General features: G+C 59.5%; 99 protein-coding genes, 3 tRNA genes and 2 pseudogenes (1 of these 104 only partly in view). 66 read left to right on the top strand and 38 right to left on the bottom strand.

Translation table 11 applies throughout. The annotated features are described in order from the left end of the window. Positions 1 to 756, top strand: partial view of a peroxidase family protein gene (locus tag AACX99_RS11820; RefSeq protein WP_339412016.1) — the final stretch only. It extends 1,989 nt beyond the left edge of the window; only the last 756 of its 2,745 coding nucleotides appear in the window; its start codon lies beyond the left edge, outside the window; it ends in the stop codon at positions 754 to 756. Positions 757 to 840: 84 nt separating this feature from the next. Here the strand turns inward: AACX99_RS11820 and gspD are convergent, their stop codons facing one another. Further along, a complete protein-coding gene (gspD, locus tag AACX99_RS11815; RefSeq protein WP_339412015.1) occupies positions 841 to 2,796 on the bottom strand; it encodes a type II secretion system secretin GspD in 1,956 nt (651 codons plus the stop codon). A 4-nt stretch (positions 2,797 to 2,800) separates the two neighbouring features. After that, positions 2,801 to 3,445 (bottom strand): type II secretion system protein N, encoded by a 645-nt coding sequence (locus tag AACX99_RS11810; RefSeq protein WP_339412014.1) that lies wholly within the window; start codon positions 3,443 to 3,445, stop codon positions 2,801 to 2,803. A gap of 248 nt (positions 3,446 to 3,693) precedes the next feature. Here AACX99_RS11810 and gspE point away from each other — a divergent pair, with 248 nt between their 5' ends. The 12 genes from gspE to AACX99_RS11750 all read left to right on the top strand — a co-directional run bounded on the left by gspE (position 3,694) and on the right by AACX99_RS11750 (position 11,548). Further along, on the top strand, positions 3,694 to 5,181 hold the full coding sequence (gene gspE, locus AACX99_RS11805; RefSeq protein WP_339412012.1) for a type II secretion system ATPase GspE: 1,488 nt from the start codon (positions 3,694 to 3,696) through the stop codon (positions 5,179 to 5,181). Positions 5,182 to 5,184: 3 nt separating this feature from the next. Continuing rightward, positions 5,185 to 6,402 carry a GspF family T2SS innner membrane protein variant XcpS gene (gene xcpS, locus AACX99_RS11800; RefSeq protein WP_339412010.1) on the top strand — a complete coding sequence of 406 codons (1,218 nt, stop codon included), beginning with the start codon at positions 5,185 to 5,187 and terminating at the stop codon, positions 6,400 to 6,402. A 3-nt stretch (positions 6,403 to 6,405) separates the two neighbouring features. Further along, on the top strand, positions 6,406 to 6,831 hold the full coding sequence (gspG, locus tag AACX99_RS11795; RefSeq protein ID WP_257778607.1) for a type II secretion system major pseudopilin GspG: 426 nt from the start codon (positions 6,406 to 6,408) through the stop codon (positions 6,829 to 6,831). A gap of 5 nt (positions 6,832 to 6,836) precedes the next feature. After that, positions 6,837 to 7,379: a type II secretion system minor pseudopilin GspH gene (gspH, locus tag AACX99_RS11790; protein WP_339412006.1), complete on the top strand. Its 543-nt coding sequence runs from the start codon at positions 6,837 to 6,839 to the stop codon at positions 7,377 to 7,379. Continuing rightward, positions 7,376 to 7,765: a type II secretion system minor pseudopilin GspI gene (gene gspI, locus AACX99_RS11785; protein WP_339412005.1), complete on the top strand. Its 390-nt coding sequence runs from the start codon at positions 7,376 to 7,378 to the stop codon at positions 7,763 to 7,765. Before gspH ends, gspI begins: the two co-directional genes overlap by 4 nt. Further along, on the top strand, positions 7,762 to 8,448 hold the full coding sequence (gene gspJ / locus AACX99_RS11780) for a type II secretion system minor pseudopilin GspJ (protein ID WP_339412003.1): 687 nt from the start codon (positions 7,762 to 7,764) through the stop codon (positions 8,446 to 8,448). The genes gspI and gspJ overlap by 4 nt, the downstream gene beginning before the upstream one ends. After that, a complete protein-coding gene (gspK, locus tag AACX99_RS11775; protein ID WP_339412001.1) occupies positions 8,445 to 9,410 on the top strand; it encodes a type II secretion system minor pseudopilin GspK in 966 nt (321 codons plus the stop codon). Before gspJ ends, gspK begins: the two co-directional genes overlap by 4 nt. Continuing rightward, positions 9,407 to 10,543: a type II secretion system protein GspL gene (gene gspL / locus AACX99_RS11770; protein ID WP_339411999.1), complete on the top strand. Its 1,137-nt coding sequence runs from the start codon at positions 9,407 to 9,409 to the stop codon at positions 10,541 to 10,543. Before gspK ends, gspL begins: the two co-directional genes overlap by 4 nt. After that, positions 10,540 to 11,061, top strand: coding sequence for a type II secretion system protein M (locus AACX99_RS11765; RefSeq protein ID WP_339411997.1), 522 nt, complete (start codon positions 10,540 to 10,542; stop codon positions 11,059 to 11,061). The genes gspL and AACX99_RS11765 overlap by 4 nt, the downstream gene beginning before the upstream one ends. A gap of 125 nt (positions 11,062 to 11,186) precedes the next feature. Further along, positions 11,187 to 11,262, top strand: a tRNA-Val gene (locus AACX99_RS11760). A 33-nt stretch (positions 11,263 to 11,295) separates the two neighbouring features. Next, a tRNA-Asp gene (locus AACX99_RS11755) sits at positions 11,296 to 11,372 on the top strand. Positions 11,373 to 11,471: 99 nt separating this feature from the next. Then, positions 11,472 to 11,548, top strand: a tRNA-Asp gene (locus AACX99_RS11750). Positions 11,549 to 11,911: 363 nt separating this feature from the next. Here AACX99_RS11750 and AACX99_RS11745 read toward each other — a convergent pair. Beyond that, on the bottom strand, positions 11,912 to 12,952 hold the full coding sequence (locus AACX99_RS11745) for an AraC family transcriptional regulator (protein ID WP_445261863.1): 1,041 nt from the start codon (positions 12,950 to 12,952) through the stop codon (positions 11,912 to 11,914). Positions 12,953 to 13,186: 234 nt separating this feature from the next. Between AACX99_RS11745 and AACX99_RS11740 the strand changes: the two genes are divergently transcribed. From AACX99_RS11740 to AACX99_RS11720, 5 genes are all read left to right on the top strand, one after another. Beyond that, positions 13,187 to 15,220: an NADPH-dependent 2,4-dienoyl-CoA reductase gene (locus AACX99_RS11740; RefSeq protein ID WP_339411996.1), complete on the top strand. Its 2,034-nt coding sequence runs from the start codon at positions 13,187 to 13,189 to the stop codon at positions 15,218 to 15,220. A 128-nt stretch (positions 15,221 to 15,348) separates the two neighbouring features. After that, a complete protein-coding gene (locus tag AACX99_RS11735; protein WP_339412221.1) occupies positions 15,349 to 15,717 on the top strand; it encodes a nuclear transport factor 2 family protein in 369 nt (122 codons plus the stop codon). 262 nt (positions 15,718 to 15,979) lie between these two features. Continuing rightward, entirely contained in the window at positions 15,980 to 17,350 is a 1,371-nt protein-coding gene (locus AACX99_RS11730; RefSeq protein WP_339411994.1) for a chromosome partitioning protein ParA, read from the top strand. Between the two features lie 2 nt (positions 17,351 to 17,352). Then, positions 17,353 to 18,288, top strand: a complete 936-nt coding sequence (locus AACX99_RS11725; RefSeq protein WP_339411993.1) for a 1-aminocyclopropane-1-carboxylate deaminase/D-cysteine desulfhydrase — start codon at positions 17,353 to 17,355, stop codon at positions 18,286 to 18,288. Between the two features lie 41 nt (positions 18,289 to 18,329). Further along, positions 18,330 to 19,439: a cyclic nucleotide-binding domain-containing protein gene (locus AACX99_RS11720; protein ID WP_339411991.1), complete on the top strand. Its 1,110-nt coding sequence runs from the start codon at positions 18,330 to 18,332 to the stop codon at positions 19,437 to 19,439. Between the two features lies 1 nt (position 19,440). Here AACX99_RS11720 and AACX99_RS11715 read toward each other — a convergent pair whose 3' ends face one another. Next, a complete protein-coding gene (locus AACX99_RS11715; RefSeq protein WP_339411989.1) occupies positions 19,441 to 20,388 on the bottom strand; it encodes a DUF1853 family protein in 948 nt (315 codons plus the stop codon). Positions 20,389 to 20,572: 184 nt separating this feature from the next. Here AACX99_RS11715 and AACX99_RS11710 point away from each other — a divergent pair, with 184 nt between their 5' ends. From AACX99_RS11710 to AACX99_RS11665, 10 genes are all read left to right on the top strand, one after another. Next, on the top strand, positions 20,573 to 21,460 hold the full coding sequence (locus tag AACX99_RS11710) for an NAD(+) kinase (RefSeq protein ID WP_339411988.1): 888 nt from the start codon (positions 20,573 to 20,575) through the stop codon (positions 21,458 to 21,460). Continuing rightward, a complete protein-coding gene (locus AACX99_RS11705; RefSeq protein ID WP_339411986.1) occupies positions 21,460 to 22,434 on the top strand; it encodes a metallophosphoesterase in 975 nt (324 codons plus the stop codon). Before AACX99_RS11710 ends, AACX99_RS11705 begins: the two co-directional genes overlap by 1 nt. Continuing rightward, entirely contained in the window at positions 22,431 to 23,300 is an 870-nt protein-coding gene (locus AACX99_RS11700; RefSeq protein ID WP_339411985.1) for a rhomboid family intramembrane serine protease, read from the top strand. The genes AACX99_RS11705 and AACX99_RS11700 overlap by 4 nt, the downstream gene beginning before the upstream one ends. 45 nt (positions 23,301 to 23,345) lie before the next feature. Continuing rightward, positions 23,346 to 23,609, top strand: coding sequence for a YeaC family protein (locus tag AACX99_RS11695; protein WP_339411983.1), 264 nt, complete (start codon positions 23,346 to 23,348; stop codon positions 23,607 to 23,609). Beyond that, positions 23,609 to 24,445 (top strand): DUF2797 domain-containing protein, encoded by an 837-nt coding sequence (locus AACX99_RS11690; protein ID WP_339411981.1) that lies wholly within the window; start codon positions 23,609 to 23,611, stop codon positions 24,443 to 24,445. The genes AACX99_RS11695 and AACX99_RS11690 overlap by 1 nt, the downstream gene beginning before the upstream one ends. 54 nt (positions 24,446 to 24,499) lie before the next feature. Then, entirely contained in the window at positions 24,500 to 27,160 is a 2,661-nt protein-coding gene (gene pepN, locus AACX99_RS11685; RefSeq protein WP_339411980.1) for an aminopeptidase N, read from the top strand. A gap of 632 nt (positions 27,161 to 27,792) precedes the next feature. Beyond that, positions 27,793 to 29,805 (top strand): DUF1302 domain-containing protein, encoded by a 2,013-nt coding sequence (locus AACX99_RS11680; protein WP_339411978.1) that lies wholly within the window; start codon positions 27,793 to 27,795, stop codon positions 29,803 to 29,805. A gap of 66 nt (positions 29,806 to 29,871) precedes the next feature. Beyond that, positions 29,872 to 31,242: a DUF1329 domain-containing protein gene (locus tag AACX99_RS11675; protein WP_339411976.1), complete on the top strand. Its 1,371-nt coding sequence runs from the start codon at positions 29,872 to 29,874 to the stop codon at positions 31,240 to 31,242. 195 nt (positions 31,243 to 31,437) lie between these two features. After that, the gene (locus AACX99_RS11670; RefSeq protein WP_339411974.1) at positions 31,438 to 32,526 is read left to right on the top strand and encodes a YCF48-related protein; all 1,089 of its coding nucleotides are present in this window, start codon (positions 31,438 to 31,440) and stop codon (positions 32,524 to 32,526) included. A gap of 15 nt (positions 32,527 to 32,541) precedes the next feature. Further along, a complete protein-coding gene (locus AACX99_RS11665; RefSeq protein WP_339411973.1) occupies positions 32,542 to 34,896 on the top strand; it encodes an efflux RND transporter permease subunit in 2,355 nt (784 codons plus the stop codon). Between the two features lie 399 nt (positions 34,897 to 35,295). Here AACX99_RS11665 and AACX99_RS11660 read toward each other — a convergent pair whose 3' ends face one another. Genes AACX99_RS11660 through AACX99_RS11635 form a run of 6 tightly spaced genes read right to left on the bottom strand, consistent with a single transcriptional unit; the run spans position 35,296 to position 42,120 of the window. Further along, positions 35,296 to 36,936 carry a BatD family protein gene (locus AACX99_RS11660; RefSeq protein WP_339411972.1) on the bottom strand — a complete coding sequence of 547 codons (1,641 nt, stop codon included), beginning with the start codon at positions 36,934 to 36,936 and terminating at the stop codon, positions 35,296 to 35,298. Then, positions 36,933 to 38,702, bottom strand: coding sequence for a VWA domain-containing protein (locus AACX99_RS11655; RefSeq protein ID WP_339411971.1), 1,770 nt, complete (start codon positions 38,700 to 38,702; stop codon positions 36,933 to 36,935). Before AACX99_RS11655 ends, AACX99_RS11660 begins: the two co-directional genes overlap by 4 nt. Next, a complete protein-coding gene (locus AACX99_RS11650; RefSeq protein WP_339411970.1) occupies positions 38,699 to 39,730 on the bottom strand; it encodes a vWA domain-containing protein in 1,032 nt (343 codons plus the stop codon). Before AACX99_RS11650 ends, AACX99_RS11655 begins: the two co-directional genes overlap by 4 nt. Then, positions 39,723 to 40,217, bottom strand: a complete 495-nt coding sequence (locus tag AACX99_RS11645; protein WP_339411969.1) for a DUF4381 domain-containing protein — start codon at positions 40,215 to 40,217, stop codon at positions 39,723 to 39,725. Before AACX99_RS11645 ends, AACX99_RS11650 begins: the two co-directional genes overlap by 8 nt. Then, complete coding sequence (locus AACX99_RS11640; protein ID WP_339411968.1) at positions 40,214 to 41,155, bottom strand: DUF58 domain-containing protein; 942 nt, start codon at positions 41,153 to 41,155, stop codon at positions 40,214 to 40,216. Before AACX99_RS11640 ends, AACX99_RS11645 begins: the two co-directional genes overlap by 4 nt. Before the next feature lie 5 nt (positions 41,156 to 41,160). Beyond that, positions 41,161 to 42,120, bottom strand: coding sequence for an AAA family ATPase (locus AACX99_RS11635; protein WP_090252347.1), 960 nt, complete (start codon positions 42,118 to 42,120; stop codon positions 41,161 to 41,163). A gap of 185 nt (positions 42,121 to 42,305) precedes the next feature. Between AACX99_RS11635 and AACX99_RS11630 the strand changes: the two genes are divergently transcribed. Next, positions 42,306 to 47,147: an NAD-glutamate dehydrogenase gene (locus AACX99_RS11630; RefSeq protein ID WP_339411963.1), complete on the top strand. Its 4,842-nt coding sequence runs from the start codon at positions 42,306 to 42,308 to the stop codon at positions 47,145 to 47,147. Between the two features lie 96 nt (positions 47,148 to 47,243). On the opposite strand, the gene rnt is transcribed toward AACX99_RS11630, so the two are convergent. Both rnt and pyrC read right to left on the bottom strand, forming a co-directional pair. After that, on the bottom strand, positions 47,244 to 47,915 hold the full coding sequence (rnt, locus tag AACX99_RS11625; protein WP_339411962.1) for a ribonuclease T: 672 nt from the start codon (positions 47,913 to 47,915) through the stop codon (positions 47,244 to 47,246). Continuing rightward, positions 47,912 to 48,958, bottom strand: a complete 1,047-nt coding sequence (gene pyrC / locus AACX99_RS11620) for a dihydroorotase (protein WP_339411961.1) — start codon at positions 48,956 to 48,958, stop codon at positions 47,912 to 47,914. Before pyrC ends, rnt begins: the two co-directional genes overlap by 4 nt. A gap of 205 nt (positions 48,959 to 49,163) precedes the next feature. Between pyrC and AACX99_RS11615 the strand changes: the two genes are divergently transcribed. From AACX99_RS11615 to gloA, 3 genes are all read left to right on the top strand, one after another. Beyond that, positions 49,164 to 50,081, top strand: coding sequence for a flagellar protein MotY (locus AACX99_RS11615; protein WP_339411960.1), 918 nt, complete (start codon positions 49,164 to 49,166; stop codon positions 50,079 to 50,081). Positions 50,082 to 50,212: 131 nt separating this feature from the next. Then, on the top strand, positions 50,213 to 51,430 hold the full coding sequence (locus AACX99_RS11610; protein WP_339411959.1) for an argininosuccinate synthase: 1,218 nt from the start codon (positions 50,213 to 50,215) through the stop codon (positions 51,428 to 51,430). A 94-nt stretch (positions 51,431 to 51,524) separates the two neighbouring features. Then, the gene (gloA, locus tag AACX99_RS11605) at positions 51,525 to 51,917 is read left to right on the top strand and encodes a lactoylglutathione lyase (protein ID WP_339411958.1); all 393 of its coding nucleotides are present in this window, start codon (positions 51,525 to 51,527) and stop codon (positions 51,915 to 51,917) included. A 70-nt stretch (positions 51,918 to 51,987) separates the two neighbouring features. Here gloA and AACX99_RS11600 read toward each other — a convergent pair whose 3' ends face one another. From AACX99_RS11600 to metG, 9 genes are all read right to left on the bottom strand, one after another. After that, a complete protein-coding gene (locus tag AACX99_RS11600; RefSeq protein WP_339411956.1) occupies positions 51,988 to 52,167 on the bottom strand; it encodes a PA3496 family putative envelope integrity protein in 180 nt (59 codons plus the stop codon). A 249-nt stretch (positions 52,168 to 52,416) separates the two neighbouring features. Continuing rightward, the gene (nth, locus tag AACX99_RS11595; protein ID WP_339411954.1) at positions 52,417 to 53,055 is read right to left on the bottom strand and encodes an endonuclease III; all 639 of its coding nucleotides are present in this window, start codon (positions 53,053 to 53,055) and stop codon (positions 52,417 to 52,419) included. Then, positions 53,052 to 53,765, bottom strand: a complete 714-nt coding sequence (locus tag AACX99_RS11590; protein WP_339411952.1) for an electron transport complex subunit E — start codon at positions 53,763 to 53,765, stop codon at positions 53,052 to 53,054. Before AACX99_RS11590 ends, nth begins: the two co-directional genes overlap by 4 nt. Continuing rightward, positions 53,758 to 54,372: an electron transport complex subunit RsxG gene (rsxG, locus tag AACX99_RS11585; RefSeq protein WP_339412219.1), complete on the bottom strand. Its 615-nt coding sequence runs from the start codon at positions 54,370 to 54,372 to the stop codon at positions 53,758 to 53,760. The genes AACX99_RS11590 and rsxG overlap by 8 nt, the downstream gene beginning before the upstream one ends. A 29-nt stretch (positions 54,373 to 54,401) precedes the next feature. Then, complete coding sequence (locus AACX99_RS11580) at positions 54,402 to 55,433, bottom strand: RnfABCDGE type electron transport complex subunit D (RefSeq protein ID WP_339411950.1); 1,032 nt, start codon at positions 55,431 to 55,433, stop codon at positions 54,402 to 54,404. Positions 55,434 to 55,472: 39 nt separating this feature from the next. Continuing rightward, positions 55,473 to 58,169, bottom strand: a complete 2,697-nt coding sequence (rsxC, locus tag AACX99_RS11575) for an electron transport complex subunit RsxC (protein WP_339411948.1) — start codon at positions 58,167 to 58,169, stop codon at positions 55,473 to 55,475. Continuing rightward, complete coding sequence (gene rsxB / locus AACX99_RS11570; RefSeq protein WP_167145151.1) at positions 58,166 to 58,741, bottom strand: electron transport complex subunit RsxB; 576 nt, start codon at positions 58,739 to 58,741, stop codon at positions 58,166 to 58,168. The genes rsxC and rsxB overlap by 4 nt, the downstream gene beginning before the upstream one ends. Beyond that, the gene (rsxA, locus tag AACX99_RS11565) at positions 58,738 to 59,322 is read right to left on the bottom strand and encodes an electron transport complex subunit RsxA (protein ID WP_339411946.1); all 585 of its coding nucleotides are present in this window, start codon (positions 59,320 to 59,322) and stop codon (positions 58,738 to 58,740) included. The genes rsxB and rsxA overlap by 4 nt, the downstream gene beginning before the upstream one ends. A 153-nt stretch (positions 59,323 to 59,475) precedes the next feature. Beyond that, the gene (metG, locus tag AACX99_RS11560) at positions 59,476 to 61,518 is read right to left on the bottom strand and encodes a methionine--tRNA ligase (protein WP_339411944.1); all 2,043 of its coding nucleotides are present in this window, start codon (positions 61,516 to 61,518) and stop codon (positions 59,476 to 59,478) included. Between the two features lie 172 nt (positions 61,519 to 61,690). On the opposite strand from metG, the gene apbC reads away from it, so the two are divergent. Further along, the gene (apbC, locus tag AACX99_RS11555) at positions 61,691 to 62,779 is read left to right on the top strand and encodes an iron-sulfur cluster carrier protein ApbC (RefSeq protein ID WP_339411942.1); all 1,089 of its coding nucleotides are present in this window, start codon (positions 61,691 to 61,693) and stop codon (positions 62,777 to 62,779) included. A gap of 109 nt (positions 62,780 to 62,888) precedes the next feature. Here apbC and AACX99_RS11550 read toward each other — a convergent pair whose 3' ends face one another. After that, entirely contained in the window at positions 62,889 to 63,098 is a 210-nt protein-coding gene (locus tag AACX99_RS11550; protein WP_090242762.1) for a cold-shock protein, read from the bottom strand. A gap of 324 nt (positions 63,099 to 63,422) precedes the next feature. On the opposite strand from AACX99_RS11550, the gene dcd reads away from it, so the two are divergent. After that, positions 63,423 to 63,989, top strand: a complete 567-nt coding sequence (gene dcd / locus AACX99_RS11545) for a dCTP deaminase (RefSeq protein WP_090384763.1) — start codon at positions 63,423 to 63,425, stop codon at positions 63,987 to 63,989. A gap of 107 nt (positions 63,990 to 64,096) precedes the next feature. Here dcd and AACX99_RS11540 read toward each other — a convergent pair whose 3' ends face one another. The 7 genes from AACX99_RS11540 to AACX99_RS11510 all read right to left on the bottom strand — a co-directional run bounded on the left by AACX99_RS11540 (position 64,097) and on the right by AACX99_RS11510 (position 71,394). Continuing rightward, positions 64,097 to 64,540 carry a potassium channel family protein gene (locus tag AACX99_RS11540; RefSeq protein ID WP_339411935.1) on the bottom strand — a complete coding sequence of 148 codons (444 nt, stop codon included), beginning with the start codon at positions 64,538 to 64,540 and terminating at the stop codon, positions 64,097 to 64,099. Positions 64,541 to 64,574: 34 nt separating this feature from the next. Next, positions 64,575 to 65,678 carry an AI-2E family transporter gene (locus AACX99_RS11535; protein ID WP_339411934.1) on the bottom strand — a complete coding sequence of 368 codons (1,104 nt, stop codon included), beginning with the start codon at positions 65,676 to 65,678 and terminating at the stop codon, positions 64,575 to 64,577. Positions 65,679 to 66,377: 699 nt separating this feature from the next. Then, a complete protein-coding gene (gene nadE / locus AACX99_RS11530; RefSeq protein ID WP_339411932.1) occupies positions 66,378 to 67,205 on the bottom strand; it encodes an ammonia-dependent NAD(+) synthetase in 828 nt (275 codons plus the stop codon). A 351-nt stretch (positions 67,206 to 67,556) separates the two neighbouring features. Next, positions 67,557 to 70,070, bottom strand: a complete 2,514-nt coding sequence (locus AACX99_RS11525; protein WP_445261869.1) for a penicillin acylase family protein — start codon at positions 70,068 to 70,070, stop codon at positions 67,557 to 67,559. Between the two features lie 151 nt (positions 70,071 to 70,221). After that, positions 70,222 to 70,686, bottom strand: coding sequence for a DUF2489 domain-containing protein (locus AACX99_RS11520; protein ID WP_339411930.1), 465 nt, complete (start codon positions 70,684 to 70,686; stop codon positions 70,222 to 70,224). Positions 70,687 to 70,693: 7 nt separating this feature from the next. Beyond that, positions 70,694 to 70,897, bottom strand: coding sequence for an SEC-C metal-binding domain-containing protein (locus AACX99_RS11515; RefSeq protein WP_339411929.1), 204 nt, complete (start codon positions 70,895 to 70,897; stop codon positions 70,694 to 70,696). 5 nt (positions 70,898 to 70,902) lie between these two features. Beyond that, on the bottom strand, positions 70,903 to 71,394 hold the full coding sequence (locus AACX99_RS11510; protein ID WP_339412218.1) for an LEA type 2 family protein: 492 nt from the start codon (positions 71,392 to 71,394) through the stop codon (positions 70,903 to 70,905). A gap of 112 nt (positions 71,395 to 71,506) precedes the next feature. Here AACX99_RS11510 and AACX99_RS11505 point away from each other — a divergent pair, with 112 nt between their 5' ends. Further along, entirely contained in the window at positions 71,507 to 72,079 is a 573-nt protein-coding gene (locus AACX99_RS11505; RefSeq protein WP_339411927.1) for a hypothetical protein, read from the top strand. A 60-nt stretch (positions 72,080 to 72,139) separates the two neighbouring features. Here the strand turns inward: AACX99_RS11505 and AACX99_RS11500 are convergent, their stop codons facing one another. Next, positions 72,140 to 72,610, bottom strand: a complete 471-nt coding sequence (locus AACX99_RS11500) for a YchJ family protein (protein WP_339411925.1) — start codon at positions 72,608 to 72,610, stop codon at positions 72,140 to 72,142. A 4-nt stretch (positions 72,611 to 72,614) separates the two neighbouring features. Then, positions 72,615 to 73,112, bottom strand: a complete 498-nt coding sequence (locus tag AACX99_RS11495) for a DUF6231 family protein (RefSeq protein WP_339411923.1) — start codon at positions 73,110 to 73,112, stop codon at positions 72,615 to 72,617. A 437-nt stretch (positions 73,113 to 73,549) separates the two neighbouring features. Here AACX99_RS11495 and AACX99_RS11490 point away from each other — a divergent pair. The 4 genes and pseudogenes from AACX99_RS11490 to AACX99_RS11475 form a co-directional block, all read left to right on the top strand. Beyond that, a pseudogene (locus AACX99_RS11490) lies at positions 73,550 to 73,903 on the top strand (OmpA family protein); the annotation flags it as partial. Positions 73,904 to 74,047: 144 nt separating this feature from the next. After that, positions 74,048 to 74,767 (top strand): OmpA family protein, encoded by a 720-nt coding sequence (locus tag AACX99_RS11485; RefSeq protein ID WP_445261868.1) that lies wholly within the window; start codon positions 74,048 to 74,050, stop codon positions 74,765 to 74,767. 190 nt (positions 74,768 to 74,957) lie between these two features. Further along, the gene (locus AACX99_RS11480) at positions 74,958 to 75,266 is read left to right on the top strand and encodes a DUF1145 domain-containing protein (protein ID WP_339411920.1); all 309 of its coding nucleotides are present in this window, start codon (positions 74,958 to 74,960) and stop codon (positions 75,264 to 75,266) included. Further along, positions 75,259 to 76,020, top strand: a complete 762-nt coding sequence (locus AACX99_RS11475) for a collagen-like protein (protein ID WP_339411919.1) — start codon at positions 75,259 to 75,261, stop codon at positions 76,018 to 76,020. Before AACX99_RS11480 ends, AACX99_RS11475 begins: the two co-directional genes overlap by 8 nt. 52 nt (positions 76,021 to 76,072) lie before the next feature. Here the strand turns inward: AACX99_RS11475 and AACX99_RS11470 are convergent, their stop codons facing one another. Further along, positions 76,073 to 76,537, bottom strand: coding sequence for a CopD family protein (locus tag AACX99_RS11470; protein ID WP_339411917.1), 465 nt, complete (start codon positions 76,535 to 76,537; stop codon positions 76,073 to 76,075). 109 nt (positions 76,538 to 76,646) lie between these two features. Between AACX99_RS11470 and dinG the strand changes: the two genes are divergently transcribed. From dinG to pdxH, 5 genes are all read left to right on the top strand, one after another. Continuing rightward, entirely contained in the window at positions 76,647 to 78,791 is a 2,145-nt protein-coding gene (dinG, locus tag AACX99_RS11465; protein ID WP_339411915.1) for an ATP-dependent DNA helicase DinG, read from the top strand. Positions 78,792 to 78,999: 208 nt separating this feature from the next. Continuing rightward, positions 79,000 to 81,132, top strand: a complete 2,133-nt coding sequence (locus AACX99_RS11460) for a beta-agarase (protein WP_339411913.1) — start codon at positions 79,000 to 79,002, stop codon at positions 81,130 to 81,132. 117 nt (positions 81,133 to 81,249) lie between these two features. After that, positions 81,250 to 82,395 (top strand): serine hydrolase domain-containing protein, encoded by a 1,146-nt coding sequence (locus tag AACX99_RS11455; protein ID WP_339411912.1) that lies wholly within the window; start codon positions 81,250 to 81,252, stop codon positions 82,393 to 82,395. Positions 82,396 to 82,426: 31 nt separating this feature from the next. After that, on the top strand, positions 82,427 to 83,170 hold the full coding sequence (locus AACX99_RS11450) for an OmpA family protein (protein WP_339411911.1): 744 nt from the start codon (positions 82,427 to 82,429) through the stop codon (positions 83,168 to 83,170). Between the two features lie 104 nt (positions 83,171 to 83,274). Next, entirely contained in the window at positions 83,275 to 83,922 is a 648-nt protein-coding gene (gene pdxH / locus AACX99_RS11445) for a pyridoxamine 5'-phosphate oxidase (protein WP_339411909.1), read from the top strand. A gap of 7 nt (positions 83,923 to 83,929) precedes the next feature. Here pdxH and AACX99_RS11440 read toward each other — a convergent pair whose 3' ends face one another. After that, positions 83,930 to 84,166, bottom strand: a complete 237-nt coding sequence (locus tag AACX99_RS11440; protein WP_339411908.1) for a hypothetical protein — start codon at positions 84,164 to 84,166, stop codon at positions 83,930 to 83,932. Positions 84,167 to 84,341: 175 nt separating this feature from the next. On the opposite strand from AACX99_RS11440, the gene AACX99_RS11435 reads away from it, so the two are divergent. From AACX99_RS11435 to AACX99_RS11385, 11 genes are all read left to right on the top strand, one after another. Beyond that, complete coding sequence (locus AACX99_RS11435) at positions 84,342 to 84,803, top strand: outer membrane lipoprotein (protein ID WP_339411906.1); 462 nt, start codon at positions 84,342 to 84,344, stop codon at positions 84,801 to 84,803. A gap of 326 nt (positions 84,804 to 85,129) precedes the next feature. Beyond that, positions 85,130 to 87,922, top strand: coding sequence for a monovalent cation/H+ antiporter subunit A (locus AACX99_RS11430; protein ID WP_339411905.1), 2,793 nt, complete (start codon positions 85,130 to 85,132; stop codon positions 87,920 to 87,922). A gap of 1 nt (position 87,923) precedes the next feature. Next, positions 87,924 to 88,253: a Na+/H+ antiporter subunit C gene (locus AACX99_RS11425; RefSeq protein WP_339411904.1), complete on the top strand. Its 330-nt coding sequence runs from the start codon at positions 87,924 to 87,926 to the stop codon at positions 88,251 to 88,253. After that, entirely contained in the window at positions 88,250 to 89,755 is a 1,506-nt protein-coding gene (locus AACX99_RS11420; RefSeq protein ID WP_339411902.1) for a monovalent cation/H+ antiporter subunit D, read from the top strand. The genes AACX99_RS11425 and AACX99_RS11420 overlap by 4 nt, the downstream gene beginning before the upstream one ends. After that, positions 89,752 to 90,255, top strand: coding sequence for a Na+/H+ antiporter subunit E (locus AACX99_RS11415; protein ID WP_339411901.1), 504 nt, complete (start codon positions 89,752 to 89,754; stop codon positions 90,253 to 90,255). The genes AACX99_RS11420 and AACX99_RS11415 overlap by 4 nt, the downstream gene beginning before the upstream one ends. Next, entirely contained in the window at positions 90,240 to 90,509 is a 270-nt protein-coding gene (locus AACX99_RS11410) for a K+/H+ antiporter subunit F (RefSeq protein ID WP_339411900.1), read from the top strand. Before AACX99_RS11415 ends, AACX99_RS11410 begins: the two co-directional genes overlap by 16 nt. 10 nt (positions 90,510 to 90,519) lie before the next feature. Beyond that, entirely contained in the window at positions 90,520 to 90,852 is a 333-nt protein-coding gene (locus AACX99_RS11405) for a Na+/H+ antiporter subunit G (protein WP_339411898.1), read from the top strand. Between the two features lie 176 nt (positions 90,853 to 91,028). Further along, on the top strand, positions 91,029 to 91,934 hold the full coding sequence (locus AACX99_RS11400) for a DMT family transporter (RefSeq protein ID WP_339411897.1): 906 nt from the start codon (positions 91,029 to 91,031) through the stop codon (positions 91,932 to 91,934). Between the two features lie 7 nt (positions 91,935 to 91,941). Then, positions 91,942 to 93,039 carry a PLP-dependent cysteine synthase family protein gene (locus AACX99_RS11395; RefSeq protein WP_445261862.1) on the top strand — a complete coding sequence of 366 codons (1,098 nt, stop codon included), beginning with the start codon at positions 91,942 to 91,944 and terminating at the stop codon, positions 93,037 to 93,039. After that, positions 93,040 to 93,552 carry a GNAT family N-acetyltransferase gene (locus AACX99_RS11390; RefSeq protein WP_339411894.1) on the top strand — a complete coding sequence of 171 codons (513 nt, stop codon included), beginning with the start codon at positions 93,040 to 93,042 and terminating at the stop codon, positions 93,550 to 93,552. It begins immediately after the preceding gene. Positions 93,553 to 93,648: 96 nt separating this feature from the next. After that, positions 93,649 to 94,509 (top strand): OmpA family protein, encoded by an 861-nt coding sequence (locus AACX99_RS11385; RefSeq protein WP_339411893.1) that lies wholly within the window; start codon positions 93,649 to 93,651, stop codon positions 94,507 to 94,509. A gap of 42 nt (positions 94,510 to 94,551) precedes the next feature. Here AACX99_RS11385 and AACX99_RS11380 read toward each other — a convergent pair whose 3' ends face one another. The 3 genes from AACX99_RS11380 to AACX99_RS11370 all read right to left on the bottom strand — a co-directional run bounded on the left by AACX99_RS11380 (position 94,552) and on the right by AACX99_RS11370 (position 98,058). After that, positions 94,552 to 96,171: an NAD(P)/FAD-dependent oxidoreductase gene (locus tag AACX99_RS11380; RefSeq protein WP_339411892.1), complete on the bottom strand. Its 1,620-nt coding sequence runs from the start codon at positions 96,169 to 96,171 to the stop codon at positions 94,552 to 94,554. A gap of 125 nt (positions 96,172 to 96,296) precedes the next feature. Next, complete coding sequence (gene gap / locus AACX99_RS11375; protein WP_339411891.1) at positions 96,297 to 97,304, bottom strand: type I glyceraldehyde-3-phosphate dehydrogenase; 1,008 nt, start codon at positions 97,302 to 97,304, stop codon at positions 96,297 to 96,299. Positions 97,305 to 97,386: 82 nt separating this feature from the next. Then, positions 97,387 to 98,058 (bottom strand): COG3650 family protein, encoded by a 672-nt coding sequence (locus tag AACX99_RS11370; protein ID WP_339411890.1) that lies wholly within the window; start codon positions 98,056 to 98,058, stop codon positions 97,387 to 97,389. A 147-nt stretch (positions 98,059 to 98,205) separates the two neighbouring features. On the opposite strand from AACX99_RS11370, the gene AACX99_RS11365 reads away from it, so the two are divergent. Together AACX99_RS11365 and AACX99_RS11360 are read left to right on the top strand one after the other, a co-directional pair. After that, positions 98,206 to 98,808, top strand: coding sequence for a DUF4823 domain-containing protein (locus AACX99_RS11365; protein ID WP_339411888.1), 603 nt, complete (start codon positions 98,206 to 98,208; stop codon positions 98,806 to 98,808). A 2-nt stretch (positions 98,809 to 98,810) separates the two neighbouring features. After that, positions 98,811 to 99,380, top strand: a complete 570-nt coding sequence (locus AACX99_RS11360) for a DUF1285 domain-containing protein (protein ID WP_339411886.1) — start codon at positions 98,811 to 98,813, stop codon at positions 99,378 to 99,380. A gap of 214 nt (positions 99,381 to 99,594) precedes the next feature. On the opposite strand, the gene AACX99_RS11355 is transcribed toward AACX99_RS11360, so the two are convergent. Then, positions 99,595 to 101,259, bottom strand: a complete 1,665-nt coding sequence (locus AACX99_RS11355) for an electron transfer flavoprotein-ubiquinone oxidoreductase (RefSeq protein WP_339411885.1) — start codon at positions 101,257 to 101,259, stop codon at positions 99,595 to 99,597. Positions 101,260 to 101,579: 320 nt separating this feature from the next. On the opposite strand from AACX99_RS11355, the gene AACX99_RS11350 reads away from it, so the two are divergent. Next, complete coding sequence (locus tag AACX99_RS11350; RefSeq protein WP_339411884.1) at positions 101,580 to 102,329, top strand: electron transfer flavoprotein subunit beta/FixA family protein; 750 nt, start codon at positions 101,580 to 101,582, stop codon at positions 102,327 to 102,329. Then, the gene (locus tag AACX99_RS11345; RefSeq protein ID WP_339411883.1) at positions 102,330 to 103,259 is read left to right on the top strand and encodes an electron transfer flavoprotein subunit alpha/FixB family protein; all 930 of its coding nucleotides are present in this window, start codon (positions 102,330 to 102,332) and stop codon (positions 103,257 to 103,259) included. A 66-nt stretch (positions 103,260 to 103,325) separates the two neighbouring features. On the opposite strand, the gene AACX99_RS11340 is transcribed toward AACX99_RS11345, so the two are convergent. Further along, positions 103,326 to 104,255, bottom strand: a complete 930-nt coding sequence (locus AACX99_RS11340) for an alpha/beta fold hydrolase (protein ID WP_339411882.1) — start codon at positions 104,253 to 104,255, stop codon at positions 103,326 to 103,328. Positions 104,256 to 104,366: 111 nt separating this feature from the next. On the opposite strand from AACX99_RS11340, the gene AACX99_RS11335 reads away from it, so the two are divergent. The 7 genes and pseudogenes from AACX99_RS11335 to AACX99_RS11305 form a co-directional block, all read left to right on the top strand. Continuing rightward, complete coding sequence (locus AACX99_RS11335; protein ID WP_339411880.1) at positions 104,367 to 105,194, top strand: substrate-binding periplasmic protein; 828 nt, start codon at positions 104,367 to 104,369, stop codon at positions 105,192 to 105,194. Between the two features lie 9 nt (positions 105,195 to 105,203). Beyond that, positions 105,204 to 105,560 carry a DUF4398 domain-containing protein gene (locus AACX99_RS11330; protein WP_339411878.1) on the top strand — a complete coding sequence of 119 codons (357 nt, stop codon included), beginning with the start codon at positions 105,204 to 105,206 and terminating at the stop codon, positions 105,558 to 105,560. Then, on the top strand, positions 105,557 to 106,369 hold the full coding sequence (locus AACX99_RS11325; RefSeq protein WP_339411876.1) for an OmpA family protein: 813 nt from the start codon (positions 105,557 to 105,559) through the stop codon (positions 106,367 to 106,369). The genes AACX99_RS11330 and AACX99_RS11325 overlap by 4 nt, the downstream gene beginning before the upstream one ends. 233 nt (positions 106,370 to 106,602) lie before the next feature. Then, on the top strand, positions 106,603 to 108,060 hold the full coding sequence (locus tag AACX99_RS11320; protein ID WP_339411874.1) for an aminotransferase-like domain-containing protein: 1,458 nt from the start codon (positions 106,603 to 106,605) through the stop codon (positions 108,058 to 108,060). A 177-nt stretch (positions 108,061 to 108,237) separates the two neighbouring features. After that, positions 108,238 to 110,385 (top strand): type I secretion system permease/ATPase, encoded by a 2,148-nt coding sequence (locus AACX99_RS11315; protein WP_445261861.1) that lies wholly within the window; start codon positions 108,238 to 108,240, stop codon positions 110,383 to 110,385. Then, entirely contained in the window at positions 110,382 to 111,797 is a 1,416-nt protein-coding gene (locus tag AACX99_RS11310; protein WP_339411872.1) for an HlyD family type I secretion periplasmic adaptor subunit, read from the top strand. The genes AACX99_RS11315 and AACX99_RS11310 overlap by 4 nt, the downstream gene beginning before the upstream one ends. A gap of 247 nt (positions 111,798 to 112,044) precedes the next feature. After that, positions 112,045 to 114,183, top strand: a pseudogene (locus AACX99_RS11305) (hypothetical protein); the annotation flags it as partial.

Raw genomic sequence — 114,183 nt, 5'->3', positions numbered from 1 at the left:
GGCTCGATTCTGTGGAACAAGGTAAAGGTGCGCAGCGATGTGGCACCGGCCGGCTATGAGAAACCGATTCATCCCCATGGCGTGATGGCCAAGGTCAAGTTTGTTGCGGTGCCAAACAACCCTTACAGCGGCCTGTTCCAGGGCTCTGATAGCGGTCTGCTGCGTTTGTCGGTGACGGGTGATCCAGCCGATCGCGGCTTCGCGCCAGGCCTGGCGTGGAAGGCTTTCGTCGATGGCAAACCGTCGGAGAACGTCTCGGCGCTGTACACCCTGAGCGGGCAGGGCGCCAACCATAACTTCTTCGCCAACGAGCTGTCGCAGTACGTGGTGCCGGAAGTCAACGACACCCTGGGCACCACAATTCTGTTCTCGGCCGTGAGTTTGAAGCCGACCTTGCTGCTGCTCAACGACATGGCCGAAGTCACCCAGGCAGGCGCGGCGGTAGCCAAGCCCAAGGCGCCGACGCAGATCTACTTTGTGCCGCGCACGGAGTTACGCAACCGCTTCGCCAGCACCGCGCATGATTTCCGTACGGACCTGCTGACCCTAAATGCCGGCACCAAGGTCTATGACGTGTATGCCACGTCGATGGAGATCAAGACCTCGATCATTCCGTCCATCAGCCGCAACTACGCCGCCCAGCGGCGCAACAGTGCGGTGAAAATTGGCGAGATGGAGCTGACCTCGGCCTTTATCGCCTCGGCGTTCGGCGACAACGGGGTGTTCTTCAAGCACCAGCGTAATGAAGACAAGTAAGGGTTTATCGCGCTAAAGCAAAAGGCCTCGGTATCTACCGAGGCCTTTTAGTTTCTGTGCTGCTCTGTGCGTGCTGCCGAGAGGTTATTCGCGCAGATCAATAGCCTCAGGCTCGCCTTGGTCGAACAGTTGCACCGGGTCGCGCGGCAGAATGCCGGGACGGTAGTTCTCGCGGATATCGCCAAGCACGCGGATGTCGCTGTATTTCTTCCCGGATAACGCCGCCATACCGGCCGCATCGCGGATCACGGTTGGACGCAGGAAGACCATCAGGTTGCGCTTGATCCGGGTTTCCTTGGTCGAGCGAAACAGCCGGCCGAGCAGCGGAATATCGCCGAGCAAGGGTACCTTGGAGTCAGCCTGGGTCACGTCATCCTGAATCAGTCCGCCGAGCACGATGACCTGGCCGTTTTCGGCGAGGATGGTGCTTTTGATCGAGCGCTTATTGGTGATCAGATCGACAGCGTTAACGCCTTGGCTGGTGGGTGCGATGGAGGAGATTTCCTGCTCGATTTCCAGGCGCAGGCTCGCGCCATCGTTGATATGCGGAGTGACTTTCAGGGTCACGCCGATATCCTGACGCTCGATGGTGGTGAAGGGGTTGTCAGCGCCCGAGCTGTTGGTGGTAAAGGAGCCGGTTTGGAACGGCACGTTCTGCCCGACCAGGATTTCCGCCTTCTGGTGGTCCAGGGTCAGCAGGCTCGGTGTGGACAGCAGATTGCTCTTGCTGTTGGCCGATAGTGCGGTAATTAGCACGCCAAAACTGTCAGTGCCCAGGCCGATGATTGCGCCGTCCGGCAGGTTGGCCAGGGTGTTGTTATCGCTGCCGCTGTCGTTGCCGCTGTCCTGAATGGCTTGCAAGACCCGTCCGACTGACAGCCCTGTGCCGCTGAAGTTGGTACCGCCCAGGCCGCCGGTGCTGCCACGGCCATCCACGGCCCACTGTACGCCGAGGGCGTCGGTGATATCGCCGGAGACTTCGACAATCGCCGCTTCGACCATCACCTGGGCGCGCGGCACGTCGAGCTGGCGCACGATGTCTTCCAGGGTCGCCACCACATCCGGTTCGGCCAGCAGCACCAGGGCGTTGAGGCTCTCATCCGCGCGGATCAGGATGGTCTGCGGTTTGCCGGTGGTTTCGCCGCCGGCTTCCGGTTTAAGTTTTTCGGAAATCTCGCCCAGGGTTTCTGCCAGGCTCTTTGCATCACCATGACGCAGGCGGATTACTCGGGTGTTGGCAGAGCGGCTGGTGGGGCTGTCCAGCGATTGCGCCAGGGCCACCAGTTTGGCTCGCGCCGCCGGTGGGCCGAGCAGAATCAGGCGGTTGGTGCGGCCATCGGCGATCACTTGGGTGCCGGAAGCGCCCTTGGCCTGGCCGCGATCCACGGCGCTGCGCAGTACTTCGGCGGTGTCCATGACCCAGGCATGCTGCAGATTGAGCACGCTGTAGTCGTTCTGGCCTTTCTGGTCGAGTTGGCGCAGCAGGTCTTGGATGCGTTCGATATTGGCCGTGCGGTCGCTGATGATGATCGCATTGGCGCTGCTGATCGCCGCCAGGTGGCCGTATTGCGGCACCAGCGGGCGAATCAGCGGAATCAGCTCGGTGGCTGAGCCGTGCTGCACCTGGATCAGTCGAGTTTCAAGACGGTCCGGTGCGTTGCGTCCGCTATCGGCATCAGCTTTGGCCTCGGCGTTGGGCACGATGCGCGCCTGATCGCCTTGGGTAATCACGCTAAAGCCGTGTGTGGCCATCACCGAGAGAAACAGCTGATAAACCTCGGTCAGCGTCAGCGGGCTATTGGACACCACACTGACCTGACCCTTGACCCGTGGATCGACAACAAAAGTCTGCCCGCTGATCTGCGCGACCTGGTCGATAAACTCACGGATATCGGCGCCCTTGAGGTTGATGGTCCAGCTTTCTTCTTGCTGGCTGGCACTCGGCGCGACAGCTGTAACGGCAGCGCTCAGCGGCAGCGGGCTAAAAACCAGGCCAGCGGCCAGCAGGGCGAAGGTAAGGCGCGAGAGAGTCGGAGTCATCGTGTCAGTTGTCTTCCATGGGCTGTTCGGTGGGTTCTGCAGTCTCAGGCAGGCTGCCGGAGTCCTGCATCTGCTGGCGTAGGGCATCCATACGCTCACGCAATTGGCTCAGGTCGTCGGATTCCATCTCGTTAAGCTGCTCAAGCGGGTCAGCCGTGGCGTCCGGGGCATAGTTTTGCGGGCTACTGGTGATTGAGCTATTCAGCGGAAAACTGAGGCTCTCTCGGCGACCATTACGGATCAGCTCGACGCGGTCGGCGGCCACCGAATGCAAGCGCACACCGCTGCTGATTTCACTGTCGATGCTGTAGCGCTGGGCAGTGCCACCTTCGCTGAGGATGATGGCAGTAGAACGTTGCGGATCGGTATGCACAAAGCTGCCGAGCAGTGTCAGACGCAGGTTGGTGCTGGGGGCGGGGCCATCACTGGCGATACTGCTGGCACCGAACAGTTGGCCAATCTCGGGATTGAGTGCAATCACGGGGGCTTCGTTTGCGCTGTTGTTGCTGGCAACCACCGGCGCGCGCAGCAGGCGCAGCCAATCAGCACTCTGCCACGCCAGGCTGACGCTCATAACAAGAATCAGCACGATGCCAGCGAGGGAGGTGGCCTGGCGCTGTAACCAGCGTTGGGGAACCAGAACTTGCAAAGGGGGCGTCACTCCGTAACTTATTATTATGTGGTGTGGTTCGCGCGCTGATCATAGACATTTGCCAAGCATTTGGCAGCCCCTGGTTGGGGTAGTGTGTCGACCAGTTCAATGTGCTAAAGATAGCGCGCTGTTTTTCGCTCTATTGCGGCTAACTTACAACAACTATATTGCAAAACCCCAGTTTTTGAGCCTTCGCTTGATGTCCTGGGGCCAGTATCAACTCCTGTGCTTAAGGCATATTACGGATGAATGCGTTGCTTACAGAAGTGCCATCACGGCGTTTACCCTTCAGCTTTGCCAGGCGTCACGGTGTGGTTCTCGTCGTTGAGAATGGCCTACCTTGCCTGGCTTATCGCATGGGGGCCGAACTGGTGGCGCTGAGCGAGGCGCAGCGCTTTGTCGGTGCGCAGCTGCCGCTGCACGCGCTGTCGCCAGAGGCCTTCGAGCAGGCCATGGCCAAGGCCTATCAACATGACTCTGCCTCCATGCAGCTGGCCGAGGATATTGGCGGCAGTCTGGATCTGGCTGCTCTGGCCGAGCAGGTGCCGGAAACCGAAGACCTGCTGGAGCAGGAAGACGACGCGCCGATCATCCGCTTGATCAACGCCATCCTCGGTGAAGCGATCAAGGAAAACGCCTCGGATATTCACCTGGAAACCTTCGAAAAACGCCTCGTGGTGCGTTTTCGGGTGGATGGTGTGCTGCGTGAGGTGCTGGAGCCCAAGCGTGAGTTGGCGGCCCTACTGGTTTCGCGGATCAAGGTTATGGCGCGTCTGGATATCGCCGAGAAGCGCATCCCCCAGGACGGGCGAATTTCGCTGAAAGTCGGCGGGCGTGAGGTAGACGTACGGGTCTCGACCCTGCCGTCGGCCAATGGTGAGCGGGTGGTGTTGCGTTTGCTCGACAAACAGGCCGGGCGCCTCAATTTGCAGCACCTGGGCATGAGCGCGCGTGACCGCGACCAGATGGAAGCCACTGTGCGCAAGCCCCACGGCATTCTGCTGGTCACCGGGCCTACCGGGTCGGGTAAGACCACTACGCTGTACGCCAGCCTGGTCAGCCTGAATGACCGTACACGCAATATTCTCACTGTCGAAGACCCGATCGAATATCACCTAGAAGGCATCGGCCAGACCCAGGTCAATTCCAAAGTCGATATGACCTTCGCCCGCGGCCTGCGCGCCATTCTGCGTCAGGACCCGGACGTGGTGATGGTCGGCGAGATTCGCGACAAGGAAACTGCCGAAATTGCCGTGCAGGCTTCGTTGACTGGCCACTTGGTACTTTCGACCCTGCACACCAACAGTGCGATTGGCGCGATTACCCGCCTGGTGGATATGGGCATCGAACCATTTCTGCTGTCTTCATCATTGCTCGGCGTGTTGGCCCAGCGCCTGGTGCGGGTGCTCTGTCCGCATTGTAAAGAGGCCTATCAGGCCGACGAGGCCGAGTGCACATTGCTCGGTGTGCCGTTCGCGCAGCCGCCGACCCTGTATCACGCCCGCGGCTGCGCCGAGTGCCATCAGCAGGGCTACCGCGGCCGTACTGGCATCTACGAGCTGGTGGTGTTCGATGACCACTTGCGCACGCTGATTCACAACGCCGCCTCCGAGCAGGACATGACTCGCCACGCCCGCACCCTCGGCCCGAGCATTCGTGAGGATGGCCGGCGCAAGGTGCTGGAAGGGGCGACTACGGTCGAGGAAGTGTTGCGCGTGACGCGAGAGGAGTAGGGCGTGGCCGCCTTCGAATATCTCGCCCTTGATGGCAAAGGTCGCCAGCAGAAAGGCGTACTGGAAGCCGACAGCGCGCGCCAGGTGCGGCAGATTCTGCGTGAGCGACAGCTGGCGCCGTTGGATGTCAAAGCCACGCGAACCCGCGAACATGCTGGCGCGGGTTCGCACTTCAGTTTTCCTCGCGGTATTTCGGCTCGCGATCTGGCATTGATCACTCGTCAATTGGCGACGCTGGTGCAGGCGGCGCTGCCGATCGAGGAAGCCCTGCGGGCAGCGGCGGCCCAAGCCAGTTCGCCACGTATTCAGAGCATGCTGTTGGCGGTGCGTGCGCGAGTGTTGGAAGGTCACGACCTGGCCAGCAGCCTGAAAGAATTCCCCTCGGCTTTCCCCGAGCTGTATCGCGCTACGGTGGCGGCGGGCGAGCATGCCGGCCACCTTGGTCCGGTGCTCGAACAATTGGCCGACTACACCGAGCAGCGCCAGCAGTCACGGCAGAAAATTCAGTTGGCGCTGCTCTATCCGCTGATTCTGATGTGCGCGTCGTTGCTGATCGTCGGTTTCCTACTCGGTTATGTGGTGCCGGACGTGGTGCGGGTGTTTGTCGACTCCGGGCAAACCCTGCCGGCGCTGACTCGCGGTCTGATTGCCCTGAGCGATTGGGTCAAGGGTTGGGGCTGGCTGGCGGTGATGCTCGCCATCCTGGGCGTGTTCGCCCTGCGCTGGGCGTTGCGTGATGATGCGGTCAAGGCGCGCTGGCACGGCTTTCTGCTGCGCATCCCGCTGGTGGGGCGCTTGATTCGCGCCACCGACTGCGCACGGTTTGCTTCGACCCTGGCCATTCTGACCCGCAGCGGTGTGCCGTTGGTGGAGGCGCTGGGCATCGGTGCGCAGGTGATTGCCAATCGGGTGATTCGTGCTGACGTGGTGATTGCCGCGCAGAAGGTGCGCGAGGGTGGCAGCCTGACTCGTGCGCTGGAGGCCAGCGGTCAGTTTCCGCCGATGATGCTGCATATGATCGCCAGCGGCGAACGCTCGGGTGAGCTGGACCAGATGCTGGCCCGCACCGCGCGCAATCAGGAAAACGATTTGGGTGCCCAGGTGGCACTGCTGGTGGGGCTGTTCGAGCCCTTTATGCTGGTCTTTATGGGGGCGGTGGTGCTGGTGATCGTACTGGCCATTCTGCTGCCGATTTTGTCTCTCAATCAATTAGTGGGGTAAACAGTGAATAAGCGTCAAAGCGGTTTTACGCTGATCGAAATTATGGTGGTTGTGGTGATCCTCGGCATCCTCGCCGCCTTGGTGGTGCCGCAGGTGATGAGCCGGCCCGATCAGGCCAAGGTCACCGTGGCCAAGGGTGATATCAAGGCCGTGGCGGCCGCGCTGGATATGTACAAACTGGATAACCATGCCTACCCGAGTACCCAGCAAGGCCTGGAAGCGCTAGTGAAAAAACCATCCGGTAACCCGCAGCCGAAGAACTGGAATCGCGACGGCTACCTCAAGCGCCTGCCTGTCGATCCGTGGGGCAACGTCTACCAATACCTGGCGCCGGGCACCAAGGGTGCTTTCGACCTGTATTCGCTGGGCGCTGACGGCAAGGAAGGTGGCAGCGATCAGGATGCCGATATCGGTAACTGGGACCTCTGATTCCCATGCGCCAGCAACCGAGCCAGGCTGGGGGTTTTACCCTGATCGAACTGCTGGTGGTGCTGGTGATTCTCGGCAGCCTGATCGGTATTGCGGTGCTCAGTGTGGGCATCGCCGGTCCTGGGCGCGAGTTGCATAACGAAGCCGAACGGCTGGCTGGGCTGATTGGCGTGCTGGCCGAAGAAGCGGTGCTGGATAACCAGGAATACGGCCTGTTGCTTAGTCGTGAGGCCTACCAAGTACTGCGCTACGACTCGGCGAAGCAGAGTTGGCAGGCGCTATCGGGCAAGCCCCATAAATTGCCGGGCTGGGCTGAGTTGAGCGTCGAGCTGGAAGGCGCAGCCCTGGAGCTGCCTCTTCCTGAGGACGAGGAACCAAGCAAAGGCGCTCTGACGCCGCAGTTGTTGTTGCTGTCCAGTGGGGAAATCAGCCCGTTTCGTTTGCGCCTGGCCGAGCGCCGCGTCGATGGGCTGCGCCTGCAATTGGTCAGCGACGGTTTTCAGTTACCCAAGGTCGAGAGTGAACAACCGGCAGGGCGCAAACGATGAAGCGTGCAGGCGGTTTTACCCTGCTCGAGGTGTTGGTGGCCCTGGCGATTTTCGCACTGGTTGCAGCCAGCGTACTGACCGCCACCGCACGCAGCCTGCAAACCGCCTCGCGTCTAGAAGAAAAAACACTGGCCATGTGGGTCGCCGATAACCAGCTGACGGAGTTTCAGTTGTCGAAGACTCCGGTTGCTGATGGCCGTGACCAGGGCGAGGTGGATTTCGCCGGGCGGCGCTGGCAGTGGCAAAGCGAGGTGCTGGTCACCAGCGAGGCGGATATGCGCCGCGTCACCTTGTGGGTCGCGCCCTCAGAGCAGGGGCGCTTGGGCGGTGATGTACGTGAGCGCGCGGTGATCAGTCTGAATGGTTTTCTCGGGGTGCTGCAATGAGAGCGGCGCGCGGCTTTACCCTGCTCGAATTGCTGATTGCTATCGCCATCTTTGCTCTGTTGGGGTTGGGTACTTACCGCATGCTAGATAGCGTGCTGCAAACCGATAAAGTCACCCGCGCCCATGAGATGCAACTACGCGAGCTGGTGCGCGCCATGGCCGCATTCGAGCGCGATGTGTTGCAGGTACAAGCCCGGCCCACGCGTGACGCTTTTGGCGATCCACGCGCTGCTTTGCTCGGTGACGACCTCGATAGCCCCGCTCTGGAACTGACCCGTAGCGGCTGGCGTAACCCCCTTGCGCAGCAACGCTCCAGTCTGCAGCGCGTGCGCTGGCAACTTAGTGGTGAGCAGTGGCAGCGTCACTATTGGACGGTGCTGGATCAGGCGCAGGACAGTCAGCCGCAGGTGCAAACCGCCCTCGATGGGGTGACCCACATGCAATTGCGCTATCTGGACCAGGAGGGCAGCTGGCAGACCAGTTGGCCGCCGCTGGGTAATGATCCGGATGATGCACTGAAGCTGTTACCGCAGGCCGTTGAGCTGGTGCTTGAGCACCGTCGCTATGGCGAGATACGTCGTGTGTTGCGCCTACCTGAAGGCTTGCCGAAGCGACTGCAGCAAGCGCCTGAGCCGAGCCCAGACGATCCCGTTGAAGATACTCCTGAGGAGCCGCGCTTATGAGTCGGCAGCGCGGCATGGCGCTGATCACCGTCTTGCTGGTAGTGGCTGTGGTCACGGTGGTCAGCGCGGGGATTATCGCCCGTCAACAACTGTCGATCCGCAGCAGCGCGAACCAGTTGCATGTGCGCCAAGCCTGGCATTACGCCCTGGGCGGCGAGACGCTGGCCAAGGCCATTCTGCAGCGTGACTTGCGTGAAGGTGACCCGCGTGCGCCGGTGGATCACCCGGGCGAAGCCTGGGCCAACGCCCGTGCGCCTTACTCCTTGGATGAAGGTGGCGTCTTGCGCGTGCAGATCACCGATCTGACAGGGCGTTTCAATCTCAACAGCCTGTTGCGCCAAGGGCAGCCTAATGAAGCCGCCGTGGCGCAATTTCGTCGTCTGCTGCTGGGGCTGCAAATTGAAGCGCCTTACGCCGAACGCCTGCTCGATTGGTTGGACGCTGACGATCAGCCCAGCGGCGGTTACGGTGCGGAAGACAATCAATACCTGCTGGCGCAGCCACCTTATCGCGCGGGCAACCGAGAGTTGAAGGATGTCTCTGAGCTGCGTCTGTTGCTGGAAATGACCGAGGCGGATTACCAGCGCCTGTCGCCCTACATCAGCGTCTTGCCGGCGGATGCCACGCTTAACGTCAATACCGCCAGCGCGCGGGTGTTGGCCAGTGTGGCCGAAGGCCTGCCGCTGAGCACCGCCCAAGGGCTGGTCGCCGCGCGGGGCAGTGAGGGCTATCGTGACTTACCGAGCTTTACCTCGCAGCTCAGTGGCTTGCAGGTGCAGAGCCAGGGGCTGGCGGTCGGCAGTCAGTATTTTCAGGTGCTCAGTGAAGTCACTGTGGGTGAGCGCCGTCAGGTTTTACGCAGCACCTTGCAGCGCGCCAGTGATGGTCAGCTGTATGTTCTAGCACGTGATTTGGGGCAGGGCGGTATGCCGCCGGCGCCCGTTGAGGAAGTCGAACCATGAGTCAGGCTTATCTATTTCTACCGCCCGCCGCCTGTGCCGGCGCGCAGGCGGATCTCCCCGTGCAGTGGGTGGCCGATGGGGTCAGCGAAACCCAGGCGTTCGGCGAGGCGCAGACGCAACTGGGTAGCAGTTGGATCTTGGTGTTGCCAGTCGAAGCTGTCACCTCCTGCGCGGTCAATCTGCCAACCCGCAAAGCGCGCTGGTTGCGTCAGGCATTGCCGTTTGCCGTGGAAGAGTTGCTCGCTGAGGAAGTCGAGCTAATGCATTTGGCTTTAGGTGAGCAGTTGGCCGATGGTCGTCATCGGGTGTTTGCCGTGCGTCGTAGCTGGCTGGCTGGCTGGCTGGCGCTATGCCCCAGCGCGCCTCAGGCGATCGTTGTAGATGCTGATCTGTTGCCGGGGTCAGGCACTGCGCTCTTGCCGCTGCACGGGCGCTGGCTACTGGGCGGCGAGAATGTGACGCGGATGGCCTTGCAGGCGCAGGACTGGTCGCAGCTGAGCCCCTTGTGCGCGCAGCCACAGGTTGCCTGGTGTGACCCGCAGCATCCGGCGCCGCAACCGGTGGATGAAAGTATGGTGGTGGCTGATCCCTTTGTTTGGCTGGCCCAGCAGCCGCTGCGCAACAACCTGGCGCAGGGCGAGTTCGCCGTGCAAAGCAGTAACGGCCAGTGGCAACGCTGGCGGCCCTTGCTGGGGCTGGTCGGTATGTGGCTGGTGCTGCAGTGGGGCTTCAATCTGGCGCAGGGCTGGCACCTGCAACGTCAGGCCGATGAATACGCGGCCGCCAGCGCCGCGTTGTACAAGGAGCTGTTTCCCCAGGACAGCAAGCTGGTCAACCTGCGTGCGCAGTTTGATCAGCATCTGCAAGCAGGTGCGGGCAGCGGGCAAGCCCGTTTGCTTGGCATGCTGGCCCAGGTCAGCGGCGCGCTGGCTGCCGAAGGCGGCCAGGTGCAGATCAGTCAGGTGGATTTCAGTGAGGTGCGCGGAGATCTGGCTATGCAGGTACAGGCTGCCGGCTTTGCCGAACTGGAGCGTCTGCGTGAGCGCTTGCAGGAAAGCGGCATGGCGGTGCAACTGGGCTCGGCCAGTCGGGAAGGTGCAGGTGTCAGCGCGCGCGTGGTGATCGGGGGATGAGTATGGTTTCGCAGGGCAAAGGTTTTACCGCGCAGCTGGATAATTCACTGTTGTTGCAGCGCTGGCGCGCTCTGGCGCCGCGTGAGCAATTCTCACTGGGCAGCCTGTGCGCGTTTCTGCTACTGGTGCTGCTCTATCTGACACTCTGGCAGCCGACGCAGGAGCGTTTGGCCGCAGCACGCAGTGCGTTTGAAACGCAGCGCGAGTTGAATGCCTACCTGCATAGTCAGGCGCCGGCTGCGCGCAATGTGGCCAGCACCCCGCAGCAGGCGATTGATCCGGCGCGATTGCAAGGCATGGTCACGGCCACGGCTGCAACCCAGGGGCTGACAATTGAACGCTTGGACAACTCTGGCGATGGTGCCGTGCAGCTCAATCTGCAGCCGGCGCCTTTTGCCCAGTTGCTGCGTTGGTTCACGGTGCTGCAGGAGCAGGGTGTACAAATCGCCGAAGCCGGGTTGGATCGTGCCGAGGACAATAAGGTGGCTGCTCGGTTAAATCTGCGGGTGGCGCAATAAGGGCGCGGCGTGCCCTGTGATAGCCCCTGGCAAGGGCAGCGTTTTTTGCACTTTTTTAGAAAAACTTGAAGCAGGGTGTTGACTTAGGTGCGGCCCTTGCGTAAATTTCGCGCCTCGCAAGCAGCGGGTGATTAGCTCAGCTGGGAGAGCATCTGCCTTACAAGCAGAGGGTCGGCGGTTCGATCCCGTCATCACCCACCACTCTTGTGAAACCGGACGAAAGTCCACCGACGCGCAGCGGTAGTTCAGTCGGTTAGAATACCGGCCTGTCACGCCGGGGGTCGCGGGTTCGAGTCCCGTCCGCTGCGCCATATTTTCCAACTTGAGATGGTTCAGGTTGAGATGAAAAAGCTCTAAAGGCTGATTTATCAGACTAAGCAAGAGTTGTACGGACGTAAGTCCACCGACATGCAGCGGTAGTTCAGTCGGTTAGAATACCGGCCTGTCACGCCGGGGGTCGCGGGTTCGAGTCCCGTCCGCTGCGCCATATTAGAAAGCCCGCTGATAGCGATATCAGCGGGCTTTTTATTGCGCGCCATCCGTGGCGGCAACCCTTCGGGCCGTCGCTTCGCGACGTTAAAAATGACTCCCGGTCATTTTTTATTGCCTGTAATTTCCTGTGGGGCTGCCCTGGGTCTGCCACGCGACAAACTGTCATCTTGTGTTCATCTGTCTGCTCTAGCTTGATTGGCATGCTCCTTGTTAATCCAATGAGCGATTGCTGACATATCGAGTGGGAGGACAGGCAATGGACGATTATCAAGAAGAGCTGCTGGAAGCGCGCGCCACTGAGCAGGATGTGCCGGAGCGCGACGAAGACGCCACCGAGCTCTGATCCGCTTTAGAACTGTTAGAGCGCCCGGCGCTGCTCCCGGCGGTATTCCCCTGGCGTTTGCTGGTTCCAGCGTTTGAATGCGCGCTGGAAGGCTTCGGCCGAGGCAAAGCCGAGCAGGTAGGCGATTTCGCCGAAGGCCAGTTCGGTGTCGCGGATATAGGCCATGGCCAGGTCGCGGCGGGTGTCGTTGAGGATGCTGCGAAACTGCGTGCCTTCCTCGGCAAGCTTGCGCCGCAGGGTCCAGGTCGGTAGCTGTAGGCGTGCGGCGACTTCTGCCAGGTCCGGTTCGCGGCCGTGCAGCAGTGGGCCAAGCAGCTGAGTAATGCGCTCGCGCAGGTTGCGCGTGCGGGTCAGCTGCGTCAGTTCCCGTTCACAGATTTCCAGCAGGTGCCGCCAGGTGCTTGGGCAGTGCTCGGGGTTGCGCAGGTTCAGGCTCTGCTGGCTCAGGCGCAGCTGGTTGTGCTCACTGGCAAATTCCACGGGGCAGGCAAACAATTCGGCGTGCTGCATGGCATAGCTGGGCGCGGGAAATTCGATCTGCACTTTCTCCACGGGCAGTGTCTGCTGCGCCAGCTTGCTGAGTTGTTGTGCCCAGCTGGCCAGAACCGAGTCGACCACGAAGCGGTTATAGGCGTTGTACGGACTGATCGAATAGAAGCGCAGCCAGGCGCCCCGATTGTCTTCGTGCAGGCTCGACTGGCCGCGGTAATTGCTGGCATACAGCGGCTCGAAACGAATCAGCGCGCGCGCCGCTTCACGCACGGTCGGTGCCTGCATGGCCGTCACACCGGCCAGGCCAAGTTGGCTTAGGCGGCTGGTTTGCCCCATCAGCAATCCAAGGCCAGGTTCGCCACATTGCTGGATAGCGCTATGGCCCAGGCGCATATAGCGCGGAATCGACAGTCGCGCGCGCGGCTCGGCCAGGCGCGCAGCATCCAGATCGTAACTATCGAGCAGTGGTTGTGGGTCCTGGGCGCAACGGCGCATGGCATCGGCCAGACTTTCGACAAAGCCGACCGAGAGATCGCCGAGTTTGACCCGCGTGCTTTTCAGCATTGTGTTGTTATCCCGTTTGCGCTCGTTCAAGTTCGGGCATTTAGATAAGGCCGTCAGGGTAGGCAGGCGCTTGAGCTTTGCCAAGAGCTACTGCTCTTTTTAATCATTAGGTTGTTACTTTGAGTCATTGAGCTGTTCGTCACGGCTGATTATCGTCTAGACCATATCGACTGTGGCCCATTTAAGAGGCTGCAGCACTTCCGTGAAATGCCAACACCCGATGTGGAGATGTCCATGACTGCTCAGTACCCCCACCTGCTGGCCCCGCTCGATCTGGGCTTCACTACTCTGAAGAACCGCACCTTGATGGGTTCGATGCACACCGGGTTGGAAGAAAAGCCCAATGGTTTTGAGCGCATGGCGGCCTATTTCGCTGAGCGTGCCCGTGGCGGCGTTGGTCTGATGGTGACGGGGGGTATCGGCCCGAACGATGAGGGTGGCGTGTATTCCGGCGCAGCCAAGCTGACCACCGCCGAGGAAGCCGAAAAGCACAAGATTGTCACCCGCGCGGTGCATGAAGCGGACGGCAAGATCTGCATGCAGATCCTGCATGCCGGCCGTTATGCCTACAGCCCGAAATCGGTAGCGCCAAGCGCGATACAGGCGCCGATTAACCCGTTCAAGCCTAAAGAGCTGGACGAGGAGGGCATCGAGAAGCAGATCCAGGACTTTATCAACTGCTCGGTACTGGCTCAGCAGGCCGAGTACGACGGTGTGGAAATCATGGGCTCGGAAGGTTATTTCATTAACCAGTTCCTCGCCGCCCACACCAACCACCGTACCGACCGTTGGGGCGGCAGCTACGAGAACCGTATGCGCCTGGCGGTGGAGATCGTCCGCCGCGTGCGTGAGGCCGTCGGCCCGAACTTCATCATCATCTACCGCCTGTCGATGCTCGATCTGGTCGAAGGCGGCAGCACCTGGGACGAGATCGTCCTGCTGGCCAAGGCCATCGAGAAGGCTGGCGCCACTATGATCAACACCGGTATCGGCTGGCACGAGGCGCGTATCCCGACCATCGCCACCAAGGTGCCGCGTGCGGCCTTCACCAAGGTCACCGCCAAGCTACGCGGCGAAGTGAGCATTCCGCTGATCACCACTAACCGCATCAACACCCCGGAAGTGGCTGAGCAAGTGCTGGCTGAGGGCGACGCCGACATGGTCTCCATGGCGCGCCCATTCCTCGCCGACCCTGATTTCGTTAACAAAGCCGCAGAGGGCCGCAGCGACGAAATCAACACCTGCATTGGTTGTAATCAGGCCTGCCTGGACCACACCTTCGGCGGCAAGCTGACCAGTTGTCTGGTCAACCCGCGTGCCTGCCACGAAACCGAGCTGAACTACATTCCGACCACCGCCGTGAAGAAGATCGCCGTGGTCGGCGCCGGCCCTGCTGGCCTGTCCGCTGCCACCGTGGCGGCCGAACGTGGCCACAGCGTGACCCTGTTCGACTCGGCCAGCGAAATCGGCGGCCAGTTCAACGTGGCCAAGCGCGTGCCGGGCAAGGAAGAGTTCTTTGAAACCCTGCGCTACTTCAAGCGCAAGCTGGAAACCACTGGCGTTGATTTGCGCCTGAATACCCGTGTGTCGGCTGATGATCTGGCCAAGGGCGGTTATGACGAGATCATTCTGGCCACCGGTATCGCTCCGCGCACTCCGGTGATTCCGGGTATCGAGCATGCCAAGGTGATCAGCTACCTGGACGCCATCCTGCAGCGCAAGCCGGTCGGCCAGAAGGTTGCGGTGATTGGTGCCGGCGGTATCGGCTTCGACGTCTCCGAGTTCATCACCCACCAAGGTGAGGCGACCAGCCTCAACCGCGAGGAGTTCTGGAAGGAGTGGGGCATCGACGGCGCGCTGGAGGCTCGTGGTGGCGTGGCGGGGATTCAGGCTAGTCCGCACCCGGCGGCGCGTGATGTGTTCCTGCTGCAGCGCAAGAAATCCAAAGTCGGCGACGGCCTGGGCAAGACCACCGGCTGGATTCACCGCACAGGTCTGAAGAACAAGAACGTGCAGATGCTCAACTCGGTCGAGTACCTCAAGGTCGACGACTCTGGCCTGCATATCAGCATCGCCGGTGGCGAGGCGCAGGTGTTACCGGTGGATACGGTGATCGTCTGCGCCGGCCAAGACCCGCTGCGCGAACTGCAGGAGGGCCTGGAAAGCGCCGGGCAGAGCGTGCACCTGATTGGCGGTGCTGATGTGGCCAGCGAGCTGGACGCCAAGCGCGCGATCAACCAGGGCTCGCGTCTCGCCGCCGAACTCTAAAGGAATCGACGCCCCGCCTAGTGCGGGGCGTTTTGTATGCGGCTCACAACAATAAGGAGAAGTCCGTGTCTGATAATGCACAATTGCAACCGGCAGCGGCCGCCACACTCGCTAAGTGGCATGGCCTGATGCAGAGCAATGATCTGAGGTCGTTGCCCGAGCTGCTTCATCCGCAGGCGGTATTCCGTTCGCCCATGGCACACAAACCCTATGCCGGTGCGCCGATGGTGTCGCTGATTCTCAATACCGTGAGTAAGGTGTTCGTCGACTTTGCCTACCACCGTGAGCTGGCCAGTGCCGATGGCCTTAACGTGGTGCTGGAGTTCAGTGCCAGGGTGGGTGAGCGCGAGCTCAAGGGCATCGACATGATTCGCTTCGATGAAGCCGGAAAGATCGTCGATTTTGAAGTGATGGTTCGCCCCATGAGTGGCCTGCAGGCTTTGGGTGAGGAAATGGGCCGGCGCCTGGCTCCATTCCTGGCGGCTGCAAAAGCCTGAGGCGTTGCACCAAATCCATCACAATTTCGCCCTGTAAGCCGGTTTTTAGCGCCTGGCTGGCAGGGCGACTGCCAACCCAGTCACATTGCTGGGCTTGGTTTTTCCCCTAGACTTGCCTGAACAAGGGTATAGCGCCTGCAACATGGGCCTTGCTTAACCCGTCATAATGTTGGCAGTCTTGCCGTATGCGCCATTTTTTGCGCAGCATAAGCAGGATGAGTCACTGCTGAGCGGAGTGCCCGTTTGGCCTAGAGGAAAACCGATGAGCATGCAGAACAAGCCGCAGATGGTCGAGGCCGTACTGTTCTTCAGTGAGCGTGGCGGTATCTGCAAGCAAATGTTTTTCCCCGAATTTGAAGCTTTGCTCGACGGCGTGGTGAATATGCCGGAGTTCGCCGACGAGCAGATGCGTGTGGCGTACGTGCTGATCAACCCGCGCTTGCTGATCAAGGCGCTGGTATTTTTCTACTTGGATTTCGACGAAAAGGGCGCGCCGGATTCCGGCTGGAATATCCCCTTGCAGGCTTTGGCCGAGCGTGCCGGGCGCGGCCCTGACCTGGGTGCGGGACCGATTCGCCTGGCTTGCCGTAGCCAGTGCCCGGTGTCCTGGCACCAGATGCACCTCTGGGACCCTAGCCTGACGCCTGGTAATAACGACTTGGCGCTGCTGCGCGATGTGGTCAAGCGCAACAGCCTGGGTTTGCTGGCTGAAGATGAAAATGCTCAGGCGGTCGCGCCCGAGCGGCTGCAAATGGCTTCTGAAGATAAATGGTACGCGGCGGACCCTGCCCAGGATGAAGCGGCCAAGGCCACTGAAAAGCTTGATCAGGAACAGCGTCTGAAAGCTGCGCAGCTGATCAAGCAGCAGCGCTTGCGCATTAGCAGCCTGACCCAGCATCACGAAGATGAACTGGCAAAATTCAAGTTGGCCAGCGACGAGCAGAGCAAGAACCTGCAGGCGCAAATCCACGGCTTACACCAGGCCTTGCGTCAGCAGGAGGAGCACAACGCCTCTCTGAAGGCGCAATTGGCTGCTCAGGCGGCGAGCTTCCAAACTTCCCGTGAAGAGATGACTGAGCAACTGCGCGCACTGGAACGTGATGGCCGCAGCGAAAGCGATAGTCTGCGTGCGCAGTTCGAAGGCGAAATGCAGGCCAAGATCGCCTCAGCAGTGGCCGAGTACAAAGAGCAGATTGCTATTCGCGATGTCGAGCTGGCTTATCGCGGCGAGCAGGACACCCAGGCCCAGCAGGAGATTAATCGCCTCAAACGCGCCTACGCCGATCTGGCCAGCCAGGGCGGTGATCAGATTCTTGAGCGCCTGGCCAAGCTCGGTGTGGTCTTTGTGGTCTATCACCCCGGAGCGGGTCACCTGACCATCCCGCTGCAGGATATTGCCTCGTATCAGGACAACCCTCTGGCCTATGCCGCAGCCAAGTGTTTTGTCAGTGAAGAGCAATACCGCCATTGGCTGGCGCATTACCAGCAGCCGAGTTGCGAAGCCTCACTGCCAAGTGGCGAGCGCTGCGCCATCCCCATCGACCGTATTGATACCCCAAGCCGTTTTGCCTTGGGTGAATCCAATTGCTGTGCGCGGCACAAGGCCAGTAGTCGTTTGCGTACTGTCAGTTAATCTTGCCTGTTGTCCTGCCTGATTGGGCGCCGCGCGCGCCCTTGCAACCCTTGCGATTGGAGTGGGCGCTAGCTGCTGGGATCGAGCTAGCAGTGCTGCGCCTGGACCTGCTTGATCCACTGATCAGCGGCAATAAATGGTTCAAGCTTTCGCATCATCTACGCGCGGCAGAGGCCAGCGGCGCCACTGGTGTGATCAGCCTGGGCGGCGCGCATTCCAATCATCTGCATGCCCTGGCTGCCGCCGGTAAGCGCTTCAATTTCCAAACGGTCGGGCTGCTGCGTGGCCACCCGCAACAAACCCCTACTGTGGATGATTTGCAGGCCTTCGGTATGCACCTGCACTGGCTGGGTTATGCGGGTTACCGCGCTCGGCATGCGGCCGACTTCTGGTTGCCTTGGCAGGCGCAGTATCCGGGCTTTTATCCGCTGCCCGAGGGCGGTGGTGGCCTGCCCGGAGCGCTGGGGTGCATAAGCCTGGTGCAGCAGCTTCGTGAGCAGCTGCCAAGCCTCGGCTGGGCCGATTACGACGCCTGGTGGCTGGCGGCAGGCACGGGCACCACTTTGGCAGGTCTGCTGCTTGGCGAGGCTGCCGCGCATCCGGTGTATGGGGCTTTGGCGGTGCCGGCCGACCATGGTGTCGAGCAGCAGGTGCAGGCGATTGTTCAAGCTGCCGGTATGCCAGTCGGGTGTTATCAGTTGCATGAGGCCAGCCGTGGCGGATTTGCCAAGATGGATGCCGAGTTGCTCGATTTTATGCAGGCAGCGGAAGCCGAAAGTGGCGTGCCGCTGGAGCCGCTGTATACCGCCAAGGCATTAATGGCGTTGCGCCAGCAGGTCGAGGCCGGTTACTTTGCTCGCGGCAGCCGCTTGGTGCTTGTCCATACGGGTGGCTTGCAGGGCCGTGCTGCGGCGCTTAAAGCATGCTCGGCCGATTAACCCGGCTACACTGAATTTCACCAGCGGAGCCTGGATATTCCATGAGCGAACCCCTAAACCCCGAACAGTTACGCAGCCTGACGCCACTCAATGTGCTGTCCGAGCAGCAGTGGCGCGAGCTGCGTACACAACTGGTGCCGCAGCCTTTGCTGGCGGGGCAGTTGTTGTTTCGTCCGGGTGATCAGGCGCGCTTGACCTATTACCTGCTGGCCGGCGAGTTGCTGTTGCAAGCGGTCGACGGCCAGGAGCAGCGTTTGCAAGCCGGCAGCGAGGCTAGTTGTCACCCATTGTCACCGAGCCTGCCACGCCTGCATGAGGCGCGGGCGCTAACCGATGCCAGTGTGCTGGCGCTGGACACCGCCACCCTCAATCGGCTGGTGACCTGGCGTCTGGCCTACCAGGACCTGCTGCTGGAGTTGGGGCAGAACCATGCAGAGGTCGAATGGCTGGAGCGTCTGCTGGAAAACCCGCTATTTGCCAAAGTGCCACCGTCCAACGTGCGCGCCATGCTGGAACGTCTGCAACGTATCGAGTTGACTGCTGGCAGCACTGTATTGCAGGAAGGTGATGTGGGTGACAGCTGCTACTTCCTTAAAAATGGCCGGGCCGAGGTAATTCGCGGCGCGGACAGCGCGCAGCAGGTGTTGGCCGAGCTGGAAATTGGCGCCTGCTTTGGTGAGGAAGCCTTGCTGGCCGACCGCCCGCGCAACGCCACGGTGACCATGCTGGAAGATGGTGTGGTGTTGCGTCTGGATCGCCAGGACTTCTTCGCTTTGCTTAAAGCCCCAGTGGTCGATGAGGTGTCGCTCGGCGAAGCCTCGCGTTTGCTCGCTGCAGGCGCGCAATGGCTGGATGTGCGCCTGCAGGAGGAATACGAGCGTGCCCATGCACTGCAATCACTTAATATGCCGCTACAACTGCTACGCCTGAAGGCCCGCCTGCTGGATAAGACGCGCACCTATCTGTGTTACTGCGACAGCGGCAAGCGCAGCAGCAGCGCGGTGTTCCTGCTTTCTCAGCTTGGCTACAGTGCCTATGCCTTGCGTGATGGGGTGGATGCTTTGCCGGCGATCCAGCGTGATGCGCTGCTGTGTGAAAGTGGTTCGGGCTATCTGGCGCGCTCGGGCGGGCGTACCGAACGCAGTCTCTGAGCTAGCCAACCGGTTGGGTCGGCCAGTGATCATTCACCAGAAACACTCTCTCAGCCTCTAGCCAGTCATTCCGCGGGCCTTCCATCAGGCGTACGAGCAACTGCGCGTTAGCATCGTTCGGCAGTGCCGTGAGCCATTGATTGAATTGCTCGTGCGACCACAGGTGCTCTTCCTCGATACGCGCTGATGCCAACCAAGTGTGCCGGGCTAGCGGCTGCCAGTGACCTGGGTTGTGTCTGGCAAAGCTTGGCCAGTCTCCTTGATGCAGCCAGCGCCCGCGCAGGTGCACAGAGTTGCCATCCGCAGGGGTTGCATAGGACGGCTGCTGCCAGGGATAGAATAGATAACCGCCCAGCCACAGCGCCGCCTGAGGTTGCTGAATATCCAGCTCAGCCAAGCGTTGTTGGGCTTCGACACGTGCCGACAACGGCAGCTGGTGCTGACCAAGGTGTGCCAGTTTTATATCCAGGCGGTCATGGCTGCCGGGGCCTAACCAGTGTGCCAGCTCCGCGCCGCTGCACTGCTGTTGGCCCAGATACAGCTTGATCGCCAGCTCCAAGTGATGCACGCCTTCCTCGTCGCGCAGCAACATATCCAGCTCACCCAGGGTATGACCCTGCTGGCGGATGGGCACGTTGGCGGCCAGCACCTCGGTACCAGGCGCGGCATGCAGGGCAAATTGCCAGAGACGTTCGTAGTACAACCCCAGGCGGCGCACCGAGCGTTGGCTTAGCCACTGTTGTAAGGCATGACTGTCGGCATCCAGGCTCAGCAGCCAGTCAGCCAGCGCATTGGGTTGCTGGATCCAGCCGCTGGCAGTTAGCGGGTGACGTTGCGGCCAGGGCGTCTGTGTCAGCAGTGGTGGCGAGAGTAACGCCCAGGCCAGGTCACGCACGGCGGGCTGGTGCAGCTGCGAGGGCAGGTCAGTGAGTGAGGGGAAAGGCATCATGTTGCGAGCATAGCGCTTTGCGGTTATTTGCGACCTGCTGCGCGTCGGTTCTGCGGATTCAAAAGCAAGCCCGCAGGCTCTTTAACAAGTCCTTTAACACAGCCATAGAGGTCAGCAGTTTGCCGCTGCCATGGGCTTTCGCCCATAATCCGACCCACTAGAATCAAAGCCTGGCAGGAGCACCATGGAGCAGTTTCGTAATATCGGCATCATCGGCCGGCTGGGCAGCACCCAGGTTCTCGACACCATTCGCCGGCTGAAGAAGTTTCTGCTCGCTCGTCACCTGCATGTGATCCTTGAAGACACCATCGCTGAAGTGCTACCGGGCCATGGCCTGCAGACTTCTTCGCGCAAGATTCTCGGCGAGGTGTGCGACTTGGTCATCGTGGTTGGTGGTGATGGCAGCATGCTTGGCGCGGCCCGTGCGCTGGCGCGGCACAAGGTGCCGGTGCTGGGCGTCAACCGCGGCAGTCTGGGTTTTCTCACCGATATTCGCCCTGATGAGCTGGAAGTGAAGGTGGCGCAGGTGCTCGAAGGGCATTACCTGACCGAGAACCGCTTTCTGCTGGAGGCCGAGGTGCGCCGCAATGGCGAGGCCATCGGCCAGGGTGATGCGCTCAATGATGTGGTGCTGCATCCGGGTAAGTCCACGCGGATGATCGAATTCGAGCTGTTTATTGATGGCCAGTTCGTCTGCAGCCAGAAGGCTGACGGCCTGATTGTCGCCACACCGACCGGTTCCACCGCCTATGCGCTGTCTGCTGGCGGGCCAATCATGCACCCTAAGTTGGATGCCATCGTAATCGTGCCGATGTACCCGCATACCTTGTCCAGTCGGCCGATTGTGGTGGATGGCAACAGCGAGCTGAAAATCGTTGTGTCCAAAGATTTGCAGATTTATCCGCTGATTTCCTGCGACGGGCAGAACCACTTCACCTGCGCCCCTGGTGATACCATTACGGTGGCCAAACGGCCGCAGAAGCTGCGCCTGATTCACCCGCTGGATCACAACTATTACGAGGTCTGCCGCAATAAACTGGGTTGGGGTAGCCGGCTCGGCGGGGGTGACTAATGCACCTCGATCCCGCTCGCGGTTACGACCTTATTGGTGATATCCATGGTTGCGCGAAAACCCTGGAACATCTGCTAAGCACCTTGGGCTATCGCCAGCAGGCGGGGGTATGGCGGCATCCGCAGCGTATGGCGATTTTCCTCGGCGATCTGGTCGACCGCGGCCCGCGTATCCGTGAGGCGCTGCATCTGGTGCGCGACATGGTCGTGGCCGGGCAGGCGCTGTGCATCATGGGCAACCATGAGTTCAATGCCCTGGCCTGGAGCACGCCAGTCGCGCCCGGTAGCGGTCGGCAATTTGTCCGTGAGCACACGCCGCGGCATGCGCGGCTGATCAAGGAAACCCTGGAGCAGTTCAACGCCTACCCGGCGGAGTGGCAAGAATTTCTCGATTGGTTCTACGAGTTGCCGCTGTTTATCGATGCCGGGTATTTCCGCGTGGTGCATGCCTGCTGGGACGACAGCTTGATCGAGCCACTGCGTGCGCAGTTTGCTGATGGCTGCATTGATGAGCATTTTCTCCAGGCCGCTGCCGTACATGGCAGTTTTGCCAACACTGCACTGGATCGTCTGCTGCGCGGCACCGACATGCGCTTGCCGCATGGCATGACCTTGACCAGTGATGACGGCTTTACCCGCGCACACTTTCGCACCAAGTTCTGGGAAGAAGACCCGCAGACCTACGGCGATATTGTCTTCCAGCCTGACGCCTTGCCCGAACTGGCGGCGCAGATGCCGCTCAGCGAAATGCAGAAAACCGAACTGCTCAAATACGGTGCCGATCAGCCACTGTTGTTTGTCGGCCACTACTGGCGCAGCGGTAAGCCCGCGCCGATTCGCAGCAATCTGGCCTGCCTGGATTACAGCGCCGTATTGAACGGCAAGCTGGTGGCCTATCGGCTGGATCAGGAAACGCGCTTGGACGCCAGCAAGTTCGTCTGGGTCGATGTCGACAGCCCGGAGGCGCGGCCATGAGTGCAGTAGCGGCCATGCGTTTGCCCGAACAGGTCGATTTGAGTGGCTTTATCAGTTTGCTGCAGCGCTTGCAGGTGCCGCACCGCGTCGCTGAAGAGGCGGGCGAGCAGGTGCTCTGGGTGCCTGGCGAGCAACTGGCCGAGCAGGTGCGCGAACTCTATGGGCGCTACCCGCAAGGCGATGCTGAGGTGTTGCTTGAATCGTCACCGGCTTCTGCAGAGGCCGCGCCGGGTTTTGTTCAACAGCTGAAAAGCAGCCCGTTGACCGCCATCATGCTGGCGCTGACCTTCGTGGTCTTTGCTGTAACCGGTACAGGCGAGAACTACACGACAATCCGCTGGTTTAGTTTTGTCGATTTTCGCATTCAAGACGGCTACATCCATCTCGCTTATCTGAATGAAACCCTGGCAAGCAGCCAATGGTGGCGGCTGTTGACGCCTATGTTGATCCATTTCGGCTGGCTGCATTTGGCCATGAACAGCCTCTGGTATTGGGAGCTGGGACGGCGTATCGAGGCGCGTCAGGGCGCCGTGATGCTTGTGGGGCTGACCCTGCTGTTCAGCTTGGCGGCCAATTTCGCCCAGTACCTGCATGCCGGCCCATCGCTGTTCGGCGGCCTGTCCGGCGTGCTGTACGGCTTACTCGGGCATTGCTGGATTTTCCAGCGCCTGGCGCCGACTCCCGCCTATCGGTTGCCGCCGGGGGTATTGGTGATGATGCTGGCCTGGCTGCTGATCTGCATGACCGGCATCTTCGAGCTGCTGCAATTTGGCGCAATTGCCAACGCGGCGCATGTCGGCGGCTTGCTGGCCGGTTGCCTGACCGGGCTGGTCGGTGGTGCGCTGGCGCGTCGGCGACACAGTTAGTTGTTCTTCAGGCTGGTAAACTGCCACTTTGCATTTGGAGGCGCCATGTCGTCCTTTCTTGAAGCGATTGAAAACATCACCCCTGAGATCTACCAGAGCCTCAAGCTGGCTGTGGAAATCGGTAAATGGCCCGATGGCCGCAAGCTGAGCCAGGAGCAGAAGGAACTGACCTTGCAGGCGCTGATCGCCTGGGAAAGCCACAACCTGCCGGAAGAGGAACGCATCGGCTATATGGGGCCGCAGGAGTGCAGCAGCAAATCCGAGCCGGTGCCCAATCTGTTGTTCAAATCCTCGGACACCCTGCACTGATGAGTGAGTTGGCTCGTGGTGCCCTGAGCAAAATGGCGGCGCAGCTGGATGCGCCGGTGCAGTACAGCTTTCGCCTGGGTGAGGAACTGCTGCCGGTTAATCCGCTGATCGGCAAAAGCCTGCGTCTGGAGTTCTTGGGCGCGATCCACTGCACCCACTGCGGGCGCAAGACCAAGAGCAGCTTTAGCCAGGGCTACTGCTACCCCTGCATGCAGAAACTGGCGCAGTGCGACATCTGCATCATGAGCCCGGAGCGCTGCCACTATGAGGCCGGCACTTGCCGCGAGCCCAGCTGGGGCGAGCAGTTCTGTATGACCGATCATGTGGTCTATCTGGCCAACTCCAGCGGCGTGAAAGTCGGCATCACCCGCGCCACGCAGATTCCCACACGCTGGATCGATCAAGGCGCGACCCAAGCGCTGCCGATTCTGCGCGTTGCCACCCGCCAGCAGTCTGGCTTTGTCGAAGACCTGCTGCGCAGCCAAGTAGCGGATAAAACCAACTGGCGCGCGCTGCTCAAGGGCGACGCCGCGCCAGTCGACCTGCTCGCTGTGCGCGAACAGTTGTTTTCCAGTTGCGGCAATGGGCTCACCGAGTTGCAGCAGCGCTTTGGCATTCAGGCCATCCAGCCGCTCAGCGATCAGGCCGTGGTGCAGATTGCCTACCCGATTGATGCCTACCCGGCCAAGATCACCAGTTTCAACCTGGACAAGAATCCGCTGGCCGAGGGCACGTTGCTGGGCATCAAGGGCCAGTACCTGATGTTCGACACCGGCGTGATCAATATCCGCAAGTACACCGCTTACCAGCTGGCCGTTCACGAACTGGCCGCCTGAGTTACCTATTCGCGAACCCGGCGCCCGCGCGCCGCAGACAAAGGGCCACAAGCCATGCGCACCGAACAGCCGAAGATGATCTACCTCAAGGACTACCAGGCCCCGGATTATCTGATTGATGAAACGCACCTGACCTTCGAGTTGTTCGAGGATCACACCCTGGTGCATGCGCAACTGGTGATGCGCCGTAACCCGGCAGCGGGCGCAGGTTTGCCACCGCTGGTGCTGGATGGTCAGCAGCTGGAGCTGCTCAGTGTGGCGCTGGATGACCGCGAGCTGAGTGCCGGCGATTACCAGCTGAACGACAGCCATCTGACCTTGCAGCCCACTAGCGCCAGCTTTGTGATCGACAGCAGCGTGCGCATCCACCCGGAAAGCAACACCGCGCTGGAAGGCCTGTACAAGTCCAGCGGCATGTTTTGTACCCAATGTGAGGCCGAGGGTTTCCGCAAGATCACCTATTACCTCGACCGCCCGGACGTGATGAGCAAGTTCACCACCACCCTGAGCGCGGCGCAGCATGACTACCCGGTGCTGCTGTCCAATGGCAACCCGATTGCCAGCGGTAGCGAGGACGGTGGCCGGCACTGGGCGACCTGGGAAGACCCCTTTATGAAGCCGGCCTACCTGTTCGCCCTGGTCGCCGGCGATCTTTGGTGTGTGGAAGACAGCTTTACCACCATGAGCAAGCGCGACGTGGCGCTACGTATTTATGTCGAGCCGGAAAACATCGACAAATGCCAGCACGCCATGGACAGCCTGAAGAAGTCGATGAAGTGGGATGAAGAGGTCTATGGTCGTGAGTACGACCTGGACATCTTTATGATCGTTGCGGTCAACGACTTCAATATGGGCGCCATGGAGAACAAGGGCCTCAACATCTTCAACTCCAGCTGCGTGCTGGCGAAGGCAGAAACCGCCACCGATGCTGCCCACCAGCGCGTTGAGGCGGTAGTGGCCCACGAGTACTTCCATAACTGGTCAGGTAACCGCGTGACTTGCCGCGACTGGTTCCAGTTGTCGCTCAAGGAAGGCTTTACCGTCTTCCGCGATGCCGAGTTCAGCGCCGATATGCACTCGCGTACGGTCAAGCGTATCGAGGATGTGGCCTATCTGCGCACCCACCAGTTCGCCGAAGATGCCGGCCCCATGGCCCACCCGGTGCGCCCGGATGCCTTTATGGAAATCTCCAACTTCTACACCCTGACCGTCTACGAGAAGGGCTCGGAAGTGGTGCGCATGATCCGCACCCTGGTCGGTGCCGAGGGCTTCCGTAAAGGCAGCGACCTGTACTTCGAGCGACATGATGGTCAGGCCGTGACCTGTGATGACTTTATCCGCGCGATGGAAGAGGCCAATGGCATCGACCTGGCACAGTTCAAGCGCTGGTACAGCCAGGCCGGCACGCCGCGCTTGGAGGTCAGTGAAAGTTACGACGCCGCTGCCAACAGCTATCGCCTGCAATTTCGCCAAAACTGCCCAGCCACCCCTGGGCAGGCGGAGAAACTGCCCTTTGTTATCCCCGTAGAGCTGGCTTTGCTGGATTCCCAGGGCCGTGAGCTGCCGCTGCAATTGGTCGGCGAAGATGCTGCGGATGAGCTTTCCCGTGTGCTGCAGGTGACCGAAGCCGAACAGGCGTTCACCTTTGTCAATCTGCCGGAAAAGCCGCTGCCGTCGTTGCTGCGCGGCTTTTCTGCGCCGATCAAGCTGAGCTTTCCTTACAGTCGTGATCAGTTGATGTTCCTGATGCAGCACGACAGCGATGGTTTCAACCGCTGGGAAGCAGGGCAACAATTGTCGGTGCAGGTGCTGCAGGAGTTGATTGGCCAGCATCAGCGTGGCGAGTCTCTGGTACTCGATCAGCGCCTGGTTGAGGCCTGCCGAACGCTGTTGGCGGATGAGTCGCTGGATCAGGCCATGGTCGCCGAAATGCTTTCGCTGCCGGGTGAAGCCTATCTGACGGAAATCAGTGCTGTGGCCGATGTCGAAGCCATCCACGCCGCCCGTGAATTTGCCCGCAAGCAACTGTCGGATGCGCTGTTCGATCTGCTGTGGCAGCGCTATCAACGTAACCGCGAGGTGTCCCGCGCTAGCGCCTATGTGGCAGAGGCCGAACACTTTGCCCGGCGCAGCCTGCAGAACATCGCACTGTCCTACCTGATGCTTAGCAACAAGGCCGAGGTGCTGGCTGCCTGCCTGGAGCAGTTCGAGAACGCTGACAATATGACCGAGCGCCTGACCGCGTTGGCGGTGCTGGTCAATTCTCCGTTCGGGGCCGAGAAGGCCGTTGCCCTGGCCAGCTTCGCCGACTTCTTCAAGGACAACCCGCTGGTTATGGATCAGTGGTTTAGCGTGCAGGCTGCCTGCGCCTTGCCTGGTGCGCTGCAGCGCGTTGAGCAACTGATGCAGCACCCGGCATTTACCTTAAAGAACCCGAACAAGGTACGCGCTTTGATCGGCGCATTTGCCGGGCAGAACCTGTTGGGCTTCCACCAGGCTGATGGCAGCGGCTACCGCTTCCTGGCGGATCAGGTCATTACCCTAAATGGACTCAACCCGCAGATCGCTTCGCGTCTGCTGGCGCCACTGACGCGCTGGGCCAAATATGGCAGTGGGCGTCAGGCTCAAATGAAAGAACAACTGCAGCGCATCCTGGCCTCAGGTGAGCTGTCCAGTGATGTCTATGAAGTGGTTAGCAAAAGCCTGGCTGGTTAATAAGTGAGCGGTAACAATCTAGGGTGGCAGCGCCGCCGTAGATAAGGTGTTGGATGCGCTTGGTTGATTTCTGATCAGTGCGTTAACACTAAAGACCGATTTTACGTATCTATGTGCAACGCATAGGCTTACAGGTTCTTCACACCGTTCTTTTATCGGTATAAAAGTGTTACCTGGCTTAATCGGGTAACACTTTTTGTGTTACCCGATTAAATGTAAGCAAAGTTTGCGCAATGTGAATTGAGCTGCTTGGCTTGACCTTGGCTGATTTGTTTGAAGCACTTCGGCGTTTGCGTAACAGCGAGGTGACCGATTGCGCCAAATGGTAGGACAAAATAGGAAAAAGCGGTCATTACATACTGTTATCTGGCTGCTGAATGATCAGTCATAAAGTGGTTTATTGGTTTGTGTGGTGTTGCGGTGGATTTTTTATACGCTCGTTTGAATTGGCACTATGGTTGCAGTGGCTAACCTGATTTGACCTCGTCATGGTGCATGCCAAATAGAGAGGTGCGTGTAAGCGCGTTGGGGGCTGTCTCCAATCAACATTTAAGGTCGTCATCAGTACGGCCATAACGTGCCTCAGCGGTTGGGGTACAAAAAAGATGATCTGTCCACGGAGTAACGTTTCGATGGAAATTAAGTCCAGTAAGCCCGTATTGCGTTTCGCGCCTGCCAAAGCGGGTTTTGCTTTTGTCGGCATTCTTCCTCTGCTGGTAGCTGCTCATGCCCAGGCGGTGGAATTTAGCTTCGCCGATAATGAAATCAGCGGCTCTATCGACTCCACCGTGTCCTACGGCCAACTCTGGCGTGTACAGGGTCAGGATCGTAGCAATAACGACGTGAACTCCAACGATGGTAACCGGAACTTTGATACTGGACTTGCATCCGAAGTTTTCAAGATCACTACCGATATGGAAGTGACCTATCAGAACTATGGTGCCTTTGTTCGTGGCACTGCGTTCTATGACACTCAGATTATGGATAAACGCAACGACTACTACGACGCCAATAACCCTAATCAGCCTAGCCAAAACTATCCAAAAGATGACAGTTTTACTTATGAGACTCGTCATAAGGCTGGTCGGGGTGCGCAAATTCTAGATGCTTATGTGTATGGTAACTGGGATGTTGCTGATATGCCTGTCAGTGCTCGTGTAGGGCGTCAAGTTTTCAACTGGGGTGAAGGGCTTTTCTATCGTGGTGGTGTGAATACAACTAATCCGGTCGATGCAGCTAAGTTTCGTTTGCCCGGGTCTGAAGTTAAAGAAGTATTGGTTCCGGTAGAGGCGTTTAGTTTTAATATCGGTTTGACAGACAACCTATCAATGGAGGCCTTCTATCAGTGGAATTGGAAAGAGTCTGCAATTGATCCGGTTGGTACTTATTTCTCTGAGACGGACTTGTTTGCGGATGGTGGTAACAGTGCTTATACCAACCTAGGTAGTAGTGCTTTAGCCGCGCCGCAAGCTGCCCTTGGTAATGCCTCAATACTCCAGTTTTATCAAGCGGGGGCCGGGGGGCGTTGCGCTGGCGGTGTTGGTGGGTTGTGCTCTGGTGGTCAGAATTTTACTTTCCCAGGGACTTCTACTGTGCATGTTGCTGATGTTGCTAGCGATATTAATGCTAAAAATGATGGTCAGTTTGGCGTTTCCTTCAAGTACATTGTGGAGGAGTTAAACTCTACTGAGTTCGGAGCTTATTTTGTAAACTACCACTCGAAGGAACCTTCGATTTACGCTGATCTCAATGGCTATGCAGGTATTGATATGCTTGCTTTGGCCAATAGCTTTGGAGCTGTCAACGCTCAGACGGTTGGCTTGGCTGGTGGTTTGGCTACTTTGGATACATTGGCAAATGTAAATGCTCGTCGTGAGTATGCAGAAGATATTCGCATGTATGGCTTTAGCTTTAATACTACTATTGGCGAGGCTTCTGTGTTTGGGGAGTTGGCCTACCGCCCTAATATGCCTATTGGTATTGCTACTACCAACGACTTGCTTGGCGACTTGATTGGTCAGGCGGCCAAGCTTGTCAATAATAATCCCTTACTGGCTGGTGGACCTTTCGGCTTGGACGGTTCTGCGTTGGTTGCTGGGCAGACGATTACTAGAGATGGGCAGCTTCATAACTATGAGCGCGTAGAAGCTTTTAATACGACATTGGGCACAATTTATAACTTTGGCCCTGTGCTGAGTTTTGACTCGCTTTTTGGTGTTGCAGAACTTGGTTCTGAGCACGTGCGCGGTAGTGATCTCCAATACACTGATTTCAATGGAAAAAATCGTTACTATTCGGGGCGGCCCAATACTTCATACGTTGGTAATGAAGATCGTGATAATCGTAAGGATCAGATTAATAAAAATGCTTACGGCTATACGCTTGTTTTATCAGGCACCTGGAATGATGTTTATGCTGGTGTGAATTTGTCGCCATTTGCCGTTTATAAAAACGACTTTGAAGGTAATTCGCATCAGACGGGCAATTTCATTGAGGGGCGTCAGGCTTATACTTTGGGTCTGCGTGCAAGCTACCTGAACAGCCTTGAAGCTGAGGTCCAGTACACCGAGTTCTTTGGTGCAGGCCAGAACAACGGCAGTCGCGATCGTGACAACATCGGCCTGAACGTTAAGTATTCCTTCTAAATATAACTAGAAAATATCGAGTGCCTGCGGGCACTCGGTTGCTGACTTATTTCACGGAGAATCAAGATGCTGAAAAAGCACACGCTGATTGGTGCTGCGATTGCGCTGGCACTGTCCGCTGGTAGCGCGTTCGCTGCAGTTTCGCCTGCGGAAGCGGCCAAGTTGGGCGCAAGCCTCACCCCGTTCGGTGCCGAGAAAGCCGGCAACGCGGCAGGCACTATCCCTGAGTGGACCGGTGGTATTACTCAGGCTCCGGCGGCTTACAAGACGCCAGGCCAGCACCACGTAGATCCGTTTGCTGATGACAAGCCGTTGTTCACCATCACCAAAGCCAACTTGGATCAGTACAAAGACAACCTGACCCCAGGTCAGATTGCGATGTTCAACACCTACCCGAACAGCTACCAGATGCCGGTCTACCAGACCCGCCGTTCCGGTTCTGCGCCAAAGTGGGTGTACGACAACACCATCAAGAACGCGACTACTGCCAAGCTGCTTGATGGCGGTAACGGTTTCTCCGACGCTTACGGTGGTATCCCGTTCCCGATCCCGCAAAACGGTGTCGAAGCGCTCTGGAATCACATCGCACGCTACCGCGGTACCTACATCGTGCGTCGCGCTTCGGAAGTGGCTGTGCAGCGTAACGGCAGCTACTCCCTGGTGACCTCGCAGCAGGAAGCCATGTTCAAGTTCTACGACCCGAAAGGCACGGCAGCCGACCTGAACAACATCATGTTCTACTACCTGTCCTTCACCAAGAGCCCAGCGCGTCTGGCCGGCGGTGCAGTGCTGGTGCACGAAACCCTGGATCAGGTAAAAGAGCCACGTCAGGCTTGGGGCTACAACGCTGGCCAGCGCCGCGTGCGTCGTGCGCCGAACCTGGCTTATGACACTCCGATCGCTGCCGCTGACGGCCTGCGCACTGCAGACGACACCGACATGATCAACGGTTCGCCAGATCGTTATGACTGGAAGCTGATCGGCAAAAAGGAAATCTACATTCCTTACAACAGCTACAAAGTCACCAGCCCTGAAGTGAAGTACGAGGACCTGCTGCAAGTCGGCCACTTGAACCCGGCCTTTACTCGCAACGAGCTGCACCGGGTGTGGGTAGTCGAGGGCACGCTGAAGTCGGGCTCGCGTCACATCTACTCCAAGCGCACCCTGTTCCTCGACGAGGACAGCTGGCAGGCGGCAGTGGTTGATCAGTACGACGGTCGTGGCGAGCTGTGGCGCGTCTCGATTGCTTACCTGAAAAACTACTACGACCTGCCGACCACCTGGTCTGCGCTGGATACCTTCCACGATCTGCAAGCACGCCGTTACCACGTGCAGAACCTGGATAACGAAGAGCCAAGTACCATCGACTTCAGCCAGGCTGTGCCGGATGACGGTTACTTCAAACCGGCTGCGCTGCGTCGCCGCGGTACGCGTTAATCCGCGTGTAGGTTGAGCAAAAGGCCGCTACTGTTGTAGCGGCCTTTTGCTATTTGTCAGTCGAACAGGGCATGGTAGACGTGCGGGTTTAACAAAACATAACGTCGCGCCGATTGTCAGGCCTTTTGAAAGCTCAGTAGGATAGGTGCACTGCTATAAGGGTAGTGCTACCTATAAGAATAAGGGGGAAGGTATATGAGTGAGCCCGTCATGCGGCGCACCCAGGCCGATCGTGTTGTGGGGTTGTCCCGCGCACCGGCGCTCCGCGTCCACTCACCGATAGCCAAAGCGCTCTCGCTGTGCAGTGTGCTATCCGTGCTGATGTTGACCAGTGCACCATTGCAGGCTGCCAGCGATGACGCCAGTCATTACTCGGTCTCTTCTGCCAAAGCTCATCACAGCCTGTTGTTGGATGTCGCCAGTTTGGGTAAGCGTCTGGTTACCGTTGGTGATCGTGGGCATATCCTCTATTCCGACGACAACGGCGCGAGCTGGACTCAGGCCAAGGTGCCGACCAAGCAGATGCTTACTGCCGTGTTCTTTATCGACGACAGTCATGGCTGGGCTGTTGGTCACGACGCGCAGATTCTCGTCAGCACTGATGGCGGCGCTACCTGGGTCAAGCAGTTCGAAGACCTTGAGCGTGAAGCGCCGCTGCTGGATGTGTGGTTCAAGGATCGCAACAACGGTTATGCCGTAGGTGCTTACGGCGCCTTGTTGGAAACCACTGATGGTGGTGCCAACTGGGAAGATGTTAGCGACCGTATGGACAACGAAGATGCCTACCACCTCAACGCCATCGTTGAAGTCAAAGACTCCGGTCTGTTTGTTGTGGGTGAGCAGGGCGCTATGTTCCGTTCTCCAGACTGGGGGCAGACCTGGGAAACCCTGGAAGGCCCGTACGAGGGGTCGCTGTTCGGTGCTCTAGGCACGGATGAAACCGGCGCGTTGCTGGTCTATGGCCTGCGTGGGCATTTGTTCCGTTCGGCAGACTTCGGTACGACCTGGCAGGCGATCAGCCTGAACACTGCCAACAATGGCCCTCTGGAATTTGGTCTGGCTGACGGCAACCGTCTGGCCGATGGTTCCATCGTGGTGGTTGGGCATGGCGGTACCGTACTCAAGAGCACCGACAACGGCCGCACTTTCAATGTGACCAATCGTGCCGACCGGCTTTCGCTGGCAGGCGTTGCAGCAATGGAAAACGGCAATCTGATTCTGGTAGGGCAGGGTGGCGTTCATGCCGCTTCGCCTACAGGCGCCGATCTGGGCCAACAACAATAAGCCGGGAGCCTTTGCATGAGTAAGCATCAACAACAACCTGCCTCCTTCCTGGAACGGTTGATCTTCAACAATCGCCCGGCCGTGATTCTGCTGTGCCTGTTGATCAGTCTGTTTTTGTTCTTCCAGGCGGCGCAAGTGCGTCCGCAGACCAGCTTCGAGAAAATGATTCCGCTGGGGCATCCCTATATCCAGAAGATGCTCGAGCACCGCAATGACCTGGCGAACCTGGGTAACACCGTGCGTATCTCGGTGGAAGCGGTGGATGGCGATATCTTCAGCAAGGAATACATGGAGACGCTGCGTCAGATCAACGACGAAGCCTTCTATATTCCGGGCGTCGACCGTTCCGGCCTCAAGTCGCTGTGGAGCCCAAGCGTACGCTGGACCGAAGTGACTGAAGAAGGTTTTGCCGGCGGCGAAGTCATTCCACAAACCTACGACGGTTCTGCGGAAAGCCTCGAAGAGCTGCGCAGCAACATCCTCAAGTCCGGGCAGATTGGCCGTTTGGTGGCCAACAACTTCAAGTCGAGCATCGTCGATTTGCCGTTGCTGGAAACCTATGCCGACCCGAACGACCAGAGCAAGCAGATCCCGCTGGATTACCAGAAGTTCTCTCACGAGCTGGAAGAGAAGATCCGCGATAAGTACCAGGCGCAGAATCCCAACGTCAAAATCCACATCATTGGTTTTGCCAAGAAAGTTGGTGATCTGATTGATGGTCTGATTGGCGTGGCGTTGTTCTTTGCCGTGGCAATCGGTATTACCTTCGTCCTGTTGCTGTGGTTCACCCACTGCTTCAAGAGCACCTTGGCGGTGGTTCTGACCACGCTGATTGCGGTGGTCTGGCAGCTGGGTTTGCTGCATACCCTGGGCTTCGGGCTTGATCCGTATTCGATGCTGGTGCCGTTCCTGGTTTTTGCCATCGGTATTTCCCATGGCGTGCAGAAGATCAACGGCATCGCCATGGCCTCGGGTGAGGCAACCGACTCGCTGTCCGCTGCGCGTATGGCGTTCCGTCAGTTGTTTATTCCGGGCCTGGTGGCGCTGCTATCGGATGCCGTGGGCTTTATCACCCTGCTACTGATCGATATTGGTGTGATCCGTGAGCTGGCCATCGGTGCATCCATGGGTGTGGCGGTGATCATTCTGACCAACCTGATTCTGCTGCCGGTCATGATTTCCTATGTTGGCATCAGCAAGAAGGCGGTGAATATCAGCCGTGAAGAGGCCTGCAAGGAACACCCTTTCTGGCGCTTTTTGTCCAAGTGTGCACACCCAATGGTCGCGCCGATTTCCGTGGTGGTGGCAATCGCGGCGCTGGCCGGCGGAGTATGGTACGGGCAGAACCTGAAGATCGGTGACCTTGATCAGGGCGCGCCTGAGCTGCATCCGGACTCGCGCTACAACCTGGATAACGATTTCGTCATCCGCAACTACTCCACCAGCTCCGATGTACTGGTGATCATGGTCAAGACGGCGGCTGAAGGCTGCTCGACTTACCCGACGTTGTCGGCCATGGATGAGTTGATGTGGAAGATGGAGAACACTGAAGGCGTGCAGTCGGCCATTTCCATGGTCACGGTGTCGCGTCAGGTGATCAAGGGCATGAACGAGGGCAACCTGAAATGGGAAACCCTGTCGCGTAATCAGGACGTGCTGAACAACTCCATTGCCCGGGCCGATGGTCTGTACAACGGTGATTGCTCGGTGGCTCCGGTGTTGGTATTCCTCACCGACCACAAGGCGGAAACCCTGACTCGCGTGGTTGATGTTGCCGAAGACTTTGCCAAGCAGAACAACAAGGAAGGTCTGGAGTTTATCCTGGCAGCCGGTAACGCCGGGATCGAGGCGGCCACCAATGAGGTGATCGCAGCGTCCGAAACCACCATGCTGATCGCTGTGTATGCGGCTGTGAGCATCATGTGCCTGCTGACCTTCCGTTCGTTGGCGGCGACTCTCTGTGTGATCCTGCCGCTGGTGCTGACTTCGGTATTGGGCAACGCGTTGATGGCCTATATGGGTATCGGTGTGAAGGTTGCGACCTTGCCGGTAATCGCCCTCGGTGTGGGTATTGGTGTCGACTACGGCATCTATATCTACAGTCGACTGGAGACGTACCTGCGTCAGGGCCTGTCGCTGCAGGATGCCTACTACGAGACCCTCAAGTCGACCGGTAAGGCGGTGTTGTTCACCGGTGTCTGCTTGGCGATCGGTGTAGCAACCTGGATCTTCTCGGCGATCAAGTTCCAGGCCGACATGGGCCTGATGCTGACCTTTATGTTCCTCTGGAACATGATCGGCGCGATCTGGCTGCTGCCTGCTCTGGCCCGCTTCCTGATCAACCCGGAGAAGCTGCGCAACAAGGCCTAAGCCTGGTACGCAGTAGTCACACTAAAAACCGCGGCCCTTGGGTCGCGGTTTTTTATTGTCCAAGGGTTAGGTCTGCAGGTGGTTTCTGTGGAGAGGGCTTGTTTGCGAATTGTGAAAAAGCCCAGCCGCTTCGCGGACAATTCGTGTGTAAGCCATATTCGAGGTGAGCCGATTACCGCTCGGTGGGTTACGTGCGCACAGGTTACGCAGTTCATCGGATGGGTGAGGCGCAGCAGGATGAACTATGTGCCGATGCGGACTCTGTGTGCGATGTCACCTAGCGAGTGGTGGCATACAGGCTCCGCAGTTGCTGCTCAAGCTCAGAGCTGTGCTACTACCCCATCCTACAAAAGCTTGGACCTCTGTCCTGCAATTAGCAGGCTTTACCGATGTTACCGATTAGCGCGGATACAGCGGGGGCAGCGCGCTGTTGTCCGGGTTGGCGGTGCCGTCGAAGTCTTCTATCGCGGGCAGGCTGCGAATTGCTAGCCACAGGTTACGACCTTGCCAGTGCTGGCCACTTTCGCTGTACAGCGCGCCATTCAGGCCGTCGAGGGCGTCAGACAGTGGGGTAAAGCGGGCGGCCATATCAGCCAGGGTTTCCGGTTGCTGACGGGCCCAGGCGTCCAGTGCGTGGCGGGTGGCCTGTGAGTCGTTGGCCAGGCAGCTGCGCTTGAGGTCATCAAGCAGGTTGCGCTGGCTGGGGCCCGCCTGCTGGCTAGGTAATACGGGAGGTTGACGGCGCGCGCGCCACCACAGGGTAAAGCCGAGCAGGGTGGTCAGGCTCAGCAAAGCGCTGCTTAGTTGCCAAGGCCAGAGTTGTACCTCGGCTGTTTCGCTGACTGTGGGGCGTGCTGCTTCAACCGGCAGGGTTTCCAGGTTCGGGTTGGCGGCCACCTGCAGGTTGCGCGCCGGCAAGTTGCTGCGTTCGAGTTGATCGGTCGTGGTGTTCCACCACAGCACCTCGATTGCTGGCAGGGCAATCTCGCCTTCACGATTGGCTACCAGTGCTTCGCGTTCTTCACGGCTGGCCACTAGGCCGCCGTCGCTGGCCTGATTGGCCAGCTGTGGTTGATCGGGGTAACGGCGCAGGCCGGCAACCTGGGTAGCTGGCAAGGGAGGTAATTGCGCGCTGGCTAGACCTTCGACCTTGAGTAGTAGGCTGCGAGTCAGTGAATCACCGACGCGGGCGGTTTCTGGCTGCGGGCTCCAGACTTCACTCAGGCTGAGCGCGCGCGCTGGCAGCCAGGGGGCATCGGCCGGGTAGCTGGTGGGTTTGGCTTTTACCGTCAGCGGGATTTCCGGCGAGCGGACCCGTACCACCTTGCCTGGGCGTGGGCCGAACGGGTTGTAGGCATTGCTACTGGAGCGATCAACCGCAGTGGCGGTAAAAGCCTGTGAGGGGATCAGCAGATCGCCACTTTCCTGGGGGAAGATCGCGTAACGCAGCTCGATCACGCCATGGCGTACGCCGTTGATGTCTTTTTCATAGGTGCGCGGTTCACCGAGCGCTTCAACGCGTGCTTGGGGCATGTCTAATTGGGTCAGGCTGCTGTCGTCGTAAAGCGAAACTGAGTGGTAGATACGCAACGTCAGCACGGTTTGCGCCTGCACGTAGACGCTTTCCTGATCCAGGCTGGCATCAATAAACACCGGTGCCAGGCGACTGTCGCCGGCGCTGGCGGCCTGCTGGACGTGCAGGGTAATCGGCTCGCTTTGCAGCTGGCCGAGGTTTAGCGGCGGTATCACCACGTAACCGCTGTGTTTGGGTTGCAGGGTGACGATCCAGCGGGTGCTGGCTTGAGCGCCATTGCTGCCGCTGGTCAGACGGTTGACCTGGCGGGTGCCGAGTACCTCGAATAGCTCATTAAGCGGCTGCAGATCGGGTTTGCCGAACAGAGTGGCGTCATCCGATTCCAGGATCAGCTCAACGCTTTCGCCGGCATCCAGGCGGGTACGGTCAACGCTGGCGGTCAGGCTTTGCGCGCTGACGTTCAGGGCCAGCAGGCCAAGCAGAAGGGTACAGAGCAGTCGGCTCATTGCAGTTGTTCCTGGCGCTGTTGTTGTTCCAGCCTGAATTTACGCCGCAGCAGTTCGCCCGGATCATCGGGGATCTGCCGTAGCCATTGCTCCAATGCCTGGCGCCGCTCGCCGTCAAGGGCCGGCTCGGCGCTGGCGATCTGTTCTTCGCCGCTGTTGCTGTCGTCTTCTTCTGGCGTTTTGGGCGGTGTATCCGCGTCTTCTTTGGCACCAGATTGTGTGGGTTTCTCGCTCTCAGCCTTATCTTCAGACTCTGGCGGTTTGGCCGGCGATTGCTCGGCCTGCTGCTGGGCGTCTGGATCGGACTGTCCTGCCTGCGGCTGGCTACTGGGCTGATTCTGCTGCTTGTCGGGTTCTTGTGGCTTGTCGCTTTGATTCTGCTGTTGTTGCTGCTGGTTCTGGCGCAGGAGTTCTTCGATCAGGGCTTTGTTCTTTTGGGCCTGGGCTAGGTCAGGCTGTAGTTCCAGCGCTTGGGTGTAGGAATCCAGGGCGGCTTCCAGTTCATTGCTGCGCGCCAGGGCGTTGCCACGGTTGTAATGGTCGCTGGCGCTTTCACCATTGGCAAAGCGTTCGGCGGCCGCAGCGTAATCGCCGGCCTGGTAGAGCGCCTGACCTTGCCAGCGCGGATCGTTGAAACGCTGCGCCGCTGCTGCCGGTCGTTGCGCCTCAAGCAGGCGCTGACCTTGCTGGTCGGCACGCAGCCAGAGGTCGTCGAAGCTGAAGGCGTAGCTATTCTGCGGCAGGCTCAGCAGCAACAGGGGTAAGCACAGCAGCCAACCGCGACGGGCGGCGCAGGCGGCGAGTAACAGCAGCGGCAGGAGCAACCAGTGGCTCTGGTCGGCCCAAGCTTGCAAGCGGGTCAGCTCGCCATCGCGGCGCAGCTGTTGCGGGGCATCGAGCAGGCCCAGGTTGTGCAGGTCGCGCTCATCCAGGGTCACGCCCTGATATTGGCCGCCGAGTTCATTGGCGAAGCGTTTTAGGCCATTGCTGTCCAGGCGCGGTAGCAGGATAGTGCCCTGGGCATCCTTGAGGAATGAGCCGTCCTCCTGAATGATCGGCGCGCCCTGGGTGCTGCCAATTCCGAGAATATGCAGGCGCTCGCCACGGCGGCCAAGGGCTTGGGTGATCGCTTGGCGTTGGGTTTCATCCAGGCTGCTGGTCAGCAGCAGGAGGCGGCCATTGCCCTGGGAGCCCTGTTCGAGAAGTTGCAGGGCCTTGGCCACCGCCAGGTCGGCGCGTTTGCCGGGTTCGGGCATGATCCCGGGGCTCAGCGCGTCGAGCAGGTTGCGGCTGGTGCTCAAGTCGTCAGACAGCGGCACCAGGGTGTGCGCGCTGCCGGCATAGACGACGATTGCGGTTTGCGCGTCCTGACGCGCCTGCAGCAGATCGAGCAGCTTGCGCTTGGCTTGGGCCAGGCGGTTGGGCGAGGCATCGCTGGCGAGCATTTCCGGGGTCAGTTCGAGCAGCACCACAAGCGGGTCGGCCGGCTTGGGGTTCTGTTGCTCAATGCGTTGCCAGCTTGGCCCGAGCAATGCCAGCAGGGCGAGTAGCCAAGCCAGGCCTAGGGCGAGCCAGGGCAGGCGGCTGTTGCGCCCGCCAGTGGCTGTCAGCAGGGCGGCCTGGAATGCCGCTGGCAGCAGCGCTTGCCAGCGGCCGGTGCGCTTTTCCCGGTGCCAGAGTTGCCAGAGCAGAATGGCCAGCAGCGGAATCAGCAGTAGCCAGAAAGGCCGCTGCCAGTGCGGCCAGAGGTTGGTCAATTCGCTCATGACTGTTTCCCCCGCAGCAGTTTCAGCTGATTGCGCCAGCGTTGTTGCAGGCTTGGCCAGAGTGTATGGCTGGCCAGCAGCAGACTGAGCAGTAGCGCCAGGCCCAATGGCCAGGGATAGAGTGGCAAGGTCGGCCGCGCCAGCGTCGGCTTCTGCGCCACCGGTTCGAGGCGGTCGAGGGTGGCTTCGATGGCTTGCAGTTCTTCGCTGTCACGGGCGCGGAAGTATTCGCCACCTGTGGCCTCGGCAATCGCACGCAGGCTTGGCTCGTCCAGATCAATGCCGGGATTAAAGCCGAGCATACCGAGCACGCCACCTTGTTCCGGGTCGGCGCCGATGCCAATCGGGTAAATGGTGATGTTTTCCTCGGCGGCCAGACGTGCAGCGGTCATGGGATCAATTTCACCGGCGTTGTTAGCGCCGTCGGTGACCAGCACCAGTACGCGACTTTGCGCGGGACGCTCACGTAGGCGTTTTACCGCCAGGCCAATAGCGTCGCCGATGGCGGTCTGCGGGCCGGCAATGTTTTTCTGTGCCTCATCCAGCCAGGTGTGCACGGTCTGCCGGTCAAAGGTCAGTGGCGACTGCAGGTAGGCGCGGCTGCCGAACAGGATCAGGCCGACCCGATCACCCTGGCGGCCGTCGATAAAGTCACCGAGCAGGTGTTTGACCAGGCTCAGGCGACTGATCTCTTCGTCTTCCCAGAGCATGTCGGCGTAATCCATGGAACCAGATACATCCACCGCCAGCAGCAGGTCGCGGCCGCTGGCTGGCAGCGGCAGTGGTTCGCCTAACCACTGCGGGCGGGCACTGGCGAGCAGCAACAGCAGCCAGATCAGCGCAAACGGTGCCTGTTGCCGCAGGGCGGGCAGTCGCACGCGGGCGCGGCGGCCGCTTAAGCCTTCCAGCTCGGCCAAAAAACTGATTTTCAGCGCCGCCTCACCGCTGTCGGCAGGCGGCAACCAGGCGCGCAGCAGCCAGGGTAGCGGGGCGATAAGAAAGACCCAGGGCCAGGCAAACTCAAACATGTTTGCGAATCCAGATCGCCACGGCTTGGTTGAGGCCGGCGATGGCCCTGTCATCCAGGCTGCAGTGCGGACGATAGGCGCCTTCTACCAGGATCATCCAGCGGGTCAGGCCAGCGGCTGGGCAGCGGCTGTCGAGAAAAGCCAACCAGGCGCGGCTACTGAGAACATGGCTGTTGCTTTGCGGGTAACGCTCACGGCATAGGCGTTTGAGGATGGCGTTGAGCTGTTGCAGCCAGGGGCCGGCATCGACGCCGTCGTAGGGCTTGCTCAAGCGTTCGAGTTCGTTCAGCGCGGCTTGGCGCAACGGATCAAGCGAGGCTTCGGTCGACTTCCCGGCCGTCTTGCGTGGCAGGCGTTTCAGCAGCTTGAAACCTGCCCACAACAGCAGCGGCAGTAGAACCGCGAGCAGCCACCAACCCGGTGCCGGCGGCCACCAGCTGATGGGCGCAGGGGTGATCAGCGGTTCGAGTTGGTCCAGCGGGTTCACAGGGTTTTCCTCGGGCGCTGGGCGTTCAGGTGTTCACGCAGCTGCTCGATCATCTCGCTCTGGGTGTTCAGGGCCAGCAGCGGTACGCCGAGTTTCTGCGCCAGGCGTTGCCAGCGCGTCTGGCGCGCATCGGCCAGGCTGCGGTAGGCCTGGCGCAGTTCGGCATCCTGGGTATCCAGCTCCAGCTGCGCGCCGTGTTCGGTAAAGCGCAGCAGGCCGGCATTCGGCAGGGCATGGTCGAGCGGGTCGGACAAAGGCAGTAGCAACAGGTCGGTGTGCCGCGCGAGTAGCAGCAACTGCTGTTCGCTGCTGTCACTCAGCGTGCGTTCATCACACAGAATCACCACCAGGCTGCCGGGGCGCAGTACTTCGCGGGCGCGGCGCAGGGCCAGGCCAAAGCTGTCACGGCCGCCCTGACTGTCGTTGCTCAGGGCTTGATTGGCCTTGGCCAGGCGGCTGAGCAGTTGCAACAGACTTTGTTTGCTGCGTCGAGGTTTGATTTCGTGGTGTTCCAGGTCGCCGAATACCAAGCCGCCGATGCGGTCGTTATGGCCCAGGGCGGCCCAGCCGATCAGGCTGGCGGCCTGGGCCGCGAGCACCGATTTGAACATCAGGCCGCTACCGAAGAACAGCTGCCGGCTCTGCTCGACCATGATGTAGATCGGCCGCTCGCGCTCTTCATGGAACAACTTGGTGTGCGGTTCTTGGGTGCGCGCGGTGACGCGCCAATCGATGGTGCGCACGTCGTCGCCGGGCTGGTATACACGCACCTGATCGAAGTCCACGCCGCGCCCACGCAGCTTGGAGTGGTGCAGGCCAATCAGCGGGCTGCGCCGCGCCGGGGTGGAAAACAGTTGCACCTCACGCACACGGTGGCGCATCTCGATCAGTTCGCCGAGGCTGACGCGAATGCCGGGCTGCGTGGGTTGGTCGTGCATGGTGCTTAGGCGACCGCCACGACGTCGAGAATGCGCTGCACCACGCGGTCCTGGTCGATGCCGGCGGCTTCCGCCTCGAACGACAGAATGATGCGGTGGCGCAGCACGTCGAACAGCACGGCCTGGATATCTTCCGGGCTGACAAAATCCCGCCCGGCCAGCCAGGCGTGGGCCCGTGCGCAGCGGTCCAGGGCAATCGAGCCGCGTGGGCTGGCGCCGTAGGCAATCCACTCGGCCAGTTCCGGGTCAAACTTGGCCGGGGTGCGCGAGGCCATCACCAATTGCACCAAATACTCTTCCACGGCATCGGCCATATACAGGCCGAGGATTTCCTGGCGCGCGGCAAAGATCGCTTGCTGGCTGACCAACTGCTCGGGCTTGGTTTCACCGTTGAGCGCTTCGCCACGAGCCTGGGCGAGGATCTTGCGTTCCACGCTGGCGTCCGGAAAACCGATTTTTACGTGCATCAAAAAGCGGTCGAGCTGGGCTTCGGGCAACGGATAGGTGCCTTCTTGCTCAATCGGATTCTGCGTGGCCATTACCAGAAACAGCGGCGACAGGTGATAGGTGCTACGGCCGACGCTGACCTGACGCTCGGCCATGGCTTCGAGCAGCGCCGACTGCACCTTGGCTGGCGCGCGGTTGATCTCATCGGCCAGCACCAGGTTGTGGAAGATCGGCCCCTGCTGGAACACAAAACTGCCGGTTTCAGGGCGATAGATCTCGGTGCCGGTGATATCCGCCGGGAGCAGGTCGGGGGTGAACTGGATGCGGTGAAACTCGGCCTCGATGCCTTCGGCCAGCTCCTTGATCGCTTTGGTCTTGGCGAGCCCGGGGGCGCCCTCAACCAGCATGTGACCATCAGCGAGCAAGGCAATCAGCAGCCTTTCGATGAGTTTTTCCTGGCCGAGGATCTGACTTGAAAGAAAATGTCGCAGCGCGACAAGCGCTTCACGGTGTTCCATCGTTAAGCTCATCCGGCAAATGTGACCAGCGAGTCTTGAATCTCGCCAGAGTTAAGTGGCAGCCACTTTAATGCAATCGCTGCCTCCTAGACTAACGTTGAACAACAAGGTTGTGGCGAAGGTCATTACTCGCGACTGCCTTGATCGAGTCCCCTGACGAATAACAAGCCAAACGGAGCAAACCCATGGCGTTCTTTACGGCGGCCAGCAAAGCCGATTTTCAGCATCATCTGCAAACGGCGCTGGCGCAGCACGTCAGTGAACAGGCTCTGCCACAAGTAGCCCTGTTCGCCGAGCAATTCTTCGGCATCATCGCCCTCGAGGAGCTGACTCAGCGTCGCCTCTCTGATCTGGTCGGCTGCACCTTGTCGTCCTGGCGGTTGCTGGAGCGTTTTGAACCGGCCAAACCCGAAGTACGGGTATTCAACCCTGATTATGAAAAACACGGCTGGCAGTCGACCCACACTGCCGTGGAAATTCTGCACAGCGACATTCCGTTCTTGGTTGACTCTGTACGCATGGAGCTGAATCGTCGCGGTTACAGCATCCACACCCTGCAGAACAGCGTGTTCAGTGTGCGCCGCAACAAGAGCGGCGAACTGCAGGAAATTCTGCCCAAGGGCGCCCAGGGCAAGGATGTGCAGCAAGAAGCGCTGATGTTCCTGGAAATCGACCGTTGCTCCAGCGCAGGCGAGCTGAAAGTTCTGGAAAAAGCCCTGCATGATGTATTCAGCGACGTACGCCTGAGTGTGGCGGACTTCCAGTCGATGAAGGCTAAGGCTATGGAGCTGCGTGCCTGGCTGGATAAGGCCAAACTCAAGGTCGAAGGCGCTGAGCTGGAAGAGATCAAAGTGTTCATGAGCTGGTTGCTCGATGATCATTTCACCTTCCTCGGTTATGAAGAGTTCACCGTTGCCGACAGTGCCAATGGCGGCAGTATCGTTTACGACGAAAAATCCCTGCTGGGTCTGTCCAAGCGTCTGCGCACGGGCCTTTCGGCCACTGACACGCACATCGAAGCGGAAGCCGTCAGTTACTTGCGTGGGGCACAGTTGCTGTCTTTTGCCAAGGCTGCCGTACCGAGTCGCGTGCATCGTCCGGCCTATCCGGATCTTGTGTCGATTCGTGAGCTGGACAGCAAGGGCAACGTTATCAAGGAGTGCCGTTTCATGGGCCTCTACACCTCTGCGGTGTATGCCGAGAGCGTGTGGAATATCCCGTATATCCGCCGCAAGGTGGCAGTGATCGAGCAGCGTTCGGGCTTCGACAGCAGTGCGCATCTGGGCAAAGAGTTGGCTCAAGTGTTGGAAGTGTTGCCGCGCGATGACCTGTTCCAGACGCCGGTGGATGAGCTGTTCAGCACAGCCCTGGCCATTGTGCAGATCCAAGAACGCAACAAGATCCGCGTGTTCGTGCGCCGTGACCCTTACGGGCGCTTCTGCTACTGCCTGGCCTATGTGCCGCGCGATGTGTACTCCACCGAAACCCGCATGAAGATCCAGCAGGTGTTGATGGAGCGTTTGCAGGGGCTCGATTGTGAGTTCTGGACGTTCTTCTCCGAGTCGGTGTTGGCACGGGTGCAATTCATCCTCAAGGTCGACCCGAAGAACCGTGTGCAGCTCGACCCCGTGCGCTTGGAAAAAGAAGTCATCCAGGCTTGCCGTTCGTGGAAAGACGATTACACCAGCCTGATCGTCGAAAGCCTCGGCGAAGCCCAGGGCACTGAAGTGCTCAGCGAATTCCCGGGCGGCTTCCCGGCCGGTTACCGTGAGCGCTTTGCCCCGCATTCGGCGGTGGTCGACATGCAGCACTTGCTCAGCCTGAATACCGAGCGCCAACTGGTGATGAGCTTCTACCAGCCGCTGACCCAAGGTGAGCAGCAACTGCACTGCAAGCTTTACCACGCCGATACGCCGCTGCCGCTGTCGGACGTGCTACCGATTCTGGAAAACCTCGGCCTGCGCGTACTCGGCGAGTTCCCCTACAAGCTGCGTCGTGCTGATGGTCGTGAGTTCTGGATTCACGACTTCGCCTTCACCTATGCCGAAGGTCTGGATGTCGACATCCAGCAGCTCAACGACACGCTGCAGGGCGCGTTCGTCAATATCGTTGGCGGCGCGGCGGAGAACGACGGCTTCAACCGTCTGGTGCTGATGGCCGCAATGCCGTGGCGTGATGTGGCGCTGCTGCGTGCCTACGCGCGCTACCTCAAGCAGATTCGCCTGGGCTTCGACCTCAGCTATATCGCCAGCACTCTGGTCAATCATGCCGATATCGCCAAGGAGCTGGTGCGCCTGTTCAAGACGCGCTTCTACCTGGCGCGCAAACTCACCGCTGATGACCTGGAAGACAAGCAGCAGAAGCTCGAGCAGGCGATTCTCGCTGCCCTGGACAACGTTGCGGTGCTTAACGAAGACCGCATCCTGCGCCGCTATCTGGACCTGATCAAAGCCACCCTGCGCACCAACTTCTACCAGACCGACGCGGCCGGGCAGAACAAGTCCTACTTCAGCTTCAAGCTCAACCCGCGGGCGATTCCGGATATTCCACGGCCGACGCCGAAGTTCGAAATCTTCGTCTACTCGCCGCGTGTTGAAGGCGTGCACCTGCGCTTTGGCGACGTAGCGCGTGGCGGCCTGCGCTGGTCGGACCGTGAAGAAGACTTCCGCACCGAGGTGCTGGGCCTGGTCAAGGCGCAGCAGGTGAAGAACGCGGTGATCGTGCCGATGGGCGCCAAGGGTGGCTTTATCCCGCGGCGACTGCCGGTCGGCGGCAGCCGTGATGATGTGCTGGCCGAGGGCATTGCCTGCTACCGCATCTTTATCAGCGGCCTGCTGGATATCACCGACAACCTCAAAGACGGTGCTGTGGTGCCACCGCAGAACGTGGTACGCCACGATGGCGACGACCCATACCTGGTGGTGGCCGCCGACAAAGGCACCGCGACCTTCTCCGATATCGCCAACGGCATTGCTGCCGAATACGGCTTCTGGCTGGACGATGCGTTCGCTTCGGGCGGCTCGGCCGGTTATGACCACAAAGGCATGGGCATCACCGCCAAGGGCGCCTGGGTTTCCGTGCAGCGCCACTTCCGTGAGCGCGGTATTGATGTGCAGAACGACCCCGTCACCGTGATTGGCATTGGCGATATGGCCGGTGACGTGTTCGGTAACGGTCTGCTGCTGTCGAAAAGCTTGCAGCTGGTCGCGGCCTTCAACCATATGCACATCTTTATCGACCCCAACCCGGACGCGGCGAAAAGCTTTGTTGAGCGTCAGCGTCTGTTTGATCTGCCGCGCTCCAGCTGGGCCGATTACGACGCCAAGCTGATTTCCGCTGGCGGCGGGATCTTCCTGCGTAGCGCCAAGAGCATCGCCATCAGCCCGCAAATGAAAGAGCGCTTCGACATCCGCGCGGACAAGCTGGCGCCTAACGAACTGCTGAACGCCTTGCTCAAGGCGCCAGTGGATCTGCTGTGGAACGGCGGTATCGGCACCTACGTGAAATCCAGCAAGGAAAGCCACGCCGACGTTGGCGACAAGGCCAACGACCTGCTGCGCGTGGATGGACGTGAACTGCGCGCCAAGGTGGTGGGCGAGGGCGGTAACCTCGGTATGAGCCAGCTGGGCCGGATTGAGTACGGCCTCTATGGCGGCAAGAGCAACACCGACTTTATCGACAACGCCGGTGGTGTGGACTGCTCCGACCACGAGGTGAACATCAAGATCCTGCTCGGCGAAATCGTCGGCGCTGGCGACATGACCGGTAAGCAGCGCAACAAGCTGCTGGTGGAAATGACCGACGCAGTTGGCGGTCTGGTGCTGGGTAACAACTACAAGCAAACCCAGGCGTTGTCCCTGGCCGAGCGCCGCGCACGCGAGCGGGTTGGCGAGTACAAGCGCCTGATGAACGCCCTGGAAGCGGCCGGCAAACTGGACCGCGCCCTGGAGTTCCTGCCTACTGATGACGAGCTTAACGAGCGTGCTGCCAATGGTCTGGGCCTGACCCGTCCAGAGCTATCGGTGCTGATCTCCTACAGCAAGATCGACCTCAAGGAATCGCTGCTGAAATCTCTAGTGCCGGACGATGAATATCTGGCCCGCGAGATGGAAACCGCCTTCCCGCCGCTGCTGGCGAAGAAGTTTGGCGAGCCGATGCGTCGCCATCGCCTCAAGCGTGAAATCGTCAGCACGCAGATCGCCAACGATCTGGTCAACCATATGGGCATCACCTTCGTGCAGCGCCTGAAGGAGTCCACTGGCATGAGCGCTGCCAATGTCGCCGGTGCCTATGTGATCGTGCGTGATGTGTTCCGTCTGCCGCACTGGTGGCAGCAGATTGAAGCGCTGGATTCCAAGGTGCCAGCCGAGTTGCAGTTGCAGATGATGGACGAGTTGATGCGTTTGGGTCGCCGGGCTACACGTTGGTTCTTGCGTAGCCGCCGTAATGACCTGGATGCGGCCCGCGATGTGGGGCATTTTGCGCCACGCGTCGAAGCCCTGGCCCTGAGTCTGGACGAATTGCTCGAAGGCCCGGCCCGCGAGCAGTGGCTGGCCCGCTTCCAGGCGTATGTCGAAGCCGGTGTGCCGGAGGTTCTGGCCCGTGTTGTTGCGGGCACCAGTCATCTGTACACCCTGTTGCCAATTATCGAAGCGTCGGATCTCACTGGCCAGGAACCGGCCCAGGTGGCAGCCGCTTACTTCACCATTGGCGACTCGCTGGAGCTGTCCTGGTACTTGCAGCAAATCACCAGTTTGCCGGTGGAAAACAACTGGCAGGCGCTGGCCCGTGAAGCCTTCCGCGATGACCTGGACTGGCAGCAGCGTGCGATCACCGTATCGGTATTGCAGATGGCTGAAGGTCCGACGGATATCGAGGGGCGTGTTGGCGTGTGGCTCGATCAGCACCGCCGTTTGGTTGATCGCTGGAAGTTGATGCTGGGAGAGTTGCGTGCCGCGACTGCTACCGACTACGCCATGTACGCTGTGGCCAATCGTGAGTTGATGGACCTGGCGCAAAGCGCCTGATAGAAGCAGCGCAGGTTTGACCTGCGCTGTTGCATATAAAAGCCCCGCAGATGCGGGGCTTTTATATGGATGACTGCTTTGCGCTACAAGGGCAGGTCAGTCATCGAAGTCCATCCAGCCGCCCATCTCTTTCCACCGATTGACGATGCCGCAGAACAATTCGGCAGTCTTCTCGGTGTCGTAACGGGCCGAGTGTGCTTCCTTGCCGTCGAAGTCGATGCCGGCGGCTTGGCAGGCTTTGGCCAGTACGGTCTGGCCATAGGCGAGGCCCGCCAGGGTGGCGGTGTCGAAGCTGGAGAACGGGTGGAACGGGTTGCGCTTGATGCCGGTACGGTTCACTGCAGCATTGAGAAAGCCCAGGTCGAAGCTGCTGTTGTGGCCGACCAGGATCGCCCGCTTGCAGCTGTTGGATTTCAGCGATTTGCGCAGGCTGCGGAAAATTTCTGTCAACGCGTGCTCTTCGGTGACGGCCATGCGTAACGGGTGATCGAGTTTGATGCCGGTAAAGTCCAGCGCCGCCTGCTCGATATTGGCACCCTCGAATGGCTCGATGCGGAAGAACTGGGTGTGCTCTGGATAAAGGAAACCGCCTTCGTCCATGCCAATGGTGGTGGCCGCGATTTCCAGCAGGGCATCGGTGGCGCTGTTGAAACCACCGGTTTCCACATCCACGACCACCGGCAGGTAACCGCGAAAGCGCGCCGCCATAGGGTGGCGCGGGCCGGAGTTAGAGCTCTCTAGTTCGTCTTCGTACAGGTCTTCGCTCACGCGTTTGCCTCCAGCAGGCGCCAGCGTAGGGTTTCACCCGCACGCAAAGGAATAACCGACAGTTCGCCTAGCGGTAGGCTCGCCGGGGCGGTCCAGTCTTCGCGAATCAGGGTGATGCTGTCGGTGTTGCGCGGTAGGCCGTAGAAGTCGGCGCCATTGAGGCTGGCGAAGGCTTCCAGCTTATCCAGGGCATTACGTTGCTCGAAGGCTTCGGCATACAACTCGATGGCGGCGTAGGCGGTGTAGCAGCCGGCACAGCCACAGGCGGCTTCTTTGGCGTGCTGGGCATGTGGCGCTGAGTCGGTGCCGAGGAAGAACTTGGCACTGCCACTGGTGGCCGCATCCAGCAGGGCTTCCTGGTGGGTGTTGCGCTTGAGGATCGGCAGGCAATAGAAGTGCGGACGAATACCACCAACCAGCATGTGGTTACGGTTGTAGAGCAGGTGGTGGGCGGTGATGGTGGCGCCGACGTTGGCCGAAGCGCCTTGCACAAACTCCACCGCATCACGGGTGGTGATGTGTTCGAACACCACTTTCAGGGTTGGGAAGCGTTCTACCACACGGCTCAGGTGTTCACCGATAAAGACCTTTTCGCGGTCGAACACATCGATCTCGCTGCGCGTCACTTCACCGTGCACCAGCAGCGGCAGACCGACTTCGGCCATGGCTTCGAGCACCGGGAAAATCTTGTCGATACTGGTCACGCCGGAATCGGAGTTGGTGGTTGCACCCGCCGGGTAGAGCTTGGCCGCATGTACGAAGCCCGAGGCTTTAGCCGTGCGCACATCTTCAGGCTGAGTCAGGTCGGTGAGGTACAGCACCATCAGCGGCTCGAAGCGGCTACCGGCAGGGCGGGCATCGAGAATGCGCTGGCGATAGGCGTCGGCTTCGCTGGCGTTGCGCACCGGCGGTACCAGGTTGGGCATGATGATGGCGCGGCCGAAGGTGCGGGCTACATCGCCGACGGTGTGCGGCAGAACGCCGCCGTCGCGCAGGTGGATGTGCCAGTCGTCGGGACGCAGCAGGGTAAGGCGGTCAGTCATGGAAGCTTCCAGGCGGGCAAAACGTGGCGAGAATGCTACCGGAAAAGCCCCGTGGCAGCACGTTGAAAGCGGGCGCGGTGGGTAAAGCTGACTGAAGGCAGTGCTGTGCTCGGGTTGTGCCTGCGTAAGTGGCATAAAGCACGGCTCAAGTTTTCCGCTGTGGCACCGATAGACAACAGGTAAGCCGTATTACCTGGAGCCTGTCGTGCGACCCTATCCACTCGTGGTGCTTTGCCTATTGGCAAGCCAGCCGGCCATTGGCATCAGTTTCCAGACGCGTCTGGAGAAGATCGAATGGCAGGTCGATGGCGATCAGTTCGAGTGCCGCCTGTCGCAGCCGATCACCGATTTCGGTTCCGGGGTGTTTGTGCGCCGTGCCGGCGAGCAAGTCACCTTCAGCCTGAAAGCCCGCGAGCGCTGGCTGGGTGCCGGCAATGCAACCTTGCTGGCGGCCGCTGCGCCCTGGCAGCCGGGGCGCGGTGATATCAACCTAGGTTCGGTCACCGTGGTGCCGGCAGAGGTGCTGTTCAACAGTTCCCAGGAGCAGGGCACGCGCTTACTCACCGGCCTACTGGAAGGCCGCAGCCCGCTGGTGAGGCATCGTGCGGCGATGGGCGGTGATGCGGTTGAAGTTCGCTTGCTGCCAGCCAAATTTGGCAAGGCATACAACGATTATCTGGATTGCACGGCCAAACTTCTGCCGGTGAATTTCGATCAGGTGCGCAAGAGCCAGGTCGGCTTTCCGGGTGGCGGTATCGATCTGGAGCCGCTGGCTCAGGCCAAGCTGGATATCATCCTGAGCTTTCTCAAGGCCGACCCCAGCGTCAATCGCATTCAGCTCGATGGCCATGCCGACAATAGCGGCAATCGGCTGACCAATCGTGACCTGTCGCGCCGCCGCGCGCTGGCCGTGATGGAGTACCTCAAGGCCGGTGGTATTCCTGCCGAGCAGATCACCATGCGCTTCCATGGTGAGCGCTATCCGGTGGCGCCGAACACTAATGAAGCCAACCGTGCGAAGAATCGCCGGGTAACCATTCTTCTAGATCGGGTGCCGGAGGCGGCAGTGCCGTCTGCACCTGCTCCGGCCCCTGAAGCGACTGACCCAGCGGCTACTTCCTAGCGCCTGCTATTCGTCAGTTGTTCAACAATTATCCGTCGCTTGGCCGTCACAAGCTGTCGCGCCTCTGTAAATCAGGCGCCGTGACCAGTAGAATCACGGGTTTTCCCGCACAACCCCGTGGAGTTGATGGCATGGCCGACGTAAACAAGGTAGTCCTGGCATATTCCGGTGGCCTGGACACTTCCGTGATCCTCAAGTGGCTGCAAGATACCTATAACTGCGAAGTGGTGACCTTCACCGCAGACCTCGGCCAGGGTGAGGAAGTCGAGCCGGCACGCGCCAAGGCCAAGGCCATGGGCGTCAAGGAAATCTACATCGACGATTTGCGCGAAGAATTCGTGCGTGACTTCGTCTATCCGATGTTCCGTGCCAACACCGTCTACGAAGGCGAGTACCTGCTGGGCACGTCTATCGCTCGCCCGCTGATCGCCAAGCGCTTGATTGAAATCGCCAACGAGACCGGTGCCGATGCCATTTCCCATGGCGCCACCGGCAAGGGCAACGACCAAGTGCGTTTCGAGCTGGGTGCCTACGCACTGAAGCCTGGCGTGAAAGTCATCGCCCCGTGGCGCGAATGGGACCTGCTGTCGCGCGAGAAGCTGATGGACTACGCCGAAAAGCATGCCATCCCGATCGAGCGTCACGGGAAGAAGAAGTCGCCGTACTCCATGGATGCCAACCTGCTGCACATCTCCTATGAGGGCGGCGTGCTGGAAGACACCTGGACCGAGCACGAAGAAGACATGTGGAAATGGACTGTCTCCCCCGAGGCAGCGCCTGACGCACCTACCTATATCGAGCTGACCTACCGCAAGGGCGACATCGTTGCCATCGACGGTAAGGAAATGAGCCCGGCCACCGTGCTGGCCGAACTCAACCGCATCGGCGGTGAGAACGGTATCGGCCGTCTGGATATCGTCGAGAACCGTTTTGTCGGCATGAAGTCCCGTGGCTGCTACGAGACGCCCGGCGGCACCATCATGCTCAAGGGCCACCGCGCCATCGAGTCGATCACCCTCGACCGCGAAGTCGCTCACCTGAAAGACGAGCTGATGCCCAAATATGCCAGCCTGATCTACAACGGTTTCTGGTGGAGCCCTGAGCGTCTGATGCTGCAACAGATGATCGACGCCTCCCAGGCCAATGTGAATGGTGTGGTGCGCATGAAGTTGTACAAGGGCAATGTGATCATCACCGGCCGCAAGTCTGATGATTCGCTGTTCGACGCCAATATCGCCACCTTCGAAGAAGATGGCGGCGCATACAACCAGCAGGATGCGGCCGGCTTTATCAAGCTCAACGCTCTGCGCATGCGCATCGCGGCGGGCAAAGGGCGCAAGATGCTCTGATAAACTTGAGCACCTGAGCCACACCAAACCCCGGCCATAAGCCGGGGTTTGCATTTATAAGCCCGCAAGATGGGCAATGATGAGGAGAAACCAGATGAGACTGCTGCACACCATGCTGCGCGTCGGCGATATGGATAAATCCATCGCGTTCTACACCGAAGTGCTGGGCATGACCCTGCTCCGCCGCAAGGATTACCCAGAAGGGCAGTTCACCCTGGCCTTTGTCGGTTATGGCGATGAGGCGCATAACAGCGTGATTGAGCTGACCCATAACTGGGGTGTGGGCAGTTACGAGCTGGGCACTGGTTATGGCCATATCGCCTTGGAAGTGGCCGATGTGTACAAGGCCTGCGAAGACATTCGCACCCGCGGCGGTAAGATCACCCGCGAGCCAGGGCCGATGAAGCACGGCACCAGCATTCTGGCGTTTGTCGAGGATCCGGACGGCTACAAGATTGAGCTGTTATCGCCATCGCGCGCCGATTAGGGCCCGCTGCATCTTGCTGAGCAACAAAAAAGCCCCGCTGCGTAGCGGGGCTTTTTTGCTGGAGACAACGTTAAAGGTCGAAGTCGTATTCGGCCAATTGCTTGTGCAAGCGGCGCTCTTCGAGGAAGTTGTCGATGATCCGGCGCTTGGTCAGGTTGGTCTTGGCAACCTCTACCGGTGCTTCGGCGTCATCCGCTTCTTCGGCAACAAAATCTTCATCCAGCGCAAGATCTTCTTTGTCAGTGCTCATAAATTCACTCCAGGCTACCAGGGCCATTCAGCTGCTGTGAAAACTACTGCGCTCGGTCATGCTGCGTTGGAAACAGGCTCAAACTGCTCATTTACAGCTCGTAAACTCCGCGTGTTCGCCTGTTTCCGCCTTGCCTGACCTTCGCTCGCTACGTTTTCACACAACCTGATTTGCGCACCTTATAGCGGCAAAACTTGAGCGGGTAAAAAAGATTTTTTCAATTAGCTTATTGAGCGGCTGAATAGCGGCTCAATCGTCGGAGGTTTTCTGTTTGTATTCGCACAGATCTTCGATGCGGCAGCTGCCGCAGCGCGGCTTGCGCGCCTGACACACGTAGCGGCCGTGGAGGATCAGCCAGTGGTGTGAATCGAGGAGAAATTCCTTGGGCACGAATTTCATCAGCTTTTTTTCCACCTCCAGCACGTCCTTGCCAGGGGCAATACCGGTGCGGTTACTGACGCGGAAAATATGCGTGTCCACCGCCATCGCCAGCTGGCGGAACGCGGTGTTGAGCACCACGTTGGCGGTCTTGCGCCCGACCCCGGGCAGTGCTTCGAGGTCTTCGCGGTTATCCGGCACCTGGCTGCCGTGCTTCTCAATGAGCATGCGACAGGCTTCGATAACGTTCTTCGCCTTGCTGTTGTACAGGCCGATGGTCTTGATATAGCCGCTCAGCCCCTCCACGCCCAGGGCGTAGATTGCCTCCGGGGTGTTGGCCACGGGGAACAGCTTGGCCGTAGCCTTGTTGACGCTGACGTCGGTGGCCTGGGCGGACAGGGTGACCGCTACCAGCAGCTCAAATGGCGTGCTGTAGGCCAGTTCGGTCTTCGGCTCGGGGTTGTCTTCATGCAGGCGGCGGAAGATCTCGTAGCGCTTGGCGGCGTTCACTCGATCACTCCGGTCACCCGTACGCGGCGGCTCTGTACCGGTGTATCGACCTGCTGCGCCTTGGCCCGCTCGGCCAGCACTTCGTCCACACGGTTTTTGCAGGCAATCAGCAAGCCCAGCATGATAAAGGCGCCCGGTGGCAGGATGGCCAGCAGGAAGCCCTTGTACTCGGGGATCAGCGTCAGCTGCCAGTTGGCGGCAATGGGCCCGAACAACAGGTGCATATTGGCAAACACCGCCCCTGTGCCGAACAGCTCGCGCAGGGCGCCGATCATCACCAGCACCACGCCAAAGCCCAGGCCCATCATCAGGCCGTCATAGGCGGCGCGGGCCGGGTCGTTCTTCGCGGCGAAGCCATCGGCGCGGCCAAGGATCACGCAGTTGGTGGTGATCAGCGGGATAAAGATGCCGAGAATCTGGTACAGCTCGTAGGTGAAGGCCTGCATCAGCAGTTCAATGCAGGTGGTCAGGGCGGCGATGATCATCACAAAGGCCGGCAGCCGCACGGCGGTGTTGACCACGCCGCGCACCAGCGACACGGCGGTGTTGGAGCAGATCAGCACCACAGCGCTGGCCAGTGACAGCCCGAGGGCGTTGACCGCCGAGTTGCTCACGCCGAGCAGTGGGCAGAGGCCGAGTAGTTGCACCAGCGCGGGGTTGTTCTTCCAAAGGCCGTTAAGGGTGATCTCGCGGTAGCTGGGACTAGCCATTGGACTTCACCTGGGCTGCGAACAGTTGCTCTTGATGGGCATCGAAATACTGCAGGGCCTTGTGCACCGCCTTGACCACCGCGCGCGGGGTGATGGTGGCGCCGGCAAACTGGTCAAACTCACCGCGATCTTTTTTCACAGCCCAGCCGTCTTCGCTGGGGTTGCGCAGGGACTTGCCATCGAAGCTGCGAATCCAGGCGCTTTTGGCCAGTTCGATCTTGTCACCCAGGCCCGGGGTTTCCCGGTGGCTGAGTGCGCGCACGCCAGCTAGGCGACCATCTGCGTGGATGCCGATCAGCAAGTGGATCGCGCCGCTGTAACCGTCTGGCGCGGTGGCGCGCAGAATCACTGCGCTGGGTTGGCCGTCTTTCAGGGCGATATAGGCGGTCTGTGGCGATTTGCTGCCAAGCAGCGGGTCGTGCAACTGGATGCTGTTGTCCAGCAGATGATTGTCGTAGCTGCCCTGGGGCAGGATCTCGCTCAGGGCGCGTACCTGGGCTTCGCGCTCGGCGTTGGCGATGCGCTCGGCCGTGGCTTGTTGCAGCACGGCCACCAGACCCACGGTGGCGATGGCAAACAGCCCGAGCACCAGGGCGTTCTTCAGCATCGAGCGGCTAATTTCAGGCAGGGCCACGGTTACTCTCCCAACTTGAAGCCGCGAGTCGGCTTGCGGTGGCCGTAGGTGCGCGGCCGCGTGTAGTAGTCGATGGTCGGGGCTGCCAGGTTCATCAGCAGCACGGCGAACGCGACGCCGTCCGGGTAGCCGCCCCAGGCGCGAATCACGTAGACCAGAACGCCCACGCCGATGCCGAAAATCAGCCGGCCGAGGTTGCTGGTGGCGCCGCTGACCGGGTCGGTGACGATAAAGAAGGCGCCGAGCATCGTCGCGCCAGTCAGCAGATGAAACAGCGGCGAGCCGTTGGAGTCCGAGCCCGAGCCGTTCCAGAACAACAGACTCATCACCGCCAGGGCGGCGAGCATGCCCACCGGTGCATGCCAGGTGAACAGGCGCTTGTGCAGCAGGTACAGGCCGCCGGCGAGGAAGGCCAGGTTGACCGCCTCGGTGGCGGCGCCGCCGAGGTAGCCGAACGCCGGGTTCTGCGCCCACAGCTCATCAATGGTCAGGCTTTTATTAACCTTGAGTGCATCAAGTGCGGTGGCCTGGGTCCAGCCGTCGGGCAGGGTGGCGATGCCGAGAATCTGCTGCAGGCCTTCAAGCAAACCGATGGTATGCGGCGCCGGCCAGCTGGTCATCTCCACGGGGAAGGAAATCAGCACCACAACATAGCCGAGCATGGCCGGGTTGAAGGGGTTCTGCCCGAGACCGCCATACAGCTGCTTGCCGAACAACACGGCAAACCCGGTGGCCACCAGGGTCAGCCACCAGGGCGAGTAGGGCGGCAGCGCCAGGGCCAGCAGCACAGCGGTGACCAGTACGCTGTAGTCCTTGAGGAAGAACAGCACCGGGCGTTTACGCAGCGCCAGGATGGCCGCTTCAACACCGAGGGCGCAGACGCTAGCCCACAGCAGGTTGATCAGGGTGCCGGCGCCGAACAGCCAGGTCAGGGCGAGAATGCCCGGCACCGTAGCCAGCAGCACCTGCAGCATCACTTGCTGGGTGCGGTTGCTGCCCTTGGCGTGGGGCGATGTGATACGGGGCAGGGCCATTGGCGCTCCGGTCGTTGAGTTGGCTACGCAGGGCTGTGATCAGCTGCCTGCGTGTTCCTGTAATTGGCGTTCGGCATCGGCCAGGCGTTGACGTGCGGCGGCCAGGGCGTCGGCTGCACTGCTGCCATCACGCTCCAGCTTGCGCAGATCGGCGCGGGCAAAGGCCACTTCAGTCTTTAGCGCGCGGGTGGTTTCGTCGATCGGCTTCTTGTCGGTGCGCACCAGCTCGGGAGCCGGCTTGCCGGATGCATCCTCGGCCTGGTGCAGCGCCTGCTCGGCGGCGCTCAATGCCTCGCGCAGGCTGCCAAGCGTGGCTTCATCGCTGCCAGTCTTCTCTGCCTTCTTCAGCTCGGCGCGTTTCATCGCCAGTTCGATCTTGGCTTTTTTCAGCGGCTCGGGGTTGTCTGCATCAGGCGCTTTCGCGGCAGCGGCTGGCGCCTGAGCTTCCAGACTGGCTAGCAGTTTTTCGGCGGCTTCCAGCTGGCTGCGCAGTTGCTGCAGTTCGCTGTGTTGCTCGTCGCTTGGTGCCTCGAGCTTTTCCAGCTTGCGCACTTGGGCGCGCAGCATGGCGGCGTCGATTTTGGCCTTTTTCAATGCGCCATCGTCGGCAGTTGGTTTAGCGACTGGTATCGGTCCCTGAGCTTCCAGACTGGCCAGCAGTTTTTCGGCGGCTTCCAGCTGGCTGCGCAGTTGCTGCAGTTCGCTGTGTTGCTCATCGCTCGGTGCTTCGAGCTTTTCCAGCTTGCGTACCTGGGCGCGGAGCATGGCGGCGTCGATTTTGGCCTTTTTCAATGCGCTATCGTCGGCAGCCGGTTTGGCGGCTGGTGCTGGTGTCTGGGTTTCCAGGCTGGCCAGCAGTTTTTCTGCGGCTTCCAATTGGCTGCGCAGTTGCTGCAGTTCGCTTTGTTGCTCGTCGCTTGGCGCTTCAAGCTTTTCCAACTTGCGCACTTGGGCGCGGAGCATGGCGGCGTCGATCTTGGCCTTTTTCAATGCGCCATCGTCGGCTACTTGAGCAGCGGACGGAGCAGGCGGGTTGGCGGCCATAGCTGTGTCGAGCGCCTGCTGGGCGATGGCTGCAGCGCTGCGCAGTTCGTCGACCTGGGCCTGTAGTTCGGGGCTGGCATGGGTGGCCAGCTGCTTCTCGGCTTTCTTCAGGGCGACCTGGGCCATGCTGGCTTCGATCTTCAGCTTCTTCTGCTCATCGCTCAGGCCGGGCTTGCTGGTCGGTGCAGCGTTATCCGCTGCGGCCGGTGCGGTTTGCGCCTGGGCAGCCTTGGCTTGCGCCGCTTTGGCGGCGCGGGCCTGGCGTTCGGCTTCTTTCTGTTCTTCGGCGCGGCGCAAGCGTTCCTGACGCAACTCGAAGCGCTGCTTCGACTGCTCGGCCTTGAGTTGCTTCTGTTCCAGATCGCGAATCTCGCCCTTGGCGGCGCGGTAGTACTGCACCAGCGGAATGCTCGACGGGCAGACATAGGCGCAGGCGCCGCACTCGATGCAGTCGAACAGATTGTGCGCCTTAAGCTGTTCATGCTCCTGGCCGATGGCGAAGAAGTGCAGCTGCTGCGGCAGCAGGCTGGCCGGGCAGGCTTCGGCGCATTCGCCACAGCGGATGCACGGCATGGCCGGCGGCGGTAGTGGCAGCTCGGCGGTGGTCGAGGCCAGTAGGCAGTTGGTGGTCTTGATCACGGGGACGGCGAAGTCGGGCAGGGTAAAGCCCATCATCGGCCCGCCCATGATCAGGCGGTTCAGCTTGCTGCGGTCGAGGCTGGCGAATTCCAACAATTCACCCACCGGGGTGCCGAGCAGCACCTCGACGTTCATCGGCCGGGCCAGGGCTTCGCCGGTCAGGGTGGTGATGCGTGAGATCAACGGTTTGCCGTGGATCACCGCGTTATGAATGGCCACGCAGGTGCCGACATTCTGGCAAAGCATGCCGATATCCGCCGGCAGGCCGCCGCTGGGCACTTCCACGCCAGTGAGAATCTGGATCAGCTGCTTTTCGCCACCGGAGGGGTACTTGGTGGGGAAGACCTTGAGCTGATAGCTGCGCTCGTTTAGCGCGCTGCGCACAGCGGCGATGGCTTCGGGCTTGTTGTCTTCGATACCGATCAGCACCTGATCCGGCTGAATCAGCTGCACCAGAATATCGATGCCGCTGATCAGCTCGTTGGCGCGCTCGCGCATCAGCAGGTCGTCGGCGCTGATATAGGGCTCGCATTCGGTGCCGTTGATGATCAGCGTGTGGATCTTCTGCGTCGGCCGCGCGTTGAGTTTTACTGCAGTGGGAAAGCCCGCACCGCCCAGGCCGCTAATTCCAGCCTGGCGAATCAGCTCCAGTAGGGCGCTGTTTTCCAGATGGCGATAGTCTGCGCAGGGTGTCAGTTCGATCCATTCGTTCAATCCGTCGCTGTCGATGACGATGGCCGGGGCGAGCATGCCGGATACATGCGGGTAAGGCTGTGGGCCGATAAAGCTCACGGTGCCAGAGGTCGGCGCGTGCACCGGTACGCTGACAAAGCCGGTGGCGGCGGCGATCAGCTGACCTTTCAGCACGCGCTCACCCACGGTGACCACAGGTTCTGCGGGCGCGCCGATATGCTGGTTAAGCGGCAGCGTCAGGCGCGTGGGCAGTGGTGCCGGCTGGATTGGCGTGCGGTTGGACAGTTCCTTGCGCTCGGCCGGGTGAATGCCGCCGGGGATATCCCAGATCAGTGCTTCAGCCTTGTGCAGTGCACTCATGCCGCTTGCTCCCGGTCACTGGCAATCAGTTGGCCGGGCAGCAGGGGCTTTTCCCATTTCCAGCTTTGTACAGTGCTGCCGACTTCCAGCATGTCGATGCAGTCCACCGGGCAGGGCTCGACGCACAAATCGCAACCGGTGCATTCGCTGACGATCACCGTGTGCATCTGCTTGGCCGCGCCGACGATAGCGTCCACTGGGCAAGCCTGGATGCACTTGGTGCAGCCAATGCACTCGGCTTCACGAATGTAGGCGACCATTTGCGGCTTTTCGCCTTCCACGGCGTCCAGCGGCTCTGCTTCAACGTCGAGCAGGTCGGCCAAAGCCTGAATAGTGGCTTCGCCACCGGGTGGACACTTGTTGATCTTGTCGCCGCCGGCAATCGCTTCGGCGTAGGGTTTGCAGCCCGGATAGCCGCACTGGCCGCACTGGGTTTGCGGCAGCAGGGCGTTGATCTGCTCGGCAATCGGGTTGCCTTCGACCTTGAAGCGCACGGCCGCGAAACCGAGGATGGCGCCGGCCACCAGGCACAGGGCGAGCAGGGCGAGAACGGCGATCAGTACCAGGCTCATAGCTTGATCAGCCCGGTAAAGCCCATAAACGCCAGGGACATAAGCCCGGCGGTGATCATGCCGATGGCCGCGCCCTGGAAGGATTTCGGTACGTCGGCAATGGCGATGCGCTCACGCATGGCAGCGAACAGCACCAGTACCAGGGAGAAGCCGAGGCCGGCGGCAAATCCGTTGGTGGTAGCGGTGATAAAGGTGAACTCGGCCTTGTTGGCGTTAAGCAGGGCCACGCCCAGAACGATGCAGTTGGTGGTGATCAGCGGCAGGAAGATGCCGAGCACGCGGTACAGCAGCGGGCTGGTCTTGTTAACCACCATTTCGGTGAACTGCACCACCACGGCAATCACCAGAATAAAGCTGATGGTGCGCAGGAATTCGATATCCAGCGGCTTCAACACATACTGCTGCACCAGGTAGCTGCACATGGCGGCCAGGGTCAGCACGAAGGTGGTGGCCAACGACAGGCCGATAGCCGTCTCGATCTTTTTCGAGACGCCCATAAAGGGGCACAGGCCAAGGAACTGGACCAACACGAAGTTGTTGACCAGGATGGCGCTGACCATGATCAAGGCGAGTTCGGTCATTGCAGGTTCCATTGATGGACGGGCAAAGGCCGCAGGAAAGGGGTGGCTATTATCGGTAAGCCGATCCTGCCATACAAGCCGGATCAGCCTTCCTGAGGTGCTGCCATAAGGCTAGCGCAGCCTGACCAGAGTGGCTGCGCTTGGGGCACAGGTTTACTTGACCCGCTGGCCTGGTTTGGCACCGCTGTCCGGGCTGAGCAGGTAAATCTCTTCACCGCCAGGACCGGCGGCCAGCACCATGCCTTCGCTAATGCCGAACTTCATCTTGCGCGCCGCCAGGTTGGCCACGTACAGAGTCAGGCGGCCTTCGAGCTTGCTTGGGTCCGGGTAGGCGCTCTTGATCCCGCTGAACACGTTGCGCTTGGCATCGCCGATATCTAGGGTCAGGCGCAGCAGCTTGTCGGCACCTTCAACGAACTCGCATTTCTCGATCAGGGCGATACGCAGGTCGACCGCGGCAAAGGCGTCGAAGGCGATTTCTGCGGCCAATGGATCTTTCGTCAGCTCGCCATTACCAGCGGCTGCTGGAGCGGCTTCGCTGGAGGCCAGGTCTTCTTTGGAGGCTTCGATCATGGCTTCGATTTTCGCAGGCTCGATACGGGTCAGCAGGGCGTTGAACGGGTTCAGCTGGTGGTTGGCCAGCAGGCTCTGGTGGTCGCCCCAGCTCAAAGGCGCGACATTGAGGAAGGCCTCGGCATCGCTGGCCAGCTTGGGTAGCACCGGCTTGAGGAAGATCACCAACTGGCGGAACAGGTTGACGCCCAGGGCGCAGATGGCCTGCACTTCGTCCTGCTTGCCTTCGATCTTGTTCAGCGACCACGGCGCCTTGTCGGCGATCCAGGCGTTGGCGCGGTCGGCCAGGGCCATGATCTCGCGCATGGCGCGAGCAAAGTCACGGGTTTCATAGGCTTCGGCGATGCTCGGGGCGGCGGCCTGGAAGGCGTCAGTCAGCTCGGGTGCGGCGTTGCCAGCGACCAGCAGGCCGTTGTTGCCCTTATGGATAAAGCCAGTGCAACGGCTGGCGATATTCACCACCTTGCCGACCAGGTCCGAGTTGACCTTCTGCACGAAATCTTCGAGGTTGAGGTCGAGGTCATCCACGCCACGGCCGAGCTTGGCCGCGTAGTAGTAGCGCAGGTATTCCGGGTTCAGATGATCTAGGTAGGTGCGCGCTTTGATAAAGGTGCCGCGCGACTTGGACATCTTCTGCCCATTGACCGTCAGATAGCCGTGCACGGCCACCGCGGTCGGCTTGCGCAGGCCGGCGCCTTCGAGCATGGCCGGCCAGAACAGGGCGTGGAAATTGACGATATCCTTGCCGATAAAGTGGTACAGCTCGGCGGTGGAATCCTTGTTCCAGAACGCGTCGAAGTCCAACTCCGGGCGCTTGGAGCAAAGGTTCTTGAAACTGGCCATATAGCCGATCGGCGCGTCCAGCCAGACGTAGAAGTACTTGCCCGGCTCGTCGGGGATTTCAAAGCCGAAGTAGGGCGCATCGCGGCTGATGTCCCATTCCTGCAGGCCGGAGTCCAGCCATTCGGCGATCTTGTTGGCTACTGCATCCTGCAACGCGCCGCCACGGGTCCAGCTTTTCAGCATGGCCTCGAAGTCCGGCAGCTTGAAGAAGAAGTGCTTGGAGTCGCGCAGCTCCGGCACGGCCCCGGAAATCGCCGAGCGCGGGTTCTTCAGTTCGGTGGGCTCGTAGGTGGCACCGCATTTTTCGCAGTTGTCGCCGTACTGATCTTCGGCCGCACACTTGGGGCAGGTGCCTTTGATAAAGCGGTCGGCGAGGAACATGCCCTTTTCGGGGTCGAAGTACTGGGTCACCGAGCGGGTGGCGATATGCCCGGCGTCACGCAGCTTCAGGTAGATGGCCGCCGACAATTCGCGGTTTTCGTCCGAGTGGGTCGAATGGTAGTTGTCGAACTTCACCCCGAAATCGGCGAAGTCGGCGGTGTGTTCGGCCTGCACATTGGCGATCAGCTGTTCCGGGGTGATGCCTTCTTTCTCGGCGCGCAGCATGATCGCCGAACCATGGGCGTCGTCGGCGCAGACGTAGATGGCCTGGTTGCCGCGCAATTTCTGGAAGCGCACCCACATGTCGGTCTGGATGTACTCGAGCATATGGCCGAGGTGGATCGAGCCGTTGGCATAGGGCAGGGCGCTGGTAACGAGAATCTTGCGGGCTTCGGTCATGGTGATCGGCTGCACTGGTAACACTGGGAAGCCGGTAACTATAAAGGAAGCGGCAAGCTACAAGCCAGAAGCGACAAGAAAAAGCCTTGCATTCCGCGGGCTGGCCCGTGTTGCGTGTGGCTGCTGTTATGATGTCCGCCTGTTCTGCTCGGTCTTTCCTTGGGAGTTTTTTATGTCCGTTACCCGCGCAGCGATCGAAGCTGCACTGTCCCAATACACCGATCCCCACTTGAGCCAGGACCCGGTCAGCGCCGGCTGCGTGCGTGAGGTCGATATCCAGGATGGCAAGGTCAGCGTGCGCCTGCAGCTGGGCTACGCCGCCGGGCTGTTCAAAAGCGGCTGGGCGCAGATGTTGCAAATGGCCCTGGAAAATCTCGAGGGCGTGGAACGCGCCCAGGTGCAGGTCGACTGTGTGATCGAGGCGCACAAGGCTCAGGATCAGGTGCCGGCGCTGGCCAATGTGAAAAACGTGATTGCGGTGGCCTCGGGCAAGGGCGGTGTGGGCAAGTCCACCACCGCCGCCAACTTGGCATTGGCACTGGCGCGTGAAGGGGCCAAGGTCGGCATTCTCGATGCGGATATCTACGGGCCGAGCCAGGGCATTATGTTCGGTATCCCGGAAGGCACGCGGCCGCAGGTGAAGGATCAGAAGTGGTTTGTGCCGCTCAAGGCCCATGGTGTTGAAGTCATGTCCATGGCTTTTCTCACCGATGAAAATACCCCTGTAGTGTGGCGCGGGCCGATGGTCTCCGGCGCGCTGCTGCAGTTGATTACCCAGACCGCCTGGGATGATCTGGATTACCTAGTGGTCGATATGCCGCCAGGCACTGGCGACATCCAGCTGACCCTGGCGCAGAAGGTGCCGGTGGCGGGTGCGGTGATTGTCACCACGCCACAGGATCTGGCCCTGCTGGATGCCAAGAAGGGCGTGGAGATGTTCCGTAAGGTTAATATCCCGGTGCTCGGCGTGGTGGAGAACATGGCCGTGCACATCTGCTCGAACTGCGGGCATGCCGAGCATCTGTTTGGCGAGGGCGGTGGCGAGAAGCTGGCGGCGCAGTTCGGTGTTGATCTGCTGGCCTCCTTGCCGCTGTCGATGGCGATTCGTATGCAGTCGGATGGTGGCAAGCCCACTGCTATTGCCGATCCGGAAAGCCAGATCGCGATGATCTACCAGGAAACTGCGCGTAATGTCGGTGCGCGCATTGCTCAGAGCGCTGGGCAGCAGGCGATGCCGAGCATCGTCATCAGCGAGGATTGATGCCCGGTGGCGCACGAAAGTGCGCCACATCGGGGTCGCAGACAGAATAAGCGTGCATAAAAAAGCCCCGCACTAGGCGGGGCTTTTTCTCAAGCGAGGTCAGTGCAGGTTATACAACCTGGACTTCCTCAGCTTGCATGCCTTTCTGACCGCGGGTAGCGACGAAAGTCACTGCCTGGCCTTCTTTCAGGCTCTTGAAGCCATCGCTCTGGATAGCTTTGAAGTGTACGAAGAGGTCGTCACCGGACTGTGGGGTGATGAAGCCGTAGCCTTTTTCATCGTTGAACCACTTAACGGTGCCATTCTGACGATTCGACATGTTATGTCTCCTAACAAATTTATTAACAGCCCTGGAAAAGCCCAGGCCGGGACTGAGTGCAACGAGTACTAGGAGTCGGACGATGTTTGGATCGAAATCTAGGCATCAAGTAGCGATTCGCGGTGACACATGCAGCACAGTGGGGCAACCATACTCGCTTTTAACGCTAAGCGCGAATGCTCTGTGCATCTTTCTGTTATTTGGCGACAGGCTGGCGGTTTACCCTTTTTGCGCCCTACGCGGTCTCAAGAGCCTTTGAACCATACCGCCGGCCCCGGTAAGATGCGTGCACTTTTCACCCTTCGCTATAGCAGGACAGCCGCCATGAGCATCAAATCGGATAAGTGGATTCGCCGCATGGCTCAAGAGCACGGCATGATCGAGCCTTTCGTCGAGCGCCAGGTACGTGCCGAAGGCGCACAGCCACTGATCTCCTACGGTGTTTCTAGCTACGGCTACGATGTGCGCTGCGCCGATGAATTCAAGGTGTTTACCAATATCAACTCGGCGACCGTCGACCCGAAGAACTTCGATGAGAAGAGCTTTGTCGATGTAAAAAGCGATGTTTGCATCATTCCTCCGAACTCCTTCGCCTTGGCGCGTACTGTGGAGTTCTTCCGCATTCCCCGCGATGTGCTGACCATCTGCCTGGGCAAGAGCACTTACGCGCGTTGCGGCATTATCGTTAACGTCACCCCACTGGAACCCGAGTGGGAAGGCCACGTGACCCTGGAATTCTCTAACACCACCACTTTGCCGGCGAAGATCTATGCCAACGAAGGCGTGGCACAGATGCTGTTTCTGCAGTCCGATGAGGCGTGCGAAGTGTCTTATAAGGATCGCGGTGGTAAGTATCAGGGCCAGCTGGGTGTGACCCTGCCTAGGGCCTGAGTCACTTCAGTCGATCCATAGGAAAGCCGGGCATTGCCCGGCTTTCCTGTTTTTACCTCGGGTAAGTCAGTCACTGCTGCACGTTTTTTCTGGTTGTTCTGTGCGGATCATGTCTGCGAGCTTTTCTGATGTTGGGTGTAGTGCTTGACCACGTCGCCGAGGGCCGTAGTTATTACCGCGGTGGATACGCCGAACATCAGGATGCCGTTTGCGGCCTCTATCGGGCTGAGCAGTTGCCGTGGGGTTGAGAGCACAAGGTCGCCGTAGCCAACGGTAGTGAAGGTCACGCCCGAGAAGTACAGCGCTTGGGAAAAGCTCTGAAATTCGTCAAGGGCGATAAACAGTACAGCCCAGATGGCCATCTGCACAAAATTGCCCGCCAGAAGCAATAGCATCACCAGACTCAGAATCAAGATGGTGCTGCCCAGCGATGGCTGGCTAAGGCTGCGCCGGTACTCGGCATAGCGGCGCAGGCTGAGGGCGACTATCACGGTTTGCAGAAGCAGGCACAGCAGTATCAGCGGCAGACCGATCATCAGGCTCAGGAACATGGCTTCTCCTTGGTAGCTTTAGGCGCGCCGATGTTTATTCGTCATCCAGCGGGGTGCTCTCCCTGTTGGCTTGCGGCGTATCGACCCACTGCCAGAACAGCTTGTAGCCGACTGCCAGAAGTACCGGGCCGATGAACAGGCCGATGATGCCGCCGCTTACCATCCCGCCCAGCGCGCCAATCAGTACCACGGGCATTGGTACATCCACTCCACGCCCCAGTAACAGTGGCTTGAGTACATTGTCGGCGAGGCCGGCGACGAAGACGTAGATCGCGAAGATGATGGTTGCCAGGGAGGCCCCCTCGCTGAAGAACACGAAGGCGATTACTGGCAGGGTGATCAGCGTGGCCGGCAGTTGCATGATCCCCAGTAGCAGTACGGCCAAGGCCAGCAGGCCGGCACCGGGAACACCCATGAAGATGAAGCCGGCACCAATCAGCAGCATCTGGATAAAGGCAATACCGATCACCCCCTGCGCCACAGCGCGGATGGTGGCGGTGCAGAGCTCGACCAGAGCGTCGCTGCGCTCAGTCTCGATCACCCGTGCGGCAATGCGTTGGGCGCTGCGGTGACCGGTTTCGCCAAACGCCATGATGATGCCGGCAATCATCAGTGCGGCGATGAATACCAGCATGTCGATTCCTATTCCGGCAACCTTGCCGAGTAAGCCCAGTGTTACATCCTTGAGCTGAGGTGCCAGGCGTTGCAAAACGCCGGTTAGATCGGAAGCCGCTTGTTCCCAGAAGCCATGCAGTGACTTGCCGATCAGTGGCCATTGAGCAACCGCATCCGGCGGTGGTGGGACATGCACACCGTCGGCTTTGACGTGGGCGATGACCACTTCCACCGACTCTATTAGGGTCGTGCCGAGCAGGTAGGCGGGGATCAATAGAATGGTAATGGCAAGCAATATGAGCAGTGTGGCTGCGCGGCTATCGCTGTGTCCGGTGTGCGCCTTGATCATGTTGCACAGCGGATAGAGGGTGACGGCGAGGATCAGCGCCCAGATCATCAGGCTAAGGAACGGGCTGAACACCTGGAAGCAGGCGACCACCAAGGCGGCGACTAAACCTGCGCGGATCAGGGTATCAAGTAAGGTGCGGGTGATCATCTGCTCAGGTATTGCGTTCGGCGACATATGGCTTTCCTTTCCTGACGTGCCCTTAGGCCTGCCCGACCTGAGTGGCTGAGCAGTTACTTCAAGAAAGCGTAGCCTGCCGCAGGCATGCCAGCCCGCGGCTTAGGCGCTTAGCGCCGTTCGCGTTTGTGACGGATGTTGCCGTAGGTACGCGCGGTAGTGGCATATGCCTGGGAGGTATGGTCGGTGTCGATCAACTGCCGGGGTGGCTGCTATTTTGCCGTCGAACGTCATCAGTCGGCCGTGCGCTTCGTGGGCTTTGTTACGTTCTGCTGTCGATAGTAGGTCGATGGCGGCTTGCAGGCTTTCGGCCATGCCCGGTGTGCTGAACATGTCCCGCAGCATAGCGGCAAGGGCGAGGTTTGTTCGTGCTGCATGGCAATCATGCTTTGTGTGCCATGCCGTTAAACTGCTTAATCGAGGTGGGGTGCAGCCCAGGCTAAATATTTCGGGAATTCTTGTTCGGGCATGGCGCTCTAATGTTCAGTGTCATTACTGATCGAAGGAGGTAAACGACATGCATGCGCCTCAATTATGCAGCAGCCTATTCATGCCCTTTGGGATTGTCAGATGTGCTGGTGGTATTCCGGGGCAGCCTGAGCCAGATACCCCGGATGAGCCAATACAGCCCAATCAGCCTACTGAACCGGGTGAGCCGCTAGTGCCGGATCAAGCGCCGCCTGTACCGGTGGCGAGTTGTTAAGGGGCTAATGGCAGCTCGCGCTTGTGTCGGGTGTTGTCGTAAGTGCGCACGATGATGGCATAGGCTTCTTCGCGTACTGGCTGGCTGTGCAGGAACGCGTCGATTTCCGCATAGCTGACGCCGTGTGCTTCTTCGTCTGGCTTGCCTGGGCGCAACTCTTCCAAATCGGCCGTAGGTACTTTGAATACTAGGTTTTCTGGAGCACCGAGGTACTTGGCGATGGCTCGTACCTGATTTTTTACCAGGCCGGAGAGCGGCGCCAGATCGCAGGCGCCGTCGCCGAACTTGGTGAAAAAACCCATCACAGCTTCGGCAGCGTGGTCGGTGCCGATCACCAGCCCATTGTTGGCATTGGCGATGGCAAATTGAGCGACCATGCGGATACGCGCTTTGATGTTGCCGGTGACGAAGTCGCGGCGGGCATCGCTGAGTTTCTGCAGGTGGGCGACTTGTTCGCCGAGGCCCATCACGCTGTCCGCGATATTCACAGTGTCTTCTTCATCGGCGCGAATAAATTTCAGCGAGTCCTGAGCGTCCTGCTCGTCGTGCTGGGTGCCATGCGGTAGGCGCACGGCGATAAAGCGATAGGTGTTATCGCTGGTCTCGTTGCGCAATTCTTCCACTGCCAGTTGAGCCAGGCGCCCTGCAGTGAGGGAGTCAACGCCGCCGCTGATGCCTAACACCAGAACTTTTAAACCGGAGTTTTTCAGGCAGTTTTTGATAAAGGTTTTGCGCTGATTGATCTGTGCAACCAGCGCAGCGTCGTCGGCGAAGGGTGGTACCACGTCGAGGGCAGCGGCAATTTCAGCTTGGCGGTTGCTCATTTCAAAGTCCTCACTGGGTGCAGAAAACATGGCTTATGCGGTAGTGCGATAGCAATTCACGGTGCTAGGGCATCAAGCGTTGTTCAAAGTGCAAAGCTTACGTTGAACTGGCTGTAAAGTGCACGCTAGAGCTAGAAACCTAGAGCGCAGGGGGAAATTGCCTGAAGCAATTTCCAAACGGCGCGTAACGCCCGTCGACAAAGTGGCTGCTTGAATTACAGACAAAAGAAAGGGCGCTAAAAGCGCCCTAAAAAGATGATGATCTATGGAGTAAGTCCACCTTCTCTGAGCGGCCGACACTGAGTTGGTTCAGTGACGGCCGACGAACGGTCGTGCAGTCGCGGTTCCGCCTCACTTCGCTGGCATCAGCAACAGGCGCTTGCTGCCATACACCTTGTCGAGATTCTGCGACTGGAACGGGAAACTCATATAGCTGCCCTTCAGCCAGGCATCGATGCCGTCGGCATAGTGTTCGCTGGCAGGGTTGCCGGATTGCCCTGAGCTATTGAGGCCGATCAGCGGTTCTTCGCGGCCAAAGTCGACGACGATGCGCATGGCCGGGATCAGCCAGGTGTCGAAGTTATCGCCCCAGTCATAAGCCGCCACGTTTAGCGTGCTGTGGTCACCACCTGCCGGATAAGGGCCGCGGTCCAGATAGCCCTTGATGGCGTTGATGCTGGTGCGCTGGCTGGGGCTCATGTACTGCGCCAGTTGGCTGGTTTCAGTGGTCCAGTTGTAGGTGTGCAGTTTGCCCCACTGCCAGGCGCTGCGTTCACTGCCCAGCTGGCTTTCCAGCAGGGTGACTGCGCCCGCCAGGCTGCGCGCCAGAATTACGGGTTTGTCTTCTTGTTGCGCCGTGCGGCGGTCATTCCAGAAGGGGCTGTCATCTCGCCCCAGCAGATGATCCGCCTGAGCCGAGTAGGAGCTGTTGGCGGTCTCGATCAGAGCTTTCCAGGCCTGTGTGCTGTCCGGGCCGAGTTCGTCGAGGAAGGTTTCCCGCGCGCTCTGGTAGAGGAAGGCGCTGTACAGCGCGGCGTCTGCCGAGCTGGCGGCCATATTGCCGTCGAACTTCATCAGCCGGCCGTGTGCTTCACGGGCCTTGCTGCGTTCTGCTGCGGGCAGGGCGTCGATAGCCGCTTTCAGGTCTTCTGCCATGCCTGGTGCACTGAACATATTCTGCAGTTTGGCAACGAAGGGCGAGGTCTGGTCGTACTGCATGGCGATCATGCTTTGGCTGTCATGTCTGCCAGTTGCGGACAATGCGGCGATACGTTCGGCGCGCTCAGGGTAGAACCAAGAGTTGGACAGTTGCATGCCATAGCCACGCGGTACAGTGCGATGGTTGGCGGTGCCCAGCCAGCCTTCGGGCGGGTCCTGGTCGTAGGGATGCAGCATCGGGTCGGCGAAACCGTCCCATTCATATTGGCTATCCCAGCCGGGGGAGGGCATCAGGCCTAGACCGGCGCGGCGATTGGGGAAACGCCCGGTGACTTGCCAGCCAATATGCTGCGCATCGGCAAACACAATGTTCAGTGGCATGGCGCGGACTTCGCGAGTGGCCTCAAAGGCCTGCTCGACCGACTGGGCGCGTGACAGGTCAAAGAAGGCATCGAGGGTCTTATCCGCTTCGAACTGGGTGGTTTTCAGCGCCAGGCCGTAGCCACTGCTCAGTTGCATGGGCTGCAGCATGTGTTTGCGCTCACCGAGCACCGAGTTCAGTAGCGGGCCGTGACGGGTTTCGAAAATGCTTTCGCGGATCGGCCGCTGGCCTTTGATAAAGAAGGTTTCCTGACGCTCCTTCGCGGGTAACCATTTGCCGTCGGCTAGGTAGTGCAGGCGATCGCCCTGGCGTCTGACCTGCTCAAGGAACAGGTCCTGGTTGTCGCCCATGACCATGGTCATGCCCCAGCCCAGCTTGCCGTTGAAACCGGCCACCACCGCCGGTACGCCGGCAATCGATACGCCAGCGGCTTGGTATTTAGGGGAGCGGATCTGTACGAAATTCCACACCGAAGGCATCGACAGTGGCAGGTGGGTGTCGTTGGCCAGCAGGCTCTTGCCGCTGCGGGTGCGCTGGGGGGCAAAGGCCCAGTTGTTGGACGCAGCCACGCCGAGCATATGCGCATCGGCAAATTGGCTGACGGCTGCGCTAACAGCCCCTAGCCCTTCAAGCTGACCGTTGAGGTCGAGCCCTTTGAGTTTCGCGGCTTCTTCCAGTGGTAAGGGCTCATCGGGGTAAGTTGGCAGCAGCCAGGCGAGCTGCTCGCTGCCGACTTTCTGTGCGAGCACCAGCGCGGCGATTTCTTCCTGCAGGTTGACCGCCAGGCCGAAGTTCAGCAGGCAGAACACCAGCACTGAGTCCTCGGCCTTCCAGTACGCCGGACGATAACCGGATTCGGCCAAGTCCATCGGCAGCTTGTCGCGGTAGCGGAAGAGGTAGGCGTTGACCCCGCGGGCATAGACCTCGAAGAAGCGTTTGATCCGCGGCGAAGCGTTGCTGTAGAGCACCTCGGCACTTTTCTTCAGGTTGACCGCGCGCATGAAACGGTCCATTTCCAGTACGCCAGGGCCGGCCATTTCGGCCAGGCGACCTTCGGCCATCAGGCGCAAGCCAACCATTTGGCTGAGGCGGTCGCTGGCATGCACATAACCCAAAGCGAACAGCGCGTCGTGGAAGGTGGTCGTTTCGATCAGCGGCATGCCCAGTGGGTTGCGACGGATTACCACGCTTTGTGCCAGACCCTTGACCCGGACGATGCCCTGGTCCGGGTGCACGCTGTCGCTGTAACGACTGTTCAGAAAGGACTGGCAGCCCGTGAGCGTGACGACGGCCGTAAGAACGGCGGCGAGGCTGAGGTGGGCCATGGGGCGTAACACGCGCGCTAGCATGCAGCAGGCTCCTTGCGGATGGAAAACGATCGGTTAGGGTGTGCGCTTTCCAGATGCGTGGGTGCGCAGGTGCGGTGTACTACGTTAGCCAGCGGCCCTACGCCTGACAAGGCGCAGGGTGAGCGAATCAGGCGCTTTGCCGCAGGGGCGGCAGGGCTTCATCAAGCAGCCAGCGGGCGGCGGCGCGGGCGGCGGCCTTGTGCTGCAGTTCCAGTTCGCTGAAGTGCTGCTCATGCTGGCGGCGTACGCTTCTTTCCAGGGCCTTCCACTCGGCATGGGTCGGCACCTGGGCGGTTGCCGCGAACAGCAGGTGAAACACCTCACAGCGCTGATCCTGGCTGAGGCTGCTGTCGTAGTTATCCAACAGCACCTTGATCCGAATGGCGCCCTCAATCAGCGGTAACTGGCCCTCGAGCAGGCTGCTGGCGAGGATGTGCAGATCGCCGCCAATGCGTTCACGCTGCCTGTTGAGCGCTTCGGCTTGGGTTTTTTCCTGGGTCCAGACGCGCCGCCATAGGTGTAGGGCGTACAGCGCCAGTGCGGCTATCAATGTGGCGCTGCTGATCAGGAGCAGCAGACTGAGATTAGTCATCGCAGGCTTATGCGCCGTGGCATTTCTTGAATTTTTTCTCGCTGCCGCAGGGGCAAGGGTCGTTGCGGCCAACGTCCTTTAGGGCGTTGCGCGCAGGTTCCTGATGGCCGTGATTGCAGTGCGGGCCATGCACGTGGCCGTGATCATGGTGGTCGGTATGATCGTGGTCGTGATTGCAGTCAGGGCCGTGGACGTGTTCTTGCTGGGTCATGCGAGTTACTCCGGGATGTAATCGCCGGGAATTATCTCGCCATTGCGCGACATGTGCACGCTCTGTCCGAAGAACCAGCCAGTTTTTACTGCGCCTTGTAGACGATAGGGGATGGGGCGGTCGGGTTTTTCCAGGGCTTTGACGATCTGCCGCAGGTGGCGCCATAGGTTGGTACGCACCGGGATGGAGAAGTTGTGATGTCCGTGGGCGGGCACGGTAAATGACACATTGGATTCACCTTCGGCCAGTTTGACGTGGTTCAGATGCACCAAGTAGTCCATCCCACGCACTGGCAGGCTGAAGTTGTTGGGGTTATCGATGCGAAAGCGCAGCGTGAAATGCTGCTCCAGCAGTTTGGCTTTAACAATGTCGACTTTAACGAGGCGTACGTCGGGCGACTTGAGATCGCCTTGTGAGGAACAACCGCTAAGGCCCGACAGGAGGCCAAAAAACATCAATAGGCTGAGAATTCTTATCGTTTGCGCCTGATAAAACATTGCATACTCCGAATGACGCATCAGTGTAACAAGCAAGTGCTTGGCTGCAACCTGTTGTGGCGGTAAAAAAACCTGCGCCATACTGAGCAACGAATAGGACAGGAGTATGACCATGGCTCGCTACGAAATTGCCTTTAGTGCGCAGTTGGTCCCGGGTGCCCAATTGGAGTTGGTGAAAGCCAACTTGGCCAAGCTGTTTCAGGCCGATGAACAGCGACTGGCGTTGTTGTTTTCAGGGCGGCGTATCGTGATCAAAAGTAATCTGGATGCAGCCGGGGCGGAAAAATATCGTTCGACGTTGGAGCGCGCCGGCGCGGTGGCCGAAGTGGCCTGCCTGGACGACGAGATCGAAGAAATCGAGCTGGCTGCGCCACCTGCTGTGGCCGCAGCGCCAGTTGCTGCCGCAGTTGCAACACCAGTGCAGGCAGCCAGCAGTCAACCAGCGGGGCGCCTGAAGGTTGCGCCACGTGACGAATATATGGCTGCGTTTGCAGAAGTGGATGCGCCAGATTTTGGTATTGCGCCGCTGGGTGACGATGTACAGGACGGCAAGCCGCAGGTACAGGCTCCGGCCTTGGATCTGTCGAAGTTCAGCCTGGCACCACCCGGCAGTGACATGGGTGAGGCGAAAAAAGCCCCGGCCGGGCCGCCACCGGACATCTCCCACCTGAAATTGCAGGATTAGTCTGCAGTTCGCAGAAAGCGCCTTGTCGGTGCTTTCTGCGCGATCAACCCACCTCAGCCGTTAGAAATAGCTGGCACAGCACTTCTTGAACTTCAGCCCGCTGGCGCAAGGGCAAGCGTCATTGCGGCCGAGTTTCAATTCGACAGTCGGGTCAATGAAATACCAATTACCATTGTTGCGAACAAATGCCGAACGTTCGCGGTGGCTGTGCGCGCCGCTTGCGTCACGCCAGTGCGCGGTAAAGGTGACATAGGCGTGCTGCGGTTCGCCCTCGATCAGCTGCGCCTCTTCCACTTCAAGTCCAATCCAGGTGCTGCCCAAACTCCAGGCGCCAATGGCTGCGTGGTCGAGGCCTGCTTGCTGGGCTGGTAGCGTGCTATGTACCAAGTAGTCGATTAGTCCCAGGGCATAGGCGCTGTAGCGTGAGCGCATCAAGGCTTCGGCGCTGGGTGCTGGGGTGTCTGCATGATAACGGCCGCAGCAAAGTGTTAGCAGTTGGCCGCTGCCGCAGGGGCAGGTTGTGCTTCTCATGGCCTTACCACCAATACTTGCCGAAATTTTCCGGGTTGGCCCAGAACTTGGCGTTCAGCCAGTCGGGTACTTGCTTGTAGTCGAGCAGGTCATAGGTGAACAGGTTAAGTGTCTGTTCACCGCGCTGGAAACACTCACTGGCCTGTAGGGCCAGGGCAAAGAAGTCGGTTTCCTGCCAGTCACAGGCGTGTAAATCGACCAGTACAGCCATGCGGCTGGCATTCAGGTTGCGAATACCACCGAGCAGCTCTAGTCCAGTGCGTTTCGGCAAGTGCTCAAGGCAGTCGACAATCAGCGCCAGATCGAAACGTTGGGCGACCACTTCATTAGATAGGGAGCCTGCAACCGCGTGGACAAAGTGGCAGCTTGGATGGGCCTGGATAAATGCATCAATAGCTGGTGGTTTTCGGCTACCCACTAGCAACAGGCGTTCTGGTATGTAGCGTGCCAACAGGGCGGCAAGGGCTTGCTGGGGCGTTCGGGTGGACGGGCTTGCAGGCATAGCGGCTCCTCGCTCAAGTACGCAAAGACTAACGTGCAGTAGCAATGTGGCCTAGTGCGGAATGTGCTAGTAATGTGTTTACATATTCTCTGGCATATTTTGTTGCTGGCGTCTTTACTTCGTCAGTATCGGTTTTTGCCGATTTACCAATAGGAGACGTATATATGAGCATCACCAGGAAAGCATTACCCCTGATTGTCGCGAGTACCTTTTTGACCGGTTGTGCCGGGCTGCAGAAAACGGATTGGCCAACCTGTGCCGCGATTGGCGGTGTGGGCGGTGCTGCTCTGGGCGCGATTGAAAGCTCTACCTGGGCTGGCGGCGGTGCGGTCGTAGGTGCCGGTATGGCAGCTGCATATTGCTGGGTGCATGGTGCCAGTGATGAGCAGGTTGTTATGGTTGAAGAAGTGGTTGAAGAAGTAGTAGTTGCCGAACCAGCCGAAGCCGTACGTGTAGAGCTGGACGTCAAGTTCGACTTCGACAAGGCCCAGGTCAAGCCAGAAAGCTATGGCGATATCAAAAACCTGGCTGACTTCCTGACCCAATACCCACAAACCACCACTGTGGTTGAAGGTCACACTGACTCCGTAGGCAGTGATGCTTACAACCAGGGTTTGTCCGAGCGTCGTGCTAATGCGGTGCGTGATGTACTGGTCAACCAGTACGGCGTAGGCAGTGATCGCGTCAATGCTGTGGGCTATGGCGAAACTCGTCCGGTTGCGGACAACGCCAGTGCTGATGGCCGTGCCGTCAACCGCCGCGTAGAAGCAGAAGTAGAAGCTCGTCCTTGATCGTCTGACCCCAGACTTTCTGAAGAAAACAAGCCAGACCCTTCGGGGTCTGGCTTGTGCAGCTTGAAGGGTAGGTCTTTACTCCTTAGTTACCGGCAGTAGCCGGTAATACAGGAGATTTCTACCATGAGAGTTAGATCCATAATGGGGATAGCCCCCATTCTCTTGGTCAGTAGTGTTCTTTCAGGTTGCGTCACAACTTCCAGTACGGGAGATGCGCCACTCAACCAAGGGAACTGGCCCCTGTGCACTGCAATTGGCGGTCTGACCGGTGCTGGTCTGGGCGCACTCGAAAGTTCTACGTGGGCAGCAGGTGGAGCCGTGGCCGGTGCGGTCATTGGTACGCTTATTTGTTATGCCCAGGATGGTGATGAAGACGACGACGGTGTGTTTGATCGCCGTGATCGTTGCCCAGGAACCCCTTCTAATACGCCGGTGCATCACAACGGCTGTCCCTTCAAGGAATATGCCAGTACGCCTGTTGAAGCAGAGTCTGAGCCCATTGAAATGGTGGACTCGGTTCGGGTAGAGCTGGATGTGAAGTTTGATTTCAACAAGTCCGATGTAAAAGAAGACAGCCAGGCCGATATCAAGAGCCTTGCCGACTTTATGAAGCAGTATCCACAAACCACCACAACCGTTGAGGGGCATACCGACGCCATAGGCAGTGATGCCTATAATCAGGGCCTGTCTGAGCGGCGTGCCAATGCGGTACGGGATGTGCTGGTCAATCAGCATGGCATCGAGAGCGGCAGGGTTTCTTCTGTCGGGTACGGTGAGTCGCGACCGGTTGCCGACAATGACAGCGATTCCGGGCGTGCAATCAATCGCCGGGTTGAGGCGGAGGTCGAAGCGCAGCCATAGCTGATGTGATGCGTTGTCAGGCCGTTGCGAACCTGCTTTCCAAGTTCGCAACGGCCTGCCAGCGAGGCGATACTTTCAACCCAGTAAAAGCTGTGAAGGGATCCGCTCTCCATGGTTTTTACTGGTCTTCTGGCAGCACACTCCCAAAGCAGATAAGGTGCAGCGAAATAAAAAACTGCCGGGGGCGGATATGAAGATTTTTCTGACGTTGGGTAAGGTGCTGACGGCATTGTTCTGGGGCGTCGTACTGGCAAATCTGCTGCAACCCTTTGCGCAGCCCTTCGCACTGCTGTTGAACGGCGCCGGGGCTTTTATTCTGCTGGTCCATGCATTCGAGCTGTGGCTTTTTGATAAGCGCATCGCCGCTTGCCCCAAGCCGGCGCTAGAGCGTTTGCAGGTCATGTTATTCGGGGTTTTTCAGTTGCTCGGGCTGCCAACGGAACAGCCGGCTGTGGCCGAGACTGAGCAAACGCTGCAGATGGAGGCCGAGAATGCGTAAGCTGCTTGTCCTTGCTGCGCTATTCAGCCCATTGGCATTGGCTCAGGCGGTGATTGAAGTCGACTCTAATACGGTTATGCGGCTGCCGAGCAATACCAGCGTGTTGCTGCTAGATCGTCTGGAAATTGCCGATCATGGCACTTTGTTGATTCCGCCCGGCCTGACCGAAATTCGTGTCGCGCAGCTAAACCTGGGACGCGAAGCACGGCTGGCGATTGCTCCCAGCGATCAGGTTCTGCGTCTCGAAGTGGAGGCTGCCGAGATTGCCAGTGGCGCCCAGATCAGTGCACGTGGCGCCCAGGGCAGTGCTGAAAAACCGGCGCTGCCGGGGCGCGATCTAAGCCTGCGTTTGCAGACCGTCACTCTGGAAAACCTGGTGCTGGATGCCCGCGGAGGTACCGGCGCGCCTGGCTATGCCGGCCTCGCTGGTGCCGATGGCAATCCAGGTAACTGCACCTGGGGTGAAGCCAGTCGTGGCCATGATGGTTTGGATGGTGGTGACGGCCAGCCGGGTGCCTCGGGTGCGCAGGTGCGCCTGGAAGTACCGCAGGGCTTCCCGGTTGAGCAGTTGCAGGTACGCTTGGATGGCGGCAGCGGTGGTCAGCCAGGCACGCCCGGGGCGGGCGGCCAAGGTGGCGTTAGCAAGGGTTGCTGGCTGTACAGCACCGATGGCGCACGCGATGGCAAGCCTGGGCGGGCGGGGCGTGCTGGTGAGCCAGGCCCGGCTGGCGCTCTGAATATCGTGCAGTTCTAACCGGTTGTGCAGTGTTAACCGCTGCTCTCGGGCAGCGGTTGCTTGAGCGCGCTTAGAGCGCGGGACGGGTGCCGGCGATTGCCACCACCAACAATCCCAGCAACAAATTGATGCCGACCAATCGACGAATACGCCCAAGCACGGCTCCGCCATTCGGCCAATCTTCCGCCGCCACAGCGCGGCGCAGTTCAGGCAATTGCAGTGCCTGAATCCGCAGAAACAGCGCGAGCATGGCGATATACAGCCCCATCATGATGTGCACATAGCGCGGCGCGGCGTCGAAGCCGCTAAAGCGCAGGTGCAACATGCCCACGCCGGTGATCGGCAGCACAATCACCGCCGCCCATACCCAGTAGAAAAACCGCGGAAACACCTCCAGCCAGAGTTTCAGGCGAGGCGGGGCCTCCAATGCGGCGACGGCTGCCGGGCGTAACACCATCCACGCGAAGAACATCCCGCCCACCCAAACCAGGGCGGCGAGTAGGTGCAGGCTGTAGACGAAGGCGTATGGGGTCATGCAGGCACTCCTGTTGGTTAAGCGGTTCAGCGCTAAATCGATTTGCGCGCTATGATAGCCGCCGATTACAAACACTGAAAATTTATCCAGCCTTTTCGCGTCAGACTCCATGCTCAGTACCGAACTCAAGACCCAGATTCAGGGCGCCTATTCCCGTTTTCTCGAAGCCAAATCGCTCAAACCGCGTTATGGCCAGCGCCTGATGATTGCTGAAATCGCCAAGGTGCTCGGTGCGATCAAGGCTGACGACGAAGGCCGACGCCTGGGTGATCCGGCAGTTGTGGCGGTTGAGGCCGGAACCGGTACGGGCAAAACCGTGGCCTACAGCCTGGCGGCGATTCCCACTGCCAAGGCGGCGGGCAAGCGTCTGGTGATCGCCACGGCCACCGTAGCCCTGCAAGAGCAGATCGTGCACAAGGATCTGCCCGATCTGATGCGCAACAGCGGGCTGAATTTCAGCTTCGCCCTGGCCAAGGGGCGGGGGCGTTATCTGTGTCTGTCCAAGCTGGATATCCTGCTGCAAGAAGGCCAGGCACAGAGTGCCACCGCCCAGCTATTCGAAGAAGAAGGCTTCAAGATCGATGTGGATGTGCAGAGTCAGAAGCTGTTCACCGCGATGATCGAAAAGCTCGCCGGCAATAAATGGGACGGCGACCGCGACAGCTGGCCGGAAGAGTTGGAAGACACACGCTGGTCGCAGCTGACCACCGATCACAGTCAGTGCACCAATCGCCATTGCCCGAACTTTCAGCAATGCGCCTTCTATAAAGCGCGCGAGGGCATGGGCAAGGTAGACGTCATCGTCACCAACCATGACATGGTCCTGGCCGATTTGGCCCTGGGTGGCGGTGCGGTGCTGCCGGACCCGCGCGACACGCTCTATGTGTTCGACGAAGGTCACCACCTGCCGGACAAGGCCATCGGCCATTTCGCTCACTTCACCCGCCTGCGCTCGACTGCCGATTGGTTGACTCAGATCGACAAGAACCTGACCAAGTTGCTGGCGCAAAATCCGCTGCCCGGGGATCTCGGCAGGCTGATCGAGCAGGTGCCGGAACTGGCGCGGGAGCTCAAAACCCAGCAGCAATTTATGTTTTCCGCTTGTGAACAGGTGGCCGACTTCAAGCCCGGCGAGGATATGCAGGGCCGCGAGCGGCCGCGCCATCGCTTTGTCGGCGGTGTAGTGCCGGAGCATTTGACTGAGCTGGGCCTGGAGCTAAAAAAAGGTTTTTCCAAGCTCAATGAGCTGTTCACCGGCGTGACTGAACAACTCAAGGAAGCCATGGATGGTGAGGGCGCTGTTGGTATTGCCAGTCACCAGGCCGAGGAATGGTATCCACTGTTCGGCAGCCTACTGGCGCGGGCCAAGGGCAACTGGGAGCTGTGGCTGGCCTTTACTGCTGAAGATCCGGAGGAAAGCCCGCCGATGGCGCGCTGGCTGACCCTGGCCGACAGTGGTGCTCTGTTCGACATTGAGGTTAACGCCAGCCCGATCCTAGCGGCGGAAACCCTGCGACGTAACCTATGGAATGTCGCCTATGGCGCCCTGGTGACCTCGGCGACCCTGACGGCGCTGAGCACCTTTGATCGCTATCGCATGCGCGCCGGCTTGCCGAAAGTGGCAGTTACCACCGTGGTGCCGAGCCCGTTCCATCATGCCGATGCCGGCGTGCTGCGGGTACCCAACCTGAACGCCGATCCGCGTGATGCGGTGGCGCACACGGCCGCAATCATTCGCGAGCTGCCCGGCCTGGTCGAGGGCTCACGCGGCACCCTAGTGCTGTTTTCCTCGCGCAAGCAGATGCAGGAAGTCTTCGACGGCCTGGAGCGCGACTGGCGCAAGCGGGTGTTTATCCAGGGCAACCTGTCCAAGCAGGAAACCCTGAACAAGCACAAGGCGCGGGTGGATTCCGGCGAGGAAAGCGTGCTATTTGGCCTGGCCAGCTTTGCCGAAGGTGTCGATCTGCCGGGTGCCTATTGCGAGCATGTGGTGATCGCCAAGATCCCCTTCGCGGTGCCGGATGATCCGGTAGAGGCGGCGCTGGCCGAATGGATCGAAGCGCGCGGCGGCAATCCCTTTATGGAAATCGCCGTGCCGGATGCGTCGTTGCGTCTGGTGCAAGCATGTGGCCGACTGCTGCGCACCGAAGCGGATCGCGGAATCATTACCCTGTTGGATCGGCGCGTGGTTACTCAGCGTTACGGCAAGTCGATTCTTAATGCCTTGCCGCCGTTTCGTCGGGAAATCAGTTAGCAGTCCATCTGGTAAGCAACTCGTTGAGCCTTATCGGCTCCAAGTGGCGCATGGATAATGCCTTGGTAAGCACTAAGGCCAGAATTATGCCTCCGGCAGTGTTGCCCAAGGAGGACGAAACAATGGGAGAGTGTGGTTCGTGAAGGTTAAGCGCAGGCTGCAAACGGCTGTTCTGGTATCAGCGCTAGTAGGGTTTAGCGGTGCAGCCATGGCGAAAGAGCAGGAACTGTTCAACTTTGTTCGGCCAATGGATGCCGTACAGGTCACGACGCAGGATGCTGATCTGCCCAACCGTATCGGCGAGCCGACCCCGCAAGGCGAAGTACTACGCCGGGTGACCTTCCATCCTGCCGAACAGCCGAGTCTACGGTTGACCCCGCAAGACGGCAGCTGGGACTGGTCGCAGCAGGCACTGATAAGCCTGCGTGTGCAGAACGCCATGGATTGGGCGTTGACTTTGGATGTGCTGATCGAGAGCGCTGACGGTCAGCGCCTGAGTACGCGTATCGCCTTGCCGGCTGGCCCTGCGCAAACGCTGTTGATCCCTTTGCAGGCAACTTCGCCCCGCGATCAAGGTATGCGTGCCGGTGTGCCGATGCCCTGGACGGACAAAGGCCAGCGCCTGCTGTTGGCGGATACGGTCACTGGTGCGCTGGACCTGAGCAAGGTCAGCGCGGTCACCCTGTCCATACCGCAGCCGAAAGCCGGACAAGATATTCTGATCAGCCAGTTTGGCGTGACTACCGAGCAGCTTTCTGCGGCGGCATATGCCGGCATCGTCGACAGTTACGGCCAGTACACGCGGGCCGATTGGCCGGGCAAGGTCAAGCACGACGAGCAATTGCAGCAGGCCGTGGTCCAGGAGCAGCAGCAATTGCATACCTGGCTGGCTGAACGCCCTGCGCAGGATAAGTTTGCGGGCTGGACCGGCGGACAGCCTTTCGAGGCGAGTGGCTTCTTCCGTACCGAAAAGCGCGACGGCCGTTGGTATCTGGTAACGCCAGAGGGTCATCCGTTCTACTCGCTGGGCGTCAATGCGGTCACCACGCAGCAGAGCGCTACCTACGTTGAGGGGCGTGAGGCGATGTTTGCCGGGTTGCCGCAACCGGGTGAGGCGCTGGCCGCCTATTTCGGCACATCCGATAGCCGCAGCGACACTGGCGCCAATCAGGGCCGGGCGTTTGCCAGCGGGCGCTGGTTCGACTTCTACAAGGCCAACCTGCAGCGCAGCTATGGCCAGGTTGACCCTGCGGCCTGGCTCACGCTGAGCCAGGACCGACTGCAGGCCTGGGGCTTCAATACCCTGGGTAACTGGAGCGAGCCGGCCTTCGGCGGCGATACGCGTATGCCGTTCAGCATTGCGCTGTCGATTCATGGCGATTACGCCACCATCAGCACCGGCGTTGATTGGTGGGGCGCGATGCCTGATCCATTCGACCCACGCTTCGCCATGGCCACCGAGCGCGCTGTAGCGATAGCCTCGCGCGATCACCGTGACAACCCCTGGCTGCTTGGTTATTTCGCCGATAACGAACTGGCATGGGCTGGGCCGGCGGATGACCCCTATGGTCGCTATGCCCTGGCGTACGCCACGCTGCGCCTGACCACCGACGTTCCGGCCAAGCGTGCCTTTCTCAAGCAGCTACGCGACAAGTACCGCAATCAGAATGGTCTGTCCCGCGCTTGGGGCATCGAGCTGCCTGCCTGGGAATTGATGGAAGATCCTGGCTTTAAGGCACCATTGCCAAGTGCCGAGTACCCGGCCGTCGAAAAAGACATGCAGGCATTCTTGCGTCTGTATGCCGAGACCTATTTCAAGACCATTGCCGATTCGCTCAAGTGGCACGCGCCCAACCACCTGCTGTTGGGTGGCCGTTTTGCCAGCAGCATCCCCGAAGCGGTGAATGCCTGCGCCAAGTTCTGCGATGTACTGAGCTTCAACTTCTACACCCGCGAGCCGCAGCACGGTTACGACTTTGCCGCCCTGCGTGAGCTGGACAAGCCGCTGATGGTCACCGAGTTCCACTTCGGCTCCCGTGACCGTGGGCCGTTCTGGGGTGGCGTTGCCGAAGTCTACAAGGAACAAGAACGCGGCTCGGCCTATGCGCATTTCCTGGCCAAGGCCCTAGAGGAGCCGCAGATCGTCGGCGTGCACTGGTTCCAGTACCTCGATCAGCCGGTTACCGGGCGTTTGCTGGACGGCGAGAATGGTCACTTGGGTCTAGTCGCGATTACTGATCGGCCATGGGATGGCTTCGTTAAAGCTGTGCGCAAAGCTAACCTCGATGTGCCGAAAGCTCTGCTTAAGCCTGTAGCTGCGCCAGTTCCTGCGGTTCCATAAAGGCTATTCGCCAGACTGATAGTAGGCTTGCCAGCCTTGGGCTGGGTTCACCGCTGGCGTCAGAGCTGAAACAATCTGCCGAACAGTGGCCAAATATAAGAAGAAGGGGGCAGGGCGGTGCAGATACAAGGTTATTTCGACCTGAAGTTCGAGGCGTTGCGCGACGCTTTTGCGGCGTTGTTCGATGAGCCGCAGGAGCGCGGCATGGCGCTGTGCGTGCAAATCGGTGGCGAAACCGTGGTGGATCTGTGGGCCGGGGTGGCCGACAAGGATGGCCAGCAGGCCTGGCATAGCGACACCATCCTCAATCTGTTCTCCTGCACCAAGACCTTTACCGCAGTCACTGCCCTGCAACTGGTGGGCGAGGGCAAACTCGAACTGGATGCGCCGGTGGCGCGCTACTGGCCGGAGTTCGCCGCTGCCGGTAAGGACAAAATCACCCTGCGTCACTTGCTCAGCCATCAGGCCGGATTGCCAGCTTTGCGCCAGATGCTGCCGGCTGAGGCGCTGTATGACTGGCAAGCGATGACCACCGCCCTGGCAGCCGAGCAGCCCTGGTGGGCATTGGGTGATGGTCATGGTTACGCTCCGATTACCTATGGCTGGCTGGTGGGTGAGGTGTTGCGCCGCGTCGAGGGGCGTGGGCCGGGCGAGTCCATCGTTGCGCGTACGGCCAAACCGCTTGGCCTGGATTTTCATGTTGGTTTGGCCAATGATGAGTTTGACCGCGTATCGATCATCTCCCGTGGTAAGGGCAACTTCGGCGACGCGGCCGCCCAGCGTTTGCTCAAAACCATGATGAGCGAGCCGGCGGCCATGAGCACACGGGCCTTTACCAACCCGCCGTCGATCATGACCAGCACCAACAAACCCGAGTGGCGGCGCATGCAGCAGCCGGCAGCAAACGGCCATGGCAATGCGCGTAGCCTGGCCGGCTTTTATAGCGGCTTGCTGGATGGCCAGTTGCTGGAAAGCGAACTGCTGGCCGAGTTGACCCGTGAGCACGCGGTGGGCGAGGACAAGACTCTGCTGACCCGCACCCGCTTCGGTCTGGGCTGTATGCTCGATCAGCCCGAGGTCGCCAACGCCACCTACGGCATGGGGCCGCGTGCATTTGGCCACCCTGGAGCCGGCGGCTCTATTGGCTTTGCCGACCCAGAGCGGGATGTGGCCTTCGGTTTTGTCACCAACAACCTAGGACCGTTCGTCTTGATGGACCCTCGTGCGCAGAAACTTGCGCGTCTGTTGGCTGATTGTTTATAGCCAGCTCGGCTAAACTGCTGCGCAACATGGCATGGCCCGCCCTCTGAGCGGGCCACTGACCGGCTTCTTTTTGCTCAACACGTGTGGATACCCGATGCTCGCCAATAAAACTCTCGCCATCGCTCTGTGTGTACTTATCAGCGGTTGCAGTCTTTTCGACAAGTCCGCAAAGCCTGCACCGAAAGTGGTGCCAATGCCGCCACCCGCAGTGACCCAGGCTTGGTTGGATGTGTATGAGCCGAAGGTGCGCGAAGCGATCAAGGGCACCCATTTTGAATTTGAGCGTCGGGAGAACCTACTGGTGATCACCGCGCCGGTGCAGGGCTCATTCAACCCGGACCGTCCGCACATGATGCTGCCGATTACCCTGGGGCCACTGAGCCGTATGGCCAAACTGCTGGAAAGTGATGAAACCATTGGTGTGCTGATTCTCGGCCATGCCGATAGCAGCGGTGAGGTGAATGCCAACCGCGAGCTGAGCCAGCAGCGCGCCCGTGCCTTCACCTCGATTTTCCGCCTCAGCGGCCTCAAGCAGAATCGCCTGATGGTCAAGGGGCTGGGCTCAGACATGCCACGCGCCGCCAACGATAGCCAGCAAGGCCGTGCGCTTAACCGTCGGGTGGAAATCCTCCTGACCTCGAAAGCCACCCTTAACGCGCTGATCTCCAAATACAGCCAGCCGGCGCCCGCTGTAGTAGTCGCGGCTGCCAAACCTGCTGCGGACAAGAATGCGAAAGCCGTAGCCAAGGCCGATAAGCCCGCTAGCAGCCAGTAAACCACTACGTTAATAGTCATTACGCAGTGGCGTATTGCTGCAGATCAAACCAGATTGAGTGCTCGCGGGTAAGCTAGGCAAAACGTTTTTAAGAGGATTTGCCGATGACTCAAACCCTGGCTGATATGCGCCGTGACTACACCCGCGATGGCTTGAGCGAGGCGCAAGCGCCGCTTGAGCCTTTTGCGTTATTTGAGCAATGGTTTGCCGATGCGGTAAAGACCGAGCAACTGCCGGTCGAGCCTAATGCCATGACTCTGGCGACCGTCGATGGCGAAGGGCGTCCGCATTGTCGGGTGCTGCTGCTTAAAGGTCTGGATGCGCGCGGCTTTACCTTTTTCAGCAACTACGACAGCGCCAAAGGTCAGCACCTGGCCGTCAATCCCTTTGCCGCCATGACCTTCTTTTGGCCGAGCCTGGAGCGGCAGGTACGGATCGAGGGGCGCGTCGAGCGGGTTACTGCCGAAGAATGTGATGCCTACTTCCAGGTGCGTCCGCTGGGCAGTCGCTTAGGTGCCTGGGCTTCGCCGCAGAGCCGGGTGATTGCCGACCGTGCCGAGTTGGAAGGCCTGTTGGCTGAGACCGAGCAACGCTTTCTGGACCGTGCCCCGCATTGCCCGCCGCATTGGGGCGGTTATCGTCTCCTGCCGGAGCGCATCGAGTTCTGGCAAGGCCGTTCCAGTCGTCTGCATGACCGTCTCAACTTCCGCCTGCAGGACAGCGCCTGGCTGCGCGAGCGCCTTGCGCCCTGAGTGCGCTTCAATCGCCGGAGTAGTGCGCGGCAGCGTGCTCCAGCCAGGCGGGCAGGGCGCTGCGTTTGATGCCGGCAGCCTGTGCTTCAGCCAGGCGAGCGAGCATATAGCTGCGTTTGGCCACTGAGTCACCGGCCAGCGATAGCGCCAGGTCACGGTCCATCCAGCGTCTGATCCGCACATAGAGCCACCAGTGGAAGTACAGCCCGGCAACACTGGTGATGGCGACGATAAAGTAATCCATAAATCCCCCAAACTAAGCCTTAGCTTAGGCTGATTGGATGTTGTGATTGCACGCGGCTAAGTGTCGCGCCATAGCCCTAGGCCGCAGCTTGGGTAAAGATTTGCTGCATATTGGCGGGTGACAGCGCCAGTGTGCAGGCGTTTTAATGAGGGTCTGCCCAAATGGAGAAACCATCATGCGTAAACACTTTCTATTGGCGGCTTCGTTTGCCGCGCTAGCCCTGCTGGGCGGCTGCGCCTCCAGCCTGACGGGTGACACTTACTCGCGCGACGAAGCGCGTGCGGTGCAAACGGTGCGCATGGGTACCATCGAAGCGCTACGTCCAGTGAAGATCGAAGGAACGAAAACTCCGATCGGCGCAGGTGCCGGTGCGGTAATTGGCGGTGTGGCGGGTAGCGGCGTCGGTGGTGGACGTGGCAGTGCGGTGGCTGCAGTGATCGGTGCAGTGGCAGGTGGCTTGCTGGGGGCGATGACCGAAGAAGGTCTGACCCGCACCCAAGGTGTGGAAATCACCGTGCGCGAAGATGATGGCAGCATGCGCGCCTATGTTCAGGCCGTCGAAGAGAATCAAATTTTCCGCGTTGGCGAGCGTGTGCGCATTATGACCGTGAATGGCACTAGCCGCGTTACTCACTGAGTGTCGTAAAGGCCGGATCAGTCTCGACTGATCCGGTTTTTTATTGCCTTTTTTCCAGATAAACCAGATGTTTGCCGGTGTTTTTCGGGTTTTTTGGGCAGGCTCGCGGAAAACACTGTGTTTAGTAATGATTCTATCCATGACTGCTGGCCGATAGTTATGGATAATCGCCCACGCTTTTGCGCCGACGGGCTTTCGTTGCCGTGCGGTGCAATACTTCTGCGTGGGTGCAGCCCAGGTCAAACCTGGGGCTGCCCGCCAGTCAGCAGGTTGGAGAGTCAGCCGGGGACGGGTACGTACCGGGTTCGTATTAAGGGGTTTTTTCTATGACGCTTGCGCTGATCATCGCCTTGCCATTTCTCGGCATTTTTCTGCCTCTGCTGGCCGAGCGTCTGGGCCGTTCTGCCTGCGCCGCGGCAGCAGGGGTGGCGCCGCTGACGGCTCTGATCTTGCTGTTTTCGCAGCAGTCTGCGGTGTTCGCTGGCGAGTTGCTCAAGGTCAAGTTGGAGTGGTTACCAGCCCTGGGTCTGAACCTCAGCCTGCGTCTGGATGGCTTGGGCTTTCTGTTTGCCTTGCTGATCCTCGGCATCGGCCTGCTGGTCATTCTCTACGCCCGTTATTACCTGTCGAAGAAGGAGCCCATGGGGCGCTTCTTTGCCTTCCTTTTGCTGTTTATGGGCGCCATGCTCGGTGTGGTGCTCTCGGAAAACCTGCTGCTGATGCTGATGTTCTGGGAGCTGACCAGTCTGTCGTCATTCCTGCTGATCGGCTTCTGGGGCGCTCGCTCGGATGCGCGCAAAGGTGCGCGCATGGCTTTGGCCGTGACCGGTGGCGGTGGCCTGGCGCTGTTCGCCGGGATTCTGCTGATCGGCCATATCGCCGGCAGTTTTGAATTGTCCCAAGTGCTGGCTGCTGGTTATGCGATCCGCGCCCACGAGCTGTACCCGCTGGCGCTGGTACTGGTGCTGCTGGGGGTGTTTACCAAGTCGGCGCAGTTTCCGTTCCATTTCTGGCTACCGCATGCCATGGCTGCGCCTACGCCTGTGTCGGCTTATCTGCATTCGGCGACGATGGTCAAGGCCGGGGTGTTCCTGCTGGCGCGCCTGTACCCGGCGTTGGCAGGTTCGGAGTGGTGGTTCTATCTGGTCAGCATCACTGGCCTGGTGACCTTGCTGGTCGGTGCCGGAATGGCGCTGTTTCAGCATGACCTCAAGGGGCTGCTGGCCTACTCGACCATCAGCCATCTGGGCCTGATCACCTTGCTGTTCGGTCTGGATACTCGCTTAGCGGCGGTGGCGGCGGTGTTCCACATCATCAACCACGCCACTTTTAAAGCCTCACTGTTTATGGCCGCGGGGATCATTGATCACGAAACCGGTAGCCGCGATATGCGACGCATCAACGGCATGTGGAAATACATGCCGCATACGGCTGTGCTGGCCATGGTGGCAGCCTCGGCGATGGCCGGGGTGCCGCTGCTCAATGGCTTCCTGAGCAAAGAGATGTTCTTTAGCGAGACGCTCAATCAGCACCTGCTGGGCAGCTTCAACTGGGTAATTCCGGCTGCCGCAACCCTGGCCGGGGTGTTTTCGGTGGCCTATTCGTTGCGCTTTATCCATGACGTGTTCTTCAACGGTGAGCCGGTTGATCTGCCGCATTACCCACCGCACGAGCCGCCACGGTATATGAAGGTGCCAGTGGAAATTCTGGTGTTCCTCTGTCTGCTGGTAGGTATTGTCCCGGCTTACACCGTGGCGCCGCTACTGGCGGCTGCCGCTACGGCTACCCTAGGCGGTGAGGTGCCGACATATAGCCTGGCGATTTGGCATGGTTTCAACCTGCCGTTGTTGATGAGTTTTATCGCCTTGTTTGGCGGGATTCTGGTGTACGTGTTCCGTCAGCCGTTGTTTCGCTGGTATGCCGGGCTGCCGAGTGTGGATGCCAAACTGCTGTTCGAGCAGGGCGTGCTGATCCTGGTCAAGGTGTGTAGCGCGCTGTCCAACTGGTTGGAGAATGCTTCGCTGCAACGCTACCTGGCGCTGCTGCTGGCTACTGCCTTGTTGGTAGTAACTCAGGGCCTTAGTTCGTTGCCACAGATCAATGGGCCGCTAGCCATGGCCCCGATCGACGGTATCACCACCCTGGGCTTGGGCATTATGGCTTTGGCTGCCTTGGTAACAGTGGTCTTCCACCGCCAGCGGCTGGTATCGCTGTTGATGCTTAGCGTGGTCGGGCTGATGGTGGCCCTGGCCTTTGCCCGTTACTCGGCGCCAGACCTGGCCCTGACTCAGCTTTCGGTCGAAGTGGTAACGATCGTCCTGCTGATGCTCGCGCTGTTCTTTCTGCCGGCGCACACCCGTATTGAGTCGAGCAGCCTGCGCGGTCTGCGCGACTTCACCCTGGCGGTGGGGAGCGGGGTGATGGTGGCGATGCTGGTGTTTGCCGTGTTGACGCGGCCGTATGACAGTATTTCGACGTTCTTCCTGGAAAACAGCGTGCCGGGCGGCGGCGGTAGCAACGTAGTCAACGTGATTCTGGTGGACTTCCGTGGCTTCGATACCATGGGCGAGGTCACCGTGCTGGCGATTGCCGCAGTCGGTATCTTCGCACTGCTTGATGGTTTGCGCCTGATCCAGCCAAAAGTTGATGCACAGGGGCGCGACTGGGCGCGTGACCGCCATCCGTTAATTCTCGCCACTTTGTCGCGTGTGTTGTTGCCGATGGCGCTGCTGGTCTCGGTGTTTATCTTCCTGCGCGGGCACAATCTGCCAGGCGGCGGCTTTATCGCAGGGTTGGTGACCGCAGTGGCGTTGATCCTGCAATACGTTGCCAGCGGCGTGCAGTGGACGCAGTCACGCCTGCCGCTGAATTACCAGGGCATGGCCGGCCTCGGCGTGCTTGTTGCAGGCCTGACGGGCCTGGGCAGCTGGCTGTTTGACCGGCCGTTCCTGACCTCGGCCTTCGGTCATTTCCATATCCCGCTGATCGGTGAAATCGAACTGGCCACCGCCATGTTGTTCGACCTGGGCGTGTACCTGACGGTAGTCGGCGCGACCCTGCTGATTCTCGCTAACCTGGGCAAGTTGACTCAGGAAAAAGCCGTACAAGAGGTGCTTTGAGATGGAAGCCATATTTGCCGCAACCCTGGGCATCCTGACCGCCAGCGGTGTGTATCTGCTGCTGCGCGCACGGACCTTCCCGGTGGTGCTGGGGCTGACGCTGATTTCCTATGCGGTCAATCTGTTCCTGTTTGCCATGGGACGTTTGCAGAGCGGCGTGACCACGGTGATCGGGCAGAGCAGTGACTACGCAGACCCGTTGACGCAGGCGCTGGTGTTGACCGCCATCGTGATCGGTTTTGCCATGACTGCCTTCGTCGTGGTGCTGGCGTTGCGCAGCGTCGGCGAAACCCAGACCGACCATGTTGACGGCCAGGAGCCTGTGCAATGAATCACGGCTTGATCCTGCCAATTTTGCTGCCGATGTTTGCCGGCAGCCTGTTGCTGCTGGGCGCGGGCCTGAGCCTGCGAGTCAAACGCAGCCTGGCGTTGCTGGCCACCTTATTGCTGCTGCCATTGAGTGGATACCTGCTTTGGCTGGCCGATCAGGGCGTGTTGCAGGTGTATGCCGCCGGTAACTGGGCAGCACCCTTCGGCATCATCCTGTTGCTTGACCGTCTAAGTGCTTTGCTGATGGTGGTCACGGCGGTGCTCGGCAGCTTTGCCCTGTTGTATGCGGTGCGGGGCGACGATGAGCGTGGGCAGAGTTTCCATGCGCTGTTCCAGTTCCAGTTGATGGGTATTAACGGCGCCTTTCTCACCGGTGACTTGTTCAACCTGTTCGTGTTCTTCGAAATTCTGCTGATTGCCTCCTATGCGCTGCTGGTGCATGGCGGCGGGGTGGAGCGGGTGCGCGCAGGGCTGCATTACGTCGTGCTGAACCTGGTAGGTTCGGCGTTCTTCCTGCTCGCGGTGGGGGTGCTGTATGGCATTACTGGCACCCTGAACATGGCCGATATGGCCATTCGCGTAGCCGCCACCGGGCCGGATGATGCCGCGCTGCTCGGCGCTGCTGGGCTGTTGCTACTGGTAGTGTTCGGCCTTAAGGCGGCCTTTATGCCGCTGTATTTCTGGTTGCCCAAGGCTTATGCCTCGGCCACTGCGCCGGTCGCTGCGCTGTTTGCGGTCATGACCAAGGTCGGCCTGTATTCGATCATCCGCGTGTACACGCTGATCTTCGGTGACGAGGCCGGCAGCCTGGCTAATATGGCTAACGACTGGCTCTGGCCGATTGCCCTGCTGACCCTGGCGCTGGGCGTGATCGGTGCGTTGGCGGCGGTCAGCTTGCAGGGGCTGCTGGCGTACCTGGTGGTGGTGTCGGTCGGCACCTTACTTGCGGGTATTGCAATTGGCACCGAGCAAGCATTGGCGGCTGCCCTGTACTACCTGGTGCACAGCACTTGGGTGGCCGGCGGGCTATTTCTGCTGGCCGATCTGATTGCCCGTCAGCGTGGTGTTAAGCAGGCGCTGCTGGTACAGGGTCCGGCGTTGCAGAATCCGCATCTGCTCGGTGGCCTGTTCTTTTTCGGCGCGATTGCCGTGGCGGGCCTGCCGCCGCTTTCTGGGTTTATCGGCAAGCTGTTGTTGCTGCGCTCGCTGGAGCCTGGCCTGCAGGCCCTGCTGTTATGGCCGATTGTGCTGGGCGGTGGTCTGTTGACTCTGATTGCTCTGAGTCGCGCCGGTAGCATGCTGTTTTGGCGCGTGGGTCTGAGCCAGCTAGACAGCGCCGAGTTGGATTACGGCCGGCTGCTGGCCTGCGCCAGCTTGCTACTGCTTAGCCTGCTGTTGATGGTCGGTGCTGCGCCGCTTCTAGCCTATGTCGAAGCCACGGCCAGTCAGCTGCATGACCTGACGCTGTACCGGCAGATCATCGAATCGGGAGCTGCACGATGAAAGCACGTCGTTGGTTACCTCATCCGCTGCTGAGCCTTTGTTTGCTGCTGGTCTGGCTACTGCTGATAAACGACCTGAGCCTGGGCCACTTGTTGCTCGGCGCGTTGCTCGGCTGGGCGATTCCGTTGCTGACCCAGGTGTTCTGGATCAACCCGCCACGGGTCTACAAACCGCTGAAGCTGACTCTGTTCCTGCTGCGCGTCCTCGGCGATATTGTCGTTGCCAATCTGCAGGTGGCCAAACTGATCCTCGGCCCGACTGCCAAGCTGCGCCCGGCATTCGTAGAAATTCCCATGCTGCTGGAAGATGAACTGGCCCTGACCATGCTCACCAGCATCATCTCGCTGACCCCGGGCACGGTGTCCGCCGACCTCAGCGATGACCGCAGCATGCTGCTGGTACACGGCCTGGATGTGCCTGACGCCGAGGCCATGGTGGCGGAAATCAAACAGCGCTACGAAGCACCCCTGCTGGAGGTATTCACATGCTTGCCTACGTGATTCCGCTGTGCCTGGTGATCATCGGCTTGGCTCTGGTTCTGACCATGGCGCGGCTGATCATCGGGCCCGATCTGCCCGATCGCATCCTGGCCCTGGATACCCTGTATATCAATGCGATTGCCATGCTGGTGCTGTTCGGCATCTGGCTGGGCTCGGACCTGTACTTTGAATCAGCCCTGCTGATTGCGGTGATGGGCTTTATCGGCACGGTGGCCGTGGCCAAGTATCTACTGCGCGGCGACATCATCGAATGAGGAGCACCTGATGGCTTTCTGGATCGAAGCGCTGGTGGCGCTGTTTCTGCTGCTTGGCAGCCTGTTTGCGCTGGTCGGTGCGATTGGCCTGTACCGCCTGCCGGATTTCTTTATGCGCCTACACGGCCCGACCAAGGCCAGCACCCTGGGCGTGGGCGGCATGGTGATTGCCTCGCTGATCTACTTCAGCTTTCGCGGCGAGGGCGTTAGCCTGCATGAACTGCTGATCGCCCTGTTTCTGTTTATCACCGCACCGGTCAGCGCCCATATGCTGGCCAAGGCCGCGATGCAGCAGAAGCTGCGAATCAGCGAGCAGACCCGCGGTAAGCCTTGGGAGCAATAAGCCGGCGTCGCGTGTTGATCAACCTTGGCTGTTACTACATAGCGCCTTGTCTCGCTTTAGCCTCGCGAGATCCGAAGCAGGCTCAAGAACCAGCCCACACAGTTCGCGGCGCTGACTGTATCTGTTAGCGCCACGCCTGCCTCTCTACACTGCAGCCTTTAGTCAGGGGCTTGGGTATGCGAGAGCAGGGAAGGGGCATCGCGGTGATCTGTCTGGTGATCGCCATGGCGCTGTGGGGCAGTTCCTTTATTGCGCTGAAACTGGCCTTTGCCGAGTTGCCGCCACTGTGGGTGATCTTCGGCCGTATGGCTTTAGGCAGTCTGGTGTTTCTGCTGGCCTGGCGCTGGCGTGGGCAGATGCACTACCGCGCCGGTGACTGGAAGTACCTGCTGGGCCTGGCGGCCTGCGAACCCTGTCTATATTTCCTCTTTGAAGCTTTGGCCTTGCAGCACACCAGCGCTGCCCAGGCGGGCATGGTCACGGCCTTGTTGCCACTGCTGGTGGCGGTCGGAGCGTTTATCTTCCTGCGCGAGCGGATTAGCCGCATCACCTTGGCAGGTTTTCTGGTCGCCCTGATCGGCGCCGTATGGCTAAGCCTGGCCGGAAGCGCCGATGAGCATGCCAGTAACCCGATTCTCGGCAACTTCTACGAGCTGCTCGCGATGCTTTGCGCCATGGGTTACACCCTGCTGCTCAAGCACCTGTCATCGCGCTATTCGCCTTTTCTGCTGACCGCCATGGTGGCCTTTGTCGGCACCATCTTCTTTCTGCCCTTGGCCTGGTTCAGCGCTCCGTTGCCAACCAGCGTTAGCCCAATGGGCCTGGGCGCGGTGGCGTACCTGGGCATTCTGGTCACGGTGGGCGCCTACGGGTTGTACAACTTCGGCGTCAGCCGCTTGCCGGCTAGCCAGGCGTCGGGCTTTACCAATCTGATTCCGGTGTTCACCCTGCTGTTCGCCATACTGCTCTTAGGCGAAAGCCTGAATGCTGTGCAGGTTTTAGCCGCCGCTTTGGTATTTGCCGGCGTGTTGTTAAGTCAGTGGCGCGGTGCTACGCCCATGCCCGCTGGCGTGCTGGATTGAGGAACTAATGATGAGCGATACACGAAGCTGGGCGCGCGAAGCGATCCGTATTATCGAGGCGGATTTTCAGCGCAGCGCCGATACCCACCTGATTCCCCTGGCGCTGCCGGGCTTACCGGGCGTCGAGCTGTATTTCAAGGACGAGTCCAGCCATCCCACTGGCAGTCTTAAGCATCGCCTGGCGCGTTCGCTGTTTCTTTATGCGCTGTGTAACGGCTGGCTCAAACCTGGCGCGCCGGTGATCGAGGCGTCCAGCGGTTCCACGGCGATTTCCGAGGCCTATTTTGCCCGCTTGCTGGGGTTGCCGTTTATTGCGGTGATGCCGGCCAGCACCTCGAAGGAGAAGATCGCGCAGATCGCCTTCTACGGCGGGCAGAGCCATCTGGTGCAGGATCCGACGCAGATATACGCCGAATCCGAGCGCCTGGCGCGGGAGGGCGGCGGGCACTTTATGGATCAGTTCACCTACGCCGAACGTGCTACTGACTGGCGTGCCAACAACAATATTGCCGAGTCGATCTTCCAGCAGCTGCGTAGCGAGCGCTTTCCCGAACCGAGTTGGCTGGTTTCCAGCCCCGGCACCGGTGGCACTCTGGCCACGCTGGGGCGCTATGTGCGCTACCGCCGCCACAACACCCAGGTGCTGTGCGCCGATGCCGAGCGTTCGGTGTTCTTCGATTACTACCGCACGGGCGATGCCAGCCTGTGCCTGAACCATGGTTCGCGTATCGAAGGAATCGGCCGGCCGCGAGTCGAGGCATCCTTTCTGCCGTCGGTAATCGATGCGATGTGCAAGGTGCCCGATGTACTGTCGCTAGCCGCCATGCATTACTTGGCGCAGCGCCTGGGTCGTAAAGTGGGCGGCTCCAGTGGCACTAACCTGATTGGCGCGTTGCTGGTGGCGCAACGTATGGTCGCTACGGGGGAGTCCGGCTCGGTGGTGGCGATTCTCTGCGATGGCGGCGAGCGCTATGCCGACACTTACTATGATCAGGCCTGGCTTAGCGCCCAGGGTTTCGACCTGACTGGGTTAATCGCAGCGGTGGCGGATTGTGCCGAACGCGGCGTCGCCTTGCCGGCTGACTTGCCCACGGCAGGGCTGTAGATGGATAACCTGCGCATTCGTGAGGCGACGGCTGCCGATATCGACAACCTCTGTGGGCTGATCTTCGAGCACGGGCCGAATCCATGGAATTATCTGCCTCCTGCCGAGGTAACAACCCATCTCCAGCAGATTGCCGACGGTTCGGTGTCGGCATTGCTGGCCGAGCGCGGTGGTGAGCTGCTCGGGTTTGTCAGTTATCAACGTTCGCGGCAGTTTTCCCGCTACCAGCCTCCCGCCCGCCTTGATCTTGAGCACGCCTATATCTGCGAAGCGGTCACCCATCGCGCAGTTGCCGGACAGGGCCTGGGTTCACGCCTGCTTAAACAGGTGATTGCCGCGCTGGTTGAGCAGGGCATAAGCGATATCTATATCGACCGCCACGAAGAGAACGCCGCCTCGGCCGGGATGATGCGCAAGGCCGGTTTTGTCGAAGTCGAAACCTACGCGGACCCTGAACGTCGCCCCAATGGTTCGCGGTGCACCACGCTCTGTTGTCTGCGTCTGCACGTGTAGTCGGCCGCTCGCGATCCTGTGGGCAAGCCGTGCTGGTCTAAAGTCACTGCTGAAGGTGGGCGTACACCGCGCCCCGAATGCAGCAGGAGAAATACCATGGGAACTGTGCGCAGCTGCTTGCACTTGCTGCTCTGGTCAGCCGTTTGGCTGAGCGTACCGGCGCTGGCTGCCAGTGATACGGCGGGGTCGAAGGATCATCCGCTGCTGTCCCGCTACCCGAATTCGCATATCGTCGAGTACGAGCAGAACTACAACGCCGCGCAGTTCGCCATCGGCACCCAAGACGGCGTGCCACAGCGCCAGACCGTGGAAGGCGATGCCACGCAGATTCGCTATTTCCACAACGCGGTAGACAGCCAGCCGAGCCCGCTGCAGCTGCTGCGCAACTATCAGAATGCGATCAAGTCGATCGGCGGCGAAGTGGTTTACGAGCGTCTGCCGCAGGATGGTGATGGCGGCGAAACCACGCTGAAGGTCACGACCGGTGGTAAGGAGGTGTGGGTGCGCCTGGAACCGGAAATCTTCAGCGCACCGACCCAGAGCTACAAGCTGGTGATCGTCGAAGTGGCGGCCATGCAGCAGGTTGTCAGCGCCAATCAGTTGCTCGATGAACTCAACCGCAACGGCTTTATCGCTCTGTATATCAACTTCGATACCAGCAAAGCCGAGCTCAAGGCCGATGGCCTGGCCACGGTAGCGGAGATTGTCAGCATGCTGAAAACCTCGCCGGCTCTGCGTCTGGCCATCGAAGGCCATACCGACAGTCAGGGGCAGGCCGAGGCTAACAAGCTGCTGTCCGAGCAGCGCGCGCAGAGCGTGATGAACGCCATAGTCGCCGCCGGTATCGAGGCGCAGCGGCTGACGGCTGCAGGCTCCGGCCAGGAACGACCGGTGGCGGATAATCGCAGTGAGGAAGGGCGTGCGAAGAATCGCCGGGTCGAGTTGGTCAAGCTGTAGCCCACACGCTGCCTGGCTTGCAGGCAGCGTGTGGGTGACCTCTTAAACAGGTTCGGCAATACCCAGCATGTCGCGGATCAGCGCTTCGGCCACGCGAATGCCATCAACCCCGGCGGAGAGGATGCCACCGGCATAACCCGCGCCTTCACCGGCCGGGTACAGGCCGCGCACATTGAGGCTCTGCATATCTGCGCCACGGGTGATGCGCAGCGGCGAGGAGGTGCGGGTTTCGATGCCGGTCAGCACCGCGTCATGCAGGTCGAAACCCTTGATCTGCTTGCCGAAGGCCGGCAGCGCTTCGCGGATGGCCTCGATGGCAAAGTCCGGCAGGGCCAAAGCCAGATCGCCCAGCTTGATCCCAGGTTTGTAGGATGGTTCGACGCTGCCCAGTGCGGTGGACGCTTTGCCGGCAATAAAGTCGCCAACCAGTTGCCCCGGCGCTTCGTAGTTGCTGCCGCCGAGCAGGTAGGCCTGGGATTCCAGGTGTTCTTGCAGCTCCACGCCGGCCAGCGGGCCACCGGGATAATCCTGCTCGGGGGTGATGCCGACCACGATGCCGGCGTTGGCATTGCGCTCATTGCGCGAGTACTGGCTCATGCCGTTGGTCACCACGCGGTTCGGCTCCGAAGTCGCCGCGACCACGGTGCCGCCTGGACACATGCAGAAGCTGTAGACCGAGCGGCCGTTCTTCGCGTGGTGCACCAGTTTGTAATCCGCAGCACCGAGCTTGGGATGGCCGGCGTATTTGCCCAGGCGCGCACGGTCAATCAGGCCTTGCGGGTGCTCGATACGAAAGCCCACCGAAAATGGCTTGGCTTCCATGAAGACTTCGCGTTTGTGCAGCATGCGGAAGGTGTCACGCGAGCTGTGGCCAAGGGCCAGGATCACCTGGCGGCTGAGAATCTGCTCGCCGCTGTCGAGCACCACGCCTTTGAGCTGGCCATCCTCGATCAGCACATCGCTGACGCGCTGCTGAAAGCGAACTTCGCCGCCTAGCGCCTTGATTTCCTCGCGCATGGTGGCGACCACGCCGGTGAGGCGGAAGGTGCCGATATGCGGCTTGCTGACATAGAGAATCTCGTCCGGCGCGCCGGCTTTGACGAACTCATGCAGCACCTTGCGCCCGTAATGCTTGGGGTCCTTGATCTGGCTGTACAGCTTGCCATCGGAGAAGGTGCCGGCACCGCCCTCGCCAAACTGCACATTGGACTCAGGGTTGAGCACATTCTTGCGCCACAGGCCCCAGGTGTCCTTGGTGCGTTGGCGCACTTCGGTGCCGCGCTCCAGCACGATGGGCTTGAGTCCGGCCTGGGCGAGGATCAGCGCGGCGAAAATCCCGCAGGGGCCGAAACCGACGACCAGCGGACGCTCTGCGAGGTTCTCAGGCGCCATGCCGACTGCTTTGTAGGCGGTATCCGGGGTGACGCTGATATGCCGGTCATCGCTGAACGTGGCCAGCAGCGTCGCTTCATCGCGCAGCTCGCAGTCGATGGTGTAGATAAAGTGCATTTCACTGGATTTCTTGCGCGCATCGTAGCTGCGCTTGAACAAGGTGAAGCCAAGCAGCTCGCTGTCGGCAATCCCCAGGCGCTGGACGATAGCCGGGCGCAGGGCCTCGTCGGGGTGATCGAGGGGCAGCTTGAGTTCGGTAATACGAAGCATGAGGGACGATCCACTTTCAGGGCCGGAGGCAACCCGGCAGCTTTTAAAAGGCGGCGATTATACGCCTGATCCGTGGCTAAAGGCCGCCGCCGATAGCGGGCCGCGGCCTGTAATATGGCTGGGTGCTAGTGTGCCTGAGGCTTTACCCAGGCCAGCATCACATCGATCATGCGGTTGGCGAAGGCCCACTCGTTGTCATACCAGGCCAAGACCTTGACCAGATCGCCCTGCACGCGGGTGTGGCTGAGGTCGACCACGCAGGACACCGGGTGGCCGTTGAAGTCGCTGGACACCAGCGCCAGTTCATTGCATTCCATCACCCCGGGCGGCAACTGCAAGGCACCGGCCTGCAGCGCGGCGTTGATCGCTTCGCGGCTGGTCGGGCGCTCGCTGGTAAAGGTCAGATCGACCAGTGACACGTTGGGCGTTGGTACGCGTATCGATAACCCATCCAGGCGGCCGATCAGCTCCGGCATGACCAGGCCGATGGCCTTGGCCGCGCCGGTGCTGGTGGGGATCATCGACAGCGCGGCGGCGCGGGCGCGGTAGAGGTCGCTGTGGGTCTTGTCCAGCAGGTTCTGGTCATTGGTGTAGGAGTGGATGGTATTAACCAGCCCCTGACGAATGCCCACGGCTTCGTGCAACACCTTGGCCATCGGCGCCAGGCAGTTGGTGGTGCAGGAGGCGTTGGAAACGATCTGCTGATCACCCAGCAACTGGTGGTTAACGCCATAGACCACGGTCAGATCGGCGCTGTCCAGCGGATGCGAGAGCAGCACGCGCGGGCTGCCGGCACTGATGTGCTGTTCGACTTGGTCGCGCTTCTTCAGCTTGCCGGTGCATTCGAGCACCAGATCCACCGCGTGCTCACGCCAGGGCAGATTGGTCACTTCGCGCTCACGCAGCAGCTGGATCGGGTGGCCGTTTACCAACAAGGTATCGCCGTCCAGGCTGATATCCCCAGGAAAGCGGCCGAAGGTGGAGTCGAAACGGGTGAGGTGAGCGAGGGTGCTTTGCTCACCCAGGTCGTTGATCGCGGTGAGGTGGATCTGCTGCTCCAGTTTGCGCTCGAACAACGCGCGCACCAGGCAGCGACCGATACGTCCATATCCATTGATAGCAATGCGCAGCATAACGATTTCCCTTTGGCTAACTTCCCTTTCAGCTTAGGTCAATCGTCTGCCAGCCGGCTGATCCGTGTCAGCCAGCTGATTACTAATCGTTACGTGCGCCGCCTAGGTAGGCGCAACCACGCAGGATTTCCCCATTAAGGCGCAACTCGGCGCTCAAATGCTGTACTGCACCACTCATGTCATCGACACAGCGCTGGCGGGCGATCCACAGATCCAAGCGTTGGCCGTTGGCTTCGCTGCTGAGGTTGAGGCGACCTTCGGGCAATTGCTCTTCCAGGTACGGCAGCGCCTGTGGCTCTTTGCCTGGGCGATTGAGGATCAGCCCCTGATTGCTTACCACGATATTCCAGTCCGGTTCATGGCCGCTGGCGCGCAGGATGGTGCGGGCGAAGTTGATATCTGTGCAGCCATGGCCTTCAGCCTGTACGCGGTACACCTGGCTAGGCACGAACTGACCATCGACACCTTTCTGCGCATTGGCCTGCAGTTGGCCGCGCATATCGACATGCAGCGTTGTGTGGCCATCACTAAACAGCGTGCTGGCATCGCTGCTCAGCTCGGCGGCGCTGTCTTCCTTGAGGATAAATTGACGTTGTTCCTGGCAGGGGCGAAACAGCAACTGGCCCGCGTTCAGGCTGAGCTCGCCCTGCATGCGCGTCTGCTCGATTGCGGGCTCGGCGGGTTTGTCGGTAAACACCTGGCAACTGGCGAGCAGTGGCAACAAGGCAAAGCAAAAAGGGCGGCTGAAACGCATCGTGGGGCACTCCTGAAAAGTGCGCTCACGTTACCCAGGCCCCTGGCGTATCACAAGGGTACGCCGCTACATGTTGGCAGGGTGGCGTGAAATCTGCATCTAGGCGCTATCCGCCGGTTTCTTGTCACCGGCAGCGGGAGAGACATGATGCGTAGTCTGTTGCTGATAATGAGCGTGTTGCTGCTGGGTGGCTGCATGAAGGCCAGTGATCTGGCGGATGAGGCAATCTATCAACTGCGTGATGTGGGCGTGCTTGATCATAGCCAGACGCGTCGCGCCAGCCCTTGGCGCCTGCAGGCTGATTCCTTTATTTATATTGCCCAAGGGCATTTCGTGCCGCCGGGTGATGCCTACCCGCGGCCCAATGTGGTGGCTGAGGAAGCCTACAAGGGCTTTATCGAATATTTCCCCATGGTGCGTCGTGCCAAGGCGCCGCTAGGGTTGGAAGAGTCGCTGGCCGAGGCCCGCGAAGTCGGGGCGCACTATCTGTTATACAGCCGCTTTGCCTATGCCGATGACCGTATCGGTACGGTGGAGGAGTGGGAGGACCAGGAGGCGCTGGATCGCCTGGGTACTGATCGCGGAGTGATCCAGCTGATGCTGATCGAGACCAATACCCGCTATTTGGTCGATACCGCGCGCATTCGTGGCCGCGGAGGCTTGCTGACCCTCTATGATGCAAAACCGGAGGACCTGATTGGTCCGGCGCTGCAGGATTACGCGCGGCGTTTATTGGGTTTGGGACATTAATGATGACTGATACAGGCAAAGCCGGCGATTTGCTGGCGCAGATACCCAAAGGGGAAGGCAAGGGCTTGCCGCCAGTGCACCTGTGGAACCCGACATTCTGCGGTGACATCGACATGCGCATCGCCCGCGATGGCACCTGGTACTACCTGGGTACGCCGATTGGCCGCAAACCGATGGTCAAGCTGTTCTCCACCATCATTCGCCGTGATGGCGATAAATACGTGCTGGTGACGCCGGTTGAAATGGTCGGCATCCAGGTCGATGACGCACCCTTTGTCGCAGTCAGCCTGCAGGTTGAAGGTGAAGGTGAGACGCAAGTGTTGCGCTTCATCACCAATGTCGAGGATGAGGTGGTTGCCGGCAGTGAGCATCCGCTGCGGGTCGAACTGGATGCCGTAACCGAAGAGCCCGCACCCTATGTGCACGTGCGCAGCAATCTTGAGGCGCTAGTTCACCGCAATGTGTTCTATCAGTTGGTCGAGCTGGCGGTGCCGCGCGAGATGGACGGCAAAGCCTGGCTGGGTGTGTGGAGCAGAGGGGAGTTTTTTCCTATCGGTCCGCAGCCGGACTGACCTGCTTTCTCGGTAGCGGTTGTTGCAATCAGCGCAATAAAAAAAGGCTCCCGAAGGAGCCTTTTTGCGTCTTAGATGCCTGTATACGATCTCGCGAGCTAAAGCCATGCAAGGCGTAAACAGGTGAGGAAGCGGAGTGTACTTTTGTACATGAGCATTCCGAACCTGTTTTCAACGCTGCAGGGCCGACGCGCAGCAGAGCGTAGGCAGGTTCTCACATATTGGGGTAGTTAGGCCCGCCGGTGCCTTCAGGGGCCACCCAGTTGATGTTCTGGGCTGGGTCCTTGATGTCACAGGTTTTGCAGTGCACGCAGTTCTGTGCATTGATCTGGAACTTCTGCTCGCCATCTTCCTTGGTGACGATTTCGTAAACGCCGGCCGGGCAGTAGCGTTGGGCCGGTTCGTCATACATCGGCAGATTCTTGCCCAGCGGAATGCTCGGGTCGGTGAGCTTCAGGTGGCAGGGCTGCTCCTCTTCATGGTTGGTGTTGGAGAGGAATACCGAGCTGAGCTTGTCGAAGCTGAGCTTGCCGTCCGGTTTCGGATAGGCAATCTTTGTGCACTCGGCGGCCGGCTTCAGGCAGGCGTAATCCGGCTTGGTGTCGTGCAGGGTGAAGGGGAGTTTGCCGCCGAAGATGTTCTGGTCCAGCCAGTTGAAGCCGGCACCCATCAGTGGGCCAAACTTGTGCATCGCCGGGCCAAAGTTACGGGTGCTGAACAACTCGTCGTACAGCCAGCTGGCCTTGAAGGCATCGACATAGCCGGTCAGCTGGTCGCCGCCTTCTTTACCGGCAAACAGTGCATCGGCTACGGCCTCTGCGGCGAGCATGCCGGATTTCATGGCGGTGTGGCTGCCCTTGATTTTCGCCACGTTCATGGTGCCGAGGTCGCAGCCGATCAGGGCGCCGCCGTTGAACACCATCTTCGGCAGGGAGTTGATGCCGCCTTTGGCCAGGGCGCGAGCACCGTAAGCGATGCGCTTGCCGCCTTCCAGGTACTGGGCGATCACCGGATGGTGCTTGTAGCGCTGGAACTCGTCGAATGGCGACAGGTGCGGGTTGCTGTAGGACAGATCAACGATCAGGCCGACTACCACCTGGTTGTTTTCCAGGTGATAAAGGAAGGAGCCGCCGGTGTTTTCTTTGGCGACGAGGTCCAGTGGCCAGCCAGCGGTGTGTACCACCAGGCCTTGTTCGTGCTTGGCCGGATCGATGTCCCAGATTTCCTTGATGCCGATGCCGTAGTGCTGGGCGTCGGCTTCGGAGTCGAGGTTGAATTGCTTGATCAGCTGCTTGCCGATATGGCCGCGGCAGCCTTCGGCGAACAGGGTGTACTTGGCCCGCAGTTCCATGCCTGGGGTGTAGTAACCCTCTTTCGGGTTGCCTTCACGGTCGACACCCAGGTCGCCGGTGAGAATGCCATAGACCGCGCCTTTCTCGTCGATCAGGGCTTCCTGAGCGGCGAAGCCCGGGTAGATTTCCACGCCCAAGTTTTCCGCCTGCTGCGCCAGCCAGCGGCACAGATTGCCGAGGGAAATGATGTAGTTGCCATGGTTGTGCATGGTCTTGGGTACGAAGAAGTCCGGAACCTTGGTGGCTTTCTCGGCGTTCTTGAGTACATAAATGTCGTCGCGCTTGACCGGGGTGTTGAGCGGGGCGCCCAGCTCTTTCCAGTCAGGGAACAGCTCATTCAATGCACGCGGCTCGAACACCGCACCGGAAAGAATGTGCGCGCCGACTTCGGAGCCTTTTTCGACCACGCAGACGCTGATTTCTTTGCCGGCTTCGGCGGCTTTCTGCTTCAGTCGGCAGGCGGCGGACAAACCAGCAGGGCCGGCGCCGACGATGACGACGTCGAATTCCATAAATTCGCGTTCCACAGGCAATCTCCTACTCAGGGCTCTCTAATTTTATTTGGCGATCGAGCTCGTTCCATGAGCGATGCTGGCGCATTATATCCAGACCCTTCGGATGGGCCAATACAAACGTTTGTTTGAATTTTCTGTAGGGCTGTTAGAATCTTACTACATCGCTGACGATTGGCCGGTTCGTTGTATTGACCAGTCTAGGTCGTGCGGTCAAGATACGGGCGGTTTTGTGTCTGCCGTTATTGGTCGACTCCCGGTTCCGGCCGGTCTGTAGTTCCCGCCATGTTCGCTTCTGGCGACATTCTTATTCACCGGAGAGTAACGAGGAATCCATGAAGGTTCTTGTAGCTGTCAAACGAGTGGTCGACTACAACGTCAAAGTTCGCGTCAAAGCGGACAACAGCGGCGTTGATCTTGCCAACGTCAAGATGTCGATGAACCCTTTCTGCGAAATCGCCGTGGAAGAAGCTGTACGCCTGAAAGAGAAAGGCGTGGCGAGCGAGATCGTTGTCGTAACCATCGGCCCGGCCACTGCTCAAGAGCAGCTGCGTACCGCGCTGGCGCTGGGTGCTGACCGTGCCATCCTGGTTGAGTCCGGTGACGAACTGAACTCCCTGGCTGTGGCCAAACTGCTTAAGGCAGTGGTCGACAAAGAGCAGCCGCAGTTGGTGATCATGGGCAAACAGGCCATCGACAGCGACAACAACCAGACCGGCCAGATGCTCGGCGCACTGACTGGTTTCGGTCAGGGCACCTTCGCCTCCAAGGTTGAAGTAGCTGGCGACAAGGTCAACGTAACCCGCGAGATCGACGGCGGTCTACAGACCGTTGCTCTGAGCCTGCCAGCTATCGTGACCACCGACCTGCGCCTCAATGAGCCGCGTTATGCGTCGCTGCCGAACATCATGAAAGCCAAGAAAAAGCCGCTGGAAACTGTTACTCCGGCCGATCTGGGCGTTTCTACCGCATCCACCGTCAAAACTCTGAAAGTCGAAGCGCCTGCTACCCGCAGTGCCGGCATCAAGGTCAAGTCCGTGGCTGAACTGGTCGAGAAATTGAAGAACGAGGCGAAGGTAATCTAAATGACTATCCTGGTTATCGCTGAACACACCAATGCCGCCCTGGCTCCAGCCACGCTGAACACTGTTGCAGCTGCTGCGAAGATCGGTGGTGACATCCACGTTCTGGTTGCAGGCTCCGCTTGCGGCGCTGCTGCCGAAGCTGCTGGCAAAATTGCTGGCGTGGCCAAGGTGCTGGTTGCTGACAACGCCGCTTTCACTCACCAGCTGCCGGAAAACGTCGCGCCGCTGGTAGCTGAGCTGGGCAAGGGCTACAGCCACATTCTGGCTGCTGCTACCAGCAACGGTAAGAACATTCTGCCGCGCGTTGCCGCTGCGCTGGACGTTGATCAGATCTCGGAAATCATCGCTGTTGAAAGCGCTGACACTTTCAAGCGTCCGATCTATGCCGGTAACGCTATCGCCACCGTGCAATCTTCCGCTGCCGTTAAAGTCATCACCGTGCGTAGCACGGGTTTTGATCCGGTTGCTGCTGAAGGTGGCTCTGCTGCTGTTGAAGCAGTTGGCGGCGCAGCTGACGCTGGCAAATCGGCTTTCGTTGGTGAAGAACTGGCCAAGTCCGATCGTCCTGAACTGACCGCTGCCAAGATCGTCGTTTCCGGCGGCCGTGGCATGCAGAACGGTGACAACTTCAAACACCTGTACGCTCTGGCCGACAAACTGGGCGCTGCTGTAGGTGCCTCGCGCGCCGCAGTTGACGCAGGTTTCGTACCGAACGATATGCAGGTCGGCCAGACCGGCAAAATTGTTGCGCCACAGCTGTACATCGCCGTCGGTATCTCCGGCGCGATCCAGCACCTGGCTGGTATGAAAGACTCCAAGGTGATCGTTGCGATCAACAAGGACGAAGAAGCGCCGATCTTTCAGGTTGCCGATTACGGCCTGGTTGCTGACCTGTTCGAAGCAGTACCTGAACTGGAAAAACTGGTCTAAGCCGGTTTCCCTAGTGCAGAAAAAACCCGCTCACTGAGCGGGTTTTTTATTGCCTATATTTTGGCGCTAATCCGGCAATGCTTGGAGAAAGGTCCGGTAGTGCTGTGCGGTCAGTTCCGCCCGTTCAATCATCGGCGCATGGCCGGTATCCGCCAGGATAACCACGCTGGGTTTGCGCAGCAGGGGCTGCATGACCTCGACACTGGATACGTTTAGTGCACGATCTTCTGCGCCCCAGATGATCAGCGTCGGTGCCTGGATCTTCGGCAGCTCCGGTTCCAACGGGATATAGCGTTCGATCAGGTGGGCGAATACCTGGTCGTAGTGCGCGCTATTGGCGATGGCCTGCTCGGCGAAATAGACCTTGAGCGATTCCGGCAGATAGGGCGGCTGCACGAAGATAAAATCGAGCAGGCGCTGAAAATCCTCGGGGCTTTTTACCACCAGCGGATTGGGCTCGCCGCGCTGCAGCCGTTGCATCAGTTCGCTAGGCTGCGGCGAGGTGATACCGGCGTTGTCGAGTAGTGCCAGAGATAAAGTCTTGTGTGGATAGCGTGCGGCATATAGCGCGCTGATATGCCCGCCCATGGAGTTGCCGATCAAGTGCAGCTGTTCTATTTTCAGCGCATCAATCACGCTGGCCAGGCGTTCGGTCTGGGTGCCAACATCGTAGCTCCCGGCTGGTTTGTCGCTGGCACCGAAGCCTGGCAGGTCGAGGGCTATAATCCGGTAATCCTGGCTGAGGTGCCGAGCGAAACGCAGCCAGTTATCCTTGTTGGCCGCAAAGCCGTGCACCATCAGGATGGTTTGTGCGCTGCTTGGGCCGCCCTCGTAGTAATGAATGCTAAGATCGCCCACGCTGATCTGCTTGAGACTTAGCCCGGCGCGTTGTCGCTCCACCAGCTGTACGCTCGTCAACAAAGCGGCGGGTGACAGGTAGAGCAGGGCTGCAGTGCCGGTTAGCAGTAGCATTAAGGCTGCGATCAGTTTTTTCATGATTAGTCTTTATCGCGAATTCGTATGGATGCGTATTAAGCTAGCATGATCCAGAAGTCTCCCGATGTGTGGCCGCAGACGCCCATCCAAGGTTAAGTCGAGAAGTCGCCAATGCTTGAGCGTGGTTTTTATAGGTCGTTTCTCCTGTTGTTTGCAGCGCTGCTGATGCCGGCTTTAGCCGTTGCAGCAGGCAAGTGCGAACGCCTGGTGGCGACTGGTAATCCGGAGTATCCGCCATACCTCTGGCGTGACCCGCAGAATCCTCAACAACTGATCGGCGCCAATGCCGACCTGCTGCAGCACCTGGCCAAGGAGCTGGGTGTGGTGGTGGATATCATCTATACCGGGCCCTGGTCACGGGCACAGGATGAAGTGCGCACCGGTCGTGTCGACCTGATTGCCGGGGCGTTTCTGACTCTGCCGCGCCTGGAAGTCATGGATTACGTGCATCCGGCGTTTTTCTATACCCCAAGTGTGGTCTGGGTACATCGCGGTGCCGAGTTCCCCTACGCCGGCTGGGATGACTTGCGCAATCGCACCGGCGATACCTTGGTTAACAACAGTTTTGGCCAGACATTTGATGCCTACGCCAAGAGTAATCTGACTCTGGAAGGCGTTGCCAGCCTGACCCAGGCGTTCCAGAAGCTCTTGCTTGGGCGTACCGACTATGTGCTTTACGAGCGTTATCCGGGGCAGGCTCTGGCCGATAGCTTGGGCATGCAGGACGATCTGCTGGTGCTCGATCCACCGATCTCCAGCGAAGGTTTATACCTGACGTTGTCGCATAACTCGGCCTGCAACGATGCGTGGCTGCGCGGCATGTTGGCGAAGAAAATGAACGAGGCGATCGCCAGCGGTTTGCCGGACGACTTGCTGCAACGCAATCTGCAGCGCTGGAAAGATCAACAGCTCGCCCCCACCGGTGAAGCTGAACAGTAGGGAAAATCTGTGATTTATCGACGTATTTGTGCGGCCTTGCTGCCGCTCATGCTCAGTGCCTGTGCATCCGACCCTGCGCCTAATGAGCAGCTGAGCTTGACCGAACAAGCGCTTAGTCAGGCCAAGGCGCTGGGTATTTCTGCTGAGCAATCGGCTTCGCTGCGCCTGGCCGAGGAAAAGCTCGCATTGGCCCAAGCGGCTATGCAGGATGAGGATTACAAACAGGCGCGGGTGTATGCCGAGCAGGCCGAGCTGGATGCGCGACTGGCTGAAGCCGAGCACCTGACCGAGAAAAGCCAGCAGCAACTGGCCGAACTGAGTAACGCCATCAACCGCTTGCGCAAACAGCTGGGAGGCTTGCAATGAAGCATGCTCAGCTAAGTCTGTCGGCGCTTTTCGTGGCGCTGCTGTTGACCGGCTGCGCCTCATCGCACAGCTCAAGCGACCAAGCACTACAGGAGGCGAACGCCGCCTTTCAGCAGGTCAAGGAAGATGCCGATGTGCTGCGCAGTGCGCCCAAGGACCTGATTCGCGCTGGTGAGTCGCTGGCCAAGGCTGATCGGCTGTCGAGCTATTGGGGCAGCGGCGCTGATGTCAGTCACTATGCCTATCTCAGCCAGCAATACAGTGCGATTGCTGGGCAGAAGAGCGCGCTCAATCTGAACCAAGAGCGTGCGGTCAAGCTGGAGCTGGAGCGTCAGCGCCTGCAGTTAGCCTTGCGTGAGGCCAAGCTGCTCAGCGTGCAGGATCAAAGCAATTGGCTTGAAGAGCAGATGGTCAGCCTGGCCACCAGCCAGAGCGAGCGCGGCCTGGTGATGACCCTGGGCGATGTGCTGTTCGATGCCGGCCACAGCGACCTCAAGGCCTCGGCCAATCGCACAGTATTGAAGTTGGTGCAGTTCCTTCAGCTCAATCCCCGGCGCATCGTGCGCATCGAGGGCTATACCGACAGCCGTGGCGATGCCCAGGAAAACCTTGAGCTATCCCGCGCTCGTGCCCAGGCAGTGGCCGATGTACTGGTCGATCTGGGCATCGATGGTAAACGCATCGAAGTGCAGAGCCATGGCGAGAGCTTCCCGGTAACCGAAAATGCCTCAGCGAAAGGCCGGGCGCAAAATCGCCGGGTAGAGATCGTGTTCTCCGATGAGCAAGGCAACCTGGGCTCGTCGCGCTAAGTTTTGCGTCGTTTAAAAGCCCCGGTTGGCCGGGGCTTTTTATTGCCTGTCATTCAGATCGGCGCAGCCTGCGGGCAGTCGCTAGGCATCGCCCCACAGTCCATACACCTGTTAATTGAACCGCTACAGTCCTGGCGGGTTCGCACTGTATCGCCCACAATTCAGTGAGCTGTACCGGTGCAATCGTAAAAGCCCGGTTTACTGTTACGGTTCAGTCAAGCAGGAACGCGGTCATGACCAATCTGTTGCTTTATCAGCGTATTGCCCAGCAACTGGCGGAAGACATCCGCCGCGGCGTTTACCAGCCCGGTGAGCGTGTACCTTCGGTGCGCAAGATGAGTGCGCAGCTCAGCGTCAGCCACGCGACTGTGCTGCAGGCCTACGCCAACTTGGAAGATCAGGGTCTGATTCGCGCCCGCCCGCAGTCTGGCTTCTACGTGCACCAGACCCCTGCCCTGACTGCGCCAACTCCCGATATCGCCCGCGTAGAGCGCCCTGGCTTGGTGACGCGCAGCAGCATTATCAATCAGGTGCTCACCGAGTCGCGGCGCGAGGGTGTATTCCCTCTCGGCGCCGCGGTGCCGCATGTGGATTACTTGCCCGTGCGTGCGTTGCACCAGCAGTTGGCCAAGGTCACTCGTTTTCACAGTGCGCGGGCTTTCAGCTATATGTTCAGCCCAGGCTTCGAGCCGCTGCGCCGCCAGGTGGCGATTCGTATGCGCGACGCCGGCGTGGTGGTCGACCCGACTGAGGTGGTGATCACTCACGGCTGCGTGGATGCGCTGCAGATGAGCCTGCGCGTGCTGACCAAACCGGGTGATCTGATCGCCGCCGAGTCGCCGACCTATTACGGTCTGTTGCAACTGGCCGACCTGCTCGGGCTGAAAGTCATCGAGATTCCCAGCGATCCGACCACCGGTATCAGTCTGGAGGCTTTGCAACTGGCAGCGAACCAATGGCCAATTAAGGCGCTGGTACTGACCGCGAGGCTGAGCAACCCGCTGGGCGGCACCATTCCCGAAGAGCGTCAGCGTCAGCTGCTGCGTTTGGCGAGTGACTACGATATTCAGATCATCGAAGACGATATCTACGGTGAGCTGATGTTCGAGCAAGGCCCGACCAAGGCGCTCAAATCCCATGACCGCGAAGGGCGGGTGGTGTATTGCTCGAGCTTCTCGAAAACCCTCTCACCGGGTGTGCGTATCGGCTGGATTGTCGCCGGCAAGTATCAGGATGAAATCCAGCGTTTGCAGACCTTCAGCACCCACTCGGCGTGTAGCGTGACGCAGATGGCGGTAGCGGCCTATCTGGAGAACGGTGGTTACGATCGCCACCTGCGCTTTATCCGTCAGGAGTACCGCAAGAACCTCAGCGCCTTCCAGCTGGCGGTGCAGCAATATTTCCCGGAAGGCACGCAGATGAGTCGGCCCAAGGGCGGTTTTATTCTCTGGGTCAGCCTGCCGGCGCGTGTCAATACCAAGGACCTTCACGTACGCGCCCTGCAGCAGGGCATCAGCATTGCGCCGGGGCTGATCTTCAGTAATACCGAGCAGTTCAACCACTGCATCCGCCTGAACTGTGGTATTCCATGGAACCGTGAAGCCGAGCGCGCTTTGATGACCCTGGGCATGCTTGCCGGGCAGCTATGTCAGGAAGGCGGTGATGAAGGTGATGTCCGTCGCCATTTTTAGCTACGAGGGGTGATCGGGCTCGCTTTTTTGCCAAGAGTATTTGACTGGCATCTCGCCATTACGTAAAAAGCCTCTCGAAATTCCATGTTGAGGGCAATCCGTTGCTCGGCATAGGTCATGGATAGAGCAGTCGGTAGTGCTACTGCCGACTGCAATGAGTTTTTGCAAAGTGCAGGGATGCCGATGTCAGACGTTTTTTCCGAGCCAGCCCCGCTCGACACGGGCCTTGCCTGCCTCGTAATGCTTGCGCGTTTCCACAACGTTGCTGCCTCCCCCGAACAACTCACCCACGAGTACGCCGAAGACGGCCGTCTGTTTGGCCGCACTGAGGTGCTCTTGGCGGCCAAGAAGCTGGGCCTCAAAGCCAAGTCTGCACGCAGCTCGCTGTCCCGCTTGAGCCATACACCGTTACCGGCCATAGCCGCTGATGGCGACGGGCGCTTCTTTATCATCGCCCGCCTGGATGACGGTAAAGCACTGATCCATGACCCGCAGGCTCAGCGCCCGGAAGTGCTGAGCTTCGAGGAACTAGAAGCTCGCTGGACCGGCGAGTTGATCCTCATTCGTTCGGAGTCCTCGCTCGCCGGTGACCTGGCGCGCTTCGACTTCAGCTGGTTTATTCCGGCTATCGTCAAATACCGCAAGCTGCTCGGCGAAGTGCTGCTGGTGTCGTTTGTACTCAATATTTTTGCACTGCTCACGCCGCTGTTTTTCCAGGTGGTAATGGACAAGGTGTTGGTGCACCGCGGCCTGACCACCTTGGACGTGATCGCAATTGGCCTGCTTGGCATCATGATCTTCGAGACCGTGCTCAGTGGCCTACGCAGTTATGTCTTCGCCCACACCGCCAGCCGGATCGACGTGGAGTTGGGCTCACGCTTGTTTCGCCATCTGGTGACTTTGCCACTGGCCTATTTTCAGGCACGGCGGGTCGGTGATTCGGTTGCACGCGTACGCGAGCTGGAAAACATCCGTAGCTTCCTCACCGGCAACAGCATCACCCTGATTCTGGATGTGCTGTTCTCCGTGGTGTTTATCGCTGTGATGTTTATGTACAGCGGCTGGCTGACTCTTGTGGTGGTGCTGTCTCTACCGTTGTACTTCATTGTGTCCCTGCTGATCACCCCGGTATTGCGGGCGCGCCTAAACGAGAGTTTTACCCGGGGTGCGGAGAATCAGGCGTTTCTGGTGGAAACCATTAACGGCATCGACACCCTCAAGTCGATGGCAGTGGAGCCGCAGATCAACCGCAAGTGGGATAACCAGCTGGCCGGTTATGTGGCTGCCAGTTTCAAAACCCAAACTCTCTCCACCATCGCCAATGAAAGCGTCGGCTTTATTGGCAAGCTGGTGACTGTTACGACTCTGTGGCTGGGCGCACGCTTAGTGGTTGAAGGCGATCTGAGCGTGGGCCAGTTGATTGCTTTCAACATGCTCGCCGGCCGGGTATCTCAGCCGATCATGCGGCTGGCTCAACTGTGGACCAACTTCCAGCAGACTGGCGTTTCCGTGCAGCGCTTGGGCGACATTCTCAATACCCGTACCGAACTGTCTCAGGACTCGCGCAGCGCTTTGCCGCCACTGCGCGGCGATGTTGAATTTGACCAAGTGCAGTTCCGCTATCGCCCCGATGGCTCGGAAGTGCTGCGCGGTATTAGCCTGACCATCCAAGCGGGCGAAGTGATTGGCGTCGTCGGGCGCTCCGGCTCCGGCAAAAGCACATTGACCCGTTTACTGCAGCGCCTCTACACCCCCGAGCGCGGCCGCGTGCTGGTTGACGGCATGGATCTAGCCCTGGCCGATGTCTCCTCACTGCGCCGACAGATTGGCGTGGTGCTGCAGGACAACATGCTGTTCGCCCGCAGCATCCGCGAGAACATTGCCCTGGTTGACCCGGGCACGCCCATCGAAGCCGTGATGCAGGCAGCCAAGATGGCCGGTGCTCACGACTTCATCCTCGAACTGCCAGAAGGCTACGACACCGTAGTGGGCGAACATGGCGCCTCACTCTCGGGCGGCCAGCGTCAACGCATCGCCATCGCCCGCGCGCTGATCGGCAACCCGCGCATCTTGATCTTCGACGAAGCGACCAGTGCTCTGGACTATGAGTCCGAACGCATTATTCAGCAGAACATGCAGACCATCTGCAAAGGCCGCACGGTGATCATCATTGCTCACCGTCTTTCTGCCGTACGCGACGCCAACCGTATCCTGGTTATGGATCGCGGGCAGATCGTCGAGCAGGGCAGCCATACCGAACTGCTGACCCACCAGGCTGGCCATTACTCACGTTTACATCGCCTGCAGCAAGGCGGTGCGGCATGAGCGCCAAACGCGACTTGATCAACCGCTACCGTCAGGCCTGGCGACACTCCTGGCAGAACCGCAAAGCCATGGATGCACCGGCGCGGCTAAACCACGAGGTGCAATTCCTGCCGGCTGCTTTGGCTTTGCAAGAACAGCCGGTGCATCCAGCGCCACGTTATACCCAATGGACCATTATGGCTTTTGCGGCCCTGTCCCTGCTGTGGGCCTGCGTCGGTGAAATCGACGTGGTTGCCACCGCCAGCGGGAAGATCGTGCCCAGCGGTAAGAGCAAGGTTATCCAGCCCAGCGAAGTAGCGGTGGTCAAAGCCATTCATGTATACGACGGGCAACAGGTCAAAGTCGGTGACCTACTGATTGAACTGGACACCAGCATGACCGGTGCCGATGTCGAGCGCCTGAACAGCGACCTGCTCGCCGCCCAGGTCGACAGCGCCCGCGCCCAAGCATTGCTGGAGGCCATTCAGAACAACCGTGCCCCGACAAGCCTGGCGCAGCTGATCCCCCAGGCCAGCGCCGAACAGCAACTGGCGGCGCAACGCTGGCTGCAAGGCCAGTACTTGGAACTGCAAAGCACTTTGGAACAAAGCGCTGCCGCCATCGAGCAGCGCAGTGCCGAGATCCAGGCTGCACAAAGCACGGTGTCTTCACTGGAGCTAAGCCTCCCGATCACCCGTGAGCTGGCTGCCGACTACAAGCGTTTGCTCGAACGACAATTTGTCGCCAAACACGCCTACTTGGAAAAGGAACAGATTCGACTCGATCAGGAGCGTGAGTTGAGTATTCAGCAATCGCGTGTACGCGAACTCAGTGCGGCGAAGAAGGCTGCGCAGAGCCAGCAAAACAGCGTGATTGCCCAGACCCGCCGAGCCATGCTCGACCTGCAACATGAGTCTCAACAACGCGCCGCTGCACTCACCCAAGAGCTGAAAAAGGCGCAACAGCGCGACAGCCTGATGCGCCTGACCGCACCGGTAGATGGCACCGTGCAGCAACTGGCCATACATACCAATGGCGGTGTAGTCACCGAAGCACAACCTCTGATGGTCATCGTCCCCAGTGACCAGCCAGTGGAAGTGGAAGCCATGCTGGAGAACAAGGACATCGGCTTTGTAAGGCCAGGGCAAACCGTAGAGATCAAAGTCGAAACCTTCAGCTTCACCAAGTACGGCGTGGTCGACGGCGTTGTGCAAAGCATCTCCAACGATGCCATCGAAGATGAACGGTTGGGGTTGGTGTATAGCGCGCGTATACAGCTTAAGAAGAACACGATTCAGGTGGGTGAGAATCTAATTGCGCTATCGCCGGGTATGGCGGTTAGGGCGGAAGTTAAGACGGATAAGCGGAAGGTGATTGATTACTTCCTCAGTCCGCTCAAGCAATACACGGCGGAAAGCTTAAGCGAGCGCTGAGCATAAAATAATGGGGTGGGTTGGTGAGGGTAGTGACCCATCGGAGACAGAATGCTTAATAAATCCCAATATTAATGGTCTTAGCGAGCTATTTTTCAGAATCTCTCGTTAGGAGGGGTGCTGATAATTTGTTTTAGTCGGAAAGTTCTTGCTTTGGCATCCTTGGTGCAGATGTTGATTTTATATGTTTAGTGTGGGGGTAAGCCTCTCTTAACTATAGTTGTGTTTAATTAATATGGAGGTTGGTATGGCGCAACAGTCACAGCAAGCGGAGCCGCATAAAACAGTACGAACTAGTTATGCGAATAATGCCGTCGCGAATGCAATTCAAGCGGCATATATAGCATGGAGGTCAGAAGGAGGGCCGTGGAGCCCTGAAAACCAAGTGGGTGCTCAAGAAACAGCGGAACAATTTTTGGGCGGTGAGGTGGACTTAAGTAGGGTGTTTAATTCTATTAATAATCATAATCAAGCGCTTAAGGTTGCGCTAGACTTTGATAAGAGTATTGATCCTAATACAAATACAACTTTCAGGTCCTCTCATAGTTTCGTCCAGCGCAGCGATCCTCTCGCTCTTGATCTCGACGACGACGGCATAGAAACTATTTCAGACAACTCCGGTATTACCTTTGACTTCGATGGTGACGGTCTTAAAACAGGTACAGGTTGGGTTAAGGGCGATGACGGTTTTCTAGTGCTAGATCGCAACGGCAATGGCACGATTGATTCCGGCAAGGAGCTGTTCGGAGTTGATACCGTCAAGGCCAATGGTCAGTTGGCCTCCGACGGCTTTGATGCATTGCGTGACTTGGATGGTAATACAGACGGTGTATTCGATGCCCAAGATCAACAGTTCGTGAGCGTTCGCGTTTGGCAGGATACGAATCAGGATGGTATCGCCCAGGCCAACGAGATGAAGAGCCTGGCCGAGCACAATATTACCGCTATTAATCTGGGCTCCACTGCGACCAACCAGAACTCCAATGGCAACTTAATCAGTGCCGTGGGTACTTTCGTGCGTGGGGATGGCAGCGAGGGTTCGGTCAATGGCAACCAGAGCTTGGCCGCCAACCTGGATTTGGCCACTAATCCGTTCTACCGCGAATACACCGACCGTATCGCATTAAGTGACAGCGTCAAAGCCCTGCCTGACATGAAGGGTTCTGGTGCCGTGCGCGATCTGCGTGAGGCCGCAATGCTCAAGGCCGGGCTGAAAAGCGTCTTAGACCAATACAGCCAGGCGCAGAGTCGTGAGCAACAAATGGGCCTGCTTGATAAGCTTTTAACCGAATGGGCCTCAAGTTCTGCCTTTAAGACCTGGGATCAACGTATCGGCAACCTCGGCAATGACCTGTTAGAAGTCAGCTTCGCTTATTCCTGGGAACGCGCTGAGACGGAAGGCTTTGGCGTCGGTGGTGGCGGAAGCAGTGGTAGCGTTAATCTAGCAGAGGGTGATGGATCTGCTGCTAATAGCGGGCCTACAGAAGCACAGCTCGCACAAAAGCAGTTGCTGGAGCGTATCAAAGTACTGGAAGTGTTCAATGCTCAGAACTTCTTCAACTTTTCCCGAAGCACTACGTCTGGGGACTCAAATGGGGACGCTATTAATCGACTTACCTTGGCCTCAGGTGCTGCTACCGGCACGAGATCGTTAGGGTTTGGTGTTCGGGAAGTAGTGCTGACCGAAAAAGACCTCAATATCAACGCTGGCCAGGCGGCACTGCTAAATCAGTCATATGAGTCTTTACTAACATCGGTCTATAAGGGCTTAGTAGTTCAAACACAACTGCAACCTTATCTTGATGTAGTTAGGGTAGAGTTTACAGAAGCCGGCTTTGCTCTAGACCTTGCGGCCAGCCAGCAACTTTTTCAACAGAATGCCCAGCAGAACCCAGTTGAAACCCTTTTGGACCTTGCTGATTTCATTAACTACATGAAATTTTCGGGCAAAGATATGCTGGACTGGGGGGGGGCGGGCGACAGCATGTTCAATGCCTTGAGCGAAACTGATGCCGTTGAGCTTCAACGTCAACTCGCTTTGCTTCCTCATACAACTGGTGCGGTACGCTTTGGTACTCAGGGTGTCGATAATCTGAGGGGAGGTGTTGAGGCAGATATATTCTTCGCTGGTGCAGGTAACGACATTATTGATGGCGGTGCGGGCAGCAACACGCTGTACGGCGGAGCCGGCGATGACACCTTGTTGGTACATGCCTCCTCCAATGGCAACGTCCTGGCCGGTGGTACCGGTAATGACGCGCTGATAGGTAGCGGCTACGCCGACACCTATGTATTCAACCTGGGTGATGGTGTGGACACCATCACGGAAAGCGTCATCTCGGGTTCGACCGCTGTCTATACCGACGTGCTGCGCTTTGGCGAGGAT

Source organism: Pseudomonas sp. EA_35y_Pfl2_R5 (assembly GCF_963970805.1).
GTDB lineage: Bacteria > Pseudomonadota > Gammaproteobacteria > Pseudomonadales > Pseudomonadaceae > Aquipseudomonas.
This window is presented reverse-complemented; position numbering and strand designations above follow the sequence as displayed.

What these genes read in the sequence shown, in the direction of transcription:
- gspK (WP_339412001.1), top strand. Translation starts at nt 8,445, where the DNA reads ATGAGTCGGCAGCGCGGCATGGCGCTGATCACCGTCTTGCTGGTAGTG.
- AACX99_RS11705 (WP_339411986.1), top strand. Translation starts at nt 21,460, where the DNA reads ATGCACCTCGATCCCGCTCGCGGTTACGACCTTATTGGTGATATCCAT.
- AACX99_RS11335 (WP_339411880.1), top strand. Translation starts at nt 104,367, where the DNA reads ATGCTTGAGCGTGGTTTTTATAGGTCGTTTCTCCTGTTGTTTGCAGCG.
- pyrC (WP_339411961.1), bottom strand. Translation starts at nt 48,958, where the DNA reads ATGACTGACCGCCTTACCCTGCTGCGTCCCGACGACTGGCACATCCAC.
- AACX99_RS11535 (WP_339411934.1), bottom strand. Translation starts at nt 65,678, where the DNA reads ATGTCGCCGAACGCAATACCTGAGCAGATGATCACCCGCACCTTACTT.
- rsxB (WP_167145151.1), bottom strand. Translation starts at nt 58,741, where the DNA reads ATGAGCCTGGTACTGATCGCCGTTCTCGCCCTGCTCGCCCTGTGCCTG.
- AACX99_RS11655 (WP_339411971.1), bottom strand. Translation starts at nt 38,702, where the DNA reads ATGAGCGAATTGACCAACCTCTGGCCGCACTGGCAGCGGCCTTTCTGG.
- AACX99_RS11420 (WP_339411902.1), top strand. Translation starts at nt 88,250, where the DNA reads ATGAATCACGGCTTGATCCTGCCAATTTTGCTGCCGATGTTTGCCGGC.
- AACX99_RS11730 (WP_339411994.1), top strand. Translation starts at nt 15,980, where the DNA reads ATGAGCATGCAGAACAAGCCGCAGATGGTCGAGGCCGTACTGTTCTTC.
- AACX99_RS11365 (WP_339411888.1), top strand. Translation starts at nt 98,206, where the DNA reads ATGCGTAGTCTGTTGCTGATAATGAGCGTGTTGCTGCTGGGTGGCTGC.
- AACX99_RS11670 (WP_339411974.1), top strand. Translation starts at nt 31,438, where the DNA reads ATGAGTGAGCCCGTCATGCGGCGCACCCAGGCCGATCGTGTTGTGGGG.
- AACX99_RS11495 (WP_339411923.1), bottom strand. Translation starts at nt 73,112, where the DNA reads ATGCCTGCAAGCCCGTCCACCCGAACGCCCCAGCAAGCCCTTGCCGCC.
- gap (WP_339411891.1), bottom strand. Translation starts at nt 97,304, where the DNA reads ATGCTGCGCATTGCTATCAATGGATATGGACGTATCGGTCGCTGCCTG.
- AACX99_RS11380 (WP_339411892.1), bottom strand. Translation starts at nt 96,171, where the DNA reads ATGCTTCGTATTACCGAACTCAAGCTGCCCCTCGATCACCCCGACGAG.
- AACX99_RS11640 (WP_339411968.1), bottom strand. Translation starts at nt 41,155, where the DNA reads ATGCACGACCAACCCACGCAGCCCGGCATTCGCGTCAGCCTCGGCGAA.
- AACX99_RS11600 (WP_339411956.1), bottom strand. Translation starts at nt 52,167, where the DNA reads ATGAGCACTGACAAAGAAGATCTTGCGCTGGATGAAGATTTTGTTGCC.
- AACX99_RS11315 (WP_445261861.1), top strand. Translation starts at nt 108,238, where the DNA reads ATGCCGATGTCAGACGTTTTTTCCGAGCCAGCCCCGCTCGACACGGGC.
- AACX99_RS11735 (WP_339412221.1), top strand. Translation starts at nt 15,349, where the DNA reads ATGCAGAGCAATGATCTGAGGTCGTTGCCCGAGCTGCTTCATCCGCAG.
- AACX99_RS11320 (WP_339411874.1), top strand. Translation starts at nt 106,603, where the DNA reads ATGACCAATCTGTTGCTTTATCAGCGTATTGCCCAGCAACTGGCGGAA.
- AACX99_RS11435 (WP_339411906.1), top strand. Translation starts at nt 84,342, where the DNA reads ATGCGTAAACACTTTCTATTGGCGGCTTCGTTTGCCGCGCTAGCCCTG.
- AACX99_RS11540 (WP_339411935.1), bottom strand. Translation starts at nt 64,540, where the DNA reads ATGTTCCTGAGCCTGATGATCGGTCTGCCGCTGATACTGCTGTGCCTG.
- gspJ (WP_339412003.1), top strand. Translation starts at nt 7,762, where the DNA reads ATGAGAGCGGCGCGCGGCTTTACCCTGCTCGAATTGCTGATTGCTATC.
- AACX99_RS11745 (WP_445261863.1), bottom strand. Translation starts at nt 12,952, where the DNA reads ATGCTGAAAAGCACGCGGGTCAAACTCGGCGATCTCTCGGTCGGCTTT.
- AACX99_RS11325 (WP_339411876.1), top strand. Translation starts at nt 105,557, where the DNA reads ATGAAGCATGCTCAGCTAAGTCTGTCGGCGCTTTTCGTGGCGCTGCTG.
- AACX99_RS11700 (WP_339411985.1), top strand. Translation starts at nt 22,431, where the DNA reads ATGAGTGCAGTAGCGGCCATGCGTTTGCCCGAACAGGTCGATTTGAGT.
- AACX99_RS11665 (WP_339411973.1), top strand. Translation starts at nt 32,542, where the DNA reads ATGAGTAAGCATCAACAACAACCTGCCTCCTTCCTGGAACGGTTGATC.
- AACX99_RS11710 (WP_339411988.1), top strand. Translation starts at nt 20,573, where the DNA reads ATGGAGCAGTTTCGTAATATCGGCATCATCGGCCGGCTGGGCAGCACC.
- gspL (WP_339411999.1), top strand. Translation starts at nt 9,407, where the DNA reads ATGAGTCAGGCTTATCTATTTCTACCGCCCGCCGCCTGTGCCGGCGCG.
- AACX99_RS11395 (WP_445261862.1), top strand. Translation starts at nt 91,942, where the DNA reads ATGATGAGCGATACACGAAGCTGGGCGCGCGAAGCGATCCGTATTATC.
- AACX99_RS11460 (WP_339411913.1), top strand. Translation starts at nt 79,000, where the DNA reads ATGGCGAAAGAGCAGGAACTGTTCAACTTTGTTCGGCCAATGGATGCC.
- gspE (WP_339412012.1), top strand. Translation starts at nt 3,694, where the DNA reads ATGAATGCGTTGCTTACAGAAGTGCCATCACGGCGTTTACCCTTCAGC.
- AACX99_RS11345 (WP_339411883.1), top strand. Translation starts at nt 102,330, where the DNA reads ATGACTATCCTGGTTATCGCTGAACACACCAATGCCGCCCTGGCTCCA.
- AACX99_RS11740 (WP_339411996.1), top strand. Translation starts at nt 13,187, where the DNA reads ATGACTGCTCAGTACCCCCACCTGCTGGCCCCGCTCGATCTGGGCTTC.
- AACX99_RS11505 (WP_339411927.1), top strand. Translation starts at nt 71,507, where the DNA reads ATGGCTCGCTACGAAATTGCCTTTAGTGCGCAGTTGGTCCCGGGTGCC.
- AACX99_RS11580 (WP_339411950.1), bottom strand. Translation starts at nt 55,433, where the DNA reads ATGGCCCTGCCCCGTATCACATCGCCCCACGCCAAGGGCAGCAACCGC.
- AACX99_RS11440 (WP_339411908.1), bottom strand. Translation starts at nt 84,166, where the DNA reads ATGGATTACTTTATCGTCGCCATCACCAGTGTTGCCGGGCTGTACTTC.
- AACX99_RS11690 (WP_339411981.1), top strand. Translation starts at nt 23,609, where the DNA reads ATGAGTGAGTTGGCTCGTGGTGCCCTGAGCAAAATGGCGGCGCAGCTG.
- AACX99_RS11635 (WP_090252347.1), bottom strand. Translation starts at nt 42,120, where the DNA reads ATGGAACACCGTGAAGCGCTTGTCGCGCTGCGACATTTTCTTTCAAGT.
- AACX99_RS11610 (WP_339411959.1), top strand. Translation starts at nt 50,213, where the DNA reads ATGGCCGACGTAAACAAGGTAGTCCTGGCATATTCCGGTGGCCTGGAC.
- pdxH (WP_339411909.1), top strand. Translation starts at nt 83,275, where the DNA reads ATGACTCAAACCCTGGCTGATATGCGCCGTGACTACACCCGCGATGGC.
- metG (WP_339411944.1), bottom strand. Translation starts at nt 61,518, where the DNA reads ATGACCGAAGCCCGCAAGATTCTCGTTACCAGCGCCCTGCCCTATGCC.
- AACX99_RS11340 (WP_339411882.1), bottom strand. Translation starts at nt 104,255, where the DNA reads ATGAAAAAACTGATCGCAGCCTTAATGCTACTGCTAACCGGCACTGCA.
- AACX99_RS11650 (WP_339411970.1), bottom strand. Translation starts at nt 39,730, where the DNA reads ATGTTTGAGTTTGCCTGGCCCTGGGTCTTTCTTATCGCCCCGCTACCC.
- AACX99_RS11485 (WP_445261868.1), top strand. Translation starts at nt 74,048, where the DNA reads ATGGGGATAGCCCCCATTCTCTTGGTCAGTAGTGTTCTTTCAGGTTGC.
- AACX99_RS11470 (WP_339411917.1), bottom strand. Translation starts at nt 76,537, where the DNA reads ATGACCCCATACGCCTTCGTCTACAGCCTGCACCTACTCGCCGCCCTG.
- AACX99_RS11720 (WP_339411991.1), top strand. Translation starts at nt 18,330, where the DNA reads ATGAGCGAACCCCTAAACCCCGAACAGTTACGCAGCCTGACGCCACTC.
- AACX99_RS11475 (WP_339411919.1), top strand. Translation starts at nt 75,259, where the DNA reads ATGCGTAAGCTGCTTGTCCTTGCTGCGCTATTCAGCCCATTGGCATTG.
- AACX99_RS11450 (WP_339411911.1), top strand. Translation starts at nt 82,427, where the DNA reads ATGGCCCGCCCTCTGAGCGGGCCACTGACCGGCTTCTTTTTGCTCAAC.
- AACX99_RS11385 (WP_339411893.1), top strand. Translation starts at nt 93,649, where the DNA reads ATGGGAACTGTGCGCAGCTGCTTGCACTTGCTGCTCTGGTCAGCCGTT.
- AACX99_RS11515 (WP_339411929.1), bottom strand. Translation starts at nt 70,897, where the DNA reads ATGACCCAGCAAGAACACGTCCACGGCCCTGACTGCAATCACGACCAC.
- AACX99_RS11410 (WP_339411900.1), top strand. Translation starts at nt 90,240, where the DNA reads ATGCTTGCCTACGTGATTCCGCTGTGCCTGGTGATCATCGGCTTGGCT.
- AACX99_RS11765 (WP_339411997.1), top strand. Translation starts at nt 10,540, where the DNA reads ATGAGTATGGTTTCGCAGGGCAAAGGTTTTACCGCGCAGCTGGATAAT.
- rsxC (WP_339411948.1), bottom strand. Translation starts at nt 58,169, where the DNA reads ATGAGTGCACTGCACAAGGCTGAAGCACTGATCTGGGATATCCCCGGC.
- dinG (WP_339411915.1), top strand. Translation starts at nt 76,647, where the DNA reads ATGCTCAGTACCGAACTCAAGACCCAGATTCAGGGCGCCTATTCCCGT.
- AACX99_RS11660 (WP_339411972.1), bottom strand. Translation starts at nt 36,936, where the DNA reads ATGAGCCGACTGCTCTGTACCCTTCTGCTTGGCCTGCTGGCCCTGAAC.
- AACX99_RS11425 (WP_339411904.1), top strand. Translation starts at nt 87,924, where the DNA reads ATGGAAGCCATATTTGCCGCAACCCTGGGCATCCTGACCGCCAGCGGT.
- gspI (WP_339412005.1), top strand. Translation starts at nt 7,376, where the DNA reads ATGAAGCGTGCAGGCGGTTTTACCCTGCTCGAGGTGTTGGTGGCCCTG.
- AACX99_RS11360 (WP_339411886.1), top strand. Translation starts at nt 98,811, where the DNA reads ATGACTGATACAGGCAAAGCCGGCGATTTGCTGGCGCAGATACCCAAA.
- pepN (WP_339411980.1), top strand. Translation starts at nt 24,500, where the DNA reads ATGCGCACCGAACAGCCGAAGATGATCTACCTCAAGGACTACCAGGCC.
- gloA (WP_339411958.1), top strand. Translation starts at nt 51,525, where the DNA reads ATGAGACTGCTGCACACCATGCTGCGCGTCGGCGATATGGATAAATCC.
- AACX99_RS11370 (WP_339411890.1), bottom strand. Translation starts at nt 98,058, where the DNA reads ATGCGTTTCAGCCGCCCTTTTTGCTTTGCCTTGTTGCCACTGCTCGCC.
- AACX99_RS11630 (WP_339411963.1), top strand. Translation starts at nt 42,306, where the DNA reads ATGGCGTTCTTTACGGCGGCCAGCAAAGCCGATTTTCAGCATCATCTG.
- AACX99_RS11695 (WP_339411983.1), top strand. Translation starts at nt 23,346, where the DNA reads ATGTCGTCCTTTCTTGAAGCGATTGAAAACATCACCCCTGAGATCTAC.
- gspD (WP_339412015.1), bottom strand. Translation starts at nt 2,796, where the DNA reads ATGACTCCGACTCTCTCGCGCCTTACCTTCGCCCTGCTGGCCGCTGGC.
- AACX99_RS11520 (WP_339411930.1), bottom strand. Translation starts at nt 70,686, where the DNA reads ATGACTAATCTCAGTCTGCTGCTCCTGATCAGCAGCGCCACATTGATA.
- AACX99_RS11400 (WP_339411897.1), top strand. Translation starts at nt 91,029, where the DNA reads ATGCGAGAGCAGGGAAGGGGCATCGCGGTGATCTGTCTGGTGATCGCC.
- AACX99_RS11480 (WP_339411920.1), top strand. Translation starts at nt 74,958, where the DNA reads ATGAAGATTTTTCTGACGTTGGGTAAGGTGCTGACGGCATTGTTCTGG.
- AACX99_RS11430 (WP_339411905.1), top strand. Translation starts at nt 85,130, where the DNA reads ATGACGCTTGCGCTGATCATCGCCTTGCCATTTCTCGGCATTTTTCTG.
- rsxG (WP_339412219.1), bottom strand. Translation starts at nt 54,372, where the DNA reads ATGCTGAAGAACGCCCTGGTGCTCGGGCTGTTTGCCATCGCCACCGTG.
- AACX99_RS11680 (WP_339411978.1), top strand. Translation starts at nt 27,793, where the DNA reads ATGGAAATTAAGTCCAGTAAGCCCGTATTGCGTTTCGCGCCTGCCAAA.
- nadE (WP_339411932.1), bottom strand. Translation starts at nt 67,205, where the DNA reads ATGAGCAACCGCCAAGCTGAAATTGCCGCTGCCCTCGACGTGGTACCA.
- AACX99_RS11500 (WP_339411925.1), bottom strand. Translation starts at nt 72,610, where the DNA reads ATGAGAAGCACAACCTGCCCCTGCGGCAGCGGCCAACTGCTAACACTT.
- AACX99_RS11715 (WP_339411989.1), bottom strand. Translation starts at nt 20,388, where the DNA reads ATGATGCCTTTCCCCTCACTCACTGACCTGCCCTCGCAGCTGCACCAG.
- AACX99_RS11550 (WP_090242762.1), bottom strand. Translation starts at nt 63,098, where the DNA reads ATGTCGAATCGTCAGAATGGCACCGTTAAGTGGTTCAACGATGAAAAA.
- AACX99_RS11525 (WP_445261869.1), bottom strand. Translation starts at nt 70,070, where the DNA reads ATGGCCCACCTCAGCCTCGCCGCCGTTCTTACGGCCGTCGTCACGCTC.
- gspH (WP_339412006.1), top strand. Translation starts at nt 6,837, where the DNA reads ATGCGCCAGCAACCGAGCCAGGCTGGGGGTTTTACCCTGATCGAACTG.
- apbC (WP_339411942.1), top strand. Translation starts at nt 61,691, where the DNA reads ATGTCCGTTACCCGCGCAGCGATCGAAGCTGCACTGTCCCAATACACC.
- AACX99_RS11405 (WP_339411898.1), top strand. Translation starts at nt 90,520, where the DNA reads ATGGCTTTCTGGATCGAAGCGCTGGTGGCGCTGTTTCTGCTGCTTGGC.
- AACX99_RS11415 (WP_339411901.1), top strand. Translation starts at nt 89,752, where the DNA reads ATGAAAGCACGTCGTTGGTTACCTCATCCGCTGCTGAGCCTTTGTTTG.
- AACX99_RS11310 (WP_339411872.1), top strand. Translation starts at nt 110,382, where the DNA reads ATGAGCGCCAAACGCGACTTGATCAACCGCTACCGTCAGGCCTGGCGA.
- AACX99_RS11675 (WP_339411976.1), top strand. Translation starts at nt 29,872, where the DNA reads ATGCTGAAAAAGCACACGCTGATTGGTGCTGCGATTGCGCTGGCACTG.
- AACX99_RS11510 (WP_339412218.1), bottom strand. Translation starts at nt 71,394, where the DNA reads ATGTTTTATCAGGCGCAAACGATAAGAATTCTCAGCCTATTGATGTTT.
- AACX99_RS11590 (WP_339411952.1), bottom strand. Translation starts at nt 53,765, where the DNA reads ATGGCTAGTCCCAGCTACCGCGAGATCACCCTTAACGGCCTTTGGAAG.
- rsxA (WP_339411946.1), bottom strand. Translation starts at nt 59,322, where the DNA reads ATGACCGAACTCGCCTTGATCATGGTCAGCGCCATCCTGGTCAACAAC.
- AACX99_RS11350 (WP_339411884.1), top strand. Translation starts at nt 101,580, where the DNA reads ATGAAGGTTCTTGTAGCTGTCAAACGAGTGGTCGACTACAACGTCAAA.
- AACX99_RS11390 (WP_339411894.1), top strand. Translation starts at nt 93,040, where the DNA reads ATGGATAACCTGCGCATTCGTGAGGCGACGGCTGCCGATATCGACAAC.
- dcd (WP_090384763.1), top strand. Translation starts at nt 63,423, where the DNA reads ATGAGCATCAAATCGGATAAGTGGATTCGCCGCATGGCTCAAGAGCAC.